At 63.3% G+C, this 115,343-nt stretch carries 92 protein-coding genes and 10 tRNA genes (2 of these 102 cut by a window edge); 36 read left to right on the forward strand and 66 right to left on the reverse strand.

All coding sequences use genetic code 11. From position 1 onward, the window contains the following. The 7 genes from hflD to ACQZ2L_RS10675 all read left to right on the forward strand — a co-directional run. Positions 1 to 575 carry the 3' portion of a high frequency lysogenization protein HflD gene (gene hflD, locus ACQZ2L_RS10645; RefSeq protein WP_430326007.1) on the forward strand. It extends 52 nt beyond the left edge of the window, so 575 of the gene's 627 nt are visible here — the last part of the coding sequence; its start codon lies beyond the left edge, outside the window; its stop codon occupies positions 573 to 575. A 258-nt stretch (positions 576 to 833) separates the two neighbouring features. Next, on the forward strand, positions 834 to 2,204 hold the full coding sequence (gene purB, locus ACQZ2L_RS10650; RefSeq protein WP_430326008.1) for an adenylosuccinate lyase: 1,371 nt from the start codon (positions 834 to 836) through the stop codon (positions 2,202 to 2,204). An 81-nt stretch (positions 2,205 to 2,285) separates the two neighbouring features. Further along, entirely contained in the window at positions 2,286 to 3,452 is a 1,167-nt protein-coding gene (locus ACQZ2L_RS10655) for a cupin domain-containing protein (RefSeq protein WP_103437884.1), read from the forward strand. Then, the gene (locus ACQZ2L_RS10660) at positions 3,445 to 3,879 is read left to right on the forward strand and encodes a GNAT family N-acetyltransferase (RefSeq protein WP_430326009.1); all 435 of its coding nucleotides are present in this window, start codon (positions 3,445 to 3,447) and stop codon (positions 3,877 to 3,879) included. The genes ACQZ2L_RS10655 and ACQZ2L_RS10660 overlap by 8 nt, the downstream gene beginning before the upstream one ends. A 174-nt stretch (positions 3,880 to 4,053) precedes the next feature. Continuing rightward, the gene (locus ACQZ2L_RS10665) at positions 4,054 to 6,021 is read left to right on the forward strand and encodes a DNA topoisomerase III (protein WP_430326010.1); all 1,968 of its coding nucleotides are present in this window, start codon (positions 4,054 to 4,056) and stop codon (positions 6,019 to 6,021) included. 94 nt (positions 6,022 to 6,115) lie between these two features. After that, complete coding sequence (locus ACQZ2L_RS10670) at positions 6,116 to 7,456, forward strand: glutamine synthetase family protein (protein ID WP_430326011.1); 1,341 nt, start codon at positions 6,116 to 6,118, stop codon at positions 7,454 to 7,456. A 106-nt stretch (positions 7,457 to 7,562) separates the two neighbouring features. Beyond that, a complete protein-coding gene (locus tag ACQZ2L_RS10675; protein WP_430326012.1) occupies positions 7,563 to 8,342 on the forward strand; it encodes a TSUP family transporter in 780 nt (259 codons plus the stop codon). Here the strand turns inward: ACQZ2L_RS10675 and nudC are convergent. Both nudC and ACQZ2L_RS10685 read right to left on the reverse strand, forming a co-directional pair. Next, positions 8,310 to 9,140: an NAD(+) diphosphatase gene (gene nudC / locus ACQZ2L_RS10680; RefSeq protein ID WP_430326013.1), complete on the reverse strand. Its 831-nt coding sequence runs from the start codon at positions 9,138 to 9,140 to the stop codon at positions 8,310 to 8,312. The genes ACQZ2L_RS10675 and nudC overlap by 33 nt on opposite strands. A 35-nt stretch (positions 9,141 to 9,175) precedes the next feature. Beyond that, positions 9,176 to 9,988, reverse strand: a complete 813-nt coding sequence (locus tag ACQZ2L_RS10685) for a crotonase/enoyl-CoA hydratase family protein (RefSeq protein ID WP_430326014.1) — start codon at positions 9,986 to 9,988, stop codon at positions 9,176 to 9,178. Positions 9,989 to 10,138: 150 nt separating this feature from the next. On the opposite strand from ACQZ2L_RS10685, the gene nhaB reads away from it, so the two are divergent. Beyond that, complete coding sequence (gene nhaB, locus ACQZ2L_RS10690) at positions 10,139 to 11,641, forward strand: sodium/proton antiporter NhaB (RefSeq protein ID WP_430326015.1); 1,503 nt, start codon at positions 10,139 to 10,141, stop codon at positions 11,639 to 11,641. A 10-nt stretch (positions 11,642 to 11,651) separates the two neighbouring features. Here nhaB and ACQZ2L_RS10695 read toward each other — a convergent pair whose 3' ends face one another. The 6 genes from ACQZ2L_RS10695 to ACQZ2L_RS10720 form a co-directional block, all read right to left on the reverse strand. Next, on the reverse strand, positions 11,652 to 12,293 hold the full coding sequence (locus tag ACQZ2L_RS10695; RefSeq protein ID WP_430326016.1) for a LysE family translocator: 642 nt from the start codon (positions 12,291 to 12,293) through the stop codon (positions 11,652 to 11,654). 134 nt (positions 12,294 to 12,427) lie between these two features. Then, a complete protein-coding gene (cydB, locus tag ACQZ2L_RS10700; protein ID WP_430326017.1) occupies positions 12,428 to 13,429 on the reverse strand; it encodes a cytochrome d ubiquinol oxidase subunit II in 1,002 nt (333 codons plus the stop codon). A 2-nt stretch (positions 13,430 to 13,431) separates the two neighbouring features. After that, positions 13,432 to 14,808: a cytochrome ubiquinol oxidase subunit I gene (locus ACQZ2L_RS10705; protein WP_430326018.1), complete on the reverse strand. Its 1,377-nt coding sequence runs from the start codon at positions 14,806 to 14,808 to the stop codon at positions 13,432 to 13,434. Beyond that, a complete protein-coding gene (locus tag ACQZ2L_RS10710; protein WP_430326019.1) occupies positions 14,801 to 17,161 on the reverse strand; it encodes an FdhF/YdeP family oxidoreductase in 2,361 nt (786 codons plus the stop codon). Before ACQZ2L_RS10710 ends, ACQZ2L_RS10705 begins: the two co-directional genes overlap by 8 nt. Positions 17,162 to 17,656: 495 nt before the next feature. Next, complete coding sequence (locus tag ACQZ2L_RS10715) at positions 17,657 to 18,940, reverse strand: Zn-dependent hydrolase (RefSeq protein ID WP_430326020.1); 1,284 nt, start codon at positions 18,938 to 18,940, stop codon at positions 17,657 to 17,659. Between the two features lie 50 nt (positions 18,941 to 18,990). Then, complete coding sequence (locus ACQZ2L_RS10720) at positions 18,991 to 20,481, reverse strand: NCS1 family nucleobase:cation symporter-1 (protein WP_430326021.1); 1,491 nt, start codon at positions 20,479 to 20,481, stop codon at positions 18,991 to 18,993. Positions 20,482 to 21,079: 598 nt separating this feature from the next. Between ACQZ2L_RS10720 and hydA the strand changes: the two genes are divergently transcribed. The 3 genes from hydA to preA all read left to right on the forward strand — a co-directional run bounded on the left by hydA (position 21,080) and on the right by preA (position 25,293). Next, positions 21,080 to 22,519 (forward strand): dihydropyrimidinase, encoded by a 1,440-nt coding sequence (gene hydA / locus ACQZ2L_RS10725; RefSeq protein WP_430326022.1) that lies wholly within the window; start codon positions 21,080 to 21,082, stop codon positions 22,517 to 22,519. Between the two features lie 131 nt (positions 22,520 to 22,650). Continuing rightward, positions 22,651 to 24,018: an NAD(P)-dependent oxidoreductase gene (locus tag ACQZ2L_RS10730; RefSeq protein WP_430326023.1), complete on the forward strand. Its 1,368-nt coding sequence runs from the start codon at positions 22,651 to 22,653 to the stop codon at positions 24,016 to 24,018. Beyond that, positions 24,019 to 25,293: an NAD-dependent dihydropyrimidine dehydrogenase subunit PreA gene (preA, locus tag ACQZ2L_RS10735; RefSeq protein ID WP_430326024.1), complete on the forward strand. Its 1,275-nt coding sequence runs from the start codon at positions 24,019 to 24,021 to the stop codon at positions 25,291 to 25,293. Positions 25,294 to 25,345: 52 nt separating this feature from the next. On the opposite strand, the gene ACQZ2L_RS10740 is transcribed toward preA, so the two are convergent. The 6 genes from ACQZ2L_RS10740 to gnd all read right to left on the reverse strand — a co-directional run bounded on the left by ACQZ2L_RS10740 (position 25,346) and on the right by gnd (position 32,325). Beyond that, positions 25,346 to 25,966, reverse strand: a complete 621-nt coding sequence (locus tag ACQZ2L_RS10740) for a TetR/AcrR family transcriptional regulator (protein ID WP_430326025.1) — start codon at positions 25,964 to 25,966, stop codon at positions 25,346 to 25,348. A 54-nt stretch (positions 25,967 to 26,020) separates the two neighbouring features. Then, a complete protein-coding gene (locus tag ACQZ2L_RS10745) occupies positions 26,021 to 27,211 on the reverse strand; it encodes an MFS transporter (RefSeq protein WP_430326026.1) in 1,191 nt (396 codons plus the stop codon). Between the two features lie 121 nt (positions 27,212 to 27,332). Then, positions 27,333 to 27,791, reverse strand: coding sequence for a GNAT family N-acetyltransferase (locus tag ACQZ2L_RS10750; protein ID WP_430326027.1), 459 nt, complete (start codon positions 27,789 to 27,791; stop codon positions 27,333 to 27,335). 188 nt (positions 27,792 to 27,979) lie between these two features. Further along, the gene (locus ACQZ2L_RS10755; protein WP_430326028.1) at positions 27,980 to 29,770 is read right to left on the reverse strand and encodes a glycoside hydrolase family 15 protein; all 1,791 of its coding nucleotides are present in this window, start codon (positions 29,768 to 29,770) and stop codon (positions 27,980 to 27,982) included. Between the two features lie 72 nt (positions 29,771 to 29,842). Continuing rightward, positions 29,843 to 31,345 carry a glucose-6-phosphate dehydrogenase gene (zwf, locus tag ACQZ2L_RS10760; protein ID WP_207073050.1) on the reverse strand — a complete coding sequence of 501 codons (1,503 nt, stop codon included), beginning with the start codon at positions 31,343 to 31,345 and terminating at the stop codon, positions 29,843 to 29,845. Further along, positions 31,342 to 32,325, reverse strand: coding sequence for a phosphogluconate dehydrogenase (NAD(+)-dependent, decarboxylating) (gnd, locus tag ACQZ2L_RS10765; RefSeq protein WP_430326029.1), 984 nt, complete (start codon positions 32,323 to 32,325; stop codon positions 31,342 to 31,344). Before gnd ends, zwf begins: the two co-directional genes overlap by 4 nt. Before the next feature lie 198 nt (positions 32,326 to 32,523). Here gnd and ACQZ2L_RS10770 point away from each other — a divergent pair, with 198 nt between their 5' ends. The 5 genes from ACQZ2L_RS10770 (at position 32,524) to ACQZ2L_RS10790 (ending at position 34,822) form a co-directional block, all read left to right on the forward strand. Next, on the forward strand, positions 32,524 to 32,691 hold the full coding sequence (locus ACQZ2L_RS10770) for a DUF6026 family protein (RefSeq protein ID WP_178080778.1): 168 nt from the start codon (positions 32,524 to 32,526) through the stop codon (positions 32,689 to 32,691). A 90-nt stretch (positions 32,692 to 32,781) separates the two neighbouring features. Continuing rightward, on the forward strand, positions 32,782 to 33,237 hold the full coding sequence (locus ACQZ2L_RS10775) for a DUF4440 domain-containing protein (protein ID WP_430326030.1): 456 nt from the start codon (positions 32,782 to 32,784) through the stop codon (positions 33,235 to 33,237). A gap of 144 nt (positions 33,238 to 33,381) precedes the next feature. Beyond that, positions 33,382 to 33,900, forward strand: coding sequence for a sigma-70 family RNA polymerase sigma factor (locus ACQZ2L_RS10780; RefSeq protein WP_430326031.1), 519 nt, complete (start codon positions 33,382 to 33,384; stop codon positions 33,898 to 33,900). A gap of 56 nt (positions 33,901 to 33,956) precedes the next feature. Next, complete coding sequence (locus tag ACQZ2L_RS10785) at positions 33,957 to 34,208, forward strand: FecR/PupR family sigma factor regulator (protein WP_430326178.1); 252 nt, start codon at positions 33,957 to 33,959, stop codon at positions 34,206 to 34,208. Beyond that, positions 34,154 to 34,822, forward strand: coding sequence for a DUF4880 domain-containing protein (locus tag ACQZ2L_RS10790; protein ID WP_430326032.1), 669 nt, complete (start codon positions 34,154 to 34,156; stop codon positions 34,820 to 34,822). Before ACQZ2L_RS10785 ends, ACQZ2L_RS10790 begins: the two co-directional genes overlap by 55 nt. A gap of 920 nt (positions 34,823 to 35,742) precedes the next feature. On the opposite strand, the gene ACQZ2L_RS10795 is transcribed toward ACQZ2L_RS10790, so the two are convergent. Further along, positions 35,743 to 40,608 (reverse strand): NAD-glutamate dehydrogenase, encoded by a 4,866-nt coding sequence (locus tag ACQZ2L_RS10795; RefSeq protein ID WP_430326033.1) that lies wholly within the window; start codon positions 40,606 to 40,608, stop codon positions 35,743 to 35,745. A 326-nt stretch (positions 40,609 to 40,934) separates the two neighbouring features. On the opposite strand from ACQZ2L_RS10795, the gene ACQZ2L_RS10800 reads away from it, so the two are divergent. From ACQZ2L_RS10800 to ACQZ2L_RS10860, 13 genes are all read left to right on the forward strand, one after another. Next, entirely contained in the window at positions 40,935 to 41,288 is a 354-nt protein-coding gene (locus ACQZ2L_RS10800) for a hypothetical protein (protein WP_430326034.1), read from the forward strand. A gap of 82 nt (positions 41,289 to 41,370) precedes the next feature. Further along, positions 41,371 to 42,081, forward strand: a complete 711-nt coding sequence (locus ACQZ2L_RS10805; RefSeq protein ID WP_430326035.1) for a FadR/GntR family transcriptional regulator — start codon at positions 41,371 to 41,373, stop codon at positions 42,079 to 42,081. Positions 42,082 to 42,182: 101 nt separating this feature from the next. Then, the gene (gene lhgO / locus ACQZ2L_RS10810) at positions 42,183 to 43,376 is read left to right on the forward strand and encodes an L-2-hydroxyglutarate oxidase (protein WP_430326036.1); all 1,194 of its coding nucleotides are present in this window, start codon (positions 42,183 to 42,185) and stop codon (positions 43,374 to 43,376) included. Positions 43,377 to 43,414: 38 nt separating this feature from the next. Next, positions 43,415 to 44,743 (forward strand): MFS transporter, encoded by a 1,329-nt coding sequence (locus ACQZ2L_RS10815; RefSeq protein WP_430326037.1) that lies wholly within the window; start codon positions 43,415 to 43,417, stop codon positions 44,741 to 44,743. A 196-nt stretch (positions 44,744 to 44,939) separates the two neighbouring features. Next, positions 44,940 to 45,899, forward strand: a complete 960-nt coding sequence (locus ACQZ2L_RS10820) for an AAA family ATPase (protein ID WP_101321346.1) — start codon at positions 44,940 to 44,942, stop codon at positions 45,897 to 45,899. A gap of 4 nt (positions 45,900 to 45,903) precedes the next feature. Further along, complete coding sequence (locus tag ACQZ2L_RS10825) at positions 45,904 to 46,848, forward strand: DUF58 domain-containing protein (RefSeq protein WP_430326038.1); 945 nt, start codon at positions 45,904 to 45,906, stop codon at positions 46,846 to 46,848. Next, complete coding sequence (locus ACQZ2L_RS10830; RefSeq protein WP_430326039.1) at positions 46,845 to 47,339, forward strand: DUF4381 domain-containing protein; 495 nt, start codon at positions 46,845 to 46,847, stop codon at positions 47,337 to 47,339. The genes ACQZ2L_RS10825 and ACQZ2L_RS10830 overlap by 4 nt, the downstream gene beginning before the upstream one ends. Further along, positions 47,332 to 48,408, forward strand: a complete 1,077-nt coding sequence (locus ACQZ2L_RS10835) for a vWA domain-containing protein (RefSeq protein ID WP_430326040.1) — start codon at positions 47,332 to 47,334, stop codon at positions 48,406 to 48,408. The genes ACQZ2L_RS10830 and ACQZ2L_RS10835 overlap by 8 nt, the downstream gene beginning before the upstream one ends. Beyond that, positions 48,405 to 50,129 (forward strand): tetratricopeptide repeat protein, encoded by a 1,725-nt coding sequence (locus ACQZ2L_RS10840; protein ID WP_430326041.1) that lies wholly within the window; start codon positions 48,405 to 48,407, stop codon positions 50,127 to 50,129. The genes ACQZ2L_RS10835 and ACQZ2L_RS10840 overlap by 4 nt, the downstream gene beginning before the upstream one ends. After that, a complete protein-coding gene (locus ACQZ2L_RS10845) occupies positions 50,126 to 51,757 on the forward strand; it encodes a BatD family protein (RefSeq protein ID WP_430326042.1) in 1,632 nt (543 codons plus the stop codon). Before ACQZ2L_RS10840 ends, ACQZ2L_RS10845 begins: the two co-directional genes overlap by 4 nt. Positions 51,758 to 51,834: 77 nt before the next feature. After that, positions 51,835 to 53,073 (forward strand): exonuclease SbcCD subunit D C-terminal domain-containing protein, encoded by a 1,239-nt coding sequence (locus ACQZ2L_RS10850; protein ID WP_430326043.1) that lies wholly within the window; start codon positions 51,835 to 51,837, stop codon positions 53,071 to 53,073. Further along, positions 53,070 to 56,714, forward strand: coding sequence for an AAA family ATPase (locus ACQZ2L_RS10855; protein WP_430326044.1), 3,645 nt, complete (start codon positions 53,070 to 53,072; stop codon positions 56,712 to 56,714). Before ACQZ2L_RS10850 ends, ACQZ2L_RS10855 begins: the two co-directional genes overlap by 4 nt. Next, positions 56,711 to 57,304, forward strand: a complete 594-nt coding sequence (locus ACQZ2L_RS10860) for a glutathione S-transferase (protein ID WP_430326045.1) — start codon at positions 56,711 to 56,713, stop codon at positions 57,302 to 57,304. The genes ACQZ2L_RS10855 and ACQZ2L_RS10860 overlap by 4 nt, the downstream gene beginning before the upstream one ends. Before the next feature lies 1 nt (position 57,305). Here ACQZ2L_RS10860 and ACQZ2L_RS10865 read toward each other — a convergent pair whose 3' ends face one another. The 10 genes from ACQZ2L_RS10865 to ACQZ2L_RS10910 form a co-directional block, all read right to left on the reverse strand. Beyond that, the gene (locus ACQZ2L_RS10865) at positions 57,306 to 58,442 is read right to left on the reverse strand and encodes a lactonase family protein (protein ID WP_430326179.1); all 1,137 of its coding nucleotides are present in this window, start codon (positions 58,440 to 58,442) and stop codon (positions 57,306 to 57,308) included. Then, positions 58,408 to 58,728 (reverse strand): DUF5629 family protein, encoded by a 321-nt coding sequence (locus tag ACQZ2L_RS10870; protein WP_430326046.1) that lies wholly within the window; start codon positions 58,726 to 58,728, stop codon positions 58,408 to 58,410. Before ACQZ2L_RS10870 ends, ACQZ2L_RS10865 begins: the two co-directional genes overlap by 35 nt. 87 nt (positions 58,729 to 58,815) lie before the next feature. Then, positions 58,816 to 61,191, reverse strand: a complete 2,376-nt coding sequence (locus ACQZ2L_RS10875) for an efflux RND transporter permease subunit (RefSeq protein WP_430326180.1) — start codon at positions 61,189 to 61,191, stop codon at positions 58,816 to 58,818. Between the two features lie 20 nt (positions 61,192 to 61,211). After that, positions 61,212 to 62,222, reverse strand: a complete 1,011-nt coding sequence (locus ACQZ2L_RS10880; protein WP_430326047.1) for a WD40/YVTN/BNR-like repeat-containing protein — start codon at positions 62,220 to 62,222, stop codon at positions 61,212 to 61,214. A gap of 547 nt (positions 62,223 to 62,769) precedes the next feature. After that, positions 62,770 to 65,427 (reverse strand): aminopeptidase N, encoded by a 2,658-nt coding sequence (gene pepN, locus ACQZ2L_RS10885; protein WP_430326048.1) that lies wholly within the window; start codon positions 65,425 to 65,427, stop codon positions 62,770 to 62,772. A 12-nt stretch (positions 65,428 to 65,439) separates the two neighbouring features. Continuing rightward, complete coding sequence (locus ACQZ2L_RS10890) at positions 65,440 to 66,270, reverse strand: DUF2797 domain-containing protein (RefSeq protein ID WP_430326049.1); 831 nt, start codon at positions 66,268 to 66,270, stop codon at positions 65,440 to 65,442. After that, entirely contained in the window at positions 66,267 to 66,527 is a 261-nt protein-coding gene (locus ACQZ2L_RS10895; RefSeq protein WP_101321377.1) for a YeaC family protein, read from the reverse strand. The genes ACQZ2L_RS10890 and ACQZ2L_RS10895 overlap by 4 nt, the downstream gene beginning before the upstream one ends. Positions 66,528 to 66,540: 13 nt before the next feature. Next, positions 66,541 to 67,413, reverse strand: a complete 873-nt coding sequence (locus ACQZ2L_RS10900) for a rhomboid family intramembrane serine protease (protein WP_181087682.1) — start codon at positions 67,411 to 67,413, stop codon at positions 66,541 to 66,543. Further along, on the reverse strand, positions 67,410 to 68,381 hold the full coding sequence (locus ACQZ2L_RS10905; RefSeq protein WP_430326050.1) for a metallophosphoesterase: 972 nt from the start codon (positions 68,379 to 68,381) through the stop codon (positions 67,410 to 67,412). Before ACQZ2L_RS10905 ends, ACQZ2L_RS10900 begins: the two co-directional genes overlap by 4 nt. Continuing rightward, on the reverse strand, positions 68,381 to 69,271 hold the full coding sequence (locus tag ACQZ2L_RS10910; RefSeq protein ID WP_101321383.1) for an NAD(+) kinase: 891 nt from the start codon (positions 69,269 to 69,271) through the stop codon (positions 68,381 to 68,383). Before ACQZ2L_RS10910 ends, ACQZ2L_RS10905 begins: the two co-directional genes overlap by 1 nt. Positions 69,272 to 69,314: 43 nt before the next feature. On the opposite strand from ACQZ2L_RS10910, the gene ACQZ2L_RS10915 reads away from it, so the two are divergent. Together ACQZ2L_RS10915 and ACQZ2L_RS10920 are read left to right on the forward strand one after the other, a co-directional pair. Continuing rightward, positions 69,315 to 70,304 carry a DUF1853 family protein gene (locus ACQZ2L_RS10915; protein ID WP_430326051.1) on the forward strand — a complete coding sequence of 330 codons (990 nt, stop codon included), beginning with the start codon at positions 69,315 to 69,317 and terminating at the stop codon, positions 70,302 to 70,304. A gap of 147 nt (positions 70,305 to 70,451) precedes the next feature. Next, positions 70,452 to 70,997 carry a cytochrome b gene (locus tag ACQZ2L_RS10920; protein ID WP_430326052.1) on the forward strand — a complete coding sequence of 182 codons (546 nt, stop codon included), beginning with the start codon at positions 70,452 to 70,454 and terminating at the stop codon, positions 70,995 to 70,997. Here ACQZ2L_RS10920 and ACQZ2L_RS10925 read toward each other — a convergent pair. Both ACQZ2L_RS10925 and ACQZ2L_RS10930 read right to left on the reverse strand, forming a co-directional pair. After that, positions 70,988 to 71,887: a 1-aminocyclopropane-1-carboxylate deaminase/D-cysteine desulfhydrase gene (locus ACQZ2L_RS10925; protein WP_430326053.1), complete on the reverse strand. Its 900-nt coding sequence runs from the start codon at positions 71,885 to 71,887 to the stop codon at positions 70,988 to 70,990. The two genes, ACQZ2L_RS10920 and ACQZ2L_RS10925, sit on opposite strands and share 10 nt — an antisense overlap. 55 nt (positions 71,888 to 71,942) lie before the next feature. Continuing rightward, positions 71,943 to 73,970 (reverse strand): FAD-dependent oxidoreductase, encoded by a 2,028-nt coding sequence (locus ACQZ2L_RS10930; protein ID WP_430326054.1) that lies wholly within the window; start codon positions 73,968 to 73,970, stop codon positions 71,943 to 71,945. A 192-nt stretch (positions 73,971 to 74,162) separates the two neighbouring features. Here ACQZ2L_RS10930 and ACQZ2L_RS10935 point away from each other — a divergent pair, with 192 nt between their 5' ends. Further along, a complete protein-coding gene (locus ACQZ2L_RS10935) occupies positions 74,163 to 75,281 on the forward strand; it encodes a carbon-nitrogen hydrolase family protein (RefSeq protein WP_430326055.1) in 1,119 nt (372 codons plus the stop codon). A gap of 4 nt (positions 75,282 to 75,285) precedes the next feature. After that, positions 75,286 to 76,326, forward strand: coding sequence for an AraC family transcriptional regulator (locus tag ACQZ2L_RS10940; RefSeq protein ID WP_430326056.1), 1,041 nt, complete (start codon positions 75,286 to 75,288; stop codon positions 76,324 to 76,326). A gap of 252 nt (positions 76,327 to 76,578) precedes the next feature. On the opposite strand, the gene ACQZ2L_RS10945 is transcribed toward ACQZ2L_RS10940, so the two are convergent. The 20 genes from ACQZ2L_RS10945 to leuC all read right to left on the reverse strand — a co-directional run bounded on the left by ACQZ2L_RS10945 (position 76,579) and on the right by leuC (position 95,872). Further along, entirely contained in the window at positions 76,579 to 77,430 is an 852-nt protein-coding gene (locus ACQZ2L_RS10945) for a DUF2242 domain-containing protein (RefSeq protein WP_430326057.1), read from the reverse strand. Between the two features lie 366 nt (positions 77,431 to 77,796). Continuing rightward, positions 77,797 to 77,873 (reverse strand) — tRNA-Asp (locus ACQZ2L_RS10950). A 141-nt stretch (positions 77,874 to 78,014) separates the two neighbouring features. After that, positions 78,015 to 78,091: transfer RNA gene (locus tag ACQZ2L_RS10955), tRNA-Asp, on the reverse strand. 97 nt (positions 78,092 to 78,188) lie between these two features. Next, positions 78,189 to 78,265, reverse strand: a tRNA-Asp gene (locus tag ACQZ2L_RS10960). A gap of 78 nt (positions 78,266 to 78,343) precedes the next feature. After that, positions 78,344 to 78,419 (reverse strand) — tRNA-Val (locus ACQZ2L_RS10965). 137 nt (positions 78,420 to 78,556) lie between these two features. Beyond that, entirely contained in the window at positions 78,557 to 79,330 is a 774-nt protein-coding gene (locus ACQZ2L_RS10970; RefSeq protein ID WP_411562784.1) for an SDR family oxidoreductase, read from the reverse strand. After that, a complete protein-coding gene (locus ACQZ2L_RS10975) occupies positions 79,327 to 80,538 on the reverse strand; it encodes an O-succinylhomoserine sulfhydrylase (protein ID WP_430326058.1) in 1,212 nt (403 codons plus the stop codon). Before ACQZ2L_RS10975 ends, ACQZ2L_RS10970 begins: the two co-directional genes overlap by 4 nt. Positions 80,539 to 80,552: 14 nt before the next feature. Next, entirely contained in the window at positions 80,553 to 82,058 is a 1,506-nt protein-coding gene (purF, locus tag ACQZ2L_RS10980) for an amidophosphoribosyltransferase (RefSeq protein ID WP_101321405.1), read from the reverse strand. Positions 82,059 to 82,100: 42 nt separating this feature from the next. Continuing rightward, a complete protein-coding gene (locus ACQZ2L_RS10985) occupies positions 82,101 to 82,655 on the reverse strand; it encodes a CvpA family protein (RefSeq protein ID WP_101321407.1) in 555 nt (184 codons plus the stop codon). A gap of 120 nt (positions 82,656 to 82,775) precedes the next feature. Further along, positions 82,776 to 83,432: an SPOR domain-containing protein gene (locus ACQZ2L_RS10990; RefSeq protein ID WP_430326059.1), complete on the reverse strand. Its 657-nt coding sequence runs from the start codon at positions 83,430 to 83,432 to the stop codon at positions 82,776 to 82,778. Further along, positions 83,416 to 84,723: a bifunctional tetrahydrofolate synthase/dihydrofolate synthase gene (folC, locus tag ACQZ2L_RS10995; protein WP_430326060.1), complete on the reverse strand. Its 1,308-nt coding sequence runs from the start codon at positions 84,721 to 84,723 to the stop codon at positions 83,416 to 83,418. Before folC ends, ACQZ2L_RS10990 begins: the two co-directional genes overlap by 17 nt. Further along, complete coding sequence (accD, locus tag ACQZ2L_RS11000; RefSeq protein WP_101321413.1) at positions 84,723 to 85,622, reverse strand: acetyl-CoA carboxylase, carboxyltransferase subunit beta; 900 nt, start codon at positions 85,620 to 85,622, stop codon at positions 84,723 to 84,725. The genes folC and accD overlap by 1 nt, the downstream gene beginning before the upstream one ends. Before the next feature lie 238 nt (positions 85,623 to 85,860). Then, on the reverse strand, positions 85,861 to 86,481 hold the full coding sequence (locus ACQZ2L_RS11005) for a phosphoribosylanthranilate isomerase (RefSeq protein ID WP_430326061.1): 621 nt from the start codon (positions 86,479 to 86,481) through the stop codon (positions 85,861 to 85,863). A gap of 59 nt (positions 86,482 to 86,540) precedes the next feature. Then, positions 86,541 to 87,395: a tRNA pseudouridine(38-40) synthase TruA gene (truA, locus tag ACQZ2L_RS11010; RefSeq protein ID WP_430326062.1), complete on the reverse strand. Its 855-nt coding sequence runs from the start codon at positions 87,393 to 87,395 to the stop codon at positions 86,541 to 86,543. Between the two features lie 120 nt (positions 87,396 to 87,515). Next, entirely contained in the window at positions 87,516 to 90,245 is a 2,730-nt protein-coding gene (locus ACQZ2L_RS11015; protein WP_430326063.1) for a FimV/HubP family polar landmark protein, read from the reverse strand. Positions 90,246 to 90,316: 71 nt separating this feature from the next. Further along, positions 90,317 to 91,321, reverse strand: a complete 1,005-nt coding sequence (locus tag ACQZ2L_RS11020; RefSeq protein ID WP_430326064.1) for an aspartate-semialdehyde dehydrogenase — start codon at positions 91,319 to 91,321, stop codon at positions 90,317 to 90,319. A 139-nt stretch (positions 91,322 to 91,460) separates the two neighbouring features. Next, positions 91,461 to 92,573 (reverse strand): aspartate-semialdehyde dehydrogenase, encoded by a 1,113-nt coding sequence (gene asd, locus ACQZ2L_RS11025; RefSeq protein WP_101321423.1) that lies wholly within the window; start codon positions 92,571 to 92,573, stop codon positions 91,461 to 91,463. A 63-nt stretch (positions 92,574 to 92,636) separates the two neighbouring features. After that, positions 92,637 to 93,719 (reverse strand): 3-isopropylmalate dehydrogenase, encoded by a 1,083-nt coding sequence (gene leuB, locus ACQZ2L_RS11030; RefSeq protein ID WP_430326065.1) that lies wholly within the window; start codon positions 93,717 to 93,719, stop codon positions 92,637 to 92,639. A gap of 78 nt (positions 93,720 to 93,797) precedes the next feature. Then, a complete protein-coding gene (leuD, locus tag ACQZ2L_RS11035) occupies positions 93,798 to 94,442 on the reverse strand; it encodes a 3-isopropylmalate dehydratase small subunit (RefSeq protein ID WP_430326066.1) in 645 nt (214 codons plus the stop codon). Further along, a complete protein-coding gene (gene leuC, locus ACQZ2L_RS11040; protein ID WP_430326067.1) occupies positions 94,439 to 95,872 on the reverse strand; it encodes a 3-isopropylmalate dehydratase large subunit in 1,434 nt (477 codons plus the stop codon). Before leuC ends, leuD begins: the two co-directional genes overlap by 4 nt. 130 nt (positions 95,873 to 96,002) lie before the next feature. Here leuC and ACQZ2L_RS11045 point away from each other — a divergent pair, with 130 nt between their 5' ends. Together ACQZ2L_RS11045 and ACQZ2L_RS11050 are read left to right on the forward strand one after the other, a co-directional pair. Continuing rightward, a complete protein-coding gene (locus tag ACQZ2L_RS11045; protein ID WP_430326068.1) occupies positions 96,003 to 96,881 on the forward strand; it encodes a LysR family transcriptional regulator in 879 nt (292 codons plus the stop codon). Positions 96,882 to 96,943: 62 nt separating this feature from the next. Further along, the gene (locus tag ACQZ2L_RS11050; protein WP_430326069.1) at positions 96,944 to 100,240 is read left to right on the forward strand and encodes a PAS domain S-box protein; all 3,297 of its coding nucleotides are present in this window, start codon (positions 96,944 to 96,946) and stop codon (positions 100,238 to 100,240) included. Between the two features lie 236 nt (positions 100,241 to 100,476). On the opposite strand, the gene ACQZ2L_RS11055 is transcribed toward ACQZ2L_RS11050, so the two are convergent. The 13 genes from ACQZ2L_RS11055 to uvrB all read right to left on the reverse strand — a co-directional run bounded on the left by ACQZ2L_RS11055 (position 100,477) and on the right by uvrB (position 108,739). Continuing rightward, positions 100,477 to 100,920, reverse strand: a complete 444-nt coding sequence (locus tag ACQZ2L_RS11055) for an Hsp20 family protein (RefSeq protein ID WP_101321435.1) — start codon at positions 100,918 to 100,920, stop codon at positions 100,477 to 100,479. 126 nt (positions 100,921 to 101,046) lie between these two features. Beyond that, positions 101,047 to 102,021 (reverse strand): tRNA dihydrouridine synthase, encoded by a 975-nt coding sequence (locus ACQZ2L_RS11060; RefSeq protein WP_430326070.1) that lies wholly within the window; start codon positions 102,019 to 102,021, stop codon positions 101,047 to 101,049. Between the two features lie 49 nt (positions 102,022 to 102,070). Further along, positions 102,071 to 102,505, reverse strand: coding sequence for an acyl-CoA thioesterase (locus ACQZ2L_RS11065; protein WP_430326071.1), 435 nt, complete (start codon positions 102,503 to 102,505; stop codon positions 102,071 to 102,073). A 43-nt stretch (positions 102,506 to 102,548) separates the two neighbouring features. After that, positions 102,549 to 103,382, reverse strand: a complete 834-nt coding sequence (locus ACQZ2L_RS11070) for an alpha/beta hydrolase (RefSeq protein ID WP_430326072.1) — start codon at positions 103,380 to 103,382, stop codon at positions 102,549 to 102,551. A gap of 22 nt (positions 103,383 to 103,404) precedes the next feature. Continuing rightward, on the reverse strand, positions 103,405 to 103,944 hold the full coding sequence (locus ACQZ2L_RS11075; RefSeq protein ID WP_430326073.1) for a TetR/AcrR family transcriptional regulator: 540 nt from the start codon (positions 103,942 to 103,944) through the stop codon (positions 103,405 to 103,407). A 171-nt stretch (positions 103,945 to 104,115) separates the two neighbouring features. Beyond that, positions 104,116 to 104,191: transfer RNA gene (locus ACQZ2L_RS11080), tRNA-Glu, on the reverse strand. A 45-nt stretch (positions 104,192 to 104,236) separates the two neighbouring features. After that, positions 104,237 to 104,312 (reverse strand) — tRNA-Ala (locus tag ACQZ2L_RS11085). Positions 104,313 to 104,376: 64 nt separating this feature from the next. Next, positions 104,377 to 104,452, reverse strand: a tRNA-Glu gene (locus tag ACQZ2L_RS11090). A gap of 42 nt (positions 104,453 to 104,494) precedes the next feature. Beyond that, positions 104,495 to 104,570, reverse strand: a tRNA-Ala gene (locus tag ACQZ2L_RS11095). A gap of 53 nt (positions 104,571 to 104,623) precedes the next feature. Next, positions 104,624 to 104,699 (reverse strand) — tRNA-Glu (locus tag ACQZ2L_RS11100). Positions 104,700 to 104,775: 76 nt separating this feature from the next. Beyond that, positions 104,776 to 104,851 (reverse strand) — tRNA-Ala (locus ACQZ2L_RS11105). Between the two features lie 245 nt (positions 104,852 to 105,096). Further along, positions 105,097 to 106,578: a glutamate--tRNA ligase gene (gene gltX / locus ACQZ2L_RS11110; protein ID WP_430326074.1), complete on the reverse strand. Its 1,482-nt coding sequence runs from the start codon at positions 106,576 to 106,578 to the stop codon at positions 105,097 to 105,099. 145 nt (positions 106,579 to 106,723) lie between these two features. Continuing rightward, on the reverse strand, positions 106,724 to 108,739 hold the full coding sequence (gene uvrB, locus ACQZ2L_RS11115; RefSeq protein ID WP_430326075.1) for an excinuclease ABC subunit UvrB: 2,016 nt from the start codon (positions 108,737 to 108,739) through the stop codon (positions 106,724 to 106,726). Positions 108,740 to 109,018: 279 nt separating this feature from the next. Here uvrB and ACQZ2L_RS11120 point away from each other — a divergent pair, with 279 nt between their 5' ends. Beyond that, positions 109,019 to 110,215, forward strand: coding sequence for an amino acid aminotransferase (locus ACQZ2L_RS11120; RefSeq protein ID WP_430326076.1), 1,197 nt, complete (start codon positions 109,019 to 109,021; stop codon positions 110,213 to 110,215). 36 nt (positions 110,216 to 110,251) lie between these two features. Here the strand turns inward: ACQZ2L_RS11120 and ACQZ2L_RS11125 are convergent, their stop codons facing one another. The 6 genes from ACQZ2L_RS11125 to ACQZ2L_RS11150 form a co-directional block, all read right to left on the reverse strand. Then, entirely contained in the window at positions 110,252 to 110,812 is a 561-nt protein-coding gene (locus ACQZ2L_RS11125) for a DUF1285 domain-containing protein (protein ID WP_430326077.1), read from the reverse strand. Positions 110,813 to 110,824: 12 nt separating this feature from the next. Beyond that, a complete protein-coding gene (locus tag ACQZ2L_RS11130; RefSeq protein WP_101321464.1) occupies positions 110,825 to 111,430 on the reverse strand; it encodes a DUF4823 domain-containing protein in 606 nt (201 codons plus the stop codon). A 66-nt stretch (positions 111,431 to 111,496) separates the two neighbouring features. Further along, a complete protein-coding gene (locus ACQZ2L_RS11135; protein ID WP_430326078.1) occupies positions 111,497 to 112,465 on the reverse strand; it encodes a GTP 3',8-cyclase MoaA in 969 nt (322 codons plus the stop codon). A 108-nt stretch (positions 112,466 to 112,573) separates the two neighbouring features. After that, a complete protein-coding gene (locus tag ACQZ2L_RS11140) occupies positions 112,574 to 113,209 on the reverse strand; it encodes a TetR/AcrR family transcriptional regulator (RefSeq protein ID WP_430326079.1) in 636 nt (211 codons plus the stop codon). A 413-nt stretch (positions 113,210 to 113,622) separates the two neighbouring features. Further along, the gene (locus tag ACQZ2L_RS11145) at positions 113,623 to 114,405 is read right to left on the reverse strand and encodes a TatD family hydrolase (RefSeq protein ID WP_430326080.1); all 783 of its coding nucleotides are present in this window, start codon (positions 114,403 to 114,405) and stop codon (positions 113,623 to 113,625) included. A 31-nt stretch (positions 114,406 to 114,436) separates the two neighbouring features. Continuing rightward, positions 114,437 to 115,343: the 3' portion of a DNA polymerase III subunit delta' gene (locus ACQZ2L_RS11150; protein ID WP_430326081.1), read on the reverse strand. 80 nt of this gene lie beyond the right edge of the window; 907 of the gene's 987 nt are visible here — the last part of the coding sequence; its start codon lies off the right edge, out of view — the gene reads right to left on this strand; it ends in the stop codon at positions 114,437 to 114,439.

A 115,343-nucleotide genomic window follows, 5' to 3' on the forward strand; every position in this document is an offset into this window, starting at 1 on the left:
CGGTGCTGGTCGACAAGCTGGCACGCACCGGCCAGTCCAATGACGCCGAACTCGGCTGCATGCTTGGCAGCCTGCTGGTGATGGACCCCAAGGACACCCTTGAGGTGTTCGGTGGCGATGACCTGAACCTGCGCGACGGTTACCGCGCCCTGGTCGGCGCACTCGAGCGCGAGCCCAGCAGCCTGCAGCGCGAGCCGCTGCGCTATGCCCTGTCGATGCTCGGCCTCGAGCGCCAGCTGGCCAAGCGGGGCGACCTGCTGGAAACCATCGGCAACCGTCTGCCGCAGATCCAGGGCCAGGCCGATCACTTCGGTCTGACCCACGAGAACGTCATCGCTTCCAGTGGCGCCTTGTATCAGGACACCCTGAGCACCTTGCGCCAGCGCATTCAGGTGCATGGCGACATGCGCTTCCTGCAGCAAGCCAGCAACGCCTCGAAGATCCGTGCCCTGCTGCTGGCCGGGATCCGCGCCGCACGCTTGTGGCGTCAACTGGGCGGGCACCGCTGGCAGCTAGTATTCAGCCGACGCAAATTGCTCAACGAGCTGTACGGCATGATGCGTACCACCCCCTGAACACCGCGCATCCCCGCCTTGCGCGGTCCATGTAGGAGCGGCCTTGTGTCGCGAAAGGCGCGCGTAGCGTGCCCGGCAATTCTAGGGTGCCGCGCAAATCTTGGGGCCGCTACGCAGCCCTTTCGCGACACAAGGCCGCTCCTACACGGACCGCGCCAAGCATTGAAACGGCTCGACCTTTGGTCAGCCACCCGACCTCGGCGCATTTTTCATGTATGATATGCGCCCTCCAAAAGCCTGACTGTCCGAGAACACCCCATGCAGCTTTCCTCGCTCACTGCGGTTTCCCCTGTAGACGGCCGCTACGCCGGCAAAACCCAGGCCTTGCGCCCTATTTTCAGCGAATACGGCCTGATCCGTTTCCGCGCCCTGGTCGAAGTGCGCTGGCTGCAACGCCTGGCCGCTCACCCGCAAATCGGTGAAGTGCCGGCATTCTCGGCCGAGGCCAACGCCGTTCTCGATACCCTTGCCAGCGATTTCCAGCTGGCCCACGCCGAGCGCGTCAAGGAAATCGAACGCACCACCAACCACGACGTCAAGGCCATCGAGTACCTGCTCAAGGAGCAGGCTGCACAACTGCCTGAGCTGGCCAACGTCAGCGAGTTCATCCACTTCGCCTGCACCAGCGAGGACATCAACAACCTGTCCCACGCACTGATGCTGCGCGCCGGCCGTGATGACGTGCTGCTGCCGCTGATGCGCCAGATCGCCGAAGCGATCCGCGCGCTCGCGCACCAGCATGCCGACGTGCCGATGCTGTCGCGCACCCACGGCCAGCCAGCCTCGCCGACCACCCTCGGCAAAGAGATGGCCAACGTCGTCTACCGCCTCGAGCGCCAAATCGCGCAAGTCGCTGCCGTGCCGCTGATGGGCAAGGTCAACGGCGCCGTCGGTAACTACAATGCGCACCTGTCGGCCTACCCGCAGATCGACTGGGAAGAAAACGCCCGCGCCTTCATCGAAGACGAGCTGGGCCTGCAGTTCAACCCGTACACCACCCAGATCGAACCGCACGACTACATTGCCGAGCTGTTCGACGCGATCGCCCGCTTCAACACCATCCTGATCGACTTCGACCGCGACGTCTGGGGCTACATCTCGCTGGGCTACTTCAAGCAGCGCACCGTTGCCGGTGAAATCGGCTCGTCGACCATGCCACACAAGGTCAACCCGATCGACTTCGAAAACTCCGAAGGCAACCTCGGCATCGCCAACGCCCTGTTCCAGCACCTGGCCAGCAAATTGCCTGTTTCGCGCTGGCAGCGTGACCTGACCGACTCCACCGTGCTGCGCAACCTGGGTGTGGGCTTCGCTCACAGCGTGATCGCCTACGAAGCCAGCCTGAAGGGCATCAGCAAGCTGGAAGTCAACACTCAGCGCATCGCTGCCGACCTGGACGCCTGCTGGGAAGTGCTCGCCGAACCGATCCAGACCGTCATGCGCCGCTTCAACATCGAAAACCCCTACGAGAAGCTCAAAGAGCTGACCCGTGGCAAAGGCATCACCCCTGAGGCGCTGCTGACCTTCATCGATGGCCTGGACATGCCAGCCGATGCCAAGGCCGAGCTCAAGCAGCTGACTCCTGCGACCTACATAGGTAACGCAGTCGCGCAGGCCAAACGCATCTAAGATCACGCCTGCGTCTGACGCCCGGCCTAGCCGGGCGTTTTTATTCCCGGACGAAAATTACGTTTTTTCAATAGGTTGAACATGAATTCTGATACTCCACTTCAGCTGCTTGGCGGTTTGACTGCTCGCGAATTCCTGCGCGACTACTGGCAGAAGAAGCCATTGCTGGTGCGCCAGGCGTTCACCGACTTCGAAAGCCCGATCGACCCTGACGAGCTGGCTGGCCTGGCCCTGGAAGAGGAAGTCGAATCGCGCCTGGTCCTTGAACACGGCGAACGCCCGTGGGAGCTGCGTCGCGGCCCGTTCACCGAGGACGACTTCGCCACCCTGCCAGAGCGCGACTGGACCCTGCTGGTGCAAGCGGTCGATCAGTTCGTGCCGGAAGTGGCCGAACTGCTGGAAAGCTTCCGCTTCCTGCCAAGCTGGCGCATCGACGATGTGATGATCAGCTATGCCGCACCTGGCGGCAGCGTTGGCCCGCATTTCGACAACTACGACGTGTTCCTGCTGCAGGGCCACGGCACCCGCAACTGGAAAGTCGGCCAGATGTGCGACAGCGACAGCAAGCTGCTCGAGCACGCCGACCTGCGCATCCTGGCTGACTTCGAGCAGACCGACGAGTGGCGCCTGGAGCCGGGTGACATGCTCTACCTGCCGCCACGCCTGGCCCACTTCGGCGTTGCCGAAGACAACTGCCTGACCTACTCGGTCGGCTTCCGTGCGCCAAGCGCCGCTGAAGTGCTGACCCACTTCACCGACTTCCTCAGCCAGTTCCTGCCGGACGAAGAGCGTTACAGCGACGCCGACGCCCAGCCAGTCAGCGACCCGCACCAGATCCAGCACGACGCCCTCGATCGCCTCAAGGCGCTGCTGGCCGAGCACATGGGTGACGAGCGCCTGCTGCTGACCTGGTTCGGCCAGTTCATGACCGAGCCACGCTACCCTGAGCAGGTCGCCGGCGAGCCGCTCAAGGAAGAAGAGCTGATCGACAGTCTGGAGCAAGGCGCTATTCTTATCCGTAACCCAAGCGCGCGTCTGGCCTGGTCGGAAGTCGATGACAACCTGCTGCTGTTCGCCAGCGGCCAGAGCCGTCTGCTCTCGGGGCACCTGCGCGATTTGCTGAAAATGATCTGCGCCGCCGATGCGCTGCACATCGAAAACCTGGGCCAGTGGCTCAAGGATGAAGAAGGTCTGACCCTGGTCTGCCAGCTGGTCGAACAAGGAAGTCTGGGTTTTGCCAATGAATAGAATCAGCGTTCGGCTTGCCGATTGGATCAAGGACAACAGTGACATCCGCCGCATCCGCGATGCGGTGTTCGTTGCCGAGCAGCACATCCCGCCTGAGCTGGAATTTGACGCCGAAGACCCCCAGGCCGTGCATTTCCTGGCTCTTGAGGGTGACTACCCGATCGGCACCGCGCGCCTGCTGGCCGACGGCACCATCGGCCGCATCTCGGTGCTCAAGGACTGGCGCGGGCTGAAGGTGGGCGACGCGCTGATGCATGCGGTGATCGCCGAAGCCCAGGCCCGCGACCTCAAGCAACAGACCTTGAGCGCCCAGGTGCATGCCACGCCGTTCTACGAGCGGCTGGGCTTCAAGGTGGTCAGCGAGGAGTTCCTCGAGGCCGGCATCCCCCATGTGGAGATGGTGCGCGAGTCCTGCGACCTCGTCTGAGCAACATCAGGGCCGGTTAACCGGCCCTGTTTCGCAGCGGGCTGCAATGGCCCGCTGTGTGCTCTGCAACATTGCCTCACCAGCAAGCTGTATATACATACAGATAAAACTTGCCTGACGGCGCGTCTTTGTCCATCCTGACGCTCATCGTCTGCCCATGAAGCGTTCTCGGCCATGCGCCTGTTTCTCTGCGAAAAACCCTCCCAGGCCAAAGATATCGCCAAAGTGCTCGGCGCCACCCGCCGCGGCGACGGCTGCTTTCAAGGCACTGACGTCTGTGTGACCTGGTGCATCGGCCACCTGCTTGAAACCGCCCCGCCCGACAGCTACGACGCCCGCTACAAGCGCTGGAGCCTGGACGACCTGCCGATCATCCCGGGCCAGTGGAAGATGCTGGTAAAGCCGAAAACCGCCAGCCAGTTCAAGGCAGTCAAACGTCTGCTGGGCGAAGCGCGCGAACTGGTCATCGCCACCGACGCCGACCGCGAAGGCGAGATGATCGCCCGTGAGCTGGTCGAGCACTGCCGGTACCGCGGCCCGATCCAGCGTCTGTGGCTGTCGGCGCTGGACGATGCCTCGATTCGCAAGGCGCTGGCCAAGCTGCTGCCCGGCAGCGAGACCTTCAGCCTGTACCATTCAGCCCTGGGTCGTTCGCGTGCCGACTGGCTGATCGGCATGAACATGAGCCGGCTGTTCACCCTGCTCGGGCGTCAATCCGGTTATCAAGGCGTGTTGCCAGTCGGCCGCGTACAAACCCCGACCCTGCGCCTGGTGGTAGACCGCGACCGCAGCATCGCCGACTTTGTACCGGTGCCGTTCTGGGCCATCGACGTGCAGCTGGAGCATGCCGGCAGCCTGTTCAACGCCCAGTGGCGAGCACCTGAAGATGCCTGCGATGACCAGGCCCGTTGCCTCAACCAGAGCCTGGCCCAGCAAGCCGCCGCCGATATGGCTACGGCTGGCAGTGCGCAGGTCAGCAAGCTGGTCACCGAGCGCATGCGCGAAGCCGCACCGCTGCCGTTCGACCTGGGCACCCTGCAGGAAATCTGCTCGAAGAAGTTCGGCTACGGCGCTCAGGAAACCCTCGACATCGCCCAGGCGCTGTACGAAACCCACAAACTGATCACCTACCCGCGCAGCGACTGCGGCTTTCTGCCAATGAGCCAGCATGCCGAGGCGTCGGCCATTCTCGCTGCATTGCAGCGCGCCGATGCCAGCCTGGCGCCGCTGCAAGCGCACCTGCAGGCACAACGCCGCTCGCGCGCCTGGAACGACGCCAAGGTCAGCGCCCACCACGGCATCATCCCCACCGCTGCCGCCAGCGACCCGGCGCGCCTGCCGCCGAAATACAAGGCCGTTTACACCCTGATCCGCGCGCGTTACCTGGCGCAGTTTCTGCCCAACCATGAATACGACCGCACCCAGGCTGATTTCGACTGCGCCGGCCACGCTCTGCGCGCCGTCGGCAAGCAGATCGTCGAAGCCGGCTGGCGCCGCGCGCTGCCAGAGGCGCTGACCCCGGCCAAAGGCCGTGAAGCGCCGCCGGCGCAGGTGCTGCCAGCTTTGCAGCAAGGCCAGGCCTGCGCAGTGCGCAATGTCCAGCTCAAGGACCTGTGGACCCAGCCGCCCAAGCCCTTCACCGAAGGCGACCTGATCAAGGCGATGAAAAACGTCGCCAAGCTGGTGGACGACCCCAAGCTCAAGCAAAAGCTCAAGGAAACCACCGGCATCGGCACCGAGGCCACCCGCGCCAGCATCATCCAGGGCCTGCTCGACCGCGGTTATCTGGTCAAGAACGGCAAGGCCCTGGCCGCCACCCCGGCCGCGTTCAGCCTGATTGACGCCGTGCCTCGGGCAATTGCCGACCCGGGCACCACGGCGATCTGGGAGCAGGCCCTGGACATGGTTCAAAGCGGCGAAATGACCCTCGAGGAATTCGTTGCCCGCCAATCGGCCTGGATGGGCAAGCTGGTCGAGCGCTGCAGCGGCATGCGCATGACCATCAACGGCCCGCTGGTGCCCGCCGGTGGCAATAAGGCGCCCTGGAGCAAGAAGCGCCGCGCGGGCACCAAGGCCAAAGCGGCCGACGGCAAAGCCAAGACGGCCAAGCCGCGGGTAGCCAGACGCAAGGCCGCGACCTGACCCGCTGGAGTTGCTGCGCAGCCCCGTGGCTGGCGAAAATCGCGCCAGCTGCTAGATTTTTCAGGCTGAATCACAGCGCCGTCTAGAGCTCGCAATGACCCCCACTACCCTGCTGGATGAAGTCCGCGCGTTTCGCAGCCAACACCCCGAAGTGCGCTACGTCGACCTGATCAGCCTGGACATCCCCGGGCATTTCTACGGTAAACGCTACCCCATCGACATGCTCGAAAAGCTCGCCGCCGGCAGCCCGTTGAAGCTGCCGCAGAACTGCGTGCTGCTCGGCGCCCAGGGTGGCTTGTTCCCGATTGGCGATTACTGCTTCAACGATGGCGACCCGGATGCACTGCGCCGGCTGATCCCCGGTACGCTCAAGCCGGTCAGCTGGGAAAACCAGCCACTCGGGCAGATGCTGATCAGCTCCGACGGCACCGACGCGCCCATCGAGTTCGAGCCGCGCGAGGTGCTCGCCCGGGTGCTGCAACGCCTGCAGGCCCGAGGCATTCGCCCGGTGGTGGCGTTCGAGCTGGAGTTCTACCTGTTCGACCGCGCGCTGCAGGACGGCCTGCCGCAGTTTCCCCGCGACCCGCTCAGTGGCGATCGCGATGACCAGCCCAACCTGCATATCGAACGCCTGTCGCGCTTCTCCGAAGTGCTGCACGACATGGTCGAAACCGCCAATGCCCAAGGCGTCGATGCCAACGTCATCACTGCTGAACTCGGCCCGGGCCAGTTCGAGATCAACTTCGGCCACTGTGACGACGGCCTGCGCGCCGCCGACTGGGCCGCCCTGTTCTGCCGCAGCAGCCGCGGTGTGGCGCGCAAGCACGGCCTGCGCGCCAGCTTCATGAGCAAGCCCTACCTGCAGGCGCCCGGCAGTGGCATGCACGTGCATGTGAGCCTGTACGACAGCAGCGGCAACAATGTGCTCGCCGCCGACCAGCAGCGGCCGTTGCGCCACGCGGTGGCCGGGTGCCTGGAACTGCTGCCGCAGTGCATGCCGATCTTTGCCGGCAACCACAATGCGTTTCGCCGCTATGGCGCCATGGTCAACGCCGCCAGCCGCGCCAGCTGGGGCTTTGAAGACCGCGACGCGTGCATTCGCATTCCCGAGTCCGACTCACGCAACCTGCGCATCGAGCACCGCCTGGCCGGCGCCGACGCCAATCCGTACCTGGTGCTGGCGGCAATACTCTGCGGCATGGAGCAAGGCCTGGCGGCCCGGCAAGAACCGATTGCCCCGCTCAATGATGATCGCGCCAGCGGCATCGACTTTCCCAAGGACATGCTTAGCGCGGTGGCCGCGATGCAAGCGCATCCTGCGGTCAGTGCCGGGCTCGGTGAGGAGTTTGTGAAGGTGTACTGCGAAAACAAGCGCCAGGACCACCTGGCCTTCATGGATGAGGTCAGCGCGCGCGAATATCACTGGTTCCTGTAGCGGGCGGCAAAACCGCCTCGATACTGGCCACACTCGGCGGTGGCGTTTACCATGGCAGCCTTTGGCGCGGCCTTTTGCCGCGCACTGCCGCTAAGCCTGAATCCTCATGCCTTTCGAACTCTCCGTTGAACCGCTGACGCTGCTGATCCTGACTCTGGTTGCCTTTGTTGCCGGCTTTATCGACGCCATTGCAGGCGGCGGTGGTCTGTTGACTACCCCTGCGCTGTTGACCGCGGGCATGCCGCCGCATCTGGTGCTGGGCACCAACAAACTCAGCTCGACCTTCGGCTCGGCAACCGCCGGCTTCACCTACTACCGACGCAAGCTGTTCCACCCGGCGCAGTGGCGCCCAGCCCTGTTCGGCACGCTGGTAGGTGCCCTGCTCGGCGCGGTGATCGCCCATTACCTGCCGGCGGAATGGCTGAACAAGATGCTCCCGGTGGTGGTGTTTGCCTGCGGCATCTACCTGTTGTTCGGCGGCACGCCCAAGGCACCGCTGGACGCCGATGCGCCGATCAAGAAGACGTGGCAGTTGCCTCAGGGCTTTACCCTAGGCCTCTACGACGGCGTCGCCGGGCCGGGCACCGGCGCGTTCTGGACGGTGAGCACGCTGCTGCTGTATCCGATCGATCTGGTCCGCGCCAGTGGTGTGGCGCGGAGCATGAACTTCGTCAGCAACGCGGCGGCGCTGACGGTGTTCATCGCCTCCGGCCAGGTCGACTATATCGTGGGCCTGGCCATGGGTCTGGCGGTGATGGTCGGGGCGTTCTTTGGTGCACGCACGGCAATCAGCGGCGGCAGCAAGTTCATCCGCCCGGTATTCATCACCGTGGTCCTCGCGCTGACTGTGCGCCTAGCCTGGCAGCACTGGTTCGGCCAGGCCTAAGCGGCGGGCTACATACAGATCGATCAAGTGCCGGGCAATCGAACGCCCGGCCGGCAGTGGCGGCAGTGCATGCACGTTGAACCACTGCGCGTCCTCGATCTCGTCCGGCTGCATGACGATCTCGCCGCCAGCGTACTCGGCGTGAAAACCGAGCATCATCGAGTGCGGGAACGGCCAGCACTGGCTGCCGACGTACTGGATGTTCTTCACCTCTACCGCCACCTCTTCACGCACTTCACGCACCAGGCAGTCCTCGGCCGACTCGCCCGGCTCGGCAAAACCGGCCAGGGTGCTGTACACCCCAGTGACAAAGCGCGGTGAGCGCGCCAGCAGAATCTCATCGCCGCGGGTGACCAGCACGATCATGCTGGGCGAGATGCGCGGGTAGCTGCGCAGGTCGCAGCTGGCGCAGTGCATGGCCCGCTCCCAGTGGATCTGGGTCATGGCCTGGCCGCAGCTGCCGCAAAAGCGATGCTCACGCGCCCAGGTGCCGATCTGCGCCGCGTAGCCCAGCAGCTTGTAGATATCGAAGTCGCCTTCGAGCATGAACTGGCGCAGGCCGCGCCAGCCGCAACCGCTAACCTCGGCGGCGCTGCGCAGCTCCAGGAGGAACACCGGCTCACCGTCGAAGTGACCGATGCCGTGCTCGCAGAGGATGTCCAGGTCCTGGCGCTTGAGCCATTCGCGCGAGAACAACACGCCGTTATCGTCCAGCAGAAACCCGTCCGGGCCGCGGGCCACGGCCAGCCCTCCGGCGACATTGGGATCGAGTACTGCGCTAGTCCAGCGTGCTGACATGGTGGGCTTTCCTTCAAGCGCGTCCACCGCCTCGGTCAGTCGGCGAACGTCGGTTTCTGTTTGCTCATGTGAGCCGCAACGGCGACCCGCAAGTCTTCGGACTGCAGCATGGCGGCGTTCCAGGTCGCAATGTACTCAAGGCCATCGGCGATACTGTGCTCGCGCATGTAATTGAGCATCTGCTTGCTGCCGGCCACGGCAATGGGGGATTTTCCCGCAATTTCACGGGCAATGGCAAAGACTCCGTCGAGCAGCGCCGCGTGATCGGGGTAAACCCGGTTGACCAGGCCGATCTGGCGCGCCTCGTCCGCCTCGACATGGCGCCCGGTGTAGGCCATTTCGCGCATCACACCATCACCAATGATCCGCGGCAGGCGCTGCAGGGTGCCGACGTCGGCGGCCATGCCCATGTCGATTTCCTTGATCGAGAACTGCGCGTCGCTGCTGCAGTAGCGCATGTCGCAGGCCGAGATCAGGTCGATGGCGCCGCCCAGGCAGTAACCCTGGATCGCTGCCAGCACGGGTTTGCGGCAGTTGTCGACGGCGGTGAACGACGCCTGCATGTTGAGGATGGTCTTGCGCAGCAGGCGCGCATTGCGGCCGACGTCCTTGCCCAGCTGGTTGGCCAGCGAGGTCAGCATCATCAAGTCGATACCTGACGAGAAGTGTTTGCCGGCGCCGCTGATGACCACTGCGCGGACCGCATCGGTGTCATCGATCCACTGGAATATCTCGATGATTTCCTGCCAGAACGCCGCGTTCATCGCGTTGATCTTGTCCGGGCGGTTGATCTGTACGTGAGCGATGTTGTCGCTCAGTTCGACTGTAAACGCGGTGTAGTCGGTCATCGGCGGCACTCCGGTGGCACAGGGGGTCTGCGCCGGACTATAGCGCACCCTCATGGCGGTACTTGTGCCAAAAGCGGGACTGCTGCCCTTGCGCAGTGAGCGTGCTTTGCGGCACCGTGCGCGACTGCAGAATCATAAGGATACAAATTCATGGAACGCTCCCTGCCGGGCACCCTCGCCCATTCGTTTCTTGGCCAGGCGCCGCGCTGGTACAAGGCGGTCATCTGCCTGTTCCTGCTGCTCAACCCGCTGGTGCTGGCCACTCTGGGCCCGGTAGCGACGGGCTGGCTGCTGGTGATCCAGTTCATCTTCACCTTAGGCATGGCACTCAAGTGCTACCCGCTGATGCCAGGCGGACTGCTGCTGATCGAGGCGTTGCTGCTCAAGCTGACCACCGCCCAGGCGCTGTACGACGAACTGCTGCACAACTTCCCGGTGATTCTGCTGCTGATGTTCATGGTCGCCGGCATTCACTTCATGAAGGAGCTGCTGCTGTTCCTGTTCTCGAAGATCCTGCTCGGGGTACACAGCAAAACCGTGCTGGCGCTGCTGTTCTGCGTACTGTCGGCGTTCCTCTCGGCGTTTCTCGATGCACTGACGGTGACGGCCGTGATCATCAGTGCGGCGGTGGGTTTTTATGCGGTCTATCACCGGGTCGCTTCAGGGGCCAATCCGCGTGAAGACTCAGAGCTTGGCAGCGACCAGCAGGTCGCCCAACTGCACCGCGAAGACCTCGACCAGTTCCGCACCTTTCTGCGTAGCCTGCTCATGCACGGCGCCGTCGGCACCGCGTTGGGCGGCGTCTGCACGCTGGTCGGCGAGCCGCAGAACCTGCTGATCGGGCATGAGCTGGGCTGGCACTTCGCTGACTTCTTCTTCAAGGTCGCGCCGGTGTCGCTGCCGGTACTCGGTGCCGGTCTGCTGACCTGTGTCGCGCTGGAAAAGCTGCGCCTGTTCGGCTACGGCAGCCTGATGCCGACGCGCGTGCGCCAGGTGCTGGCCGCCCACGCGGCCGAGGACGATGCCGCACGTACGCCGGCCCAGCGCCTGGCACTGTGGGTGCAAGGGCTGGCGGCGCTGCTGTTGATTGTCTGCCTGGGCCTGCACATTGCCGAAGTCGGCTTGATCGGCCTGATGGTGATCGTGCTGATCACAGCCTTCACCGGCATCACCGATGAGCACCGCCTGGGCCGTGCCTTCCAGGACGCCATGCCATTCACCGCGCTGCTGGTGGTGTTTTTTGCGGTGGTGGCGGTGATCCACCAGCAGCAGCTGTTCAGCCCGTTGATCGCAGCAGTGTTGGCCCTGCCGCCCGAGCAACAGCCGGGCATGCTCTATCTGGCCAACGGCTTGCTCTCGGCAATCAGCGATAACGTGTTCGTTGCCACCATCTACATCACCGAAGTGAAGCAGGCGTTCATCGACGGGCGCATGAGCCGCGAGCACTTCGAGACCCTGGCGGTAGCGATCAATACCGGTACCAACCTGCCCAGCGTGGCCACACCCAACGGCCAGGCAGCGTTTCTGTTCCTGCTGACCTCTGCAATCGCGCCGCTGGTGCGCCTGTCGTACGGGCGCATGGTGTGGATGGCGCTGCCCTATACCGTGGTCATGGGCGGCCTGGGCTGGTATGCGGTGACCTACTGGCTGTAACCGGCAGTGCTCAGGCGCTCTGCCGGCGCATGGCCAGGATCGCAGCGCCAAAGCCGATGAAGGTAGTGCCCACCACCCGGCTGACCCAGCGGGCGAACTGCGGCCGGGTCAGCACGCCTTTGGCCCGTGCTGCGAGGCTGGCGTAGACCGCCAGCGACAGCAGCGACAGCGCCATGAAGATCGCGGTCAGGATCAAGAACTGCGGCAGCAATGCCGCGCCCTGATCGATGAACTGCGGAAACAAGGCGGTGAAAAACATGGTCGCCTTGGGGTTGGTGGCTGCGGTCAGAAACGCCGACTTGTACAGCTTCAGCCGCGTCGGCCTGAGCACCTTTACCGGTGCCGCGCCCGCCTCTGCCAGCATCGGATTCTTCTTCAGCAGCTGCTTGCCGCCGAGATAGAACAGGTAGGCGGCACCGAGAATCTTCACCGCGTTGAACAGCACTTCCGAGCTGGCCAGCAGCGCGCCCAAGCCGAGCATCGCCGCAGCCGACAGGCAAAACAGCCCGCTGACATTGCCCAACGATGACCAGATCGCCGAACGTGCGCCGTACTGAATACTGTTGTTGATCGCCATCAACGAAGCCGGCCCGGGGCTGGCAATGGCGATCGCGGCGACCAGGGTGTAGGCAAGTAGCGAGTGGCTGTCCATGGCGTGTAACCCGATGAGAAAGTGAGATGCTGCAGCGTTTTGCTGTGCATTAGAGGTTCCGATGCTAAAGCACTCGCTCACCCGGCATAAGTTACAGATGCCCCTGAATCACGCCATACAGAGCCATCGCAGATTCATCCGGACCTAGCGTCTTGCACGCGAATCTTGCCGGCGAACACCCTGAAGCCGAGCGTATTGTAAGCCAGGGTGATCGGCGCAATGATGGCGAAGCCAACCAGCATGAACGTCTGGCTGATGGGTGAAGAAGCCGCCTCGGACAGGCTCAGGTCTGGCGGGATGATCAGCGGAAACAGCGCCAGCAGCATCAACCCAAATGCAACCGCCACCACGCCCAGTGCCATCACCAGCGGCAGCCAATGCCACCGGCTGCGCCAGGCCAGGTGATAGCCGAGCAGCAGCAGCGTCATGCTCACCAGCGCCGGCCCTGCGATCCACGGTTCGGACAAGCGCTGCCAGTAGCGCTGATCCATGTCCAGGGTGCAGACCAGCACTGCTGCCAGCAGGCTCAATGCCAACAGCGACAGATAGCGAGCCTGGCGCCGGCTGCGCTGGTGCAGATCGCCCTCGCTGCGCCAGTACAGCCAGCAAGCGCCCAGCCACAGATAACCGGCGACCAACGCCAGGCCACACAACAAAGGGAAGCTGCCCAGCCACTCCCAACCATCACCGCTGTACTGCCCGGCCTTGTGCGGCACGCCCTGCAGCAAGGTGCCCAGCGCAACTCCCTGGCACAGCGTGGCCAGCAGCGAGCCGCCCAGCAACAGCGCATCGGCCATGCCCTTGCGCGGTAGATGCTCGCGAAACTCGATTCCCACCGCACGCACCAGCAGCGCCATGAACATCAGCAAGAACGGCACATACAGCGCCGGCAGCAAAATCGCGTAGGCCAGCGGAAACAGCGCCAGCAAACCGCCCCCGCCGAGTACCAGCCAGGTTTCGTTGGCATCCCAGATCGGCAGAATCGACAACACCATGACCTGGCGCTGCTCAGGTCGCCGATTGATGCCCATCAGCATGCCCACACCCAGATCGGTGCCGTCGAGCATCACATAGGTCAGCAGCGCGAAGGCCAGTGCTCCAGCACTGAGCAAGGTCAAAGCATCCACGCCGAACATGCTCAGGTCTCCTCGCTCAAGGCCGGCGCCGGGCTGCGCTCGTCTGGCTCGGGTGGTTTGCCCAGCAGGCGCAGCAACAGCCATAGGCCCAGGCCAAATACCAGCGTGTACACCAACAGAATCGCCAGCGTGGCCCAGATCACTTTCGGCGCGGCCACCGGCGACAGGCTGTCAGCCGTGCGCAGCAGGCCATAGACCGTAAACGGCTGGCGGCCGACCTCGGTGACGATCCAGCCGCTGAGCATGGCGACAAAGCCCGCCGGCGCCAGCGCAACGCTCGTGCGTTGCAGCCAGCGGGCGTGCCACAACCGTTCGCGCCAGCGCAGCAGCAGGCTGGCGAAGCCCAACGCGGCCATCAACACGCCAAGGCCGACCATCACGCGGAAGGCGTAGAACACGATGGCCACTGGCGGTAAGTCGGCCCGCGGGAACTCGTTCAATGCACTGATGGTGCCGCTCAGGTCATGGGTCAGGTACAGCGAACCGAGGCGTGGAATCGCCACTTCGAAATGATTGCGCTGCTCGGCCATGTCAGGCACGGCGAACAGCCTTAGCGGCTCACCGGCACCTGCTGGCGGGCGGGTCCAGCTGCCTTCGATGGCAGCGACCTTGACCGGCTGCACCTGCAGCGTGTGCTGCCCGTGCAGGTCGCCAGCAATGATCTGCACCGGTGCCAGCAGCGCGATTGCCCACAGCGCCATCGAGTACTGCAGCCGAGCACGCGGATTGCCCGGCTGGCGCAGCAGATGCCAGCCCGCAGCGCCGGCGAGCATGGTCGCCGTGCCCAGCATTGCCGCCAGCAGCATGTGCGTCAGCCGATAAGGGAACGACGGGTTGAAGACGATCGCCCACCAGTCCTCGGCGAGAAAGCGGCCGTCGCTGGCCAGCGAAAAACCCGCGGGGGTGTGCATCCACGAGTTGGCCGAGATGATCCAGAAGGCACTGACGAGCGACCCCAGCGCCACCGCGCAGGTCGCCAGAAAATGCAGGCGCGGGCCGACCTTGTTCAGGCCGAACAGCATTACCCCGAGAAAGCCCGCCTCAAGAAAGAACGCCACCAGCACTTCATAGAACATCAGCGGGCCGATCACCTCGCCCGCCTTCACCGACAACACTGACCAGTTGAGGCCGAACTGATATTCCATCACCAGCCCCGACGCCGTGCCGACCGCGACGGTCAGGGCGAAGATCTTCAGCCAATAGCGGTACAGGTCGAGACAGTGCTGATTGCGCCGCCACAGCCACAGTGCCTCGAGCACCAGCAACCACTGCGCCAGGCCAATGCTGAAGGCGGCCAGCACGATGTGAAAGCTGATGGTGATCGCGAACTGCGCACGCGCCGCCAGCAACGCGGCGCCGGCGTCAGCGGCTTCAAACAATCTGCTCCCCCTGCGGCAGTGCGCGCTGCAGGTCCTGCGCCGAGGGCTGACCTGGATGCAGCGTCACCGGCACCGACTTGGCCGCCGGCACCTTGCTCCGTTCAGCGTGATGCCACAGCGGGATCAGCGCGTTGCACTCCGGGTAATAAGCCGCCGCGCAACCTGCCGGGATGTCGTAGGCGATGATCTGCATCGGCCCCACTTCGCGGCGCACTTCAGGCTCGACGGCGGTGCGCAGGTTGACCCAGTCGCCCGGGGCAAAACCCAGCCGAGTGACGTCGCTGCGGTTCATGAACACCACGCTGCGAGTGCCATGCACCCCGCGAAAGCGGTCGTCGTAGCCGTAGATGGTGGTGTTGAACTGGTCGTTGCTGCGCAGCGTCATCAACTGCAGTACATCACGCCGCTCAGGGCTGACGGACACGTCATCATCCTCATCCAGGCGCCCGGCCGTGACGAACTGCGCCTTGCCCGACTCGGTCTGCCACTTGCGCTCGCAGGCCGGCAGCGGCCGATGGAAACCGCCGCGCTGCCACATGCGCGTTTCCATGTCGTGAAAAATCTGCGGATACACCGCCGCGATCGCCTCGCGTATCAGCGCGTAGTCACGGCGCCAAGCCTGCCAGGGGATATTCGCCTGCCCCGCGGTCAGGGTCGCTTCGGCCAACCCGGCAATGATCGCTACTTCGGCGCGCAGGTGCTCGCTGGCCGGCTCAGCAGTGCCGCGCCAGCCATGCAGGCAGCCGGTGCTGTCTTCGGTGCTGTAGCTTTGCGCCACGCCGTCCTGGCGGTCGATCTCGATACGCCCCAGGCACGGCAGCAACCAGCCATCGCGCCCCGGCAGCAAGTGGGTGCGATTGAGCTTGGTGGCGACCTGCACATTCAGCTCAAGGTCGGCCCAGGCCGGCTCCATTCGCGAAGTGTCCGGGATGGCCCGCAGGAAGTTGCCCCCCAGGCCGATGAAGGCTTTCACGGAGCCGGCAAGAATGCCTTCGCAGGTGTCCACGGTAGCCAGGCCCATCTTCTCGGGCACCTTGAAGGCGAACAGCGCTTCGATCTTTTCTACCGGCACCTTGGCCGGGTCTTCAGTGATGCCGACCGTGCGCTGGCCCTGCACGTTGGAGTGGCCACGTACCGGGCACACCCCCGCGCCGGGCTTGCCGATGTTGCCGCGCAGCAGCAACAGGTTGACCAGCATCTGCACGTTGGCCACGCCATGGCGATGCTGGGTCATGCCCATGCCGAACACCAGCATCACCCGCTCACTGCGGGCATACACCGTGGCGGCGGCTTCCATCGCTGCGCGGGCCAGCCCCGAGCGCTGCTCGAGGGTAGCCCAGCTGTAGCTGTCGACCTGTTCGACGAAGCTGGCAAAACCCTCGGTATGTTCAGCGATGAAGGCATGATCGAGCACCGCCGGCCGGCCCTCGACATGCGCCACGCGGTCCATCTCCAGCAGCGTCTTGCTGATGCCAAGCACCGCCGCCAGATCACCGCCGATGGCCACCTGGTGATACTGGCTGCTGATCACGGTGGAGTCCGGGCCGAGCATCTCGCGCGGCGACTGCGGGTTGACGAAGCGCTCCAGGCCGCGCTCGCGCAGCGGGTTGAAGGTGATGATCGGCACCCCGCGCCTGCGTGCATGCTGCAGCGGGTGAAGCATGCGCGGGCTGTTGCTGCCGACGTTCTGGCCAAAGAAAAAGATGCAGTCGGTCTGCTCGAAGTCTTCCAGGGTAACGGTGCCGACCGGCACGCCAATGCTCTCCTGCAAGCCGACCGAGGTGCTCTCGTGGCACATGTTGGAGCTGTCTGGCAGGTTGTTGCTGCCGTAGGCGCGGGCAAACAGCTGGTACATGAACGAGGCTTCCAGCGACGCCCGCCCCGAGGCGTAGAACACCACTTGCTCGGGCAACAATCTGCGCAGGGTCTGGCCGATTTCACGGTGGGCTTGCTCCCAACTCACCGGCAGATAACGATCAGTGGCACGGTCGTAGCGCAGCGGCTCGGTCAGGCGCCCATGCTGCTCAAGGTCGTGGTCACTCCAGCTGCGCAGCTCGCTGAGGGTATGCCGAGCGAAGAACTCAGGCTCGGTGCGCAGCGCGGTCAGCTCCCAGGCGGTAGCTTTGGCGCCGTTTTCACAGAACTCCAGCGCGTGCGGATTGCCCGGCTTGGCCCAGGCGCAACTGACGCAGGCAAAGCCATCGGGCTTGTTCTGCTTGAACAGCGCTTTGGGTGACTTGGCCAGGGCCTGCTCACGCCAGAGGATGGTCATCACGGAGCGCGCCGACCCCCAACCTCCCGCCGCCGAGAGATAGGGCTTGAAGCGGGCGTGCGGATGAATGAGCGACGACATGGCGTGCCTCGGTTGGCTGGAGATATGTCTAGATATTACGAGGTGAACCTGAGCGCTAAAGTTCAGGACGGTTGCGCTATCTGGCAGCCCACGCTGCCGGTGTAGGAGCGGCCTTGTGTCGCGAAAGGCCAGCATAGCTGGCCCGGTGGCATCAGCGGCGAAGCTGAAAATTTGGGGCCGCTACGCGACCCTTTCGCGACACAAGGCCGCTCCTACACGGACGTGAGATATTTCGCGTCAAGCAGCCAGGCGCCCGCTGGCGATCGCCCCGAGGCCGCCAGCATGGCGCGCAACAACACCGCGCAACCTGCACCCAGATCTTCCGGCGTAGCGTTCTCGATTTAGCCCACCCTGCCGGTGTAGGAGCGGCCTTGTGTCGCGAAAGGCCAGCGAAGCTGGCCCGGCGGTATCAGCGGCGAAGCTGAGAATGTGGGGCCGCTATGCGACCCTTTCGCGACACAAGGCCGCTCCTACACGGACGTGAGATATTTCGCGTCAAGCAGCTAGGCGCCCGCTGGCAATCGCCTCCGAGGCCGCCAGCATGGCGCGCAACAACACCGCGCAACCTGCACCCAGATCTTCCGGCGTGGCGTTCTCGATTTCGTTATGGCTAATGCCGTTTTCGCACGGCACGAAGATCATCCCGGCCGGCCCGAGCTCGGCAAGAAAGATCGCGTCATGCCCTGCCCCGCTGACGATATCCATGTGCGACAGCCCCAGCGCACCAGCAGCACTGCGGACGGCCTCAACACAGGTCTTGTCGAAATACAGTGCAGGGAAGTCTGCAGTCGGCGTCAGCTCGAAACTCAGACCATGTTTGGCACAGGTCGCTTCGATCACCGTTTTGACTTCGGTGATCATCGCTTGCAGCTGATCGGCTTCAAGGTGACGGAAATCCAGGGTCATGCGCACTTCGCCGGGGATCACGTTGCGTGAACCGGGATACGCCTGCAGGCAGCCGACCGTCCCGCAGGCATGCGGTTGATGGCTGTGCGCGGTGCGGTTGACCGCTTCGACCACCGCCGCCGCGCCGACCAGAGCATCCTTGCGCAGGTGCATCGGCGTCGGCCCGGCATGCGCCTCAACCCCGCGCAGGGTCAGGTCGAACCACTTCTGGCCAAGCGCGCCGAGCACCACGCCAATGGTCTTGGCCTGATCCTCAAGGATAGGCCCCTGCTCGATATGCGCCTCGAAATACGCGCCCACCGGATGGCCGAGTACCGCGCGCGGGCCGGCGTAACCGATGGCGTTCAACGCCTCGCCAACGCTCACGCCTTGCGCATCGGTCTTGGCCAGCGTCTCTTCCAGGGTGAACTTGCCGGCGAAAACCCCGGACCCCATCATGCACGGCGCAAAGCGTGAGCCTTCTTCGTTGGTCCACACCACCACTTCCAGCGGTGCTTCGGTTTCCACGCCCAGGTCATTCAGGGTGCGGATCACCTCAAGCCCAGCCATGACGCCGAAGCAGCCGTCGAACTTGCCGCCAGTGGGTTGGGTGTCGATATGGCTGCCGGTCATTACCGGCGCCAGCGCGGGATTACGCCCGGGCCGACGGGCAAAGATATTGCCGACTGCGTCGATGCTGACGGTGCAGCCAGCGGCCTCGCACCACTGCACGAACAGGTCGCGGGCCTGGCGGTCGAGGTCGGTCAGGGCCAGCCGACAGACACCGCCCTTGGCCGTGGCGCCGAGGCGCGCCAGTTCCATCAATGATTGCCACAAGCGCTGGCTGTCGACGTGGCTGTGGCTGGATTGCAGGACATCCTTGGCAGGGGTCATGGGCATATCTCCTCAGGCAAATGCGTGGCTGCGTAGTTGTGCGTCTGGCTTCATGGCAACGGCTTGGCCAGGCGCACCGGGCTGCGTGCGGCCAGCGGGCCGAGCACGTAGTACAGCGCCGCACCCAGCAGGGAACCGGTGAACCAGCCGTAGTCGTAGAACCAGCTGAAGCTGCTGTTGCCGATCGACATCAGCGTCAGCGCCACTGGCAGGGCAAAGGCGACGAAACCGGCCCAGTTCCAGGCCGGATAGACGTCGTCGCGGTACAGCCCGGCCAGGTCCAGTTGCTGGCGGCGGATCAGGAAGTAGTCCACCACCATGATCCCGGCGATTGGCCCGAGCAGGCTCGAATAGCCCAACAGCCAGTTGGAATACACGCTCTCAAGGCTCAGGTCGGAAACGATCCAGCCCAGTTTCTTCAGCAGCTCATGGCCCATCAGCAGCAGGCCGATAACGCCGGTGAGCAGCACGGCGCGGGTGCGCCCGATCAGGCGCGGGGCGATGTTCTGGAAGTCGTTGGTTGGCGAGACGATGTTGGCCGCGGTGTTGGTCGACAAGGTAGCAATCACGATCAAGGCCATGGCCAGCGCGACCCAGCCTGGGCTCTGGATGCGGCCGATCAGGCTGACCGGATCAGAGATCGTTTCCCCCACCAGCGACGCCGAGGCCGCGGTCAGCACCACGCCCAGTGAAGCGAACAGGAACATGGTCAGCGGCAGGCCAAAGATCTGCCCGAGAATCTGGTCCTTCTGGCTCTTGGCGTAGCGGCTGAAGTCGGGGATGTTCAGCGACAAGGTCGCCCAGAAGCCGACCATCGCCGTTAATCCCGCGCAGAAATAACTGACCACGCTGGCGCCTTCCGGGCGTTTTGGCGGCTGCGCCAGGAGTTCGGTCATCGACATGTGCGGCAAGGCCCAGAACAGCAGGCCAAAACCGACCGCCACCAGCAGCGGCGCCGAGAGCGTCTCCAGCCACTTGATCGACTCTGCCCCGCGCAGCACCACCCACAGGTTGAGCACCCAGAAGATCATGAAGCCGATCACCTCGCCGGTGCCGGCCAGGGCTTTCCAGCCATCGAAGATCGAGCTGAGAAACAGGTGAATGGCCAGGCCGCCGAACATGGTCTGGATACCAAACCAGCCACAGGCAACCACCGCCCGGATCAGGCACGGCACGTTCGAGCCGATGATGCCGAAGGACGAACGCAGCAGCACCGGGAACGGGATGCCGTACTTGGTGCCGGGAAAGGCGTTGAGGGTCAGTGGGATCAGCACGATCAGGTTGGCCAGCAGGATTGCCAGCAGCGCCTCGCCCACACTCAGGCCGAAATACGCTGTGAGCACACCGCCGAGAGTGTAGGTCGGCACGCAGATGGACATGCCCACCCACAGCGCGGTGATGTGCCACTTGTTCCAGGTGCGTTGGTGCACCTTGGTCGGTGCCATGTCGTGGTTGTAGCGCGGGCTGTCGAGCACGTCGGCGCCCTCGGACAACTCGCACAAGCCGTCCTTTTCGATCACTTGCGATCTGCTCTGTTGCATGGGGCCTTCTCCAGGTTTTTCTAATTGTTTGCTCATCGGGCTAATGCGATGGCCGGAGTACCACCAGCAGTACTGCACCTGCGGCCCGGCCTGGCTGCGGGCGCACTCAATAAACGTGCCGAGTCGGCCAAGGCCTGTCTCGCTTGCCGCCGCCGGCCGCAGGTAACGTGCTGTTGTGCAAAGCATTCAAGTCAATGTTCGGTGTTGCCCTCAGTGGTGGCGGCGGGTGAACGTCAAAGCCATTCACGGCTGCGGGTTTCAAACTGGTGCAGGCAATTTATTTTCAGTCTGGCGTGCCTGTGTATCGCTGGATTTAAACATCTGATTTCGCATGAGAAATCTTGACCAAATTGGCATCTTGTCAAGTGCGTCAAAATGGTGAGCGGCCTCACCATTTTGGTGAATTTTGATTTTTATCTTTATAAATCAATATCTTAATAACGATATATGCTTATAAAAATATTTCTTGAACAATAGTAGATCAACAACTAGATTTCATTCTTGTCAGCTCTGACAGGATTGAAAATATCCTCCAGCTACTGGCAGCACGATAATTTCAAGAACCGGCCAAGACCGGTCAGCCTGCGAGGAAGACGGCATGTCCCTGATGATCCGTGGTGCCACCGTGGTCACCCACGAAGAGAGCTACCCCGCCGATGTCCTGTGTGTCGATGGCCGTATCCAGGCCATTGGGCAAGACCTCGATGTGCCCGCCGGCTGCGAGATCCTCGATGGCAGTGGCCAATACCTGATGCCTGGTGGCATCGACCCGCACACCCACATGCAGTTGCCGTTCATGGGCACCGTGGCCAGCGATGACTTTTTCACCGGCACCGCTGCCGGCCTGGCCGGCGGCACCACCTCGATCATCGACTTCGTCATCCCCAACCCGCAGCAGTCGCTACTCGAGGCTTTTCATACCTGGCGCGGCTGGGCCGAGAAGTCGGCCAGTGACTATGGCTTTCACGTCGCCATCACCTGGTGGAGCGAACAGGTTGCCGAAGAGATGGGCGAGTTGGTGGCCAAGCATGGGGTCAACAGCTTCAAGCACTTCATGGCCTACAAGAACGCGATCATGGCGGCCGACGACACCCTGGTCGCCAGCTTCGAGCGCTGCCTGCAACTGGGCGCGGTGCCGACCGTGCATGCCGAAAACGGCGAGCTGGTCTATCACCTTCAGCAAAAGCTGCTGGCCCAGGGCATGACCGGCCCCGAGGCACATCCGCTGTCCCGCCCGCCACAGGTGGAAGGTGAAGCCGCCAGCCGTGCCATCCGCATCGCCGAGACGCTGGGTACGCCGGTGTATCTGGTGCACGTCTCGACCCGCGAAGCACTCGACGAAATCACCTACGCCCGGGCCAAGGGCCAGCCGGTCTACGGTGAAGTGCTGCCCGGCCACCTGCTGATCGACGACAGCGTCTATCGCCACCCGGACTGGTCCACCGCCGCCGGCTATGTGATGAGCCCGCCGTTCCGCCCGCGCGAGCACCAGGAGGCGCTGTGGCGCGGCTTGCAGTCCGGCAACCTGCACACCACTGCGACCGATCACTGCTGCTTCTGCGCCGACCAGAAAGGCGCCGGGCGCAATGACTTCAGCCGCATCCCCAACGGCACCGCCGGCATCGAAGACCGCATGGCCGTGCTGTGGGACGCCGGCGTCAACAGCGGCCGGTTGTCGATGCACGAGTTTGTCGCGCTGACCTCGACCAACACCGCGAAGATCTTCAACCTGTTCCCGCGCAAGGGCGCCATCCGCGTTGGTGCCGACGCCGACCTGGTGCTGTGGGACCCGCAAGGCACACGGACGATTTCGGCCAAGACCCACCATCAACGGGTCGATTTCAATATCTTCGAAGGCCGCACCGTGCGCGGTATCCCCAGCCACACCATCAGCCAGGGCCGACTGGTCTGGGCCGACGGTGACCTGCGCGCCGAAGCGGGCGCTGGACGCTACCTGGAACGGCCTGCCTACCCCTCAGTGTTCGAAGTGCTCAGCCGTCGCGCCGAGCACCAGCGCCCGACGCCCGTCGAGCGCTGATTCAGCCTGCAAAGCGCACCGGCCCGGGAGAGGCCGGGCGCAGCCGTATTGCTGTTGTCTGCCATCAACCCAGACCGGCCAGGCGAGTAACCGCCGCCTGTACCGACAAAAAAAAGAGAGAGGCTCCAACCGTGATCGATGCCCTGAAGCACTTGCCGCACCCGCGTGCCGGCGCCGAACAACTGGCCGATAACTTCGGCGATCTCGCCCCACCCCTCACCGCCCGCCAGGCCGCCGTGGAAAGCGCCCGCTGCCTGTATTGCTTCGATGCCCCGTGCATCAACGCATGCCCAAGCGATATCGACATCCCCTCGTTCATCCATCGCATCAGCGACGACAACCTGCAGGGTGCGGCCGAGAAGATCCTCTCGGCCAATATCCTTGGCGGCAGCTGCGCGCGGGTCTGCCCGACCGAGATCCTTTGCCAGCAAGCCTGTGTGCGCAACAACGCCCAGGAATGCGCACCGGTCCTGATCGGCTTGCTGCAACGCTATGCAGTGGACAACGCCAATTTCAGCGAACACCCGTTCAAGCGCTCACCCGCCAGCGGCAAGCGTATTGCCGTGGTCGGCGCAGGCCCGGCCGGGCTGTCGTGCGCGCACCGGCTGGCCATGCATGGGCATGACGTGGTGATTTTCGAAGCGCAAGAAAAGGCCGGTGGCCTCAATGAATACGGCATCGCCCGCTACAAGCTGGTGGACGACTACGCCCAGCGCGAGGTCGACTTCCTGCTCGGCATCGGTGGCATCGAGATTCGTCATGGCCAACGCCTGGGCGCCAACCTCAGCCTGACCGACCTGCATCAGCAATACGATTCGGTGTTCCTCGGTGTAGGCCTGAATGCCGTGCGCCAGTTGGGGCTGGCGGATGAAGAGGCACCTGGCCTGCTCGCGGCCACCGAATACATCCGCGAACTACGTCAGGCGCAAGACCTGAGCGTGCTGCCACTGGCTGAGCGCTGCCTGGTGATCGGCGCCGGCAACACGGCCATCGACATGGCCGTGCAGATGAGCCGCCTCGGTGCCCGTGACGTCAACCTGGTGTATCGCCGCGGCCATGCCGACATGGGCGCCACCGAGCATGAACAGGATATCGCCAAGGCCAACCAGGTCCGCCTGCACACCTGGGCGCGCCCCGATGCGGTGTTGCTGGATGACGTGAGCCGCGTGCGTGGCATGCGCTTCATGCGTACCGAGATGGTCGACGGTCGCCTGCGCGACACCGGCGAAAGCTTCGAGCTGGCTGCCGATGCCATCTTCAAGGCCATCGGCCAATGCTTCGACGACGCCAGCCTGAGCGACCCACTGGCGGCGCAACTGGCCCGCGACGGCGAGCGCATTCGTGTCGATCAGTGCCTGCGCACCAGCCTGCCCGGCGTGTACGCCGGCGGTGACTGCACGGCGCTCGGCCAGGACCTCACCGTACAGGCAGTGCAACACGGCAAACTGGCCGCTGAAGCCATTCATGCCCAACTCATGCTCAATGTGGAGGCCGCATAAATGGCCGATCTGTCGATCGTATTCGCTGGCATCAAGGCGCCCAACCCGTTCTGGCTGGCCTCCGCACCACCTACCGACAAGGCCTACAACGTGGTCCGCGCGTTCGAGGCGGGCTGGGGCGGTGTGGTCTGGAAAACCCTTGGCGAAGACCCGGCCGCAGTCAATGTGTCGTCGCGCTACTCGGCGCACTTCGGCGCCAACCGGCTGGTACAGGGCATCAACAACATTGAGCTGATCACCGACCGTTCGCTAGAGATCAACCTGCGCGAGATCACCCAGGTGAAGAAGGACTGGCCGGATCGCGCGCTGATCGTTTCACTGATGGTGCCCTGTGAAGAGGAATCGTGGAAGTTCATCCTGCCGTTGGTCGAAGCCACTGGCGCCGACGGCATCGAGCTGAACTTCGGCTGCCCCCACGGCATGCCCGAGCGCGGCATGGGCGCGGCCGTCGGCCAGGTGCCCGAGTATGTCGAGCTGGTCACCCGCTGGTGCAAGACCTACTGTTCGCTGCCGGTGATCGTCAAGCTGACGCCGAACATCACCGACATCCGCCAGTCGGCCCGCGCTGCCCATCGCGGAGGCGCCGATGCGGTGTCGCTGATCAACACCATCAACTCGATCACCAGCGTCGATCTGGACCGCATGGTGGCCCACCCTATCGTCGGCGATCAGAGCACCCACGGCGGCTACTGCGGCTCGGCGGTCAAGCCGATCGCGCTGAATATGGTGGCGGAAATTGCCCGCGATCCGCAGACCCGCGGCTTGCCGATCTGCGGCATCGGTGGCATCGGCAACTGGCGTGATGCTGCCGAATTCATCGCTCTGGGCAGTGGCGCGGTGCAGGTGGGCACGGCGGCGATGCTGCATGGTTTTCGGATTGTCGAGGACATGAAAGACGGCTTGTCGCGCTGGATGGATCAGCATGGCCATCAAAGCCTGGAGGCGTTCCGCGGTCAGGCCGTGGGACACACGACCGACTGGAAGTACCTGGACATCAACTATCAGGTGATCGCCAAGATCGACCAGGATGCCTGCATCGGCTGTGGCCGTTGCCATATTGCCTGCGAAGACACCTCGCACCAGGCCATCGACAGTACGGTCAAGGCAGATGGCACGCACATCTACAGCGTGATCGATCAGGAGTGTGTGGGTTGCAACCTGTGCCAGATCACCTGCCCGGTCGAGAACTGCATCGAGATGGTCCCGCAGGACACCGGCAAGCCGTATCTGAACTGGACCCAGGACCCGCGCAACCCCTACCGCGAAGCCAGCTGAGGGCTGAACAGCGGCTATACAGTGCGCCGGGCCCGAGCCCGGCGCAGCTGTTTCAGGGCTCCAGACCGATCCCGCGCAGGATCACCCCGGTCACGGTCTGGATGGCGCGCTCAAAGGCCATGTCCGACAGCGGCTCACCGCCGTTGAGCAACGTCACCTGATAACCGAAGTCGGCGTAGTGCTGGGTTGCGGCCCAGATCATGTACAGCAGCGCCGACGGCTCGACCGGCAGAATTCGCTGTTCTTCGACCCAGCGACGGATCTTGGTCTCCTTCAACTGCGCCCACGGCACCAGGCTTTCGTCCAGGCTTGTGCCCAGCAGCGGCGCGCCGTGGAGCATCTCTTCAGCCCAGATCTTGGAGCCCAGCGAGCGCGAGCGCGAGTGGCTCATCTTGGCCCGGATATAACTGGTCAGTACCACCCGCGGGTCGTCGAAACGCTCGAAGCACAGGGCGTCCTGCTTCCACACTTCGAGCAGGTCCTGCAGCACGGCGCGGTACAGGTCGTCTTTGGTGTTGAAGTAGTAATGCAGGTTGGACCGCGGCAGCTCGGCCTGCTCGGCGATATCGCCCATCGACGTCGCGCCGAAGCCCTTCTCGGCGAAGACCTTTTCGGCAGCGTGGAGAATCTTTTCGACGTTACGGCGGCGGATCTCGATCTTGTGGTTGGCCATGGCCTGTCCAAAACGACTGAAACCCGTCAAGGCTAACAGTTTTGCCGGCGTTACTCACTCGGCAAGCGGCGCCCTGCGCTGCAAGCGTTGCAACAGGTAACGGCCAGCTGCCAGGGCCCAGACCAACAGCGCGATCACGCTGACGCTGAACAGCATGCCCGCGACGCCGCTCTGGCTGATCAGCTTGCCGGCGAAGAACGGGAAGCCGAAAACGCCGATGAAATACGCCAGGCTGAACAGCAGCAACGCCTGCGCGGTCAGGTGCGGCGGCGCTTCATTGGCGGCCAGGCCATTGATCACCGAGTAGTTCAGGCCATAGCCGATGCCCAGCACGCCGGCAACCAGCACATAGCTGAGGCTGTCATGCACCCAGCTGGCAAAGCCCAGCACGGCGATCAGCATCAGTGTGGTCAAGGCCAGCGAGGTCGGCAGCGGACTGCGTTTGACCACCCAACCGGCGATCAACAACCGGCAGGTAATGGCGGCGCCCATGAAGCCGATGAAAAACAGCGAGTAGTCTAGGCCAAGGCTTGCCGCGTAGCTGGTCTGAAAACTGCCCATACCGCCGAAGATAGCCCCACCCAGGCCGACCATCACGATCGACAACGCCGAGCGCGAGCGCAGCACCTCGGCCGCCGAGCGCAGGCTGATCTGTACCGGCTCGCTGGGGCGCTGCTGGGCGATGGCAGTGGCTGCGCCCAAGCGCCAGAAATAGCCACCGCCCAGCGCTGCGGTCAACGCGGCAGTGATGAAAGCCGCCTGCACCGGCAGCCCCGCCAACGCGGCCAGCTTGCCCACCAACGGGCCGCTGCCGATGCCGGCCAGCATGCTCCCGGACAACAGCGCAAAGCAGTGCGTGCGCCGCGCTGGCGCGACCATTGCCGCGACCATGATTGGCCCGACGGTGTAGAACACACCCCAGCCGATGCCAAGCAGCGCGCCGCAGGTCATCAGCATCAAACCCAGCCCCGGCGTCAGGGCAAAGCCCAAAGAAGCGAGCACAAGGCACAATGCGCCCAGCGCGATACAGCGGGCCGAGCCTAAACGCTGCAGCACATGGCCGGAAACCAGCACCGCGATCAGCGTACTGACCATGGCCACCGCAAATACCTGACCGGCATCGTGCTCGTTACCGCCGAACGAGCGCACCAGCAGCGACAGTAGAAAGGTCGCGCCATAGGCAATCGCCAGCAGGAAGCTGGCAAAGCAGAAAGTACCGAAACGAGGGGTAGCAGGTGAGTTCATCGGCACGATCCTTGGGCGACTGGGAGCTGATTTCTAACACGGTCCGAAGCTGGGTTAGGCATGCCAATGCCGGAGTTGAGTTAACCAGGATTGTATCTTTCAGCCTGGCTGTCCCAGCTCGCTACAGATCGCGGGCCATCAGCCACTGCTCCTTGTCCCAGGCCTCGAAACGCTCCAGCACGTGCCAGCCGCGCTTGGCGTAGTAAGCGCTCTGGTCGTGGGTGTGCAGATATAGGCGAAGGATACCCAGTGAGCTGGCGTGGGCGCAGATCGCTTCGATCAACTGCGCCGCCAGCCCCCTGCCGCGGGCTTCGGGTTCGACCAGTACACATGCCAGCCAAGGGCCGAGGTCTGCGCGCTCGGGCAGGTCAGCGGCTGCCAGGCAGGCGCCGCCGAGCAAGCGCCCCTGCTCAATCGCGACCAGGCATTTCCAGTCACCGTTACGCTGGCCCTCGGCGAATTCCGCTTGCCAGTCTGCCAGCGGCTGCGTTGCGTATTCGTAGCTGAATTGCTGGTGAAGCCGTTGCGCCATGTCGGCGCAGTGGTGCATGTGATGTTCGAGCCAGTGCAGCGAATGCATGAGCAAATCCTTTACAGGCAGATCCCTGAAGACCGCATTGGCCCGTGTAGGAGCGGCCTTGTGTCGCGAAAGGCCAGCGAAGCTGGCCCGGCGATGTTGTGGTGAGGTATAAATCGTGGGGCCGCTGCGCGACCCTTTCGCGACACAAGGCCGCTCCTACACGGGCCAATGCGGTTTATGGGCAGCATTCAAGCACAACGCGCCCGCGCTGGGCACTGCGCTTTGTGCAGGTTCAACGCGGTGTTGATGATGCCGATATGGCTGAACGCCTGGGGGAAGTTGCCGAGCATGCGCTGCCCGGTTGGGTCGTATTGCTCGGCCAGCAAACCGAGGTCGTTGCACAGCCCGAGCAGGCGCTGATACAGCGCCTCGGCCTGCTCAGGGCGGCCCTGCAACACGTACACGTCAGCCAACCAGAACGAACACACCAGAAACGTCCCCTCCCCCGACGACAGCCCGTCGCCGCAACTGTCAGTGTCATAGCGCAGCAACAGGCCATGCTTCAGCAACCGGCTTTCGATCTGCTCCAGGGTCCGGACAAAACGTGGATCGTCGGCTGGCAAGAATCCGGTCAAGGCAATCTGCAGCAGGCTGGCGTCCATTTCGCTGGAGCCGTAGGCCTGAACGAAATGCTCACCGCTTGGGTCGAGCCCCTTGGCACAGACTTCGCGGTGAATCTCGTCCGCCACCCGGCGGTAATGCTGGCCGCGCTCAAGCTCCTCTTCGGTGGTCTCCGCCAGGCTCGCGGCACGGTCAAAAGCGACCCAGGCCATGACCTTGGAATGCACGAAGTGCTGGGTGCCGCCGCGCACTTCCCAGATACCCTCATCCGGCTCGCGCCAGATGCTTTCCACATACGGCAGAATCAACCGCGCAATCGCCGCACTGCGGGGGTGACGCGGCAGGCCGCCCTTGATCGCCTGGGTCATGGCATCGGCTACTTCGCCATAAATATCCAGCTGATGCTGGCCTGCCGCAGCGTTGCCGACCCGCACTGGCTGGGAGTGCTCGTAACCAGCCAGCCACGGCAGCTCATACTCCTGCAGATCACGTTCGCCGGCCAGGCCGTACATGATCTGCATCTGCTCAGGGTTGCCCGCCACCGAACGCAGCAGCCATTCGCGCCAGGCCTGCGCTTCGTCGAAGTAGCCCAGGTTCATGAAGGCCAGCAAGGTCATGGTCGCATCGCGTAGCCAGCAGTAGCGGTAGTCCCAGTTGCGCTCACCGCCGACCCGCTCCGGCAGCGAGGTGGTCACCGCCGCGACGATGCCGCCCGTGGGCGCATAGGTCATCGCTTTGAGAGTGATCAATGAACGCCGCACCTGCGCGCTGTAGCGGCCAACGTCAGGGCAGCGGCCCGCAAAGCTCTGCCATTCGTTGAGGGTATGGGTAAACGCTTCGTCCACATCGCAGTCAGGCTGCACCGGCAGATGCGAAGGCTGATGGCGCAGGCTGAACACCTGGCGCTCGCCGGCAGCGACGCGAAAGCGCACGCCGGTATGGTGATCCCAGGCATGGGTGGCGATGCTGCTCGCGAGGATCAGACGATCAGGCCCAGCCACGGCGCTGAGGGTCAGCGGGTCGATCTTTTCCACCCACGGCACGCTGCGCCCGTAATCAAAACGCAGCACCAGGTCCATCTCGAAGCTGGTCTCGCCAGCAAGCCCTTCGACAATGCGAATCACCGAGTTGGTGTCACCCAGCGGCATCAGATCGAGCACCCGCGCCCGACCGCTGGCGGTGCTGTACACCGTTTCCAGAATCAGGCTGTCTTCGAGGTATTGGCGGGTGCTGCTCTGGACTGGATCGGAGGGCGCCAGGCGCCAGCGGCCGTTTTCTTCGTTGCCGAGCAAGGCGGCAAACACCGCCGGGGCATCGAAGCGCGGCAGGCATAGCCAGTCGATCGAGCCGTCGCGGCTGACCAGGGCGGCGCTACGGCAGTTGCCAAGCAGAGCGTAGTCTTCGATCGGGGCTGGCATTGAAACTCCTTGGCATGGGTTGAACAGGTTTGGCGGGGTAAATCACCGAAAAGTTCTACCGACCCAGCAACATCAGCCCAGGCTGTGCCACTCGCGCTTGTCACGGCTGAGCAGCTCGTTGCCCGCTTCCGGACCATCCTCGCCGGCGGGGTATTCATGCACCTTGCTCTCGCTGGCCCAGGCATCGAGAAACGGCTGCACGGCACGCCAGCCGTTTTCGATGTTGTCAGCGCGCTGGAACAGCGTCTGGTCACCGGTCAGGCAGTCGTAGATCAGCGTCTCGTAGCCGGTCGCCGGCGGCATCTTGAAGAAGTCCTTGTAGGCAAAGCCGAGCTCGACATTCTCCATGATCATCTCCGGGCCCGGGCGCTTGGCCTGCAGGTCGAACCACATGCCTTCATTCGGCTGGATCTGGATTTTCAGGTAATTGGGCTTGGGCCGCTCCAGTTCCGATTCACGAAACTGCGCGTACGGCGCCGGCTTGAAGCAGATGGCGATCTCGGTGTCGCGCACGCTCATGCGCTTGCCGGTACGCAGGTAAAACGGCACCCCAGCCCAGCGCCAGTTGTCGATCATCACCTTCAAGGCAACGTAGGTTTCGGTCTGGCTGTCGGGGGCTACGTTGGCTTCTTCGCGGTATCCCGGCACGCGCTTGCGGCCTTGCTTGCCGACGCTGTACTGGCCGCGTACCGAGTTCTTCAGGGCCATCTTGGTCGACCAGGGGCGGATGGCGCCGATCACCTTGGCCTTCTCGCCGCGCACCGCATCGGCGCCGAATGCCGCTGGTGGCTCCATGGCGACCATGGCCAACAGCTGGAACAGGTGATTGGGGACCATGTCGCGCAACGCGCCGGTGTTGTCGTAGAACGCACCACGAGTTTCGACGCCGACGGTCTCGGCAGCGGTGATCTGCACATGGTCGATGTAGTGATTGTTCCAGAACGATTCGAACAGGCCATTGGAGAACCGGCTGACCAGGATGTTCTGCACCGTCTCCTTGCCCAGATAATGGTCGATGCGATAGATCTGGCGTTCATGCATGACCTTGAGCAGGCAGGCATTGAGCGCCTCGGCACTGGCCAGGTCGGTGCCAAACGGTTTTTCGATCACCACCCGGCGAAAGCCTCCAGCCGACTCATCGAGCAAGCCCGCCTCGCCCAGCCGCTGCGCTACCTCAGGGAAGAATCGCGGCGACGTGGCCAGATAGAAGATGGCGTTGCCATGGCGGGTGCCCTCGACGCGCTTGGCCAAGGCCTGATAGGTGGCCGGATCAAGGAAATCACCGGTCTGGTAATCCAGCCGCTTGGCCAGCCGCGCCCAGACCTTTTCATCGAGGTTCTTGGTCGCGCCCTCGCCCTGCTCGCGGTTGGCCATGAAACTGTGCAGGCGCTCGGCAAACTCCTCGGCACTGGCAGCGTTGTGGTCAACGCCGACGATACGCAGATTGCGATCGAGCAGGCCGTCGCGGCTGAGGTTGTACAGCGCCGGCATCAGCAGGCGCTTGACCAGATCACCACTGGCGCCGAACAGAAACAACGTGCACGGCGGTGCTGCGGGTATCTTCGCTTGGCTCATGGGCGCTTGTTCTCGACATGCCCACCGAAGCCCAGGCGCATGGCCGACAGGACCTTGTCGCCGAAGGTGCCCTGCTGCTGGCGTGAACGGAAGCGGGCAAACAGCGCGCTGGACAAGACCGGTACCGGCACGGCCTGCTCGACGGCGGCGTCGATGGTCCAGCGGCCTTCACCGCTGTCCGACACCGAACCACTGAACTGGGCCAAGGCCGGGTCTGCGACCAGCGCGTCGGCAGTCAGGTCGAGCAGCCACGAGGTGACCACGCTGCCACGGCGCCAGACTTCGGCGATTTCTGCCACGTTCAAATTAAAGCGCTGGGCCTCCGGCAGTTCTTCACCGCCCTTGCTGCGCAGCAGGTCGAAGCCTTCGGCATAGGCCTGCATCAAGCCGTATTCAATGCCGTTGTGGATCATCTTCACGTAGTGGCCGGAGCCTGCCGGGCCAGCATGGATATAACCATGCTCGGCACGGGCGTGCTCACCTTCGCGGCCCAGGGTGCGGGGGATCTCGCCAACGCCTGGGGCCAGGGCGCTGAACAGCGGCTCAAGACGCTCGAATACGTCCTTCTCACCACCGATCATCATGCAGTAACCACGCTCCAGGCCCCACACGCCGCCGGAGGTGCCGACATCCAGATAATGCAGGCCACGCAGGGACAGCTCGGCTGCGCGGCGCATGTCGTCTTTGTAGAAGGTATTACCGCCGTCGATGATCGCATCGCCCGGCTCGAGCAGGTCGGCCAGCTGGCGGATGGTCTGCTCGGTCGGCTCACCGGCCGGCAGCATCACCCACACGGCGCGCGGGGCTTTGAGTTTTTGAATCATTGCACCCAAGTCGTGGGCACCTTGGGCGCCTTCATTTTCCAGGGCGGTGACCGCGTCGCGGTTGCGGTCATGGACCACGGTACGATGCCCGGCACGCATCAGCCGTCTTGCAATATTGCCGCCCATGCGGCCCAGCCCGACGATTCCCAGTTGCATGTGGCGTCGCTCCCCTCAGAAATAGATAACAAGGCGTTTCAGGTTTTCAGATTAGTCCAGCTCATCGGCAAAGGGTTCAGCGACGAACGGCCTGACCACCATAAACAAAAAAGTTCCCAAGCTTGCAGAAAGAATTCAGAATGCGCGCCGTATGAGCGGCTACGCTTAGAATGTCACTAGCCAATTGCGAGGTGTGCAATGGGTACCTTGATGCAAAACACTCCCGTCCAGACCCTTTTTGTTTCCGTTCGCCGTGATGAACTGCGTCGTCTGAAGGAAGAGCGTGACCTGCTGTTGCAACAGGTCGCGCAGTTGAGCCTGCAGCTTGAGCAGGGCAAAAACAGCGAAAAGTCCCTCATTAGCTGAGGCCCTTTACCTACATTTATCCCGCGCAGTTGTTTCTACCTTGGAAGCCTCGCAGGCCCATCCGGCGGCCTGCTTCCAAGGAGTTTCAGCATGAATCGCACCTCCCTCTACTTATCTGTAGTGTTCCTGTGCTTGCCTGCGTACGCGACGGCGGCGATCACACAGTGCCAGCCAGTCGCCGACGATGACGTGCTGTCGCTGTTCAGCCAATGGAATGCCAGCTTGCAGACCGGTGATCCTGCGGCCGTGGCCAAACTCTATGCAGCAGACGCGCTGTTGCTGCCCACGGTGTCCAGTCTGCCGCGGTTGAACACTGCCGAGCGTATTGATTACTTCAAGCATTTTTTGGCTGACCGCCCATCCGGCACACTCAATAGTCACCACGTCAGCATCGGTTGCAACCAGGCATCACTGGCCGGGCTGTACACATTCGATTTTGCGGCGACCGGCAAGCAAGTGGCCGCTCGATATACCTTTACCTACAACTGGACCGGCAGTGAGTGGCTGATCAGCCATCATCATTCCTCGCTGCTGCCTGCTGACTGAAGCTTGTGGAAGGCTTTGCAGGGCACGGCAGGCGGGCGCCAAAAGAGCTGCGCGGCAGACAATAAATAAGTTGAATTGGGAACCATTCGCTTTTATCTTGCGCCCGGTCCTCAATCAACTGTGCCTGTCTGCCAGGGGCGTCGCATGTCGCTGCATGAAACAGATTCGATCATCCCTCTTGATGTGCTCTACGGTACCCAGCGCAGCTGGCTGCAGGCATGGCTGCGGCGTTCGCTGGGCTGCTCGCAGCAGGCTGCCGACCTGGCGCAGGACACCTTCGTGCGCTTGCTCGTGCGTAACCAGCCGATCAGCGACCGCGCGCCGCGGGCGTTGCTGGCGCGCATCGCCCGCGGCCTGGTGATCGACCACTGGCGCCGCGATGCACTGGAACGCGCCTACCTTGAGACCCTGGCCCTGCAGCCAGCGGCCAGCTTCCCTTCGCCTGCAGTTCGCCATGAGGCGCTGCAATGCCTGGAGCGCATCGCGCAGATGCTCGACGGCCTCAAACCTGCTGTGCGTGAGGCGTTTCTGCTGTATCAGTTGAGCGGAATGACCCACACGCAAGTGGCCGAGCAGTTGGGTACTTCCTGCCGCACGGCCGAGCGGCACGTCGCCAGCGCCCTGCTCCACTGCTATCGGGTGTGCTTCGAGGACGCCCTGTGAACGCGAGCGCGGAGCGACTGCCGGAGGCGATCGTGTGCAAGGCCATCGAGTGGCAGATGCGCCTGCGCGATCAGCCGCACCACCCCGAGTTGCAGGCGCAGCTAATGGCGTGGCGGCAGCGCGATGGCCGGCATGAGTTGGCCTGGCTGCGTTGGGCCAGTTGGCGGGTCAGTTTGACCCCGGGCGGTTACCGGACGCAGCGCAGACCTCGGCAGTGTTACGCAGGGCCGAGGTTGATGTGGGTCGACGGCGGATGCTGTCGTTGCTTGGGGTGGGTTTGGCGGTTGGCAGTGGCGCCTTGCTGTTGAGCCATACCGCGCCTGGCTGGCGGAGTGACTTTGCCACGGCTACCGGGGAGCGTCGACGGGTGCCGATGGCCGCTGGTGGTGAGGTGCTGTTGAACACCGACAGTGCAGTGGATATCGAGGCTGGTCGGGTGCTGCTGCGATCGGGTGAGGTATTGCTGGATGGGCCTAGCTGGGTTGCCGGTTGCCGCTTCGCCAGTTGTGAAGGGCGCGGAGCGCGAGCGGTGGTGCGGGAGCGGGCTGGGTTCACTGAGGTGCATGTGGCGCGGGGGCAAGTGCTGGTGTGCTCGGCTGGCGGGGTGCAGCAGTTGGCTGCGGGGGATGGGGTGGCGGTGGATGGCGCAGGGGTCAGGCCGTTGGTTGGCGTGGGCATCGATCCATTTGGTTGGAGTCGGGGGGTGTTGGTTGCCAGTGATGTGGGGCTTGGGGAGTTTTTGGCCGAGGCTGGGCGGTATCGGGTTGGGTGGCTTGGGTGTGATGCTGAGGTTGCCGGGTTGCGTTTGAGTGGGGTGTTTCGTTTGGGTGACCCTGAGGGGTTGCTGGGTAATATCGAGCGGTTGTTGCCGGTCAGGGTGGTGGAGCGGACGCGGTGGTGGGTTCGGGTTGTGGCGGTTTGATCTGTGGTTTGCTGCTGGTTTTGTGAGCTTATCCATTTGATTTATTGCGAGTTATGGCCCCTTTCGCCCTTACGGCGAGTCCCTTTTGGTCGTGGCCAAAAGGAACCAAAAGCCGTCGCTCCCACATACGGCCCCTACGCTGCGCTGCGGGGTTCCCTCACTCCGGCATTGCTCCCGGGAGGACCGCGCTGAACGGGCCATCCTGGCCCGCAGCGCTTGCCGGCCATCCATGGCCGGCACCTCCCTTCGCAATGCCTGCGTTCGGCCTCCTGAGGTCGCTGGTAGATCAAGATCAAGAGCACGCCTCGCTGCGCTGGCGCAGAGCGGGATTGCTGTGGCTGTCTGATTTTTGTTTGGTTTAAGATCGCCGGGGCTGCTGCGCAGCCCTTTCGCGACACAAGGCCGCTCCTACAGGGACCGCGTAAGTCGCTGGTACGCGGTGTCTGTAGGAGCGGCCTTGTGTCGCGAAAGGCCAGCGGAGCTGGCCCGGCAATCTAACGGCAGACACGATCGCGAACCCCCACTGACCCGCTCTGCGCCAGCGCAGCGAGGCGTGCTCTTGATCTTGATCTTGATCTACCGGCGACTCAGGAGGCCGAGCGCAGGTCTTGCGAAGGGAGGTGCCGGCCATGGATGGCCGGCAAGCGCTGCGGGCCAGGAGGCCCGTACAGCGCGGTCCTCCCGGGAGCAAGACCGGAGCGAGGGAACCCCGCAGCGCAGCGAAGGGGCCGGATGTGGAGCCAAGCATTTTTTTGGTTACTTTTTTGGGGCGTCTGCCAAAAAAGTGACTCGCCGTAAGGGCGAAAGGGGCCCACAAACCCACCACAAAAAACGGATAAGCCCCAAACCCCAAAAGCAAAAAACCCCAGCACCACCAAAGGCACCAGGGTCTCTCACTCACAAGCCAACCAAATCAGCTATCAGGAAGGCACAACCACAGCCTGCCCACTCATAGCCAGATCAACCAACTCCCGGTTAGCCACCGCATACATCGCATAGTCATGCCCCGAAGCACTGCGCAGGTCATCCAGCATCGCGCGCCAGCGCTCCACCATCACCCGCCGCTGCTCGGCCCACAACGCCACCCGCGCATCCATGTCCTGCGGCGCATCGGCCATCTGCAGCACAGAAATGGTGATCGCCCGCTGCTGCAGGTCGATGTCATCACGGAACGCCTCACGCGCCAGCGCCTGCCAGTTGTTCTCCACCGGCAAGTTGCTGATCTCCTGCAGGTACCAGGTCAGATCCAACGCACTGCCCACCGCGAAGAACGCCTTGGCCACCTGCGCCGGGTCATGCCCGGTCACATCCGAAGCCTCGATGATCGGCAACAGCGTGTACAAGTGGGTGGTGCCGGCAACCATCCGCGCCAGCAGCTCAGGCACGCCAGCCTCGACGAAGCCCTGATAACGCACCTGCCAGCGATCACGGGTCGGCCCTTCCAGCAGCTCGTCCAGTTTCAGCCCAAGCTGGGCGATCTTCGGCCCGAAGTGCGCCACATCACGACCGGCATCCTGCTCGTTGCGACGGCTACGCAGGAACCAGCGCGTAGCGCGGCGGCCTAGACGCATCAGCTCATCCATCAAGGTCAGCTGAATCTCGGCCGGAACTTGATAGTCCAGTGCCTCGATCTGGCGGAACCAGTGCGGCAGATGGAAGATGTCACGCACGATCACATAGGCCCCGGCGACGTTGGCCGGGCTCATGCCAGTCGACTCCTTGAGGCGCTGAACAAAGGTGATGCCCATGTTGTTGACCAGGTCGTTGGCGATCTGGGTGCTGACGATCTCGCGCTTCAGACGGTGACGGCGCATGGCCTCGCCGAACTGATTAAGCAGTGACGGCGGGAAGGCCGTCTCCATGTCGCGGGTCAGGTAGTCGTCATCCGGCACCTGCGATTTCAGCAGTTGCTCTTTGAGGTCGATCTTGCTGTACGAAATCAACACCGACAGCTCGGCCCGGGTCAGGCCCTGGCCTGCAGCCAGACGCTCGGCCAGTTGCTCTTCGGACGGCAGGAATTCGATCGCCCGATCAAGCTTGCCGCGCGCTTCCAGGTCGGCCATCAGGCGCTTGTACTCGGCAATCCGCTCGCGTACGCGACGGGCCGCCAGCGACAGCGCCTGGGTCTGCTTGTAGTTGTTGCCCAATACCAGCGCGCCAACTTCTTCGGTCATGCTGCCGAGCAGCTGGTTGCGCTGCTTCTCGGTCATGTCGCCACCCTGCACCACTTCGTTGAGCAGGATCTTGATATTGACTTCGTGGTCGGAGCAGTCGACGCCACCGGCGTTGTCGATGAAGTCGGTGTTGGTCGCGCCGCCGTTGAGGCCGTACTCGACCCGGCCAAGCTGGGTCATGCCCAGGTTGCCGCCCTCGCCCACTACCTTGCAGCGCAGCTCATTGCCGTTGACGCGCAAGGCGTCGTTGGCCTTGTCGCCGACGTCGGCATGGCTTTCGCTGCTGGCCTTGACGTAGGTACCGATACCGCCGTTCCAGAGCAGATCAACCGGCGCCTGCAACAGCGCGTGCAGCAGCTCGGTCGGCGTCAGACGGTCGGCTTCGATGGCGAAGCGTTCCTTCATCTGCGGGCTGATGCTGATGCTCTTGGCGCTACGCGGGAAAATCCCGCCACCTTCGGACATGATGCTGGTGTCGTAATCGGTCCATGCCGAACGTGGCAGGTCGAACAAGCGCTGGCGCTCGGCGAAGCTGCTGGCCGGGTCCGGATTAGGGTCGATGAAGATGTGCAGGTGGTTGAAGGCAGCCACCAGCTGCAGCTTGTCGGACATCAGCAAGCCGTTGCCGAAGACGTCACCAGCCATGTCGCCGACGCCGACCACCGTGATCGGATCTTCCTGGACGTTGATGCCACGCTCACGGAAGTGGCGCTGCACGCCCACCCAGGCGCCGCGGGCAGTGATGCCCATTTTCTTGTGGTCGTAACCGGCCGAACCGCCCGAGGCAAATGCGTCACCGAGCCAGAAGCCATAATCGATGGCAATGCCGTTGGCGATGTCGGAGAAGGTCGCGGTGCCTTTGTCGGCTGCCACCACCAGGTACGGATCGTCATCGTCATGCCGCACCACGTTGGCCGGTGGCACGACGCCGCCGTCCTTGAGGTTGTCGGTGATGTCGAGCAGGCCCGAAATGAAGATGCGGTAGCAGGCGATGCCTTCAGCGGCGATGTCGTCACGGCTGCCACCCAGCGGCAGGCGCCGTGGCAGGAAGCCGCCCTTGGCGCCGACCGGCACGATTACCGAGTTCTTCACCTGCTGGGCCTTGACCAGGCCGAGCACTTCGGTGCGGTAATCTTCTTCACGGTCCGACCAGCGCAGGCCGCCTCGGGCGACGTTGCCGAAGCGCAGGTGAACGCCTTCGACACGCGGCGAGTAGACGAAGATCTCGAACTTGGGCACCGGCTTGGGCAGTTCGGGGATCAGCTTGGGGTTGAACTTGAAGCTGAAGTACGACTTGGCCTGGCCGCTGCTGTCCGGCTGGTAGAAGTTGGTACGCAGGGTGGCCTTGATCAGATCCAGGTAGCGACGCAGGATGCGGTCTTCGTTGAGCACCTGAACGTCATCCAGGGCGCTGTTGATGGCCTGCTCCAGACGCAGCTGCTTGTCTTCCAGATCATCCTGGGTGAGCTTGCGCGCCAGGTAGAAGCGGGTCTTGAACAACCGGGTCAGCTCGCGCGCGATGTCGGTGTGGTTGTTCAGGGTGCTGGCGATGTAGCCCAGATCGAAGCCTAGACGAATCTGCTTCATGTAACGGGCGTAGGCGCGCAGCAGCGCCACATCACGCCATGGCAGGCCGGCGGTCAGTACCAGGCGGTTGAAGGCGTCGTTTTCGGCGTCGCCCTTGACGATATGGATGAAGGCATCCTGCAGGGTGTCGTTGAGCTGCTGGATATCCAGGCTCAGGCCTTCGCTGTAGGTGAAAGCAAAGTCGTGGATCCAGTACTCGCGGCCATTAGCGTGGCGCAGGCGGTACGGGAACTCACCCAGCACACGAAGGCCAAGGTTTTCCAGGATCGGCAGCACGTCCGACAGCGCCAGCGGGGTATCGGCGTGGTATAGCTTGCAATGCAGCTGACGTTCGCCGTACTGGCTCAGCGGCTGATAGAAGCTCATCGCCAGCGGCTTGGCTTCGTTCAGGGCCAGCACATGTTGCAGGTCGACCACCGCCGAATGGGCGCCAAAGCGCTCGCGGTAACCCGCCGGGAAGCCCTTGGGGAAGTCGGCGAGGATATTGGTGCCCTGGGCTTCGCCGAAGTTTTCCACGACCAGTGCGGAGTAATCGTCCTGCCACGAACGGCAGGCCTGAATCACTTCGTTTTCCAGCTGTTGTGGATCGATGTCGATGCGGTTCTTCGGGTCGACCCGCAGAATCAACTGCACACGCGCCAGCACCGACTCGGAGAAGAACGTCCAGAATTCGCAGTCGCTGGCTTTCAGGCGCTCCATCAGCACTTGCTGGATTTTCTGGCGTACTTCGGTCGAGTAGATCTCGCGCGGCACATAGGCCAGGCAGTAGCAGAAGCGGCCGTAAGGGTCTTTGCGCAGGAACACGCGGATCTTGTTGCGCTCCTGGATCTGCACGATCGACATGACCGTATTGGACAGCTCGTCGATCGGGGTCTGGAACAGGTCGTCGCGCGGCAGCACTTCAAGCACCTGCGCCAGTTCCTTGCCCAGGTGGGCCTTGGCGTCGAAACCGGAGCGGCGCTCGACTTCGGCTACCTTGCCGCGGATATACGGGATGGCATGCACGCTCTCGCCATACACCGACGAGGTGTACAGGCCCATGAAGCGGCATTCCTTGATGACCTTGCCGTCGGCATCCAGCTGGCGGATCGACACATAGTCCGGGTAGGCCGGGCGGTGCACACGGCTCGGCAGTGCAGCCTTGGCGAAGGACAGCAGCAGCGGCTCGTTGAGGTAGGCCACAGCGTAGTCTTCGATGCGCAGCTCTTCGGCGGTCAGGCCGATGCGCAGGCGACGGGGCAGACCGAGGAAGGACTGCTCGTCGTAGTTCATGCGACCGCCGTCGGCGCCGCCCTCTACGGTAAATTCTTCGTAGCCAAGGAAGGTGAAGTGGTTGTCCAGCAACCACTCGAGGAACGCCTTGACCTCGGCCTTCTCGTGCTGGGCTTGCGGGTACGGAGTCTGCTCGACCAGCGCCGCCACTTCGCGCAGCTTGGCTTTCATCGGTTCGAAGTCGGCAACCGCAACGCGCACTTCAGCCAGGACCTGTTCGATTTCCCGGGCCAGCGAGCTCAGTTCGGCTGCGTTGGCACAACGGTCGATTTCCAGGTACATCAGCGATTCATGTTGAACGCCGTCACCGTGGGTGCCTTTGGGCAGCAGCTCGAGCAGCTCGCCTTTGGCGCCGCGGCGCACGCTGAGCACGGTGGTCTGCAGGGTGTGGATGCTGTAGCCGCGGCGGTTCAGCTCGGTGCGTACCGAGTCGACCAAAAACGGCAGGTCATGGTGCAGGACTTCGACCACGCTGTGGGTCGACTGCCAGCCATTGCGCTCGTAGTCGGGGTTGTACACCCGCACCAGCGGGGTTTCAGGGTCGAAGCGCTCGATGATGCGCCAGGCAGACAGGGTGCAGCCAGCCAGGTCGGAAAGCCGCCGCTGGGTAAGTTCGTCCAGAGAGATGATGCCGAAGAACTGTTCGGCGAACAGTGCCACTTGTGGCAGTGACTGTTCGCTGATGTGCTGCGCCAGGGCCGCTTGCAGTTGGTGCTGGAAGTCGGCTTTGCTGGCTGCGGTGAAAAACGCCATCTGTGGTACTCCGCTTGGGCTTTGTTTTGTAGTGAAGCGTCGTGCATGTGCGTGTTGCCTGGGATCAACAATAGCAACCCGCGGCAAAACAGGCCGATGAAACCAGGCGCTGAGCGTGTTCGCCACGCTCATCTGTTGGGTACCTGCAAAAGCGACTGCCAGTGGCTGTGCCTTTACGGGGACCCATCGACTGCGCAGCTTAACGACTGAGCGGTCACCGCGGCTTGCAGCGCTGCGACATATTCGGTCAATGCCCGGTAACATTCGTTTATGGAACGGCCCAAGACTGGCAGAATTCCATTTCATTTCGTCAATTCGAGCCGACCATGCAACTGACCACCCCCATGCTCTTCGCCACCCCCTGCGATGATGAAGAAGACAACATGGCGACCCTGTGCTGCCACAGCGACCAGGGCCAGATGTTCCTGCTGACCCGCTATCCGGACGAAGACACCGTCGACCTGACCCTGGACGATGAGCCGTCGACCCTGGACGGCATCAAAATCACCTTCAGCGCCAAGCGCCTGCTGCTGGAAGTTGCTGCCGGTGACACCGACGCCCTCAAGGGCGACGAGACCCTGGAGATCGTACTGACCAGTGACGGCAATGATCTGGCCGAGATCGACGAGACCTTGCGGATCATTCTGAACGGCACCGGCACCTACGTGAGCGAGCTGTAACCTGGCTGAGTTGGAGAAATAATTGACAGACACAGCGGGCAACGGGCATTGTCTGACAACCTGATCAATAGGCAACTCGTCCATGCTAGAGCTACAGCGCCCAGATACCCTGGTAGAACGGGTCGTCGGCGCCATCCGTGCGGAAATCGACAGCGGCCGCCTGGCTGCCGAAGCGCGCCTGCCCACCGAACAGCAACTGGCCGAGCAACTAAACGTCAGCCGCTCGGTGGTGCGCGAGGCAGTGGCTCAGCTCAAGGCTGATGGGGTGCTCATCGCCCGGCGTGGCCTGGGCTCGTACATCTCACAGACGCCCCATGGCACGGTGTTTCGCTTCCCCGGCAGCAACGGGCGCAAGCCTGACCTGGTGCAGATGTTCGAAATGCGCCTGTGGATCGAAACCCAAGCGGCCGCCATCGCTGCCCGTCGCCGTGACGCCAGCGACCTGAGCAACATCGCTGCGGCGCTGGAGCAGATGCTCGACCCGCGCAATGACCTCGCTGCCGCTGCGGCCGCCGACGTGGCCTTTCACCGAGCCATCGCCGAGGCCAGCAAGAACGACTACTTCGTCGCCTTTCATGACTTTCTCGGCAGCCAACTGGCCGCCGCGCGGCAGCGTGCCTGGGAGAACTCGGCGTCGCCTGCGGTGGGCGGCCCGGCAGACGCCAACCGGGAACATCAGGCGTTGTATCAGGCCATCGCCGATGGCGACCGTCACGCCGCTGCGAGCTGTGCCGAAGCGCATCTGCGGGCCTCGGCCAAACGCCTGAAAATCGAGCTTCCCGAACTGAACTGAGCAAACCGACCCCTGCCCTATCAGGGCGGGGTTTTTAACGCACCACTTAGTCTGACAACCTGATAAGCAGATCCACTGACAAGAATGCCAAGGTACCCTGCATGACTTACGACTACTTGATCATCGGCGGCGGCATCGTCGGCCTGGCCACCGCGATGGCACTGCTCGATCAGCGCCCCGGCGCTTCGTTGCTGATCGTGGAAAAAGAGGCCAGCCTCGGTCGCCACCAGACTGGCCACAACAGCGGCGTGATCCATGCCGGGATTTACTACGCGCCTGGCAGCCTCAAGGCCGAGCTGTGCAAACGCGGCGCGCAAGCGACCAAAGACTTCTGCAGCGAACACGGCATCCATTTCCAGGTCTGCGGCAAACTGCTGGTTGCCTCCAATGAACTGGAGATGCAGCGCATGCAGGCGCTGTATCAGCGCTCGCAGGAAAACGGCTTGAAGGTCGAGCAGCTCGACGCCGCTGAGCTCAACCGCCGCGAACCCAACATCGCCGGGCTCGGCGCGCTGTTCGTCGATGCCACCGGGATCGTCGATTACCGAGAGGTCTGCCAGGCAATGGCCAAGGTAATCGAACGCGCTGGCGGCGAGCTGCGCCTGTCGACCAGTGTCCATTCGATCAAGGAATACTCCGAGCACGTCGAAGTATGCAGCGACGAGCACCGCTGGCAGGCACGCCAGCTGGTGGCCTGTGCGGGTTTGCAGTCCGACCGCCTGGCACGCCTGGCCGGCGTGCGCATCGATCACCAGATCATCCCGTTCCGCGGCGAGTACTACCGCTTGCCTGCGAGCAAGAACCAGATCGTCAACCACCTGATCTACCCGATTCCGGATCCGCAACTGCCGTTTCTGGGGGTCCACCTCACCCGCATGATCGACGGCAGTGTCACTGTCGGGCCAAACGCGGTACTCGGCTTTGCCCGCGAGGATTACCGCAAGTTCGCCCGCAACTGGGCCGATATCGGCGAATTCGCGCGCTTCCCGGGCTTCTGGAAAACACTCTGGAACAACCTCGGCTCGGGCACTGCCGAGATGAAGAACTCGCTGTTCAAACGCGGCTATCTGCAGCAGTGCCGCAAGTACTGCCCGTCGCTCGAGGTCGACGACCTGCTGCCTTACGAAGCCGGCATCCGTGCCCAGGCGGTGATGCGTGACGGCAGCCTGGTACATGACTTTCTGTTCGCCGAGACACCGCGCATGGTGCATGTCTGCAATGCGCCCTCGCCCGCTGCCACCTCCGCCATCCCCATCGGCCAGATGATCGCCGAAAAGATCCTCAACGCCCGCTGAGCTGCACCCCTAACTACAAAGACAATAAGGACCATCAGATGTCGGTACATCAAGCAGCAGTGACCGCAAGTGAAACCCCCGAACAGACACGCAAACGCCTGCGCAAAGTGGCCGCAGCGACCATTTTCGGCTCGATGCTGGAGTGGTACGACTTTTACCTGTACGCGACCATGGCCGCGATCGTCTTCTCAAAGATCTTCTTCGACGCCAGCAACCCTGCAGTAGCATCGCTGCTGGCGTTCTCGACATTCGCCATCGGCTTCATCGCCCGGCCCTTCGGCGGCGTTCTGTTCGGCTATCTGGGCGACCGGTTCGGACGCAAACACGTACTGGTGATCACCTTTTGCATGATGGGCGTCTGCACCGCGCTGATCGGCTTGATCCCAAGCTATGCAACGATCGGCGTGTGGGCGCCGATCCTGCTGGTGGTGATCCGGATCATCCAAGGCCTGGGTGCGGGCGCAGAGCTGTCGGGGGCGGCGGTTACCTCCTATGAACATGCCAGCGAAGGCAAGCGCGGCAGCCAAGGCGCCTGGCCAGCACTGGGCCTGAATCTGGGCCTGCTGCTGTCGTCGCTGACCGTCTACCTGCTGACCATGAACGGCAATGACTTCCTGCTCGCCGGGGGCTGGCGCATCCCGTTCATCGCCAGCATCGTGCTGGTGGCCGTGGGCCTGTGGGTGCGCAAGAGCATTCCGGAAACCCCAGACTTCAAGGAACTCGATCGCTCCGACGCCAAGCCGCAGGTATCACCGCTGAAACTGCTGTTCAAAAATGACCTCAAAGGCCTCGCCGTGGTGTTCTTCGTGGCCATCGGCTACAACGCCCTGAGCTACATCTTCAAGACCTTCTCGCTAGCCTACCTGACCCAGTTCAAGGGTGTAGAGGCGCACGTCACGTCGCTGTCGGTGACCATCGCCAGCCTGGTTGCGATCTTTGCCGTGCCGTTCTTCGGTTGGCTGTGCGACCGTTGGAGCAGCAAGACCGTGCTGATGCTGGGCGGCGTGCTGTCTGCCCTGTTCGCCTACCCATTCCTGCAGTTGCTGAGCACCGGCGAGCCGAGCATGATCTACCTGGCGATCGGAATCGGCACCGGGATTCTGGCACCGATGATGTTTGCCCCGCAGGGCTCGTTCCTCAGCCGCCAGTTCCCGACCCAGACGCGCTCATCCGGGTTTGGTACGGGCCGCGAAGTCGGTACCGCCGTGGCCGGCGGCCTGGCGCCGTTGGGCGGGCTGGCCCTGGTAGCCAGCTCGGCGACGCATTCCACCGACGGCGTCGCACTGATGCTGACCATTGCCGGGATACTGGTCGTGGTGTTTGCATTCTTTGACCAAGGCCGCAAGCACTCCAGCTCGAAAAACTGACGGCCGCCCGGCGCCACCGCCCTGTTGGCGACCTTACCGCAAACAGGGCAGTGGCCCGTGACGCCCAACAGCCTGTGCCAGCGATAAATTTCGCCTCTGCCATTGGTCGTCACCACCCCGGATGGATTAAAGTAGCAGGCCCTGCCCGGGCTGCCTGCTGGCAACGTCCCCGGCCCCTCTCCAGGAACCGTCGCCGATGGAACACCGTGAAGCGCTGAACGCGCTACGCACCTTTCTTTCCTCCCAGATCCTGGGCCAGGAAAAACTGGTCGAACGCCTGCTGATCGTCCTCCTTGCCGACGGCCACATGCTGGTCGAAGGCGCCCCGGGGCTGGCCAAGACCAAGGCGATCAAGGAGCTGGCCGAGGGCGTCGAGGCGCAGTTCCACCGCATCCAGTTCACTCCCGACCTGCTCCCGGCCGACATCACCGGCACCGAGATCTACCGCCCGGAAACCGGCAGCTTTGTCTTCCAGCAAGGGCCGATCTTCCACAACCTGGTGCTGGCCGACGAAATCAACCGTGCCCCGGCCAAGGTCCAGTCGGCGCTGCTCGAGGCCATGGCCGAGCGCCAGGTCAGTGTCGGCCGCAGCACCTACGACCTGTCGCCGCTGTTTCTGGTGATGGCCACGCAGAACCCGATCGAGCAGGAAGGCACCTACCCGCTGCCCGAAGCGCAGCTCGACCGCTTCCTGATGCACGTCAAGATGGGCTTCCCTGACGCGGCAGTCGAGCGGCGCATTCTGCAGCAGGCCCGTGGCGAGGCACTGAATGGCGAGACCAAGCCCGAGCGGCGGGTCAGCCAGCAGGCGATTTTTGCTGCGCGCAAGGAAATCCTCGGCCTGTACATGGCCGATGCAGTAGAGGAATACCTGGTGCAACTGGTGATGGCCACGCGCACCCCGGCCAAGTTCGACAGCGATCTGGCCGACTGGATCGCCTACGGCGCCAGCCCACGCGGCTCGATCGCCCTTGACCGCTGTGCACGCGCGCACGCCTGGCTGGCAGGGCGCGACTTCGTCAGCCCCGAGGATATCCAGGCGGTGCTGTTCGATGTGCTGCGCCACCGGGTGATCCTGTCATTCGAGGCGGAAGCGGCCGGGGTCGATCAGGACCGCGTGGTCCAGCGTATCCTCGACGTCGTCGCAGTCGCCTGAAGCCATGCCTGCCGCCCAGTTGGCCGAACCCGGTATCCGCACCAGTCTCAGCGAGCTGATCGACATGCGCCACCGTGTGCGCGAGATTCAGCTGTTCTCGCGGCCCGGCCAGCGCAGCCCACTGGTTGGCCTGCACCTGTCGAAGCTGCGCGGACGTGGAGTCGACTTCGACCAGGTGCGGGTTTATCAGGCCGGCGACGACGTACGCAACATCGACTGGCGGGTGACTGCGCGCACCCAGGAGCCGCACACCAAGCTGTTCCATGAAGAGCGCGAGCGGCCAATCTTCATCATGGTCGAGCAGAGCCAGCGCTTGTTCTTCAGCTCAGGGCTGACCTTCAAGTCGGTGCTGGCCGCTCAGGCGGCTGCGCTGTTCGGCTGGGCGGCACTGGGCCACAACGACCGCATCGGCGGGCTGGTGTTCGGCGACAACGAGCACTACGAGGTCAAACCGCGGCGCAGCAAGCAAAGCCTGTTGCAGTTGCTCAACCGCCTGGCCAAGGTCAATCAGTCGCTGCACCCCGAGGCGGTGCCTCAGGCCGACAGCCTGTCGCTGGCCCTGCGCCGGGCGCGCGAGGTGCTGCGCCCGGGTAGCCTGGCCATCGTCATCTGCGATGAGCGCGCCCTCAGCGAAGGCATCGAGCAGCACCTGTCGATGCTCTCACGCCACTGCGATGTGCTGCTGATGCCGGTCTCCGATCCACTCGATCATGCCCTGCCTGCCGCCGGCCTGCTGCGCTTCGGCCAGCGCGGCGCGCAACTGGAGCTGGATACCCTCGATGGCAATCTGCGCCAGGCCTACCGCCAGCAAGCCGAAGCGCGGATCGAGCGCTGGGAGCTGCTGGCGCAGAAACTGCGTGTGGTGCTGATGCCGCTGAGCACCCAGAGCGAGATGGTCGAGCAACTGCGCGAATACCTCAACGCGCAGCGCCCGGGGCACCGCAAGTGAACCCGCTGGACGAACTGCAACCGTTGCTGGCGCCGCCGGCGATCAGCCTGTGGCCGCCCGCGCCAGGCTGGTGGCTGCTGCTGGCCCTGCTGCCGGTACTCGCCTGGGGCCTGTGGCGAAAGCGCCACTGGCGCCCGGGCAAACGCCGCGTAGTGCGCGCCGAACTGCCGCTCGACCCGGTCCGCGAAGCAGCGCTGGCCGAACTCGCCCGCCTGCCCCGCCCCTACGACGGCGCGCCAGCCGGTGCCTGGCTGCAGCAGATCAACGCGCTGCTCAAACGCCTGTGCCGCAACCATTATCCGGGCGCCAACAGCCATACCCTGAGTGGCCGGCAGTGGCTGGCGTTTCTCGACAACCGCTGCCCGGCGGCAGGTTTGACCCGCTGGATGGTGCTGGTCGAAGGCACCTACAAGCCCGAGTGCAAGCTCGACGACAAAGCCATCGTCGGCCTTAGCCAGGCGGTCGAAACCTGGATTCGCAAGCATGTTTGAGCTGGCCTGGCCGTGGATCTTCGTGCTGCTGCCGCTGCCGTGGCTGGCGCGGCTGGTGCTGCCGGCTGCGGACAGCGGCGAGCCGGTGCTCAAGGTCGGCTTCATGAACGAACTCGAAGGCCTGGCCGGGCGCCGTGCTCGCCTCAATCTGCCCACCTGGCGCCAGCAGGCGCCGTTCGTGCTGATCTGGCTGCTGCTGTTGTTGGCAGCGGCGCGCCCGCAGTGGCTGGGCGAACCGGTACCGGTGGAAGCCAGCGGTCGCGACCTGCTGGTGGCAGTCGACGTGTCCGGTTCGATGGACTTTCCCGACATGCAGTGGCAGAACGACGAAATCAGCCGGCTGGACCTGGTCAAGGCGCTGATGGGCGATTTTCTTCAGGAGCGCCAGGGCGACCGGGTCGGCCTGATCCTGTTCGGCAGCGAAGCCTACCTGCAAGCGCCACTGACCTTCGACCGACGTACCGTGCGCACCTTCCTCGACGAAGCGCAGATTGGCATCGCCGGCAAAAATACCGCCATCGGCGACGCCATTGGCCTGGCCGTCAAGCGCCTGCGCCAACGCCCGGCGCAGAGCCGGGTGCTGGTGCTGATCACCGACGGTGCCAACAACGGCGGGCAGATTCATCCGCTGACCGCGGCCCGCCTGGCGGCCCAGGAGAACGTGCGCATCTATACCATCGGCATTGGTGCCAACCCTGAAGCCAGCGGAACGCCCGGTTTGCTCGGCCTCAACCCAAGCCTTGACCTCGACGAAGCGTCGCTACGGGAAATTGCCGACATCACCCACGGCAAATACTTCCGCGCCCATGATGGCGCCGAACTGGATGCCATCGGCGACAGCCTCGATCAGCTTGAACCGGTCGCCCAGCAACCGACCCAGACCCGCACCGCCAAAGAACTCTACGCCTGGCCGCTGGCCCTGGTGCTGCTGCTCAGCGTGCTGTTGGTGATTACCACGCTGTGGCCAGACAACCTGCTGCAGCGCGTCCTGCGCCGACCACGTTTTCTGCAACCGCACCCTGAGTGGCGCCAGCGCCTGAAGCGTTTGCGTCTGCGGAGGCGGCGATGATCGATCTGTGGCCCCAATGGCTGCGCCCGCTGTGGTTGCTGGCCGTGCCGCTGCTCGCCTGGCTGCTGTTCAAGCTGTGGCATCGGCGCAAGCGCGCCGGCCGCTGGCAGATGATTCTGCCGACGCAGTTTCATGCGGTGTTGCTCGGTGGCGGCAGTGGCAGCAACAGCAAGCTGCCATGGATCGCCCTCAGCGGCGCCTGGCTATTGATCGTATTGGCCCTGCTCGGCAGCAGCTGGCAGCGCGTCGAGGAAACCCGCCAGCGCCCGGCCGACCCGCTGGTGATCATGCTCGAGCTGACCCCGCAGATGCTCGCCGAAGACAGCCCGCCGAATCGCCTCGAACAGGCCCGGCGCAAGATCCTCGACCTGCTCGAGCACCGCCGCGACAGCCAGACCGCGCTGGTGGTCTACGCCGGCAGTGCGCACACGCTGGTGCCGCTGTCGGATGACCTTGGCACCACGCGCAACCTGCTGGAAGCGATCGACCCGTCGATCATGCCGCAACCCGGCCAACGCGCCGACCTCGCCGTGCAAAAGGGGCTGGCCCTGCTCGCCCAGAGCGGCCTCGGCCAAGGCCGCCTGCTATTGATCGGCTCGTCCCTGAGCAACAGCGAGCGCGATGGCATTCTGCGTGCCCTGGGCCGGCAAGGGCCAAACCTGTTGATGCTCGGCATCGGCAGCAGCGAAGGCGCGCCGGTCCGCCAGGCCAACGGCGAGTTCCTCAAGGATGAGCAAGGCGCAATCCTCTTGCCACGGCTGGACAGCGCCAGCCTCAAGGCCTTCATCAACAGCACCGGTGGCCGCTACCGCCACGCCCGCATCGACGACCTCGACCTGCGCGGACTGGGCCTGTACGACAACCCACGCGCCCTGCGCAGCGACGGCCAGACCGTGCAACTGGACAGCTGGGCCGATCAGGGCTACTGGTTGCTGCTGCCGCTGCTGCTGTTGGCCGCCTGCGCCGGGCGGCGTGGCTGGCTGTTCTGCCTGCCGCTGCTGTTCTGCCTGCCGCAACCCAGCCAGGCCTTTGAATTCAACGACCTGTGGCTGCGTCCCGACCAGCAAGGCCAGCGCCTGCTCGAACAGCAGCGCCCCGCCGCTGCCGCGCGCCACTTCGAAGACCCGCAATGGCGCGGCATGGCCCTGTACCAGGCCGGCGACTATGAAGGCGCGGCCAAGGCCTTTGCCCAAGGCAGTTCCGCCGCCGCGCACTACAATCGAGGCAACGCACTGGCTCGCGCCGATCAGCTGGAAGCCGCCCTGGACGCCTACGAGCAGGCCCTGGAACGGCGTCCGGATCTGCAAGCGGCGCTGGATAACCAAGCGCTGGTCCAGCAATTGTTGCTGCAGCGCCAGGCCAAGGCGAAAGCCGAAGAACAGCAAGCCAAGGAAGATGCACAAAGCGCCCCCGGCAAGGACACCGACGGCAACAGCAGCTCGGCCAACGATCAGGCACCCGGCGATGCCGATCAGCCGCAAGCCAAGGCCGGCCAGGAACAAGGCGACAACGCCAGCAACACCCCGCCCCCCGCCGGCAATCAGGCGGGTGACGACGATAACCTTACCCAACCACCGCAACGCCCAGTTTCCACCAGCCTTGATGGCGAACAACGCCAGGCCCTGGAACAGTGGCTGCGGGAGATCCCGGACAACCCTGCGCAGCTGCTGCGGCGCAAATTCTGGTATGAACAGCAATTGCATCAGGAAACCCCACGATGAGTCGCTGCGGCGTCTTGCTTGTCAGTCTGCTCTGGATACTTCAGGTCCAGGCCCAACCGCCGCTGCAGGCCAGCGTCGATCGCACCCGCCTGGAAGCTGGCGAAACCTTGGAGCTGATCCTCGAAAGCGAGGACGTCACCCAGTTCGGCAAGCCCGACCTGCGTGCCCTGGAGGGCGACTTCGATGTGCGTGGCACGCGCCAGCTCAACAGCCTGCACACCCTGGATGGCGAGACCCGCGCCAGTACCCGCTGGATCATCACCCTGCTGCCAAGGCGCAGCGGCAGCCTGAGCATTCCCGCACTGCAACTGGGCCAGTCGTTCAGCCAGCCGATCGAGGTGCAAGTGCTGCAGGCCGGCGACAACCGCCCGGAAAGCGCCTCGCAGGTGTTCGTCGAGGCTACCCTGGACAGCAACGATGTCTACGTTCAGGCCCAGGCCGTGCTGAACCTGCGCATTTATCATTCGGTGTCGCTGTATGACGACAGCAGCCTCAGCCCATTGCAACTGGACAACGCCAAGGTCGAGCCGCTGGGTGAGTCGCGCACCTATGAGAAAGAGATCAACGGCGTACGCCATGGCGTGATCGAAACCCGCTACGCGCTGTATCCGCAGCAAAGCGGCACGCTCGATATTCCACCGATGACGTTTACCGCCACCGCTGCTGCGGCTGATACCGGCGAGCAGCCGTCCGCGGCCCCGCGCGCAGGCCGCCAGGTCCAGGTCAGCTCGTTGCCGCTGCGCCTGAACGTGCGGCCGATACCGGCCAATTACCCTGCCGGCGCCGCCTGGCTGCCGGCGCGCAGCCTGACCCTGGAAGAGCACTGGAACCCGGACCCGAGCAAACAGACCGTGCAGATCGGCGACTCGCTGACGCGCAGCATCACCCTGCGCGCCGACGGCCTCTCCAGCACCCAGCTGGCGCCGCTGCCGGCCACCGAAATCATTGGCCTGCGCCGCTACCCGGACCAGCCACTGCTGCGCAACGAGGTCACCGAGCGCGGCATGACCGCCAACCGCGAAGAGCGCGAAGCGCTGGTGCCGACCCACAGCGGCGAGTTGACCCTGCCGGCGCTGGAAGTCACCTGGTGGAACACCCGCGAAGACCACCTGGAAAACACCAGCCTGCCGGCGCGCAGCCTCAGCGTGCAGGACAACCCGGCCCTGAGCGCCGAGACGCCGGTGGGTGACAGCAGTTCATCCAGCCGCCTGCTCTGGCCGTGGCAACTGGCAACCCTGCTGCTGGCCCTGAGCAATGTGCTCGGCTTCACCCTGTGGTGGCGAGCCCGCTCGCAGCCGGCGGTGTTGCGCGCGGCGCAGACCGGCCCGAGCCCGCGGACCTTGCTCGATGACCTTAAACGCGCGTGCCAGGCCAACGACCCGCAGGCAACCCGCCAGGCCCTGGATGCCTGGGCGCGCCAGCATCCGGAGACACTGGCCGAGATGGCGGCGCGCTTCGTGCCGCTGTCGGATGCGCTGGATGGCTTGAACGGCGCGCTGTACAGCGAGAGCGGTCAGCACTGGCAGGGCGACGATCTGTGGCGCGCGATCAATGCCATTCCGCCGGCCGAACAGTTGCTCGACCCGGTCGGCGATGGCGGCAGCTTGCCGCCGCTCTATCCGAAGTAGCCCGGCGCGGCTGACCCGTTGAGTTACCATACGCCGCGACCACTGCTTCCCTCGAATTCACTTCAAACAGGTTATTCATGCGTCTGTTCCACACCTCCGACTGGCACCTTGGCCAAAGCCTGCATGGCCAGGAACGCGACTTCGAGCACGCCTGCTTTCTCACCTGGCTGCTGGGCCAGCTGCAATTGCGCCAACCCGATGCGCTGCTGATCGCCGGCGATATCTTCGACACGGTCAACCCGCCGGTCAAAGCCCAGGAGCGGCTCTACCAGTTCATCGTCCAGGCCCACGAGCAACAGCCCAAGCTGGACATCGTGATGATCGCCGGCAACCACGACTCCGGCTCGCGCATCGAGCTGCCCGGCCTGCTCATGCGCCGCCTGCGCACCCATGCCCTGGGCCGGGTGCACTGGCTCGACGAAGGCCAGCTGGATGCCGAGCGCTTGCTGATCCCGCTGACCAACAGCCGCGGCAAGGTCGCCGCCTGGTGCCTGGCGCTGCCGTTCCTGCGCCCAGCCGAAGTCACCGGCCCGCAGCTGGGCGACGACTATGTGCAGGGCATCACCCAGGTGCACCAGCAACTGATCAACGCCGCCGTGACCAAACGCAAGAAAGACCAGGCGCTGGTCGCCATCAGCCATGCGCACATGGCCGGCGGCTCGATCTCGGAAGACTCCGAACGCAGCCTGATCATCGGCAACGCTGAAGCGCTGCCGGCCAAGCTGTTCGATCCAGCCATCAGCTACGTTGCCCTGGGCCATCTGCACAAGCCGCAGAAGGTCAACCGCGAGGAGCGCATCCGCTACAGCGGCTCGCCGATTCCGTTGTCGTTTGCCGAGATCGGCTACCCGCACCAGGTGCTGGAGATCGAGCTTGAAGGCAGCCAACTGGTCAGCGTCGAGCCGCGCCTGGTCCCACGGGCGGTGGCGTTGCAGCGGATCGGCCCGGCGCCGCTGGCCGAGCTGCTCGAGCAACTGGCCGAGCTGCCGGTGATCGACCTGCTGGAAGACCCCAACCGCCAACCGTGGCTGGAGGTGCGCGTGCGCCTCGACGAACCGCAGCCCGACCTGCGCCAGCAGATCGAGAGCGCCTTGCAAGGCAAGGCTGTGCGGCTGGTACGGATCAGCGCCGAATACGCCGGCCGCAACGCGCTGGACGAGGACCAGTTGCAGTTCGTCGAACTCAGCCAGATGACTCCGCAAGACCTGTTCAGCCGCGTCTGGGAACAGGCCTACGGCAACCCGGTCGATGAGCAGACCCTGAGCGACTTTGCCCTGCTCCTGCAGGATGTACAGCTGGAGGAGGAGCAGCCATGAAGATTCTGGCCATTCGCCTGAAAAACCTCGCCTCGCTGGCAGGCCCGATCGACATCGACTTCACTGCCGAACCCTTGGCCAGTGCCGGCCTGTTCGCGATTACCGGCCCCACCGGCGCCGGCAAGAGCACCCTGCTCGATGCCCTGTGCCTGGCGCTGTTCGGCAGCGTGCCGCGGCTCAATGACATCGGCCGCGAGGCCAAGGTGCCGGACGCCGATGGCGACATCCCCACCTACGACCCGCGCAACCTGCTGCGGCGCGGCACCGGCAGCGGCTATGCCGAAGTCGACTTCGTCGGTATCGACAGCAAGCGTTACCGCGCCCGCTGGGAGGCCAACCGCGCCCGCGACAAGGCCAACGGCAAGCTGCAACTGAGCCGCCAGAGCCTGTACGACCTGGATGGCGAGCAACTGCTGGGCAGTGGCAAGAACGAATACAAGCAACTGGTCGAGGCACGCCTGGGCCTGAACTTCGAGCAGTTCACCCGCGCTGTAATGCTCGCCCAGAGCGAATTCAGCGCGTTCCTCAAAGCCGATGACCGCGAGCGCAGCGAGCTGCTGGAAAAGCTCACCAACACCGCTATCTACACCCGCCTCGGCCAGCGTGCGTTTGCCAAGGCCAAGCAGGCTGGCGAGCTGCATCAGGGCTTGCAGGAGCGCGCCAGCCACTTGCTGCCGATGGCCGAAACCGAGCGTACCGAGCTCGATCAGCGCCTGGAACAGGCGCAACAGCTGCTCAAGGCCGAGCAGGCTCGCGAACGCGAACTGGACCAGCAACGCGCCTGGCTGCGCGACCAGTTGCAGCTGCAACAGCAACTCAGTGCGGCCCGCGAGGCCTTGCACAGCGCCGAGCAGGACTGGCAGCAACTGGCCGGACAGCGCCTGGACCTGCAACACCTCGAGCGCCTGGCGCCGCAGCGCCATCAGTTCCAGCGGCAACTGGCGCTGGCCGGCGAGCTTACCCCGCTGGCCGCCGCGGTCGCGGCGCAACTGACCCAGCAGCATAGTCTGCACAGCCACAGCGAGCAGTTGCAGCAGGGCCTGCAAGCTGCCCGCGAGGCGCTGGCCCAAGCCCAGGCCAAGCACACCGACAGCGCAGCGAACCTGCGCCTGGCGTTTGCCGCTCAGGACAACCTGGCCCGCCTCGACACCGAGCTGGCGCAGTTGGGCAGCGTCGTTGCCCAAGCCGATCAGGCCGTCAGCGAAGGCCAGTCGCAGCTGCAGCAGCTTGAGCAGCAACAACAGCACAGCCAGCAGCAGCTCGCCGCCATCGACGCCGCGCTGGCCGATAGCGCCGCCCTGGCAGCCATCAGTGGCGCCTGGCAGGCCTACCGCGGTCAGTTGCAGCAACTGCTGCAGATCGGCAACCGCCTCAGCCAAGGCCGCGACGAACTGCCCAGCCTGCAAGCCCAGGCCAGCCAGGCCAATGCCCTGCTGCAGGAGCAACACGCTGCGATCGAACTGCTGTTCCACGAAGCCGGCGCCGAACCGCACGCCCTGGCCGAACAGCTGGACCTGCTCGGCACCTTGCTCCAGGAGCAGCGCAAGCAGCAGCGCGCGGTCGAGCAATTGTCCCGCCTGCACGCTCGCGAGCAGGAGCTGCAACACACCCTGCACAGCGTGCGCGAACGTCAGCAGCAAGGCTTGCAGCAGCGTCAGCAACTGATCAGCGAAGGCCAGGCGGCCAAGGCCGAACTGGACACCGCCGAGCAGGCCCTGACCCTGACCCGGCAACTGCTTGAACGCCAACGCCTGGCGCGCAACACCAGTGTCGAGGAGCTGCGCGGGCAACTGCGTGATGGCGAGCCGTGCCCGGTGTGCGGCAGCGCCGAGCACCCGTTCCATCAGCCTGAAGCCCTGCTGCAAAGCCTGGGCCGGCATGACCAGGTCGAAGAGGCTGCGGCGCTGGCCCAGGTCGAGGCACTCAACGCCCGCGTGGTCGAGTTGCGCACCCAGGTCGGCATGCTCAACAGCCAGGGCAAGGAGTACCAGCAGCAACAGTTACAGCTGAGCGAACAACTGCAACCGCTGCAGCAGGAGCTGCAAGCGCACGCCTTGTGGCCATCGCTCAGCACCCAGACCGACAGCACTCGCAGTGCCTGGCTGGACGGCCAGCTGCGCCGCCTTGAAGAAGAAATCAACCGCGACGAGCAGCGCCAGAGCGCCCTGCTCACCCTGCAAAAAGACGCCGCCCGGCTGACCCAGCAAGTGCAGGCCGCCAGCGACGCGCAGCAGCAAGCACAGCAGCGCCTGGATCAGCAGCACCAGGCGATGGCCGCCGATCAGCAACGCCTGGAACAGACCCTGGCCGATTTTGCCGAGATCCTTCCCGGCGATATCCTCAAGGCCCTGCGCGACGAGCCAGCCCACGCGTTTCTCGCCCTCGATCAGCAAGTCGCCCAGCGCCTGCAACAGCTGGAGCAGCAAAAGGACGAGCAAAACGAGCAGCAACAACGCCTGCAACAGCAGCAGCGTCTGGCCGACCAGCAGCAGAGCCGCCTGCAACGCCAGAGCGAGCTGCACCAGCAACTCACAAGCCTTGCCGAGCAGCAGCAACAAGCGCGCAGCGTGCTCGCCGAACTGCTTGGCGAACACGCCAATGCCGGTGCCTGGCAGCAGCATCTGGAGCAGCAGGTCGAGCACGCCCGCAGCGTTGAGGCCAGCACCGCGCAGGCACTGCAGGACGCCCATAGCCAAAGCGTGCAATTGGCTGCTGAACTCAAGGCCAATCAACAACGCCAGCAAGCCTTGGAGCAGGAACAGCAGACGCTGCAGGGCCAGATCAGCCAGTGGCGAGCGGCCCACCCAGAACTCGACGATGCGGGCCTGGAGCGCTTGCTCGGTGTCGATGACGCCACGCTGGACGCGTTACGCCAGCAACTGCACAGCGTCGACAAGGCCATCGAGCAAGGCCGAGTACTGCTGCAGGAGCGCGAGCAGCGCTTGCACCAGCACAACCAACAGGCCAGGACCGAGCTGTCCAGCGAGCAACTCGAACAGCACCTCGCCGACTTGCAGCAGCAACTGGCCGGGCACGAACAACAGTGCGCCGAGCTGCGCGCGCAGCAGGCCGACGACCAACGCCGGCAGCAAGCACACAGCGCCCTTGCCGCTGAGATCGAGCAGGCCCGGCAACAGTGGCAACGCTGGGCGCGCCTGAACGACTTGATCGGCTCGGCCTCGGGCGATGTGTTCCGCAAGATCGCCCAGGGCTACAACCTCGACCTGCTGCTGCACCATGCCAACAGCCAACTGCGCCAGTTCGCCAAGCGCTATCGCCTCAAGCGCGGCGGCAGCGCCCTGGGCCTGTTGGTGCTGGATACCGAAATGGGCGACGAACTGCGCTCGGTGCATTCGTTGTCCGGCGGTGAGACCTTCCTGGTATCGCTAGCCTTGGCCCTGGGCCTGGCCTCGATGGCCTCGAGCACCCTGCGCATCGAATCGCTGTTCATCGACGAGGGCTTCGGCAGCCTTGACCCCGAGTCACTGCAACTGGCCATGGATGCACTGGACGGCCTGCAGGCGCAAGGGCGCAAGGTGGCGGTGATCTCCCACGTGCAGGAGATGCACGAGCGCATCCCGGTGCAGATCCAGGTGCGGCGCCAGGGCAATGGCCTGAGCGAGGTGGAGGTCTGCGGATGATCCTCTACTCGTTCCGTCGCTGCCCCTGGGCCATGCGCGCACGGCTGGCGCTGGCGTATGCCGGCTGTACCGTCGAGGTGTATGAAGTGTCGATGAAGCACAAGCCGGCCGAACTGCTGGCGTTGTCGCCCAAAGGCACGGTGCCGGTGCTGGACACCGGCGCCGAGGTACTGGAAGAGAGCCTGGATATCATGCGCTGGGCCTTGCGCCAGCATGATCCGCAGGACTGGCTGCTGCGCGATGATCCAGCGGCAGCTGTGCGGACGGACGCCCTGATTGCTCGCAATGACAGCACCTTCAAGGCTCAGGTCAACCTGTACAAATATGCCGAGCGTTACCCCGAGCACACTCGCGAGGAGTATCGCCAGCAGGCCGAATCATGGCTTGAGGAGTTGGAAGCGCTGTTGCAAGGCAGGCCGTATTTACTGGCGCAACACCCAAGCCTGGCCGACGCTGCGTTGCTGCCGTTGCTGCGCCAGTTCGCCGGGGTCGAGCCTGCGTGGTTCGCCCAGGCGCCCTACCCCCAGCTGCGTAGCTGGTTGCAGGGCTGGCTTGCGTCAGACCTGTTCAAGGCGGTGATGGCGCGCTGACTCAGTCGAGAAACTTCAGGTCAGACGGTGCCGGCTGGTCGAACTTCTGCAGCGTTTCACCAAGCTGGCCGGTGCGTGGGTCGCGGTGCATGACCACGATCTGATTGCTTTTCTGATTGGCCACCAGCAAATATTTGCCGCTTGGATCAATGGCGAACTCACGTGGGTGGTCACCCTCCACCGAACGCCGCTGCAACAGGCTCAACTGGCCATCTTGTTTGCCGACCGAAAACACCACGATCTGATTCGCCGTGCCGCGATTGCTGACGTACAGGAAACGTCCATCGGCTGACAGGTGCAAACCGCCGCCGGCCTTAGCGGCCACGTCCTGACTGTCGGTCAGCGGCAGACGCTGGCGCTCGATCAGGGCATCGTCACGCACATCGAACATCACCACTTCAGCGCTCATCTCGAGGGTCAGATAGGCGTGCTTGCCCAGCGCGTCAAACAACAGGTGGCGCGGGCCGCTGCCCGGCGGCAGGCTCACCGAGGCCGGTGTTGCCGGGCTCAGCGGCTGCGTCGCGCTGGCGCCGTCGTAGGCGTAGACAAACACCCGGTCGGCACCCAGGTCACTGACGTACAGGCGCAGGCCTTCGGCCGAAGGCACGACCGAATGCACATGGGCGCCGGCCTGGCGCTCCGGGTTGACCTTGCTGGGCGTGTGCGCCAACTCCTGCACCTTGTCGCCGAGCTTGCCGTCCTTGGCCACTGGTAGCACCACCAGGCTGCCACCGGGGTCGGGCGCGACCGCGTAGTTGGCGACGAACAGGTAGCGCTGATCCTGGCTGAGGCTGGCGTGGGTCGGCTCATCGCCGGCGCTGGACACCTGGTTCAGCGGCGTGATCACGCCCTTGCCGCTCACTGCAAAGCTGCTGACATGGCCATTCGGGGTTTCATTGACGGCGAACAGCAAGCGCTGATCAGCCGACAGCACCAGCCAGGACGGGCTGACCGCCTTCACCACCTGCAGCGGGGTCGGCTCGATCCGGCCCTTGGCCGCGTCGAACTGATAGCGATAGATACCCTCGCTGGCGGTGCCTTCGGTATAGCTGCCAACCACCAGGGTGGCGGCCTGCGCAGTGCCAAGCACAGCGCTCAGGGCACTAGCGCTCAACAGGGTTTTCCAGCTGCGATTGATCATCTTCTTGGTCGTCATCGTCATGCTCGTCATCGTCTTCGTCCGAGCCGTAAACGGCACTCATGCAGACTAGCTCATGCTCGCCCTGATCATCGTTGAGGCGCCACTCTTCGCCTGCGCCGACTGCGGCCGCGACCTGTTCGGCAGTGAATTTCCAGCGTTTGAGGTTGCGCCCGTCCATGCATTCGACCACCAGGCCGTTGGCGTCGAAGGTGAAACCGAAAGCGTGCAGGCCGTCGATCAGGAGCATGTCGCTGGTGGCGAGGGCAGTGGCGAGGGTGGTCATGGGGCTACCTTGATGCGCAAAGCGCCCAGTATAACCAAACCCGGGCCAGGCCCGCTGCTCAGCGCAGCGGCCTGACCCGCGCAAGCGTCAGTGGGCGAAGATCGAGCCGCCCTGCTTGCCTGCCAGTTTCTCCGGTTTGATCAGGAAGCGCGCCAGTGCCGGTAGCAGCCACAGCGCGCCGAACATGTTCCAGAGCAGCATGAAGGTCAGCATCAGGCCCATGTCGGCCTGGAACTTGATCGCCGAGAAGATCCAGGTGCACACGCCGATGGCCAGGCACAAACCGGTGAACAGGACCGCCTTGCCGGTCGAGCGCAGGGTCTGGTAATAGGCCTCCTGCAACGGCAGGCCAGCACGCAGGAAGCTCTCCAGGCGGCTGTAGATATAGATGCCGTAGTCGACCCCGATACCCACACCAAGCGCTACCACCGGCAAGGTCGCGACCTTGACGCCGATGCCCATGAACGCCATCAGCGCGTTGCCCAGCACCGAGGTCAGCACCAGCGGCAGGACGATGCAGAGCATCGCGGCAAACGAGCGGAAGGTGATCAGGCACATGATCGCCACGCACAGGTAGACCAGAATCAGAATGGTCAGCTCGGCCGACTTGATCACCTCGTTGGTGGCCGCCTCGATGCCGGCATTACCCGCCGCCAGAAGGAACTGCAAGCCGTCGCGGTTGTGGGTATCGGCAAAGGCCTTGGCCGCGGCGGTGACGCGCTCGAGGGTTTCTGCCTTGTGGTCGTTGAGGAACACCAGCACCGGCGCCAGCGAACAGTCAGCGTTGTACAGGCCATCGGCGCGGGCCACCGAGCTGTTGAGCACATCCGGGTTGCGCGAGAGGGTTTCCCACTTCAGGTTGCCCTCGTTCATGCCGCGGATCATCTGCTTGGAGACACTCACCAGGGAGATGGCCGACTGCACGCCGGGGGTGTTCTGCATGGTCCACATCAGCTCGTCGATGGGGGCCAGGGTCGAGTGGATCGAACAGCTCTCCGAGGGCGTCTTGACCATGATCACCAGCACATCGGAACTGGTCGAGTAGTTGCTGATGATGAAGTGGTTGTCCTGGTTGTAGCGCGAGTCCGGACGCAGCTCCGGGGCACCCGGGTCGAGGTCGCCGATCTTCAGGTTCTGGCTGTACCAGAGACCGCCGCCAAAGGCGATCAGCGCCAGCGCAACCGACACCGGTGCCACTTTAGGGCTGGCAAAGTTGGCCAGCAGGCGCCAGAACGGATGCTCGCGGGTAGCGTCACGCTTGGAACGCTCGACAGCCTTTTTGCTGATGCCGACATAGGAGATCGCCACCGGCAGCAGGATCAGGTTGGTGAAGACGATCACCGCGACGCCGATCGAGGCGCCGATGGCCAGCTCGCGGATCACCCCGATGTCGATGATCAACAGAGTGATGAAGCCCACCGCGTCGGCCAGAATCGCGATCATCCCCGGCAGAAACAGTTGGCGGAAGGTCCGCCGCGCCGCGGTCAGGGCATTGTCGGCGCCACTGGACTGCAGGGCGATGCCGTTGATCTTCTGCACCCCGTGGGAAATACCGATGGCAAAGATCAGGAACGGCACCAGCATCGAGTACGGGTCGAGGCCAAAGCCCACCGCGTGCATCAGGCCCAACTGCCAGACCACCGCCACCAGGGTGGTGATCAACACGGCGATGGTGCTGCGGATACACCAGGTGAACCAGTACAGCAGGACCCAGGTGATCGCCAGCGCCACGCCGAAGAACAGCACCACCATCACCAGGCCGTCGATCAGGTCACCGACCTTTTTCGCAAAGCCGACGATGTGGATCTTCACATTGGGGTTCTGCGCCTGGAACTTGTCGCGGATCTTCTCTTCCAGCTGGTGCGAGAACTGCTGGTAGTCGAGCTTGATCTGCTTGCCCGGGTCTTGCGGATCGGGGTAGCTCTCCAGCAGCGGCACGTCGACGATGCTCGACTTGAAGTTGTTCGCCACCAGGCGCCCGACCTGGCCGGACTTGAGCACGTTGTCGCGCAACTGATCGAGGCTTTGTGCGCTGCCATCGTAGGTGTTGGGGATCACCTCGCCACCGGCGAAGCCTTCTTCGGTGACCTCGGTCCAGCGCACGCTGGGGCTCCACAGCGACTTCAAGCCGGCGCGGTCGACGCCCGGGATGTAGAAAACCTCGTCGTGGATCTGACGCAGGGTCTCCATGTAGTCCTTGTCGAAGATGTCGCCATTGACCGCCTCGACCGAGATGCGCACGGTGTTGCCGAGGTTGGCCAGGTCATTGCGGTGCTCGAGCATCTGTTCGATGAACGGGTGCTGCAGCGGGATCATCTTCTCGAAACTGGTCGAGGGGCGGATTTGCGTGGCCTGCCAGAACAGCAGGATGCTCACCAGCAGGCAGAGGCCGATCACCACCGGGCGGTTGTTGAAGATGATCCGCTCGAGCAAGGTGGGTTTGTCCTGATGGTGCTGGGGCATGTCAAAGCGCTCCGGGCCGGTCATGGTTGCTGCTCCTCGGCGCCCTGGCCGTTGGCCAGGTGGATGCCGCCCTGCCCGACCAGCAGCAAGCCGCCGTCGGCCAGGCTGGTGACGCCGGCCAGGGCGATGCGATCGGCGCGGTTGAATACACTGAAGGTCAAGCCGTCGTCACGACTGCGCAGCACGCTGCCGCCGTTGCCGACCAGAACGATGCTGCCATCCTCGAGCAGCGCCGCGCTGGCCAGGCCGAACTTCAGCGGGCCGCGGCTGGCGTTCAGGGCGATCTGTTGCCAGCTGTCGCCGAAGTCACTGGAGCGGTAGAGATTGCCCCGCAGGCCGTAGGCCAACAAGGTGTGCGCCTGGGCAGTGCCGAGCACGCCGAACAACGAGCCCTCATAGGGGCCCTCGACGCGCGCCCAAGTGGCGCCGTTGTCGTTGGAGCGGAACATGCTGCCCTGCTCACCGACGATGAACAGGCCTGAGTCCTTGATCGCGGCGATGCCATTGAGGTGCAGTTGATCGGGGTTGTCGAGGCGCTCGGCGACGTCCTGCCAATGCTGGCCGCCATCGGTGGTCTCGAGCAGCGCCCCGTAGGCACCGACGGCGAAACCGTGCTGGGCGTCGATGAAGCTGACGTCGAGCAACGGCGCTTCGCGGGCGAGGTCTTCGAACTGCTTGCTCCAGGTGGCACCGCCATCGCTGCTGGCGAGGATCTGCGCGTCGTGACCGACTGCCCAGCCGCGCTTGTCATCGATGAAGAACACCGCCGTGAGCAGTTGCCGGGTCGGCACGCGGGCCTGGCTCCAGGTCTTGCCCTGGTCGTCGGAGAACAGAATATGGCCGCGATCACCGACCACCACCAGGCGCTTGCCAGCATGGGCGGCGTCAATCAGCAGGTTGTCGACCGCCTTGGCCGATTCGGTCGAGTATTCCTCGGCGGCGGCGGCGGCAACGCTGCCGCTCCAGATACCCAGCAGCAACAGTGCGCCCGCGGCCAGTGGCCTGGCGTGCGCCATCACCCGTTCCCTCATGCCTGTCCCCTATTCGTATTGTTCTTGATGGGTCATCCAGTGCAGGCACTGCAAGAAGCCTGATTCAGAGGCCTGCAACAGCTTTGAGCCATCCTAGCGGGGAGTTCTGCGGCAACACAATTGGCGGGACGTTATGTTTTGTTAACGGCGACAGCACCCTGCAGATTCGATTCGTGTAGGAGCGGCCTTGTGTCGCGAAAGGGTCGCGTAGCGGCCCCAGATTGTAGCTCCGCCGCCAGCATTGCTGGGCCAGCTTTGCTGGCCTTTCGCGACACAAGGCCGCTCCTACAGAGACCGTGGTGCTGGCCGAATTTATGCCAGGCTTTTGCTGACCACCTCATAGACGTCACTGGACAAGGTGCCCGACGCCAGAATCCGCTCCAGCTCGGCCTCGTGTAGGAGCGGCCTTGTGTCGCGAAAGGCCCGCATAGCGGGCCCAGCAATGTCAGCGGCGGAGCTGAAATCCTGGGGTCGCTCCGCGACCCTTTCCGACAGGTCCGGCGCCCCGGCAAGGCCGCTCCTACAGAGACCATGGTGCTGGCCGAATTTATGCCAGGCTTTTGCTGACCACCTCATAGACGTCACTGGACAAGGTGCCCGACGCCAGAATCCGCTCCAGCTCGGCCTTCATCAACGCCTGACGCGCATCATCGTACTTGCGCCAGCGGGTCAGCGGCGCCAGCTGGCGCGAGGCGATCTGCGGGTTGAGCGCATTCAGTTCGATCACCAGATCCGCCAGGAAGCGATAGCCGGAACCGTCGGCCGCGTGGAAGTTGACCAGGTTCTGCCCGGCAAATGCGCCGATCAGTGCGCGCACCTTGTTCGGGTTCTTCAGGGTGAAGGCCGGGTGCTGCATCAGCGCCTTGACCCGTGCCAGGCCGCCCGGCAACGCGCTGGCTGCCTGCACGCTGAACCACTGGTCCATGACCAGCGGGTTGTCCTTGAAGTGCTCGGCGAAGGCTTGCAGCACTTCGGCGCGCTCGGCCTCGAACGGCGAGTTGACCAACACCGCCAGCGCGGTCAGGCGCTCGGTCATGTTGTCGCTATCCTTGAACTGCTCAAGGGTCGCCGCCAGCACCTGCGGCTTGCCGCTGAGCATCAGGTACGACAGGGCTATGTTCTGCAGGCTGCGCCGGGCGAAGTGCTCGGCGGCCGCCACATATGGCGTGCGCCGCGACACTTCACGGTTGGCCTGGTAGCGCGCCCACAAGGCGTCGAACAGCTGCTCGGCGATCTGTTTGCGGGCAAATTCGCGGGCCGCGTGGATCGCGTCGACGTCGGCCACCTGGCTGATCTCGGTCAGATAGGCCTCGCCTGGCAGCGAGAGCATTTCCGCGACCATGGCCGGGTCCAGCGCTTCATTGCCGATGACCGTGGCCAGGGCAGTGATCAAGCGCGGATCGAGGCTCAACGGCTGGCCGGCCTGATGCTGACCGATCAGCTCCTGCAGCACTTGCACCGACAATTGCTGGCCGGCTTCCCAGCGATTGAAGCCGTCGCTGTCGTGCTGCATGAGGAACATCAGCTGGTCGCGGTTGTACGGGAAGCTCAACTTGACCGGCGCACTGAAGCCGCGCAGCAGCGACGGCAATGGCTTGGCGGCGATGTCGAGGAAGGTGAAGGTCTGCTCGGGCTCGGTCAGCGACAGCACGCGGTTGCTGCCCTGAGCGCTGGCTTCGCCGTCCAGGCGCAGCGGCAGGTCGTTGCCGTCGGCGTCGAGCAGGCCCAGCGCGACGGGAATCACGAACGGCAGCTTCTCGCGTTTGTCCGGCGTCTGCGGGCAGCTCTGGCGGAAGGTCAGGCTGTAGCGCTGTGCGGCGCTGTCATAGGTTTCGCTGACCTCGAGGCGCGGCGTGCCGGCCTGGCTGTACCAGCGTTTGAACTGAGTCAGGTCGACACCGTTGGCGTCTTCCATGGCCTTGATGAAGTCATCGCAGGTAACGGCCTGGCCGTCGTGACGCTCGAAGTACAGGTCGCTGCCCTTGCGGAAGCCCTCGGCGCCGAGCAGGGTGCGGACCATGCCGACCACTTCAGCGCCCTTCTCGTAGATGGTCAGGGTGTAGAAGTTGGAGATTTCGATGAAGCTGTCCGGGCGCACCGGGTGGGCCATCGGGCCTGCATCTTCGGCAAACTGATGGGTGCGCAGGTACGCCACGTCTTCAATGCGCTTGACCGTACGCGAGTTCATGTCGGCGCTGAACTCGGCGTCGCGGAACACCGTGAAGCCTTCCTTGAGCGACAGCTGGAACCAGTCGCGGCAGGTGATGCGGTTGCCGGTCCAGTTGTGGAAGTACTCGTGCGCGACCACCCCTTCAACACGCTGGTGGGCGGCGTCGGTAGCCGTTTCGGCACGCGCCAGCACACAGCTGGAGTTGAAGATGTTGAGGCCCTTGTTTTCCATGGCGCCCATGTTGAAGTCGTTGACCGCAACGATCATGAAGATGTCCAGGTCGTACTCACGGCCATAGACTTCCTCGTCCCAGCGCATCGACTTCTTCAGGCTGACCATCGCGTGCTGGCACTTGTCGATGTTTTCTGGCTCGACATAGATGCGCAGCGCCACATCGCGGCCTGACTGGCGGGTGAAGGTGTCTTCGACGCACCAGAGGTCGCCCGCCACCAGGGCGAACAGGTACGCCGGCTTCTTGAATGGGTCTTCCCAGGTTGCCCAGTGGCGGCCATCGTCAGCCGGGCCGCTGCCGATCGGGTTGCCGTTGGACAACAGGATCGGATAGCGATGCTGCTCGGCGATCACCGTGGTGGTGAACGTGCTCATCACATCCGGGCGGTCGAGGTAGTAGGTGATCTTGCGAAAGCCTTCGGCTTCGCACTGGGTGCAATACATCGACCCCGACTTGTACAGGCCCTCCAGAGCCGTGTTGCTCTCGGGGTGAATCTTCACCGTGGTGTCGAGGGTAAACGTCTGCGCGTTCGGATGCAGGGTCAGGCTGTCGTCATCGAGCTGGTAATCGCCAGCGCTCAGGGCCTGGTCATCCAGTTGCACGCTGACCAGTTGCAGTTGCTGACCGTTCAGCACCAGCGGCGGCAAGCCTTCGCCACGCGCCGGGTTGCGGCGCATCAGCAGTTGCGCATGGACCAGGCTGTGGTCCTCGAACAACTCGAAGGTCAGGTGCGTCTCGTCGATCAGGTACTCGGGCGCCTGGTAATCCTTGAGGTAGATCACTTGCGGTTGTTCGGTGCGCATGTGGCTGTCCTTTTACTGATGCACGGCCAACTGGTAGGCCGTGTACTTGCGAATATTGATCACGCCGGTATCGAAGATCAGGTACTGGCCCTTGATCCCGAGCAGCGTGCCCTCGATGACCGGGGTCTTGTCCAGGTTGAGGCTGACGATCTTTTTCGGATAGGCCTCGACCGGGTAGCGGATCTCGACCACTTCGGCATCGGGCAGTGGCTGGATCGCCTGCAGGCCAAAACGCTGGTGCAGGGTGCGGATACCGTCGGCGCAGGCGTCGAATATCTGCTCGCGAATCGCCGCCAGGTCGAGCACCTCGGCATCGCCCTTGAGCAGGTTGCGCCAGTTGGTGCGGTCTGGCACCTGGCTGCGCAGCACGTCTTCGACCAGGCCCGACTGCTGCCGTGTGGAAACGCGCATGATCGGCAGGGCCTGAATGGCGCCCTGATCGAGCCAGCGGGTTGGCAGCTGAGTAGCGCGGGTGATACCGACTTTGACCCCCGACGAGTTGGCCAGGTAGACCACGTGATCGGTCATGCAGAACTGCTCGCCCCAGGACGGCTCGCGGCAGGTGCCGGCGTCGTAGTGGCAACGTTCCGGGGCCATGATGCACAGGTCGCACTGGGCCAGCTTGGTCATGCACGGGTAGCAGTAGCCCTGGCTGTAGCTGGTCTTGGTGCGCTTGCCGCAGTGGCTGCAGTGGATAGCGCCGAGGTATTCAAGACGCACGGTCTTGCCGATCATCGGGTTGACCGGCACCAGCGCATCACCCAGGCGAAAGCTGTATTGCGCCACCGGTGCCTGCAGTTGCACCGACATCTTGCTCAACGAGCCACGAGCGAGTTCGATCAATGTACCGAGTCCGACTTGAACAGAATATTGGCGATGGGCGCCGACTTCGAGGCGCACTCTTGTGGGCCCATGTAGCCGGTACGCTGGTCTTCCGGCAGGTTCTGCAGCTCCCAGGCGATGACCGCCTGCAGCGACAGCTCTTTCTGCTCGACGGTGAGCTTGCGCCCGTCGGACCATTTGCCCAGCTCGACCGCGAGCTTGAGGCTCTGGTAGATCTCGGGGGTGATGTTTTCAATCATTTGGGCGAACGTGGACATTGTCTCTCCTCAATCAAGCCGACAGTTTACGCCGCGCCAGCGCGCCACCCAAGAGCCCGGTCAGGCATCCGATGAGCAGGCCGCCGACATGCGCGGCATTGGCGATCTGGCCGAAGCCGAGCTGGCCGACCACGCCGGTCAGGCACACCACCAGCCAGATCAGCATCATCACCAGTACGCCCTTGGGCAGGCGGTAATGCGGGTTGGGTGCCAGCCACTGGTACAGCCAGACGTAGCCGAGCAAACCGTACAACACGCCAGACAACCCGCCGAACAGGCTCGGGCCGCCGACCAGGTGCTGGGCCAGGTTGGAGATCAGGCTGAACAGCAGCGTCAGCAACAGCAGCAACCATGGCCCCTGGCGCAGCTCGATGCGCTTGCCCAGCTCCCAGTACCACATGCCATTCATGGCCAGATGGAGGAAGCCGAAGTGCAGCAGCATCGGTGACACCAGCCGCCACCACTGGCCATCGCTGAGGCCCTGGGCCAGCGAGTTGAAGTACAGGTACTCGCCCTGCACACGGAAATCGAGAAAGGTGAACCAGCTCAGGGTCGACAGGTTGTCGCCCAGCCCGGTGATTGCCGCCACCACCACACACAGCAGCAGTACGCCAGCCGTGACTTTGCACGCGCGGGCCTGCTGGGCCAGGGACGGTTGCCTGGGCAGGCTGGCCTGAGCCGCGGCCGGCAGTTCGATCTGGTCATTACCTTCGGGGTAGCGCTCATACAGCTGGCGGACATCCTCGAGCAAGGCCTGCGGCGCCCACAGCACCTGTTCCTCGCCCTCCTCGCTGACCCGGTGCGGCACCTGCAGGCGGCGCAGCAGGCTGACAAAACCACTGAGGTCGACGGTCAACGGCAGGCGCAGCACTTCGATCACATTCATTGAGTGTCCTGTGGGCGCTCGACATCGACCCAGACGAACTTGTGCGGGTCGATGCGGGTTTCATCATCCAGGCGATAGGCAGCCAGTTTGCCGTAGAGCACGGCGCTGTAATCCAGGCAGGCCAGATTGGGCCGGATCGGCGCCGGACGCCCACTGCGCCAGTAATGGCCGACGAACAGCATCGGTTGCGCCTCGTCATAGCGCAGCAAAGCGTTTTTCTGGGTATGGCTGAGCGGCGCGCTGGCCACCTCGTCCGGCAAGGCATCGGGCTGGAACACGATGTCGCCGTAGGTCTGCGGGTCTTCTTCCCAAAACTTGGTGCGGAAGAACGCACGCGTCAGGCCATCACCACCGGTCAGGGTGAGGCCATCCGGCAGGCGCATATCGGTGCCGCGCAGGAGGCGATTGCACACGGTCGAGGCAAAGCTGCCGGACACACCCGAGGCCTGAATGAAGTGCTCGTCGATGCAGCCGCTTGGGTACTGCGGGCGCAACTGCTCGATCAGGCTCGGGTCCCAGCAGGCGTGCACCAGGCGGAAGCGCCCGGCATCGACAAACAATGGCAGCTCGTAGAACCAGGCCAAAAAATCGTGCCAGTCGCCCGGGTGCTGGGCGAACTGGGTCAGGGTTTCGTCGATCAGGCGCGCGTTGCGCGGCGTGTGCTCACGGACAAATGCCTTGCCACTGCCCGGCAGCGCCGGGGTGACCCAGGCCAGGGCGTTGTACTCATGGTTACCCATGATGCAGAACGCCTGACCGGCCACGACCATGTCGTGGACGATATGCAGCGCCTCACGAATACGCGGGCCACGGTCGACGATGTCACCGAGGAATAACGCCTGGCGCCGAGGATGCCGCCAGACCCCGCCCACGCGCTTGTAGCCGAGGGTATCGAGCAGGCGTTCGAGGGTATGTGCACACCCGTGCACGTCGCCGATGATATCGAAACTGCGCGCCGGATCGAGCATCAGTCGCCCCCACCCCCCAGGCGGCTGCCCCAGCCGAGCTTGGTGCGGCAGACTTCGTAGTAATTGTGATCGAGCGGGTGAATCAGGCGCAGTTTCTGCGGCTTCTTGCTCACCGTGATGGTATCGCCGGGGGCGCAGGTGAAGTGGTTCTGGCCGTCACAGGACACCTGCGGGTAGATCTGCAGGTCCTGCGAGACGACGATCTTCAGCTCGCTGTTGCCATCGACCACGATCGGCCGGCCCGACAGGGTGTGCGGGTACATCGGCACGATGACGATGGCGTCGAGCTTGGGATGCATGATCGGCCCGCCGGCCGACAGCGCATAGGCGGTCGAACCGGTGGGGGTGGCGACGATCAGGCCGTCGGCCTTCTGGCTGCAGACGAACTGGCCATCGATGTAGATTTCGAACTCGATCATCCGCGTCGACTTGCCCGGGTGCAGGACCACGTCGTTGAGCGCGTCGCCCTGGCCAATGGCTTCGCCGTGGCGGCGCACTTCAGCCTGCAGCAAGAAGCGGTTTTCAACCAGGTAGTGGCCGTCGAGCACTTCGGCGACCTTGACCTCGAGCTCATCTGGGCGGATGTCGGTGAGAAAACCCAGGTTGCCGCGGTTGATGCCAAGCACCGGTACATTGTGCCGGGCCAGCGCGCGGGCGGCGCCGAGCAGGCTGCCATCGCCGCCGACCACGATGACCAGGTCACAGACCTCGCCGAGCAGCTTGCGGGTCGAGGTCTGCAAGCCATGCCCTGGCAGCACTTCGGCAATCGTGTCCTCAAGGATCACATGCATGTGCCGGTCGAGGAGGAACGTTTTCAGTCGGCGAATGGTGTCGAGCACCTGTGAACTGCCCAGGCGGCCGATGATACCGATATTGCGAAATTGCTCCATGGTGCTCCTGCAAGGCCGTGCGGCGGGTAACGATAGACAGATTATGGTCGAAACGACCGTCCAGCGGCAAACCGGCTATGCTCGCAGGATGACGCCATTCACCGAGCTGCGCGACCTGCCCCGCCGTTTGCGCCGCCCTGCGGTGCGCGATCTGGCCTGGGCGCTGTTGTCGCCGCCGCTGATGCGCGATCTGCCCGCACCACAGCGCCATCCATTGACCGCCAGTGGCTGGGCTGCCGACCCGCAGCAGCTAGAGGATTGGTTGCTGACGCTGGACGGCGATGATCGACCGCTGCGCGATTGGCTGGCGAAGATGACCAGCCGGCGCCTGGGGCTGTATTACGAGGCCCTCTGGCAGTTCGCCCTGAGCCACGCCAGCGGGGTCGAACTACTCGGCGCCAATCTGCCGATCCGCGCAGGCGGCCGTACTCTGGGCGAGCTGGATATCCTCCTGCGCGACCGCGACGGCGTGCATCATCTGGAACTGGCGATCAAGCTCTACCTCGGCCCGGCCAACGGTGCAGGGCCAGACTCGATGCGCTGGCTGGGGCCAGGATGCCATGATCGGCTTGACCTGAAACTGGCCCACCTTGTCGGTCATCAGTTGCCCATTTCTGCTCGCCCGGAGAGCCAGGCGCTGCTTGCCGAACTTGGGGTGGATCAGCTCCAGGCGCACCTGTGGCTGGGCGGCTACCTGTTCTATCCGGGCATGCTGGCAGGCCATCCTCCAGCTGGCGCAGAACCTGCGCACTTACGCGGTGACTGGCTGCATCGGCGCGACTGGCTCGGCTACCGCAGCAGCGCAGCAGAGGGCCGCTGGCAGATACTGGCGCGACAGCACTGGCTGGCGCCCGCGCGTATTGAAGACAGCGAATGCTGGACGCCAGCGCAGTTCGCGCAGTGGCTGATGCAGCTGGACCCGTTCGCACCCGCGCAACTGCTGGTCAGGTTGACCCAGGCCGAAGACGGCGCCTGGGAGGAGCAGCAGCGCTTGTTTCTGGTGGCGGACAGCTGGCCGCACTTGCCGAGCTGAACGGTAGGCCGCCAAGGTTTTCGACAGATTCACGCAAATATCCGCGCAGCCTTCGACCTGTAGCAAAGAAATCTGTCAGCCATCGATTAGAGTTAGCGATACGCGCCAGCAAGAGCGCCTTTTAGACCGGATAAGTGAGGAGTGACCATGGTTTCATCCAACCCGCCGGCGCATTACGCGCGGATTTCGATTGCCCTGCACTGGCTGATGCTGGTGTTGCTGGCAAGCGTCTATGCCCTGATCGAGCTGCGCGGCCTGTTCCCCAAGGACAGCGCCGAACGCAACCTGATGAAAGACCTGCATTTCATGTTCGGTCTGACCGTGTTCGTGCTGGTCTGGCTGCGCCTGGCCATGCGCCTGGTCAACCCGACGCCGCCAATCGTGCCCAAGCCGCCGGCCTGGCAGACTGGCCTGGCGCACCTGGTGCACCTGCTGCTGTACCTGCTGATGATCGGCATGCCGCTGGCGGGCTGGTTGATCCTCAGCGCTGCCGACAAACCGATCCCGTTCTACGGCCTGGAGCTGCCAGCGCTGACCGGGCCTGATTCGGACTTTGCCAAGTTCATCAAAGGCTGGCATGAGCGGGTCGGTGGCTGGGGTTACTGGCTGATTGGCCTGCATGCACTGGCCGGGCTTTACCATCACTACATCAAGCGCGATAACACCCTGGTGCGCATGCTGCCCTACAAGTAACCGCGTCGGCCCTGCAGCCCGCCTGTGTGGACGAACAGCAGGCGGCTGCCGGGACTGAAGCGCCCCGCCTCGACCTGATCGCGCAGCGCCAGCAGGGCCTTGCCGGTATATACCGCCTCCAGCGGCAGGCCACTGTACTGTTCGCTGTCGGCGATAAACGCCAGTAGCTCATCATCCATGCGCGCAAAGCCGCCACGGCAAGCGTCATGCAACTGGTAGCCCTGCTCGCCTGCCAACGCTGCAACCGTCGTCGCCACCCCGTGGTCGGCCGGCACCGCAAGGGCGCCGTGCACCGTTCGCGCGCCGGCTTCGGCGAGCACCAGGCCAGCCAAGGTGGTGCCAGTGCCAACGGCCAGCCACCAGCCATCATAGTCATCCCAGCCCAGATGTGGCAGTTGCTCGCGCGCCTGCTCGACGATCAATCGGCAACCCTGCGCGCCTGCCATGCCGCCACCGCCCTCGGCGATGCACTGCCAGCCGGGGTAGCGCGCTTGCCACTCAGCCCAGAACTGCGGCTCATGTCGCGCCCGGTAGCCACCATAGCCGAGCCAGTGCAGGTGCATGCCCAGGGCTTGCAGGTCGCGTACGGTCGGGGTGTCCTGCGCATGGCCACGCAGCAGGCCGGCGGTGGCAAAGCCAAACCGTTTGCCGGCAGCGGCCAGCGCGTGCAGATGGTTGGAGTGGTTGCCGCCCAGGCTGATCAAGCCCGGGGCCTTGTAACGCCGGGCTTCGAGCAAGTGCTCGCGCAGCTTGAACCACTTGTTGCCGCTGATCAGCGGGTCGATCAGGTCCAGGCGCAACACCGCCAGCTGGACGTCAGCGCGCTGAGTCCAAGGCAAGCAAAGCGGTTGTAGAGGTGCCTGAGGCAGGCAGGAGAATTCGGCAGACATCGGCCGAGTCTACCAGCTTGGGGTCGGGGCCGCGCTGCAGCCCCGACCCTCACCGTTACAGCTCGGCGGCCAGGCGCGAGCCCTGGTTGATGGCGCGCTTGGCATCCAGCTCGGCGGCCACATCGGCGCCGCCGATCAGGTGCACCGACTGCCCCGCTGCAACCAGCCCGTCCTGCAATTCGCGCAGCGGATCCTGGCCCGCACAGATCACCACGTTGTCCACCGCCAGCAACTGCGGCTCGCCATCAGCAACGCGCACATGCAAACCGGCGTCGTCGATCTGCAGGTACTCGACGCTGTTGAGCATCTGCACCTGCTTGTTCTTCAGGCCCGTGCGGTGAATCCAGCCGGTGGTCTTGCCCAGGCCGTCGCCGACCTTGGTCTTCTTGCGCTGCAACAGGTACACCTGGCGCGCCGGCGCGTGCGGTTCGGGCTTGACCCCGGCCACACCGCCACGGGCTTCGAGCGCAGTGTCGATGCCCCACTCTTTCCAGAACGCCTCGCGGTCGAGGCTGGTCGCCACGCCCTGGTGCACGAGGTACTCGGACACATCGAAACCGATGCCGCCTGCGCCGATCACCGCAACGCGCTGGCCGACCGGGTTGCGCTGCAACAGCACATCCAGGTAATTCATCACCTTGGCGTGGTCGATGCCAGGGATAGCGGGGTTGCGTGGGACAATCCCGGTGGCGAGGATGATCTCGTCATAACCGCCGGCAATCAGCTGCTCGGCGCTGACCCGGGTATTCAGGCGCACGTCGACGCCGGTGAGCTGCAGCTTGTTACGGAAATAGCGCAGGGTCTCGGCGAACTCTTCTTTGCCCGGCACACGCTTGGCCACATTGAACTGGCCGCCGATCTCGCCTGCGGCGTCAAACAGGGTGACCTGATGGCCGCGCTCGCCAGCCACGGTGGCTGCCGCCAGGCCCGCCGGGCCAGCACCCACCACGGCAATGCGCTTGGCCTGAATCACCGGCAGGTAGTTCAGTTCGGTTTCATGGCAGGCGCGCGGGTTGACCAGGCAACTGGTCAGCTTGCCGCCAAAAGTGTGATCAAGGCAGGCCTGGTTGCAGCCGATGCAGGTATTGATCTGCTCGGCCTGATCGGCTGCGGCCTTGTTGACGAACTCTGGATCGGCCAGGAATGGTCGCGCCATCGAGACCATGTCGGCGTCGCCAGCAGCCAGCACGGCCTCGGCGACTTCCGGCGTGTTGATACGGTTGGTGGTGATCAACGGGATATTGACGTGCCCACGCAGCTTGGCCGTGACCTTGCTGAACGCCGCCCGCGGCACCTTGGTGGCGATGGTCGGAATGCGCGCCTCGTGCCAGCCGATACCGGTATTGATCAGGGTGGCCCCAGCCTGCTCGATGGCCTTGGCCAGCTGCAGAATCTCTTGCCAGTCGCTGCCGCCTTCGATCAGGTCGAGCATCGACAGGCGGAAAATGATGATGAAGTTCGGCCCCACCGCCGCGCGCACGCGGGTGACGATCTCGACCGCCAGGCGCATGCGGTTGGCATAGCTGCCACCCCAGCGGTCGGTGCGGTGGTTGGTGTGGGCGGCGAGGAACTGGTTGATGAAGTAGCCTTCCGAACCCATGATCTCCACGCCGTCATAGCCGGCGCGCTGAGCCAGCTCGGCGCAATTGACGAAGTCGGCGATCTGCTTCTCGATGCCGGCCTCGTCCAGCTCCTTGGGCTTGAACGGGTTGATCGGCGCCTGGATCGCGCTAGGCGCCACCTGGCGCGGGCTGTAGGCATAACGACCGGCGTGGAGAATCTGCAGGCAGATCTTGCCACCCGCCGCGTGCACCGCCTGGGTGACGATACGGTGCTGCTCGGCTTCCTCGGGCGTGCTCAACTTGGCAGCGCCGGAGTACACCCCGCCCTCATCATTTGGCGCAATGCCGCCGGTGACCATCAGGCCGACACCACCGCGTGCACGCTCGGCGAAATACACTGCCATGCGCTCGAAGCCGCCTGGGCGCTCCTCCAGGCCGGTGTGCATGGAGCCCATCAGGGTGCGGTTGCGCAAGGTGGTGAAGCCAAGGTCAAGCGGGGCCAGCAGGTTCGGGTAAGCCATGGAGCAACTCCACATGGGCAAAAATCACGGGATGCGGGCGCCTCGCCGGTTGGCGGGGCCCGTCGGTTATCTGCCATCGACATTAAACAGCCGTTTGAACCGGCTCAATGATCCAAACTGACAACTTATTGATCCTGCTGCACAGCAGGTCTACCCTAAGGCTCCTTACATTCGATGGTGCCGCAGCGGTTCATGCGCAAACTTCTCGCAAGCGCCCTGGCGCTGGTAATGATCGCCGCGTTGTGTGGCTATGGTTTCTGGACGCAGCAGCGCCCTGAAGGCCACTACTTGTCTGACCTGCGTATCGAGCTGGCGCTCAATCAGGGCAGCCCCGGCGAGCGCGGCAACTTGCTCGGCATCGAGCCGCTGCTCTACCCCAGCGACTATCAAAACCTGCAACGGCTGCGCCTCAAGCTTGCCGCCTACCTGGAGCAGGCCCGCGAACAGGGGCTGGTGAATCCGCGTACGGTGGTGGTGCTGCCTGAGCATATCGGCACCTGGCTGTGGGCGCGCGGTGAAAAAAACGAGCTGTATCAAGTGACCCAACGGCGCGAGGCCGAGCAATGGCTTGAGCTGAGCAACCCGCTGCGCTACGGCCTGGCGATGCTCTGGGCGACCGGCGACGACCGCCGCGCCGATGCGCATCTGCGCATGAAGGCGGCGCAGATGGCCACCGACTATCAGGCCTTGTTCAGCGGCCTGGCGAAGGAATTTGGCGTGACCCTGGTGGCCGGTTCGATTGTCTTGCCCGCGCCCTATGTGGAGAACGGCGTGCTGCACGCCGGCAGCGGCCCACTGTTCAACAGCAGCCTGGTATTCGCCGGCGATGGCAGTGTGCTCGGCCAGCCGCAACGCCAGCAGTTTGCCGACAGCGAAGTGCGTCGTTACATACAGGACGGGCGCGAACAGCCCCTCCAAGTCGTCTCGACGCCTGCTGGACGCCTCGGCGTGCTGATTGGCAGTGACAGCTGGTATCCGGAAAATTATCAGCGCCTGGCAGATCAGTCCGTCCAACTGATCGCCAACCCGGTATTTCTCAGTGGCAAGCACAGCTGGGACGCACCCTGGCGCGGTAATCGCCATCAGGATGCCGCCGCCGAGCTGCCGCTGCAGCGTGGTCAGGTCAGCGAACAACAGGCCTGGCAGCAACTGACCCTGGCCGCAAATCCCGACCTGGCCAGCATCAGCGTGTTCATGCGTGGCCAATTCTGGGAACTTGGCGCTGACGGTCAAGGCTTTGCCAACCACGCTGGCGGCCAACTGGCCGGCACTGCGCAGCACGGCGCGCGCCTGCTCAACGTGTGGTTGTAACGCCATGCCCAGGCCGCGTGTGCGCCTCGGAGAATTGACTGTAGGGTTCGTCCAGCCCCTGGCCGAGGCCCTGCAACAGCTGGGGCATGACCCTACGCCATTGCTCGAGCGTTACGGCCTGACCAGCAGCCGCCTCGCCCAGCCTGGCGCGCGCTTGTCGATACCGCGCTATATGCACCTGGGCCATGCAGCAATCCAGCTCAGCGGCGAGCCGGCCTTGGGCCTGCGCATGGGCAGTCTGAGCCGGCTGGCGCACACCGGTCTGGCCGGAGTCACTGCTGCCCAGGCTCCGACGCTCGGCGAAGCCGCCCGCACCTTGCTGCGCTTCGAGCCGCTGTATGCGGCCAATTACCGCGGCAATTCGGTGTTTGTAGAAGACACTCAAGGCGCCTGGCTACGCTTTTATTCGATCAGCCCCTACAACGACTACAACCGTTTTGTGGTCGACTCGCTGCTGTCAGGCTGGCTCGCGCAGTTAGGCCAGCTTGCGGGTCAGCCAGTGCAGGCAGAACGAATCGAGATCGAATTTGCAGCGCCAAGCTACGCGGCGGAATATCAGCCACTCTGCGCCACGCCTGTGCATTTCGCGGCTGACGGTAATCAGCTGCGCCTGGGCCGGGCCACACTTGAGCAGGCCAACCCGCAGCACTGTCCCAGCACCTGGCAGCATCTGCTGCAGCTTTGTGAGGTGGAGCTCACCCAGCACACCCGTGTACGCAGCCTTGGCGAACGCATCACCCATCTGTTGGGGCCGCTGCTCAACGGCGGGCGCGAGCCTGACCTGGAGGAAGTCGCCCGCCATCTGCAATTGCCGACCTGGACCCTGCGCCGCAAGCTTGCCGAAGAAGGCACGCGCTTTCGCAGCCTGCTCAACGACACCCGCCAGGATCTGGCCGAGACCTACATCCGCGATACGGAGCTGGCCTTCGGCGAGATTGCCTATCTGTTGGGGTTTGCTTCAGCAGAAGCCTTTCAACGGGCGTTCAAGCGCTGGACCGGCCTTACCCCAGGGGAATTCCGGCGTAATCAACGGCGCACCGGCTAGAGCTCGGTGGCGTCGTCTGGCTCGGGGGCGTCCAGTTCATAGGCCTGATATTCGAGCAGCTCTTCCTGATAGTCGTCCATCGCCCTGCTTCCTCTTCACTCATGATATTGGCTCATGTCGCCACGCTAAATCGGGCGCATGACGCATTGATGACAAGCTTATGAGTGATAAACGTAGCAGGGGTTCGAATGATTACCCTGGGCAAGCTGTAACAATAAACTGCAAGGCCGATTGAGGCCTTGCAGAGGCCGTTTACATAGAGGCTGGAGCAGCCTCGCTGGCCGGAGCCTCCTGCTGCACCTGGATCGGCGAAGCCTCGTTGGGTGGCGCGATCGGCTGCGAGCTGCGGCTGTCGTCTACCACAGGCGCGGCAGGTGCCTCGCTGACGGGAGCAGCGGCCGCTGGGGCGACTACAGGTGCTTCGGGAGCCGCTGGGGCCGCTGCCGGCGCGACCGCTGCAGCCGGAGCCAATGCGGCCGGCGCTGGCGCTTGCTCCGGCAGGCCCAGATCTGGCGCTGGCTGCTCAGCCTTGGGCGCTTCGACTTTGGCTTCAGCCTTTTTCGCCTTCTTCGGCTTGGGCTTGGGCAGGAAGCTCTCGACCAGCGCGAAGTAGCGCTCATAGAACTGCGGCGCTGTGACGGTTTCGCTGGCCACCTTGACCATCGAATCATCGCTCGAACCGATTGGCATAGACACCGAGCCAAGAATGCCTACGCCAAGGCTGGCCGAGGTATTGGACTTTTTCAGCGCGTAGCGATCCTGCAGGGCGTTGGCGAACATGGTCGAACGCTGGTCATCGCTGCTGTCTGGCGCACAGGTGACACTGAAGCTGATCTGCAGATGGTTGTCGCTGTTCTGCTGAAAACTCTTGTTGCCGGCGATCTGGTTGTCGCCCGTGCTGGTGATGATATAACCCTGGCTGAGCAACGCGCGCCGGGCCGCTTCGCAGGAACCGGCGTCGCTGACCGGGAAGCTGCGCGAGTAGGTGCCCGAGTCATCGAAGTTCTCGTGCTCGTAGATTGCAGGTTTTTTCGAGGAGCAACCGGATACGCCCGCCAGCACAAGGGCCAGCCCGAGCGCACCGAAGACGGATGATCTGGACATCATGAATACCGGATTGGTCGAATGGCGCCTATTGTGCAACACATGCCCGCTGACTTAAACCGTTGATCTGTGAAGAGGCTGTCAGGTTTGGGTGGTAATGACTCAGAAGGTGAAGCTTTACGCGGTCTCTGTAGGAGCGGCCTTGTGTCGCGAAAGGGCTGCGCAGCGGCCCCAGATTCTGAGCTTCGCCTCCGACATTGCCGGGCCAGCTATGCTGGCCTTTCGCGACACAAGGCCGCTCCTACGGGGGACCGCGTTATCTAGCGGATCATGTTGTATGCGTTTCTACCGCAGAAACAAAAAAAGCGACCCTAAGGTCGCTTTCTCTGTGTGCTTCAAGGCGTTCAAGGGGCCTCGAAGCGAAGATGGCGCAGCGGACGGGACTCGAACCCGCGACCCCCGGCGTGACAGGCCGGTATTCTAACCGACTGAACTACCGCTGCGTATCATTCAGGCTTGCGCCTGTTTGAAACTGGGATCTGACCTACAGCAACCTGTGCTGACGGTTCAGGCACAAAAAAAGCGATAACGTGATCGCTTCTTTTGTGTTGCTTCGAGGCGTTCAAGGGGCCTCGAGGCGAAGATGGCGCAGCGGACGGGACTCGAACCCGCGACCCCCGGCGTGACAGGCCGGTATTCTAACCGACTGAACTACCGCTGCGTATCGTTCAGGCTTGCGCCCGATTGAAACTGGGATCTGGCACAAAGGCTTGGCCTTTGAACCTCAGACCGGTGACAAGCACCCATCTGGAGAAAAGTGGCGCAGCGGACGGGACTCGAACCCGCGACCCCCGGCGTGACAGGCCGGTATTCTAACCGACTGAACTACCGCTGCGCATAGTGGACTTGCGTCCTGTTCCTCTCTACCGGCGCGCCTCTTGCGAAGCTGACCAGTCAGGAACATCTCAGAAAGTGGTGGGTGATGACGGGATCGAACCGCCGACCCTCTGCTTGTAAGGCAGATGCTCTCCCGGCTGAGCTAATCACCCATATTCGCTTCAAGTGTTGTCTAGTTTTACCTAGTCTTGCTTGTTACGTTTACTTCGCTGAGGCCGCGAAATTTACGCAGGTACCGATGCTAAGTCAATACCCCCATTGAATTTTTTTTCAAAAAGGGCAAAACGGATCAGGTATAGATCATCTTGCGGCTCATGCCGCCATCCACTACAAATTCCTGACCGGTAACGAACCCGGCCTGACGCGACAGCAACCAAGCCACCAGCGCCGCGACGTCTTCCACTGTCCCTACCCTGCCGGTCGGATGCTGAGCATGGTCGGCATCGGTCAACGGCTCTGCCCTGCGCTGGGCCGGGTCACGTGCGTCGATCCAGCCCGGGCTCACCGCGTTGACGCGGATCTCCGGGCCCAGGCTCATGGCCAGGGCGTGGGTCAGCGCCAGCAGCCCGCCCTTGCTCGCCGCATAAGCCTCGGTATCAGGCTCGGATTGACGTGCACGGGTCGAGGTCAGGTTGACGATGGCGCCGCCATGAGCACGCAGGTACGGCGCACAGTGCTTGGCCAGCAGCATCGGGCCATTCAGATTGACCGCCAGCACCCGGTTCCACTGGCTCAAGCTCAAGCTCTCGAGGGTATGGTTGTGCGGGTTGGCGATGGCGGCGTTGCACACCAACGCATCGAGGCGACCAAACTGGCCAAGCACCTCGGACACCCCGGCGCTGACCTGGGCTTCATCGGCAACGTCCATGGTGATGAACCAGGCATTGTCGCCAAGGGCCTTCGCCACCTTGGCACCGCGCGGGCGGTCAAGGTCGCTGAGGACCACTTGCCAGCCCTCGCAGATCAGCCAGGCGGCAATGCCCAGGCCGATGCCGCGAGCGGCACCAGTCACCAGGGCGACCCGACCGTTATGATCGGGCTCGCCGCCCTTCCAGTCGATCACAGCGCTGCCAGCCCACGCGCCAGGTCGGCTTGCAGGTCAGCAACATCTTCCAGGCCAACCGCAATACGGATCAGGCTGTCACGGATACCCGCCGCTTCACGCTCCTGCGGCGACAGACGGCCGTGGGAGGTGGTCGCCGGGTGGGTGATGGTGGTCTTGCTGTCACCCAGGTTGGCCGTGATCGAGAGCAAACGGGTGGCATCGATGAAGCGCCACGCGCCGTCTTTGCCGCCTTTGACCTCAAAGCTCACCACTGCACCAAAGTCACTCATCTGCCGCTTGGCCAGTTCGTGCTGCGGGTGGCTGGCGAGGCCAGCATAGTGAACTTTCTCTACCCCATCCTGCTGTTCTAGCCATTGCGCCAGCGCCTTGGCGCTCTCGCAGTGGGCGCGCATGCGCAGCTTGAGCGTCTCCAGGCCCTTGAGGAAGACCCAGGCGTTGAACGGGCTGAGGGTCGGCCCTGCGGTACGCAGGAAGCCCACCACTTCTTTCATCTGCTCGCTGCGCCCGGCCACTGCACCGCCCATGCAACGGCCTTGGCCATCGATGAACTTGGTTGCCGAATGCACGACGATGTCGGCACCCAGCTTCAGCGGTTGCTGCAGCGCTGGGGTGCTGAAGCAGTTGTCGACCACCAGCAGCGCGCCGCGGGCATGGGCGATCTCGGCCAATGCGGCGATATCGACCAGCTCGGCCAGCGGGTTGGACGGCGACTCGACGAACAGCAGCCTGGTGTTGGCCTTGATGCCCTGCTCCCAACCGCTGAGCTCGGCCAGTGGCACGTAGTCCACCTCGACGCCAAAGCGCTTGAAGTACTTCTCGAACAGGCTGATGGTCGAGCCGAACACGCTTTGCGAGACCAGCACATGATCACCGGCGCTGCACAGCGCCATCACCGTCGACAGGATCGCCGACATGCCGGTAGAGGTGCCAACTGCCTGCTCGGCGCCTTCCAGGGCCGCCAGACGCTCTTCAAAAGCGCGCACGGTCGGGTTGGTGTAGCGCGAATAGACGTTGCCCGGTGTTTCACCGGCAAACCGCGCAGCTGCATCGGCAGCCGTGCGGAACACGTAGCTGGAGGTGAAGAACAGCGCGTCGCTGTGCTCAGCCTCCGGCGTGCGGTATTGACCGGCGCGCACCGCCAGGGTGTCGAAAGCGACACCCTCGAGGTCGCTGTCCAGTCGCCCGGCATCCCATTGATCCGTCATGCCGTCACTCCCACTCAGTTGTTGTAGAGGTCGATGATCGCGCTGACAGCCTGAGTCTTGACCTTCGCCGCATCGTTGCGATTTTGCTCGATACGGTCCAGATAGGCGTCGTCGATGTCGCCGGTGACGTATTCACCGTCGAACACTGCGCAGTCGAAATGCTCGATCTTGATCTTGCCGCCACCGACCGAATCGATCAGGTCTGGCAAGTCCTGATAGATCAGCCAGTCGGCGCCGATCAACTCGGCCACCTGATCGGTGGTACGGTTGTGGGCGATCAGTTCGTGGACACTCGGCATGTCGATGCCGTAGACGTTGGGGTAACGCACTGCCGGGGCAGCGGAACAGAAGTAGACGTTTTTCGCGCCGGCCTCGCGGGCCATCTGGATGATCTGCTTGCAGGTGGTGCCGCGCACGATCGAGTCGTCGACCAGCATCACGTTCTTGCCGCGGAATTCCAGCTCGATGGCGTTGAGCTTCTGGCGCACCGACTTCTTGCGCGCGGCCTGGCCGGGCATGATGAAGGTACGGCCGATGTAACGGTTCTTGACGAAGCCTTCGCGGAACTTCACGCCCAGGCGGTTGGCCAGTTCCAGCGCCGCGGTACGGCTGGTGTCCGGAATCGGGATAACCACGTCGATGTCATGCTCAGGACGCTCGCGCATGATCTTGTCGGCGAGTTTTTCGCCCATGCGCAGCCGCGCCTTGTACACCGAGACGCCATCCATGATCGAGTCAGGACGGGCCAGGTAGACGTGCTCGAAGATGCACGGCTTGAGCATCGGGTTGTGCGCGCACTGCTTGGTGTGCAGCTGGCCTTCTTCGGTGATGTACACCGCTTCGCCCGGTGCCAGGTCACGGATCAGGGTAAAGCCGAGCACGTCGAGAGCGACGCTCTCGGAGGCGATCATGTACTCCACGCCTTCGTCGGTGTGACGCTGGCCGAACACCACCGGGCGAATGCCGTTGGGGTCACGGAAGCCGACGATGCCGTAGCCGGTGATCATCGCCACTACCGCGTAACCGCCAACACAACGGCTGTGCACGTGGGAGACCGCGGCGAAGACGTCTTCTTCGGTAGGCTGCAACTTGCCGCGCACGGCCAGCTCGTGGGCGAACACGTTAAGCAGCACTTCCGAGTCGGAGTTGGTGTTGACGTGTCGCAGATCGGACTCGTAGATCTCCTTGGCCAGCTGCTCGACGTTGGTCAAGTTGCCGTTGTGGGCCAAGGTGATGCCGTACGGCGAGTTGACGTAGAACGGCTGGGCCTCGGCCGAGGTCGAGCTGCCCGCAGTCGGGTAACGCACGTGGCCAATGCCCATGTGGCCGACAAGGCGCTGCATGTGCCGCTGCTGGAACACGTCGCGCACCAGGCCATTGTCCTTGCGCAGGAATAACCGGCCGTCATGGCTGGTGACGATACCAGCAGCATCCTGGCCGCGGTGTTGGAGGACCGTAAGCGCATCATACAGCGCCTGATTGACGTTCGACTTACCGACAATACCGGTGATGCCACACATGCGACGCAACCCCTACTTTGATGAAACTTGAGTGAATAGCGCTCAAGGCCGCGATGGCCCCAGCAACTGTTCCTTGAACGGAAGATCAGCAGGTGCGCTGATCCCACTGGACATCCACTGGCTGGTGAAACCCAGGATAAGGTTTTTCGACCAGTCAGCGACCAATAGAAATTGAGGTATCAGGCGCGACTCTTGCCACCATGGGTCCTGTTGTACAGGGCCAAGGCTGAGCAGACCGACTGCCACGACAACCAAAAGGGCTCCACGGGCGGCGCCAAAGGCCATGCCCAGAAAGCGATCGGTGCCGGACAGCCCGGTCACGCGGATCAGCTCGCCTATCAGGAAATTGAGCATCGCCCCGACAATCAGCGTGGCGACAAAAAGAATGGTACAGCCGGCGATGACTCGTGCCGAAGGCGTCTGGATGTAGCTTTCCAGGTACTGCGCCAACGAGCCGCCGAACATCCAGGCAACCGCACCCGCGGTAATCCAGATGACCAGTGACAGGGCTTCCTTGACGAAGCCGCGTGTCAAACTGATCAATGTGGAGACGGCGATAACAGCGATGATCGCCCAATCAACCCAGGTAAATGCCACGGAGCCGCCTGCATACGTTTGAGGCGGCGCATTTTACCAGAGCAACGGGCTGGGAGTAAGCGGAATGTCAGGGTGTTGCTTCACCAGCGCTGGCGACGCTGGCAAAGCGACATTCCGGACTCAGTTGCGCTCGGGCTGGAACCGGGTGACAAAGCCCTTGAGCTTCTGCTGGCGGTTGATCACATCACGCAGGCGCTCGGCCTCGGCGCGCTCGATCAACGGCCCGACGTAGACCCGGTTCATGCCATCGGCAGAACGGATGTAGGCGTTGTAACCCTGGCTGCGCAGGGTCTTCTGCAAGTTGTCGGCACCGGCCCGGTTGGACAGACTGGCCAACTGGATCGACCAACTGACCGGCAGACCGTTGGTGTCGATCTTGGAAGCGGCGGCAGGCTTGCTGGCGGCGGCGCTGGCGGTGGCTGGCGCTGGCGCAGTGACCGGCGCACGGTTCTCGACCTTGGGCGCAGGCGCTGGTGCAGTTACCGGCGCTGGCGACGGTGCCGCACTGATCGGCTGGCTCGGCGTGGACGGTGGCGCGGTCGACTCATCGACCACCACCGGTGGCTGCTCGACGATCGGCTGCTGCTCGGGCACCTGGATCGTCTCGACCTGCACCTGCGGCAAGCTCGGCATGGCCGGTGCCTCGGGCGCATCGACCCGGACCTGGCGCATCTCGTCTTCGCGGGTGAACAGCATCGGCAAGAAGATCACCGCCAGTGCAACCAGCACCAGCGCACCGACCATGCGCTGTTTCATTCCCTTATCCAGCACTGCCATTTACTCCGCCCTCAGGAGCCTGCTGCTCAAGCCATTGCAAGGCCTGGGCAACACAGAAAAACGAACCGAACAGCACGATCTGATCATCGCCGGTCGCGTGTGCGCACTGGCCCTGCAAAGCGGCCTCGACGCTGGGGTAAGACTTCACCGACTGGCCAAGGTTCGTCAAGGCCTGCGCGAGCTCGCCAGCGGGGCGACTGCGCGGGGTGTCCAGCGGTGCCACGGCCCAGCTGTCGAACAGCCCTTGCAGCGGCGCGAGTACGCCGTCGAGGTCCTTGTCGGCGAGCAGGCCAAACACCGCCAGGCGTTTGCCCAGTGGCGGCCTGGCAGCCAGCCGCCGTGCCAGGTACTCGGCCGCATGCGGGTTGTGGCCGACATCCAGCAGGACCTCGACCGGGGTACCCTGCCAGGTCAGCGAACGGCGGTCGAGGCGACCGGTCATGCGCGTGTCCAGCAGGGCCTGACGGACCTGCACCGCGTCCCACTCCAGCCCCATCAGCAGATAGGCCTGCAACGCGAGCGCGGCGTTTTCCATGGGCAGATCGAGCAACGGCAGGTCATGCAGTTCGACCGCCGCGCCATCCAGGGCCCGACCGCGCCAGTGCCAGCTATCAGCACCCAGGCTCAGGTCAAAATCGCGGCTGCGCAGGAACAACGGGCAGCCCAGCTCGCGGGCTTTGTCCAGCAACGGCTGCGGCGGCTCGAGATCGCCACACAGGGCCGGTTTGCCCGGACGGAAGATGCCCGCCTTTTCGAACGCCACCGACTCACGCGTGTCGCCCAGGTATTCGACGTGATCGACGCCGATACTGGTGACCAGCGCCAGATCGGCATCGACCAGATTGACGGTATCCAGCCGCCCACCGAGGCCGACTTCAAGCACCACGGCGTCCAGCGCCGACTGCTCGAACAGCCACAATGCCGCCAGGGTGCCCATCTCGAAATAGGTCAGAGAGGTGTCACCGCGTGCAGCCTCGACGGCGACAAACGCCTCGCACAGGCGCTCATCGCTGGCATCGACGCCATCGATGCGCACCCGCTCGTTGTAGCGCAGCAGGTGCGGCGAGCTGTACACACCAACGCGCAGGCCCTGGGCCTTGAGCAACGCTGCGATAAAGGCACAGGTCGAGCCCTTGCCGTTGGTGCCGGTAACCGTGACTACCCGCGGCGCCAGCTTGCCCAGCCCGAGCCGCTGCGCCACCTGTTGCGAACGCTCCAGGCCCATATCGATGGCTGAAGGGTGCAACTGCTCGAGATAGGCGAGCCATTCGCCGAGGGTGCGCTGGCTCATCAGGCGACGGCCGCCACTTCCTGCACCAGGGCCTGGGCAGGCGTTGGCTGACCGGTCATCTGCGCCAGCAGACGGGCCAGACGTGGACGCAGCTCAGGACGGGAGATGATCAGGTCGATGGCACCGTGCTCCAGCAGGAACTCGCTGCGCTGGAAGCCTTCTGGCAGCTTCTCGCGCACGGTCTGCTCGATTACGCGCGGGCCGGCAAAGCCGATCAGCGCCTTGGGCTCGCCGACGATCACATCGCCGAGCATCGCCAGCGAAGCAGAAACGCCGCCGTAGACCGGGTCGGTCAGCACCGAAATGAACGGGATGCCTTCTTCGCGCAGACGCGCCAGCACTGCCGAGGTCTTGGCCATCTGCATCAGCGAGATCAACGCTTCCTGCATGCGCGCACCGCCGGAAGCGGAGAAGCAGATCATCGGGCAGCGATGTTCCAGGGCATAGTTGGCAGCACGCACGAAGCGCTCACCGACCACTGCACCCATCGAGCCACCCATGAACGAGAACTCGAAGGCGCTGACCACGACCGGCATGCCCATCAGGGTGCCGCTCATGGAGATCAGGGCGTCTTTCTCGCCGGTCTGCTTCTGCGCGCCGACCAAACGGTCCTTGTACTTCTTGCCATCGCGGAACTTGAGGCGGTCGACCGGCTCCAGATCGGCACCCAGCTCGGCACGGCCTTCGGCGTCGAGGAAGATGTCGATGCGTGCACGGGCACCGATACGCATGTGGTGGTTGCACTTGGGGCAGACGTCGAGGGTCTTTTCCAGCTCCGGGCGGTACAGCACGTTCTCGCAGGCCGGGCACTTGTGCCAAAGGCCTTCAGGCACCGAGCTTTTCTTCACCTCGGAACGCATGATCGAAGGGATCAGTTTGTCGACTAACCAGTTGCTCATGCTTCGTCTCTCCAGTATTTGACGGACGGGGACCGGTCGCGCCGGCCAAGCCCTGCCCTTGAGCTCAATTTTTTCAAATGATTCGCTACCAGCTCGGTTCCGTGGCCCGCGGTAGTGCGGTGCCGGCCGGACGACCGGGCCGTGTTCAATCTGTTCGGCTGCGCCACAGCGCGCGCCGGGCAGCACCAGGCTGCGAAAGCTATGGACGATGGCGCGCGGCCAGCCGTCACATCTGCACTCATGCCTGGCGCACTGCGCGCATGAACGCTTCGATCCGCGCCGCGTCCTTGATGCCTTTGGCCTGCTCGACGCCGCCGCTGACATCCACCGCATACGGCTGCACCTGGGCAATCGCCTGGGCGACGTTGTCTGCGCTCAGACCACCGGCAAGGATGATCGGCTTGCTTAACTGCGCCGGTACCAACGACCAGTCAAAGGCTTCACCGGTGCCACCGGGCACGCCGGCGACGAATGTATCCAGCAGGATTCCGCTGGCGCCTGCATAGAGCTGGCAAGCCGCCTCCAGATCATCCCCGGGACGCACCCTGAGGGCCTTGATATACGGTCGGTTGAAGCCCGCACAGTCGCTCGGGGTTTCGTCGCCGTGGAACTGTAGCAGGTCCAGCGGCACGGCCTCGAGGATCTCGTTGAGTTCGCAGCGTGAGGCATTGACGAACAAGCCGACCGTGGTCACGAACGGCGGCAGCGCGGCGATGATCACCCGCGCCTGGTGCACGTCGACCGCGCGCGGGCTCTTGGCGTAGAACACCAGGCCAATGGCGTCGGCGCCCGCATCGGCAGCAGCCAGGGCATCCTCGATGCGGGTGATCCCGCAGATTTTGCTGCGCACGTTGCTCATGGAAGGCGAACCCTCGGAAATCGGTAAGGGGCGGATGGTAGCAAACGCTGGGTGCCGCGTCAGTCCGCCAAGGTATCGAAGCCGCTGAGAAAGTGTGGGCCGATGTAACGCTGGGGCAGCACGAACGGTTCGGGATACTCGACCTGGACCAGGTACAGCCCGTACGGATGCGCGGTAACCCCGGCCTCCCGCCGATCGCGGCTTTCCAGCACTTCGCGCGCCCAGGCCACTGGCCGCTCACCGCTGCCGATGCTCATCAACACCCCCGCGATGTTGCGCACCATGTGGTGCAGGAAGGCGCTGGCGCGGATATCGAGCACGATCATCTGGCCGTGGCGGGTCACACGCAGGTGGTACATCTCCTTGACCGGCGACTTGGCCTGGCACTGGCTGGCACGAAAGGCGCTGAAGTCGTGGGTACCGAGCAGGCATTGAGCAGCTTGGGCCATGCGTTCGACGTCGAGCGGGCGGTGGTTCCAGGTGACTTCTTCGGCCAGGTGCGCCGGGCGGATCGGGTCGTTATAGATGACGTAGCGATAGCGCCGAGCGTTGGCCTTGAAGCGGGCATGGAAGTTAGCCGGCATGACCATCGCCCAAGTCACGCTGATGTCATGGGGCAGATTGAAATTGGTACCCATGGTCCAGGCGCGCTCATCACGCAGCGCATTGGTATCGAAATGCACGACCTGACCACTGGCATGCACACCGGCATCGGTGCGCCCGGCGCAGGACACGGTAATCGGTGCATTGGCCACCTTCGACAGGGCCTGCTCAAGCGCCTGCTGAACACTCGGCACGCCACTGGTCTGGCGCTGCCAGCCACGGTAGCGGGCGCCCTTGTATTCCACGCCCAGGGCAATCCGGGAGAAGCCTTCGGCCGCCGATTCGGCCCGGTCGATGTCGATGATGTCCAAGTAACTGAAACCTGTGGATGGAACAAAAGGCGGCAGTATAACGACAACGGCAGCCGATAGGGCTGCCGTTGCCGGGCAGGCGCCGTGTCGGCCCTGCCCCGTTTTTGCTGAACTGGCTGACTACACCAGACGCGAGAGCATGTCCTCAGCTTCGCTGCGCTGGGTGTCGTCGCCGTCCTTGACCACTTCATCAAGGATGTCCCGCGCGCCTTGATGGTCACCCATGTCGATGTAGGCCCGCGCCAGGTCAAGCTTGGTCGCGACCTCATCAGCACCGGAGAAGAAGTCGAAGTCCAGATCGTCCAGCGGCTCCAGCTCCTGCTCGGCATCGGCGGCCGTGAACTGCGGCTCGAGCGGCGGGGTTTCCAGGCTCTGCGACAGCTTGTCGAGTTCGGCGTTGACGTCGTCCAGCTCGGAGGCGAAGTTCTGCGCTGCCGGCGAGTCGTCGTCCAGCGATAGCGACAGGTCGAAGTCGTCTGGCAGCTCCAGCTCGGAGATCGGATCGAACTCGGGGATCTCGTCGAATGCGGCCAACTCCGCCGCGACATCTACCGGCGGCTCTGCTGCTGGCGGCTCGACTGCTGCGTCGCCGACGTCAAGGTCGAAGTCAGCCAGGTCATCGACAGCCTGCGGTTCGGCCTGGGCTTGTGCCTGGGCCAGCAGCGCTTCGAAATCATCGTCCGCGTCGGTAGCGGCAGCGACAGGCTCAACCGGCTCGCTCAGCTCGGTTTGCGGATTATCGTCAAGCGTTACCGTGAGGTCGTCCTGGGGCAGCGCCTGAAGTGGCTCATCCAGCAACAGGTCGTCGTCCAGGCTGAGGTCGAAGGCAGTGTCCAGATCGTCCTCGGCAACCGGCTCGATATCGGCCAATGCGGCCGGCTCGGGCTCAGGCTCTGCTGCAGGTGCTGGCTCGGGCTCGGTGACTACCGGCTCGGGCTCGAAAGACAGGTCGTCAAGCACCGGCTCGGGCTCGGCAGCAGCCGGGATGTCCTGCTCGTCCTGCAGCAGCTCCTGCACATATTGCTCGTCCAGCTCAGCCGCCAGCGCCGCAGCACCGAGGCCGGCAGCTGCCACTGCAACCATGGCTGGGAAGCGCTCGCGTAACGAGTCGACTTCGGCTTGATTGGCCGGGCTGGCTGGCAACTGGCGTTCCTGCTCGACGAAGGCGTTTTGATCGCCCTGGCGTGCGTAGACTTCCATCAGCTTGAGGCGCAGATCGCTGCGCTCCGGCTCGGCAGCAACCGCTGGTTCGAGCAGGTCGGCGGCGTGATTCAGGCGACCACGAGCCAGGCTCAGGTCGACTTCTGCGAGCAGTGGATCAGTCGCCTCAGCCTGAGCTTCAGGCTCGGCTTCCACTACCACCGGAGCAACCGGCACCACCGGCTTCTCGGCCGCTGTCGCCGCTGCTGCCGATGCTGCGACCACTGCTGGTGCAAGGGTGACGCTCGGCGCCGACATGTCCAGACCGTCGAAGCTGCCAGGTGGCAGATCCAGATCAGGGTTGCGCTCACCCTCCTCCGACAAGGCACGGGCCATGCGCAGGTGTTTTTCGGCCTCCTGGTCTGCCTTGCGCTTACGCGCCAGCAAGAGCAGGAGCAACAGCAGCACGAGCAGCGCGGAACCGGCGATCAGCGCCAGCAACAGCGGGTTGCCGAGCAACTGGTCCAGAGCGCTCTGCTCTGGTTTGACCTCGTCTGCAGGAGCGACTTGCGGCGCAGTATCCACAGCAGCTGGTGCAGGCGTGACCACCGGCTCGGCTGGAGTCAGTTGAGCATCTACAGCAGGCTGAGCAGGCGTCTCTGCACCAGGCAGCGCAGCCGCAGCGGCCGGGTCTGGCTCGGCTGCGCCTTGCGCTTCAAGGCGGGCCAGCTGGTCGTTCTTCATCTGGATCAGACGCTGCAGCTTGTCCAGCTGGCTCTGCAAGTCGGTCATGCGGCTTTTCAGTTCGTCGTTGTCACGACGGCTGGTGTCCAGGCTTTCCTGGGCCACGGCCAGCTTGTCACTGACCGCCTTGGCATCGTTCTTCGCGGTCTTGCCGCCAGGGGTCACCAGGCGCAGGTTGTCGCCTTGAGTGATCTGCGCAGGCGTGGCTTCAGCAGCACCGCGGCGAGTGGCATCCAGCTGGCGGGCGCGCGGCCCGAGCCTGCGCCCTTCGCGCCAGGCGGCATATTGCTCGGCCACATCGCGATTGGCCTCACCCTGCGGGATGCTCTGGATCTGTTGTTGATCGGGCAGGCGCAGCACCTGACCGACCTTGAGCTGGTTGATGTTGTTGCCGATGAACGCGTCCGGGTTGAGTGCCTGGATCGCCAGCATGGTCTGCTGCACCGAGCCACCCTGGCTGTTGCGCGCGGCAATCTGCCAGAGGGTGTCGCGGCGCTTGGTGGTGTAGTTGCCGGCACCACTCACGGCCGGGTTGATATTGGCTGCAGCAGGCTGCGCGCCCTGGGCCTGGGCCTGGTCGAGAAGGACGCTGTAGTCACGCAACAGACGCCCCTGCGGCCACATTACCTGCACCAGGAACTTGACCACCGGCTCCGGCAACGGCCGGCTGGAAGTAACCCGCAACACGCTCTTGCCGTTGGGGCTGAGCACCGTGGTGAAGGTCAGGTCCTCGACGTAGGACGGATAGGCCACCCCGGCCTTGGCGAACTCTTCGCGCGAAGCGAGGCTAGGCGCCACCTCGGCAGCGGTGAGGTCGCGAACGTCGAGCAGTTCGATCTCAGCGTCCAGCGGTTGGTTTTGCGCCGACTTCAGTGTCAGCTCACCCAACCCCAGAGCATTGGCCATGCCAGACGACAGCGCCGAAGCTGCCGCCATGGCCAGAACCAGTTTGCGAATTCGAAGCATGACCTCTTCCCTTGTATGAATCGTCCCGAAACCTGCATGCGGTGCAGGACAAAAGTGCTCAGCAGTATCTTTTACAGCCTGTGTTTAAGCAACAATTGGCCAACCTGCACGGCGTTGAGTGCCGCACCCTTGCGCAGGTTGTCGGTGGTCAGCCAAAGGTTGAGCTGCTCTGGCTCATCAATTCCGTGCCGTACACGACCAACATAGACCACGTCTTGGCCGACTGCGTCACCCACCGGTGTCGGATAATCATCCGCTTCGACCAATTCGATGCTCGCCGCCGCCTCCAGTGCCTGGTTCACCGCACCCAGATCCACCGGGCGCCGGCTTTGCACGGCCACACTCAAGCTATCGCCGAAAAACACCGGGACTTGAACGCAGCTCACAGAAATCTTCAACCCGGGCATGTCCAGCAGCGCGCGCAGCTCCTTGACCAGGCGCCGCTCTACCGCGCTGTGGCCGTGCTCATCAACCGCGCCGACCTGGGCCAACACGTTGAACGCGATCTGCCGATCGAAGAAGCGCGGCTCCAATGGACGCGCATTGAGCAGCTCAGCGGTTTGCCGGGCCAACTCGCCCACCGCTTCCTTGCCCTGGGCCGACACCGCCAGGCTGGCCATGACCTGCACCCGCTCGATATCGAGCAGGCCCTTGAGCGGCGCCAATGCCACCGCCAGAGCCACTGCACTGGCACTTGGGCTGGTGATCAGCGCGGGCAGGCTCAGGCCGGCCACCTGCTCGGGATTGACTTCTGGCACCAGGGCAACGGCGTGCTCAAGCTCGCCGGACAGGTCGATCACGCTGCAACCGGCAGCATGGGCCTTGCTGGCGAAGCTGCGGCTGACCGCCGGGCCTGCAGCGAAGAAGGCCAGCTTGACTTGGCTGAAGTCGAAGCTGTCGACCTCACGCACGCGCACCTTTTTGCCGGCGAACATCACACTGCTGCCAGCCGATTCCATGCTGGCCAGCAGATGCAGGGTGCCCACCGGGAATTCCAGCTCTTCGAGAATCTGCACGAGGGTTTCACCGACGCTGCCGGTGGCGCCGATCACGGCGATATCTAGGGGTTGGCTCATGGGAAGTCCTCTGCTGAAACGGCGGGAGCGGCACTTTACTTGGATTCTCAGCCTGGGGGTACCTTGGCCTGGCCATCTACCGCCCATAAAAAAACCCGCGCTGGGCAACAGCGCGGGTTTTTCTTCAGTGCAAACGCGATCAGCGCTCCAGCAGAATCCGCAGCATACGGCGCAGCGGCTCGGCAGCACCCCACAGCAGCTGGTCACCGACGGTGAACGCGCCTAGGTACTGGCTACCCATGTTCAGCTTGCGCAGACGACCAACCGGCACGTTGAGGGTACCGGTGACGTTGGTCGGGCTCAGCTCCTGCATGCTGATTTCACGCTGGTTCGGCACCAGCTTCACCCATGGGTTGTGCTGGCTGATCATGCCTTCGATATCGGCCAGCGGCACATCCTTGTTGAGCTTGATGGTCAGCGCCTGGCTGTGGCAACGCATGGCGCCGATGCGCACGCAGATGCCGTCGACCGGGATCGGGCTCTTGAAGCGACCGAGGATCTTGTTGGTCTCGGCCTGGGCTTTCCATTCCTCACGGCTCTGGCCGTTGGGCAGCTCTTTGTCGATCCACGGGATCAGGCTGCCGGCCAGCGGCACACCGAAGTTTTCGGTAGGGAAGGCTTCGCTGCGCATGGCCTCGGCAACCTTGCGGTCGATGTCGAGGATGGCGCTGGCCGGGTTGGCCAGGTCTTCGCTGACGGCAGCGTTGATGCCGCCCATCTGCTTGATCAGCTCGCGCATGTTCTGCGCGCCAGCACCGGAGGCGGCCTGGTAGGTCATGGCGCTCATCCACTCGACCAGACCGGCTTCGAACAGGCCACCCAGGCCCATCAGCATCAGGCTGACGGTGCAGTTGCCGCCGATGTAGTTCTTGGTCCCGGCATCGAGCTGCTGGTCGATCACCTTGCGGTTGACCGGGTCGAGGACGATCACCGCGTCATCCTGCATACGCAGCGACGATGCCGCGTCGATCCAGTAACCCTGCCAGCCGGCTTCGCGCAGCTTGGGGAAAACCTCGTTGGTGTAGTCGCCGCCCTGGCAAGTCAGAATGACGTCGAGGGTCTTGAGCTCTTCAATGCTGTAAGCGTCCTTGAGCGGAGCAATATCCTTGCCCACATTCGGACCCTGGCCACCGACATTGGAGGTGGTGAAGAACACCGGCTCGATCAGGTCGAAGTCCTGCTCTTCCAGCATGCGCTGCATGAGCACGGAACCGACCATTCCACGCCAACCGATCAGACCTACACGTTTCATCGCAACTACACCTTTGCTAAAAAGTGGGCCGCCACCGAGGATATTGGCAGCGGGCCAGAGAGATTACAGATTCCGCAGCGCCGCGACTACTGCATCGCCCATTTCCTTGGTGCCAACCTTGTTGCAGCCGGTCGACCAGATATCACCCGTACGCAGGCCTTGATCGAGCACCTGGCTGACCGCCTGCTCGATGGCCTCGGCGGCAGCGTGCTGATTGAAGCTGTAACGCAGCATCATCGACACCGACAGGATGGTCGCCAACGGGTTGGCTACGCCCTGGCCGGCGATGTCTGGCGCCGAGCCGTGGCATGGTTCGTACATGCCCTTGTTGTTGGCATCCAGCGAGGCCGAAGGCAGCATGCCGATGGAACCGGTGAGCATGGACGCTTCATCCGAAAGAATGTCGCCGAACATGTTGTCGGTGACCATCACATCGAACTGCTTGGGTGCACGCACCAGCTGCATGGCGGCGTTGTCGACGTACATGTGGCTGAGTTCGACGTCCGGATAATCCTTGGCTACGTCTTCGACCACTTCACGCCACAGCTGGCTGGACGCAAGTACGTTGGCCTTGTCGACCGAGCACAGCTTCTTGCCACGCACGCGGGCCATGTCGAAGCCAACCCGGGCGATCCGGCGCACTTCGCTTTCGCTGTATGGCAGGGTGTCGTAGGCCTGACGTTCGCCGCCTTCCAGCTCGCGCTGGCCACGCGGGGCGCCGAAGTAGATGCCGCCGGTGAGTTCACGGACGATGAGAATGTCCAGACCGGAGACGATTTCCGGCTTCAGCGAAGAAGCATCGGCCAGTTGCGGGTAGAGAATCGCCGGACGCAGGTTGGCGAACAGACCCAGCTGCGCACGAATCTTCAGCAGGCCGCGCTCTGGACGAATGTCCCGCTCGATCTTGTCCCACTTCGGCCCGCCGACGGCGCCCAACAGTACCGCATCGGCGTTGCGCGCGCGCTCCAGAGTGGCATCGGCCAATGGCACGCCATGGGCGTCGATGGCAGCGCCACCGATCAGATCGTGCTCCAGGGCGAAACCGAGCTGGAACTTGTCGTTGGCCAGCTCCAGCACCTTGACCGCTTCGGCCATGATTTCCGGGCCGATACCGTCACCTGGGAGAATCAGAATCTGCTTGCTCATGCTTTTCTCTATCCGTTCAAACGGCGCGGCCGCCATGGCCGCACCGAACAAAAATTAATGCTCAACCTGCGCGCTGCCTCAGGCTTCGCGGAACAGCCATGGCTGGCTGGCGCGGTGCTTGGCTTCGAACGCCTGGATCGACTCGCTATCCTGCAAGGTCAAGCCAATGTCGTCGAGGCCATTGAGCAGGCAGTGCTTGCGGAAGGCGTCGATCTCGAAGTGCAGCACCTTGCCGTCAGGACGGGTAACGGCCTGCGCCTGCAGGTCGACGGTCAGCTGATAGCCTGGAATCGCTTCGACCTGCTTGAACAGCTCGTCGACTTCTTCGTCGCTGAGGATGATCGGCAGCAAGCCGTTCTTGAAGCTGTTGTTGAAGAAGATGTCAGCAAAGCTTGGCGCGATGACGCTGCGAAAGCCGTATTCGTCGAGGGCCCACGGGGCGTGCTCACGGCTTGAGCCGCAGCCGAAGTTTTCCCGGGCGAGCAACACACTGGCACCTTGGTAACGTTCGTGGTTGAGCACGAAGTCCTTGTTCAACGGGCGCTTGCTGTTGTCCTGGTAAGGCTGACCCACATCCAGGTAGCGCCATTCATCGAACAGGTTCGGGCCGAAGCCGGTGCGCTTGATCGATTTGAGAAACTGCTTGGGGATGATCTGGTCGGTGTCGACGTTAGCGCGATCCAATGGCGCGACCAGGCCGGTGTGCTGGGTAAAGGCTTTCATGCTGCGCTCCCTTGAATCAACTCGCGGACATCGATGAAGTGGCCGGTCACCGCGGCAGCGGCGGCCATTGCCGGGCTGACCAGGTGGGTACGACCACCGGCGCCCTGCCGACCTTCGAAGTTACGGTTGGAGGTCGACGCGCAATGCTCGCCGCTTTCCAGCCGATCCGGGTTCATCGCCAGGCACATCGAGCAGCCCGGTTCACGCCATTCGAAGCCGGCTTCGATGAAGATCTTGTCCAGCCCTTCCTTCTCGGCCTGAGCCTTGACCAGGCCCGAACCCGGTACCACCATCGCCTGTTTGACGGTAGCGGCGACCTTGCGGCCCTTGGCGATTTCGGCGGCTGCGCGCAGGTCTTCGATGCGCGAGTTGGTGCACGAGCCGATGAACACCCGATCAAGACGAATATCGGTGATCGCCTGGTTGGCGCTCAGGCCCATGTACTTGAGCGCGCGCTCGATCGAACCACGCTTGACCAGATCCGGCTCGGCGGCTGGATCCGGTACACGCTGGTCAACCGCCAGAACCATCTCTGGCGAAGTGCCCCAGCTGACCTGTGGCTTGATCTGTGCGGCGTCCAGCTCGACCACGGTATCGAATACCGCATCGGCGTCGGACACCAGCCCTTGCCAGGCGGCAACTGCTTGCGGCCACTGGCTGACAGTCGGCGCGTAGGGGCGACCTTCGACGTAATCGATGGTGGTCTGGTCGACAGCGACCAGGCCAACCCGGGCACCGGCTTCGATGGACATGTTGCAGATGGTCATGCGGCCTTCCATCGACAAGTCGCGGATGGCGCTGCCAGCAAATTCCATGGCATGGCCGTTACCGCCGGCGGTGCCGATCTTGCCGATCACGGCAAGGACGATGTCCTTGGCGGTCACGCCTTCGCCCAACCGGCCCTCGACACGGACCAGCATGTTCTTCATTTTTTTCGCGACCAGGCACTGGGTGGCGAGCACGTGCTCGACCTCGGACGTGCCGATGCCGTGGGCCAGTGCGCCGAAAGCGCCGTGGGTCGAGGTGTGCGAGTCGCCACAGACCACGGTCATACCCGGCAAGGTGGCACCCTGCTCTGGGCTGATGACGTGCACGATGCCTTGGCGAATGTCGTTCATCTTGAATTCGACGATGCCGTATTCGTCACAGTTTTCATCGAGGGTCTGCACTTGCAGACGCGAGACCTGGTCAGCGATGGCCTCGATGCCGCCCTTGCGCTCAGGGGTAGTCGGCACGTTGTGATCGGGCGTAGCGATGTTGGCGTCGATCCGCCAAGGCTGCCGTTTGGCCAGACGCAGGCCTTCGAATGCCTGGGGCGACGTCACTTCGTGAATGATGTGGCGATCGATGTAGATCAACGACGAACCATCGTCGCGTCGCTTGACCTCATGCGCATCCCAGAGCTTGTCGTAAAGCGTTTTGCCGGCCATCAGACTGTTCCTCATCAGCGTCTTTCTATGCCAATAACCCCTTGGCTTGTACGGACGATGCTATGGGTTTAGATTGAATAACTCAAATTGATAATTTTTATGCTTTGGATAACCAAAAGGAATACCGGCAGTGGACCTGGCCAACCTCAGTGCGTTTATCGCCATCGCCGAGACCGGCAGTTTTTCTGGCGCAGGTGAGCGCCTGCATTTGACCCAGCCCGCCATCAGCAAACGCATCGCTGGCCTTGAACAGCAACTGGACGTGCGCCTGTTCGATCGGCTGGGGCGCGAAGTGACCCTGACCGAGGCCGGCCGCGCCCTGCTGCCGCGTGCCTATCAGATACTCAATGTACTCGACGATACACGACGCGCCCTGAGCAATCTCACCGGTGAAGTCACGGGTAGGCTGACCCTGGCGACCAGCCACCATATCGGTCTGCACCGCCTGCCACCGTTATTGCGGGCTTTCACCCGCCAGTACCCGCTGGTTGCGCTGGATATTCAGTTCCTCGATTCGGAAGCGGCCTACGACGAAATACTCCACGGCCGGGCCGAAATCGCAGTAATCACCCTGGCCCCCGAACCGCAAAATCTGGTGCGCGCGGTACCGGTCTGGGACGATCCGCTGGATCTGGTAGCTGCCCCCGAACACCCGCTGGCCAGTAGCGCGACAGTAAGCCTGGCTGACGTCGCCCGGCATCCGGCAGTGTTTCCCGGGGGCAATACCTTTACCCACCACATCGTCCAGCGCCTGTTCGAAAGCCAGGGCCTGACACCCAACATCGCCATGAGCACCAACTACCTGGAAACCATCAAGATGATGGTCTCGATCGGCCTGGCCTGGAGCGTGCTGCCGCGCACCATGCTCGATGATCAGGTGGCGCCCATCGTTTTGCCCGGCGTAAAGCTGAGGCGGCAGCTAGGCTACATTCTGCACACCGAGCGCACCCTTTCGAATGCCGCCAAGGCATTCATGGCCCTGCTCGACAGTCACGCCGGCAGCGCCTGACGGTTCGTCGGGGGCGGCACACCACTCTCAGGGACAGGTCACTCGCCAAAGGTCTGGTATCGATGCCCAAATCAGCTAACCGTTTTCCGCGCTTGCCGCGTATTCCTGCTGTCGATCCGCAGGACTCGGAGTTGGCCTGGCAGAACGCCCCACAGTTGCTGGCGGCGCTCAATGGCGCGCAATTGGGCGCTTGGCTGTGGGATATCGACAGTGGCCGAATCAGTTGGTCGCGAGGCACCCAGGCGCTGTTCGGCTTCGATCCACAGCAGCCCTTGCCCAGCGATATCGACTACCTTGACCTGCTCCCGGAGGAAGACCGCGCGCGTACCCGCCTGGCGTTTCAGGCGGTGGTCAATGGCGAGCCGATCGAGCAGGCCATGCGTCATCGGATTCGCTGGCCCGACGGCAGCCTGCATTGGCTGGAGGTCAGCGGCAGCCTGACCCACGACCGTAATGGCCGCCGGCAGATGATCGGCGTGATCCGCGAAATCACCCGCCAGCGCGACCGCGAAACAGCCTTGATCAACTCGGAAAAGCGCTTCGCCAGCCTGTTTCACATGAGCCCCAATGCCATCCTGTTGAGTCGGCGCAAAGACGGCATGCTGTTCGAGGTCAACCAGCATTTTGAAGACATGTTCGGCTGGCCGGGGGCGCAGATCGTCGGCAAGACCAGTATCGAACTGGGCCTCTGGGTGCATCCGGAACAGCGCCAGCAAGTACTGGAGGCGACCCGCTACAGCACCGGCCCGATCACCATGGAAGTGCAGTTTCGCGGCAGCGGCGGCAAGGTCCACGACGGCATCCTGTGCACCCAGAGCATCGAGCTGGAGGGCGTGACGTTTCTGCTCACCACTTTTGTCGACACCAGCGAGCGCAAACGCGCCGAGCTTGCCCTCAAGGACAGCCAGGAACGCCTTGACCTGGCGCTGGACTCTGCCCAGCTGGGCACCTGGGACTGGCACATCCCCAGCGGCATGCTCTACGGCTCGGCGCGCGCCGCGCAGCTGCATGGGCTGGAGCCGGTGCCGTTTCATGAATCCTTCGAGGCGTTTTTCGAGGGCGTGCCAGAACATGAGCGTGAGGCCATGCGCCAGTCTTATCGCAGCTTGCGCGAAGGCCCGGCGGGCAGTTACCAGATTACCTACCGGGTGCAGCTGGAAAATGGCGCAGCGCGCTATATAGAAAGCCGCGCCCGCCTCTACCGTGACGAGCAGGGCAATCCGCTGCGCATGGCTGGTACCCTGCTCGACATCACCGATCAGGTCGAGCGCGAGCAGCGCCTGAGCGCCTCTGAAGAAAAATTCGCCAGCCTGTTCCAGGTCAGCCCCGACCCAATCTGCGTCACCCGTCAGGACAACGGCCAGTTCATCGAGATCAATCCGGCCTTCAGCCAGACCTTCGGCTGGAGTGCACAGCAAGTGCTCGGCCGCACCGCCGAAGAGATCGGCCTTTGGGCAGAGACTGCCGAACGTGCCCAGCGCATCGAACACGTGATCCGCGAACGGGCGCTGAGCAACGTCGCAGTCGTGGTCAACCACCGCAGTGGCGCGCCCATGACCTGTGTGATTTCCAGCCGCCTGATCATGGTCGACAACCAGCCGTGCAGTGTGACCTCACTGCGCGACATCACCCAGCAGCAACGCGCCGAAGCGGCAATCAAGGCCAGTGAAGAGAAATTCGCCAAGGCGTTTCACTCCAGCCCCGACGCCATCACCATCACCGTGCGCGCCAGCGGCCTGTACCTTGAAGTCAACGACGGCTTCTGCCGCCTGACGGGCTACAGCATTGACGAAGTGATCGGGCGTACCGTGCACGAGCTCGGCATCTGGGCCGACGACACGCAACGGGCGACCTTGCTCAGCGAGATCAAACTGCGCGGGCGGGTGCACCACCGCGAGATGCTCGGGCGCAACAAACGCGGCGAGCTGCTGACGGTGGAAGTGTCAGTCGAGCCGATTACCCTGAATGCCACCGAATGCCTGCTGCTGACCGCGCGCGACGTCAGCCAGCTGAAAAACGCCCAGGCGCAGATTCGCCATCTGGCCTACCACGACCCGCTCACCAACCTGCCCAACCGCGCCCTGCTGATGGACCGCCTGAGCCAGCAGATCGCCCTGCTCAAGCGGCACAACCTGCGCGGCGCGCTGCTGTTTCTCGACCTCGATCACTTCAAGCACATCAACGACTCACTCGGTCACCCGGTCGGCGACATCGTGCTCAAGGTCATCACCGCCCGGCTCGAGGCCAGCGTGCGCCTGGAAGACACCGTGGCGCGCCTGGGCGGCGACGAGTTCGTGGTCTTGCTAAGCGGCCTGGAAGGCAGCCGCGAGGCGGTTGAAGGCAAGGTCCGCGAACTGGCCGATACCCTGCGCGAATTACTTGCCGAGCCGATGTCTCTGGACGGCCAGCGCCTGCAAGTCACCCCCAGCATTGGCGTTGCCTTGATCCCCGATCATGGGGCAACGCCTGCCGACTTGCTCAAGCGCGCCGACATTGCCCTGTACCGGGCGAAGGACTCCGGGCGCAACACCACCCAGCTGTATCACACCACCATGCAAAAGGCCGCCAGTGAACGCCTGCGCATGGAGAATGACCTGCGCCAGGCGTTGGCCCGCGGCGAACTGGCGCTGCACTTTCAGCCGCAGGTGGATGCCCGCGACAATCGCATTGTCGGCGCCGAGGTACTGCTGCGCTGGCATCACCCGCAACTGGGGCAGCAACCGCCCTCGCAGTTCATCCAGGTGCTGGAAGAAAGCGGGCTGATTCTGGAGGTGGGCAGCTGGATTCTCGACGAGGCATGTGATGCCTGCGCCGGCATGCTCAGCGACGGCCTGATCAAGGCGGACGAGTTCAGCCTGTGCGTGAACATCAGCCCGCGGCAGTTCCGCCAGAACGACTTTGTCGGCAGAGTGCTGCGCAGCCTGGACGACTATCGCCTGCCCCGGCACATGCTCAAGCTGGAGATTACCGAGGGCATCGTGATCCAGAATCTGGAGGACACCATCGCCAAGATGCGTGAACTCAAGGGTTACGGCGTGAGTTTTGCCATGGATGACTTTGGTACCGGTTACTCGTCGCTGACCTATCTCAAGCGGCTGCCGGTGGACACATTGAAGATCGACCAGTCATTCGTGCGCGATGCGCCGATAGATCCAAACGATGCCGAGATCGTCCGCGCAATCGTCGCCATGGCTCGCAGCCTTGAGCTGACGATCATTGCCGAGGGCGTCGAGCTGAGCGAGCAGTTGGCGTTTCTAGAGCGGCTGGGGTGCCATTTGTATCAGGGGTATTTGCATAGCCGACCGCTGCCGCTGAGCGAGTTCAGGCAAATGTTGCTCGAGGCACCGGCGGATTATTGAGATCGCGAGGTGCTGCACGGCCCCCTGTAGGAGCGGCCTTGTGTCGCGAAAGGCCAGCGTAGCTGGCCCGGCAATGTCGGCGGCGGATTTGCAATCGGGGGCCGCTCCGCGCCCCTTTCGCGACACAAGGCCGCTCCTACACGGGGCTGCGTGATGCCTGAGATTGGGTCATCACGCAGTCGTGCAGGAGCGGCCGGGTCGGTCGGATGGAGCCGCTAGGCGGCCCCAGTCGATGGTTAGTTCAACGCTGGCTTGTCAGCACTGATCGGAATCCGCTTGGCTTTGGCTTCTTCCGGCACGACGCGCAGCAGTTCGACGCTGAGCAGTCCGTTGGCCAGGCCTGCGGATTTCACTTCGATGTGGTCGGCCAGGCGGAACGACAACTTGAAGGCACGCTGAGCGATGCCCTGGTGCAGGTAGGTCACTGCATCGTTGCTGGCGTCGCGTTTGCCGCCAGTAACTGTCAGTACACCCTTCTCAACCTGCAGTTCAAGGTCTGATTCCTGGAAGCCTGCTGCTGCAACCACGATGCGATAGTGATCATCGCCATGTTTTTCCACGTTGTAGGGCGGGTAGCTGCTACCGGCCTCGTTACGCGCCGCGGATTCGAACAGGTCGTTGAAACGGTCGAAACCAACGGAATGGCGGAACAGTGGTGCAAGGGAGAAAGCGGTAGTCATGGTCATAAACTCCTGAAAATCAGCAAGTGAGTCAATCCGCGACCCGAATTCGGCATCGCGTACTAAATAGATATGGCTCGAGCAACCGCTTTCAAGAGTTCAACGAAAAAAATTTTTAAAATTTTCTCAGGCCACTGCTTCACAGGGCAGTTGGCTGATGCCGGCACCCAGCAGCTGGGTGATCCGCTGACAATCATCGACCCGGCGCAGTTCGGCAAACAACAGCACCGCTTCCGGATAGCTGCGAGTCAACATTGCCACCCACTGCTTCATCCGCCCCGGCGCATAGCGCGGCGACAGCTTGGCCTGGGCCTGCCGCCAAAACTCGCGCAGCAACGGCAGCAGCGCCTGCCAGGCAAGTGGCTGATACTCGCGCCCAGCCCGTGCAGCAGCAATCTGCAGGCCCAGATCAGGCCGCGAGACCAGGCCACGGCCGAGCATGATGTCTTCAGCGCCGCTGACTTCACGGCAGCGGCGCCAGTCGTCCACGGTCCATATCTCGCCATTGGCGAACACCGGCACCTTGACCACGTCCTGCACCCGCGCCACCCACTCCCAGTGCGCCGGCGGCTTGTAGCCCTCGACCTTGGTCCGCGCATGCACCACCAGGTGCGCCGAACCGCCTTCAGCCAACGCCGTCGCGCAGTCGAGGGCGCCATCCGGGGTATCGAAACCCAGACGCATCTTGGCCGTGACCGGGATGTGCGCAGGCACCGCCCGGCGTACTTCACGCACGATCGCGTGGAGCAACTCCGGCTCTTTGAGCAACACCGCCCCGCCGCGGGACTTGTTCACCGTCTTGGCCGGGCAGCCGAAATTCAGGTCGATCACCGGCGCGCCAAGCTCGCAGGCCAATGCAGCATTTTCAGCCAGGCACACCGGATCGGAGCCAAGCAACTGCACACGCATGGGCACACCTGCCGCAGTCCGCGCGCCGTGGCGCAGTTCAGGTGCGAGCTTGTCGAACTGGGAAGCTGGCAGCAGGCGGTCGCAGACGCGAATGAACTCGGTCACGCACCAGTCGACGCCGCCGACCCGGGTGAGAACGTCGCGCAGGATGTTGTCGACCAGCCCCTCCATGGGGGCCAGGGCAATTTGCATGGATGGCTCTCGCGAAAAAGGCGGCAGTCTAGCAAACAATCAGACCGGCTTAGACGCCGATCAGCGCCTGACCATAACCTTCGATGAATTCACCCGGCATACGCTTGGGCCTGCCGGTCGACAGCTCGATACAGACAAAGGTGGTTTGCGCGCGCAGCAGGGTAACGCCGTCGCTCGGGCGCTTGAGCTGAAAGCGGCGAGTCATGCGCAGGCGCTGGTCCCAGTCGACGATCCAGGTGGCCAGTTGCAGCTCGTCATCTTCGTAGCCGGCAGCCAGGTAATCGATTTCGTGGCGAACAACGGCCATGGCCCGGTCGAGACGGCGGTATTCGGCCAGGTCCAGACCCAGACGCTGCGAGTGGCGCCAGGCGCAGCGCTCCAGCCAGGTGACGTAGACCGCGTTGTTGGCGTGGCCGAGGCCGTCGATGTCGTCGCCGCCAACGCGTAGGTCGATGATGAATGGCGATGCCAGATCCCAGCTCATGCGCGCTCCGAAGGTCATTGAACGCGTTGAGTGTACCGGATGCTCACGCGCTTTGGCGTGCCGGTGTGGCAGCGCGCGCCAGCAGCTCAAGCACGCCTTCGACCAGCAGCGGGTTGGCCAGCACCCGCTGGTGGCCGCCCTCTTCGAGCATCAGCAAGCGGCTGTCGAACCAGGCCTTGTGGATCAATTGCGCTTCGCTGGCAGCGACCAGAGGATCATCACTGGCGTGCACTATCAGGCCCGGCAGCTCGAGTTGATAGCCGTTGACGTCGAGCCGGGCGACTTGCAGGCCGACATCCTGCTCGACCAGGCGAATAAACGCCGCCCGCGCCCGCGCCGGCATGCCCAGCCGCTGGGCAAAACCGCGCAATACCCCGAGCAGTTGCGCCGGCGCGGCAATGCTGACCGCAGCCTCCGTGCGCAAGCCCCATTGCAGCGCCAGCAAGACACTGGCGCCACCCATGGAATGGCCAATCACGGCGCGCAGCGGCGGCAGTTCGGCAGCGGCTTCGAGCAGCGCCCGGGCAAACAGCGCCACATGCGCCTGGCGGCCCGGAGAACGTCCGTGGGCCGGCCCTTCCAGCGAGACAACGGTATGCCCGGCTGCCACCAGCGCATCAATCAACGCGGCAAACTGGGTTGGCCGCCCTTCCCAACCGTGCATCATCAGCACTGTCGGGCCCTGGCCCCAGCGCAGCGCCGACAGGCCGAAGCGCAAGGTGATGCGTTCAGCTGTCGCCAGCAAGGGCAACTCCCATTGCCGCGGCGGCAGGTTGCGCGGGGTCATGAATGCGCGGCGCATCTTGCCCGCTATATGCTCGGGGGCCAGCCGGCCCAGGGTACCGTTGACGCCGCGAATCCAGCTCAGGGTAGTCATCGTCGATGCTCCAGTAAGGTTGCTAGATGACCGCCGACTTGGCGGCGCGCAGGATTCGGTCGGACAGCTCACTGGTGCCCAGAGCCCGGGCCAGCGCCAGGCCGCCGATCATCAGCGCCAGGTCGGCCAAGGCCTTGTCGGCGTCTTCAGGGCGGTCGACCATTTGCGCGGTCATCAACTCCAGATGCTCGGCCAGCGCCTCGCGAAACGCCCCAGGCAGGCGCTGCATCTCGCTGAGCGAAGTGGGCAACGGGCACGCCTGCTCGAGCGCGTCGCGGTGCTTGCGCGACAGGTAGAAGGCAGCAGCGAGGGCGCGTCGGCCTGCGCCATCCAATGCTGGATCGATCTGGGTGAACAAGGCACGACGCTCGTTCAGCAGCTGGTTGAAGGCTTCGAGCATGAGCTCGTCCTTGCTGTCGAAGTGCGCGTAGAACCCGCCCACGGTCAACCCGGCAGCGCCCATCACCTGACTGACACTGGGCTCGGCCGGTCCGTGCTGAACCAACGCACTGCGGGCTGAATCGAGAATGCGTTGGCGGGTCTTGCTCTTCTTGTCATTCATAAGCCACCCGATAAATATTATGAGTGAAATATGATGCACGTAATATTTATTGGCAAGCGAAAGATTCGAGCTCAGGCCGCTTCAGTGAAAAAGTCAGGAAGGCAGAAAAAACAAAAGGCCCATTCAATAATCGAATGAGCCTTATAAGCCCCGCAAAACGCGAGAAAAAAATGGCGTCCCCTAGGGGACTCGAACCCCTGTTACCGCCGTGAAAGGGCGGTGTCCTAGGCCACTAGACGAAGGGGACTTGTAACCTTCGTGCAGGCTCGTGTTCACGAACCCTGGCAAATATTGGTGGAGCTAAGCGGGATCGAACCGCTGACCTCCTGCATGCCATGCAGGCGCTCTCCCAGCTGAGCTATAGCCCCTAAAACAAAAGGCCCATCCAATATGCGAATGAGCCTTTAAAGCCCCGCAAAACGCGGGTAAAACTGGCGTCCCCTAGGGGACTCGAACCCCTGTTACCGCCGTGAAAGGGCGGTGTCCTAGGCCACTAGACGAAGGGGACATAACCTTCGTGCCGGTTTGTTCGCACAAACCGCGGCAAAATTGGTGGAGCTAAGCGGGATCGAACCGCTGACCTCCTGCATGCCATGCAGGCGCTCTCCCAGCTGAGCTATAGCCCCGGATTTCTAGCCTCGCGGCCCAGCGACATGGTTAGACATCGCTTGTGTAAAACTGGCGTCCCCTAGGGGACTCGAACCCCTGTTACCGCCGTGAAAGGGCGGTGTCCTAGGCCACTAGACGAAGGGGACGAACCTTCTACCGTGAAACCTGGCGCTGGAGCCGGGTTTCATTCTCCGCCAGCAGTACTGGCCAAGAATCGGAATTTGGTGGAGCTAAGCGGGATCGAACCGCTGACCTCCTGCATGCCATGCAGGCGCTCTCCCAGCTGAGCTATAGCCCCACAATGTCGCTTTGAACTGAATTGCCGGCTGGGTTGCTGACAGTTCGTTACGTTCATCGCTGTGGACGGGGCGCATATTAAGATCGGATGGCTATGCTGTCAAACGAATTTTTGAAATTAACCAAAAGATTTTTCACAGATAACAATCACTTACCGCCCTGCCCCAGCAACTGACGATTTTGCCTGCGCCAGCCCGCCCGCCCAGCGACAGCCGGGACAGGCAAGCACGCTTGGGTAGCTGGCTGTCAGGCAATGTTGGCCAGCAGTTTTTCCCATTCCTTGTTTTCTTTCTTCGACACACCACCGAGCAGGTCCAGCGCCTGACGCAGGCGGTAGCGAGTCAGGTCAGGGCCAAGGATTTCCATCGCATCCAGCACCGACACCGAACTGGCCTGGCCGGAGATAGCAGCAAACATCAGCGGCATGGCGTCACGCAGCTTCAACTCAAGCGACTCGACCACGGCCTGGATGCAACCGGTGATGCGGTCTTTTTCCCACTGGCGCAGGCTCTCCAGCTTCCACAGGATCAGCTGGATGACCTGGCGCACCTGATCGGGCGAGAGTTTCTTGTGCTCGAACAGCTTGGCATCAAGCTTCAGTGCACCCTCGAAGAAGAAGCCACCCAAAGGCGCGATCTGGCTGAAGGTTTCTACGCGGCCCTGCACATGCGGCGCGATCTTCATCATGTAGTCGCTGTTGAACGCCCACCGCTGTACCCGTGCGGCGAACTCCTCGACCGGCAACTCACGCAGCCACTGGCCGTTGAGCCATGACAGCTTCTCGATATCGAAGATCGGCCCACCCAGGGAAACCCGCGACAGGTCGAAGTGTTCGACCATCTCAGCCAGGGAGAACTTCTCGCGCTCGTCCGGCATCGACCAGCCCATGCGGCCGAGGTAGTTGAGCATGGCTTCGGGCATGAAGCCCATGCGCTCGTAGAAGGTGACCGAGGTCGGGTTCTTGCGCTTGGACAGCTTGCTCTTGTCCGGGTTACGCAGCAGCGGCATGTAGCACAGCTGCGGCTGCTCCCAGCCGAAGTACTCATACAGTTTGATCAGCTTGGGCGCCGACGGCAGCCACTCTTCGCCACGCAGGACGTGAGTGATGCCCATCAGGTGGTCATCGACCACGTTGGCCAGGAAGTAGGTCGGCAGGCCGTCGTTCTTCATCAGGACCTGCATGTCCATGCGGTCCCACGGGATTTCGACATCACCACGGAGCATATCCGGGACCACGCAGACACCTTCGCTTGGCACCTTCATGCGGATCACATGGGGCTCACCAGCGGCCAGGCGACGCTGCACTTCTTCGGCGCTGAGCAGCAGTGCGCGGCCGTCGTAACGCGGCGTCTCGCCCCGGGCCATCTGTTCGGCGCGCATCTGATCGAGTTCTTCTGCGGTGCAGAAGCAATAGAACGCATGCCCGGCGTCAACCAGCTGCTTGGCGTACTTGGCGTAAATCTCGCCACGCTCGCTCTGCCGGTAAGGGCCGTGCGGGCCGCCCACGTCCGGGCCTTCGTTCCACTCGATGCCCAGCCAGCGCAGGGCGTCGAAGATCTGCTGTTCCGACTCACGGGTCGAACGCAGCTGATCGGTGTCCTCGATGCGCAGGATGAATTCGCCGCCGTGCTGCTTGGCGAAGCAGTAGTTGAACAGGGCGATGTAGGCGGTGCCGACATGGGGGTCGCCAGTGGGCGATGGCGCGATACGCGTGCGAACGGTGGTCATGGAGGGTCTCGAACGAAGTTGAAACAAAGGCGCGATGTTAGCAGGGAGCGGGCATCAGGCTCCAGCGATGGCGCAATCGTGCCACCGTCAATCCATGATTGCGCCGGTGATCGGCAGCTGGTGCCGATCACAGCTCCCCAGGCGCTTAGCTGGTGATCAGGCGATCACGCAGCTTGGTGATCTCGTCGCGCATCTGCGCGGCGGCCTCGAACTCCAGATCGCGGGCCAGCTGGAACATTTTCTCTTCCATCTGTTTGATGCGCTTGGTGATCTCGCCTGGGGTGCGCAGTTCGGCTTCGTAGCGGGCGCTCTCCTCCGCCGCCTTGGCCATGCCTTTGCGCTTCTTGCTGCGCCCGCCGGGGATGTTGGCGCCTTCCATGATGTCGGTGATGTCCTTGACCACCCCTTTGGGCACGATGCCGTTGGCTTCGTTGAAGGCGATCTGCTTGGCCCGGCGGCGTTCGGTTTCGTCGATGGCGCGCTGCATCGAGCCGGTCATGCGGTCGGCATACAGGATGGCCTTGCCGTTGAGGTTACGCGCTGCGCGGCCGATGGTCTGGATGAGCGAGCGATCCGAACGCAGGAAGCCCTCTTTGTCGGCATCGAGAATCGCCACCAGAGATACTTCCGGCATGTCCAGGCCTTCACGCAGCAGGTTGATCCCCACCAGCACATCGAAGGTACCCAGACGCAGGTCGCGAATGATCTCGACCCGCTCGACAGTGTCGATGTCCGAGTGCAGATAGCGCACGCGCACGTCGTGGTCGGCCAGGTAGTCACTGAGGTCCTCGGCCATGCGTTTGGTCAGGGTGGTGGCCAGCACGCGCTCACCAACGGCCACGCGCTTGCCGATCTCCGACAACAGATCGTCGACCTGGGTCAGCGCCGGGCGGATCTCCACCAGCGGATCGACCAACCCGGTCGGCCGCACCACCTGCTCGACGACACGGCCGGCATGCTCCGCCTCGTAAGGGCCCGGCGTGGCCGAAACGAAGATAGTCTGTGGGCTGACCGACTCCCATTCATCGAAGCGCATGGGCCGGTTGTCCAGCGCCGATGGCAAGCGGAAACCGTATTCGACCAGCGTTTCCTTACGTGAACGGTCGCCTTTATACATGGCGCCGACCTGCGGAACGCTGACGTGCGACTCATCGATCACCAGCAGGGCGTCGGCAGGCAGGTAGTCGTACAGGGTCGGCGGCGGCGCACCGGAAGGCCGCCCAGACAGGTAGCGCGAGTAGTTTTCGATACCGTTGCAATAGCCCAGCTCGAGGATCATCTCAAGGTCGAAGCGGGTGCGCTGCTCGAGGCGCTGCGCCTCGACCAGCTTGTTGTTCTTGTGCAGGTACTCGAGGCGGTCCTTGAGTTCTTCCTTGATGCCCTCAATTGCCCCAAGCAGGGTCTCGCGCGGGGTTACATAGTGGCTCTTCGGATAGAAGGTAAAACGTGGCAGCTTGCGCAGCACCTCGCCGGTCAACGGGTCGAAGGCGGCAATGTTCTCCACTTCGTCATCGAACAATTCGATGCGGATCGCCTCGAGATCAGACTCGGCCGGGTACACGTCGATGACATCACCGCGCACGCGGAAGGTGGCACGGGCGAAGTCCATCTCGTTGCGGGTGTACTGCAGATCGGCCAACCGCCGCAGCAGCGCGCGCTGGTCGAACTTGTCGCCGCGATCGATGTGCAGGACCATCTTCAGGTAGGTTTCAGGGCTGCCCAGACCGTAGATGCACGACACCGTAGTGACGATGATGGCATCGCGTCGCTCAAGCAGCGCCTTGGTCGCCGACAGGCGCATCTGCTCGATATGGTCGTTGATCGATGCATCCTTCTCGATGAAGGTGTCCGAAGACGGCACATAGGCTTCCGGCTGGTAGTAGTCGTAGTAGGAAACGAAATACTCGACCGCGTTGTTCGGAAAAAACGCCTTGAACTCGCCATACAACTGGGCCGCCAAAGTCTTGTTCGGCGCCAGCACCAGGGTTGGCCGCTGCACTTGCTGGATCACGTTCGCAATACTGAAGGTCTTGCCCGAGCCGGTTACCCCGAGCAGCGTCTGGTGCGAAAGCCCGGCATCGATACCCTCGACCAACTGGCGAATCGCCTCAGGCTGGTCGCCGGCCGGCTGAAAACGGGTGACAAGCTGAAACTCGGACATGGCAGACCTCGAGCAACTGTAAATATAGCCAGTAGTCTACACCGAAACGGGCCTTTCCATTGCCCGCTTCGCGGCTGGCGATGTGAACGTGTGTTTCTGTGGACCGGGCAATTAGACCAATGGTCCAAAAATATTCGGAAAAAACGCCGGAAAACCTGCGCCCGATGGTCGCAGCGGTCGGCGGGTATCTCTATACTGACTCCCCGTTTGTGCACCGCTTCAGTGCATTCGGCTGGAGCGTGCAAGCCCTATCACACTCCATTCAGAGCCAAGGTAACAATGAGCCTGTTTTCCGCTGTCGAGCTGGCACCCCGCGACCCTATCCTGGGCCTCAACGAAGCTTTCAACACCGACCCGCGCACCGACAAGGTGAACCTGGGCGTCGGTGTTTACTGCAATGAGGAAGGCCGTATTCCGCTGCTGCGCGCAGTGATCGAAGCCGAGACCCAGCGTGCCGCACAGCATGCCTCGCGCGGCTATCTGCCGATCGATGGTATTGCCACCTACGACCAGGCTGTACAGAAGCTGCTGTTCGGCGCCGAATCGCCGCTGTTGGCCGCTGGCCGCGTGGTCACCGTGCAGGCCGTAGGCGGCACTGGCGCACTGAAGATCGGCGCAGATTTCCTCAAGCGCCTGTCGCCTGACGCGGTCGTTGCCATCAGCGATCCGAGCTGGGAAAACCACCGCGCGCTGTTCGAGACAGCCGGTTTCCCGGTTCAGAACTATCGCTACTACGATGCTGCCAGCCACGACGTCAATCGTGCCGGCATGCTCGAAGACCTCAACCAGCTGCCGTCGGGCTCGATCATCGTCCTGCATGCCTGCTGCCATAACCCGACCGGTGTCGACCTGACCCTGGACGACTGGAAAAACGTCCTGGAAGTGGTCAAGGCCAAGGGTCATGTGCCGTTCCTCGACATGGCCTATCAGGGCTTTGGCGCCGGCATTGCCGAGGACGCCTTTGCCGTGCGCCTGTTCGCCGAGTCGGGCCTGGACTTCTTTGTCTCCAGCTCGTTCTCCAAGTCGTTCTCGCTGTATGGCGAGCGCGTCGGCGCGCTGTCGATCGTCACCGCGTCCAAGGACGAAAGCACCCGCGTGCTGTCGCAGGTCAAGCGGGTTATCCGCACCACCTACTCCAACCCGCCGACCCACGGCGCGAGCATTGTCGCTGCGGTGCTGAACAGCCCTGAGCTGCGTCAGATGTGGGAAGACGAGCTGGGCGAGATGCGTAACCGCATTCACGGCATGCGCAAGCAGATGGTCGAGTTGCTGGCGACCTATGGTGCCCAGCGCGACTTCAGCTTTGTCGGTCGCCAGTGCGGGATGTTCTCCTACTCGGGCCTGACTGCCGAGCAGGTCAACCGCCTGAAGGATGAGTTCGGCATCTATGCGCTGGATACTGGCCGTATCTGTGTTGCTGCGCTGAACCAGAGCAACATTCACGTAGTGACCAAAGCTATCGTCGCGGTGCTTTGATGCCGCTGGGGGCTGTTCTGCAGCCCCCAACTCATTTCAGCCAGCACGCCCAATGGGGTAAAACTGGCCATGACTCCACACCCCGAGCCATTCCTCGCCGTCCACCAAGCGCGGCACTGCCAGCTCCACCAACTGATAGAACACGTTGCGATGCAACAGCGCCTCAAGGTTGCTGCGCATCAGGATGTACGGCGCAGGCTCCTGCTTGAGCGGATCAACCTCAACCCGCAACGGATGGTTACTGCCGGCTTCAACCACATCTTCGACATTGTTGGTAAAGCGCAGAACCTGTGCTTCCCCCGAGCCGATCACTTCTAACAACACCGCCACAAACGGCGCGTCATCGACCTGGATGCCGACTTTCTCGACCGGCGTCACCAAAAAGTAATCATCACCGTCACGGCGTAGGATATTGGAAAACAGCCGCACCATCGGTTTACGGCCAATTGGCGTGCCCTGGTAAAACCAGGTGCCATCACGGGCGATGCGCATGTCGATGTCGCCGCAGAAATCCGGGTTCCACAGGTGAACCGGCGCCGGTCCCTTGCCTTTCGGGATTTGCGCCAACAGATCATTGGCCTCGGCAGACTCGGTCATCACCCTCTCCTATCAGCGGCTCATACCCAACAGGCTACGAGCGTACTCGCGCATGGGCGCTGCGAGCAAATCCTGCGGGCTGTTGTCGTGGAACGTCAACAAACCGCCACGGCTTTTGATACGCGCGGTGTCGATCAGGTAACGGGTGCTGGTTTCGATCAACATCATCTGTACCACGCCGGTGTCCCAGCCAAGCCGGTCGACTGCCTGTTCGTCATACCACTCATCACCATTGCCGATGCGGTCGTCGGTGCGGGCGAAGCGGGTGTACAGCACGTAATGGGCGCCGACCGAGCGGGCTTCGGCGATGGCGTCCTCCAGGCCCAGCGGGCCTTGCGCACGACGCACCAGCGGGAAGTACTCGACAAAAGCCTTGAACGCCTCTTCGGCGACGATGTTCTGCTGCGGCAGCGGGCCTTTGCCCGGCGGCACGAATGCACCCTGGCCAATGTAGATGAACGAATCCGGTTGCAGGCGCACCGACAGGCTGCGCTGGGTATCGCTATGATCGAGCAGACCGGCATCGCTCATGTGATAGCGAACACCTTCGCCCATATCGCTGACATTCATGCAGCCACCAAGCGCCATCAGCGCCAGTAGCAAGACCAGGCTACGCATCTTTCCTCCAGAGGCCGGTGACGAAAAACCGGCGAATAGCCGCCAGATGCAGCTTTTGCGCCAGAGTCAGCCGCCGATCACTTTCATTACCGTTACCCCACCGGCGAACGCCAGCTCCTGTTTGTCAGCCAAGGCCTTCACAAGTAACCGCTGCAGCGCTGGCAAGGCCTGATGCCGGGGGCGATCAAGCAGATCACCGATATAGTGGCGATTGCTGCTCGACAGGCAGCCATGCAGCCAGCCGGTCGAGGACAAGCGCAGCCGCGAACAGGCGCGACAGAACGGCACGCTCTCGTTGGCGATAACGCCAAAATGGCCTTTACCGGGGATCTGGTAGCGCAATGCGGTGGCATCCACGGCGGCGCTGGCCTGTTCAAAGGCATGGTGCTGGCCAATCAGCGCCAGCAGTTCAGGCAGGCTGACCAACTGCTGGCGGAAGGCATTGCTGTCGCGCGCCAGGTGGCCCATGCGCATCAGCTCGATGAAACGCAGCTCGTAGCCGCGCTCCAGGCAGTAGTCGAGCAGCGGCGCAACCTGATCCAGGTTCTGCCCGCGCATCGGCACCATATTGACCTTGATGCGCATACCGGCAGCGCTGGCCTCTTGCATGCCAAGCAACACAGTGGCCAGGTCACCGCCGCGAGCAATGCCGCGAAATGCAGCAGCGTCGAGGGTATCCAGCGACACGTTCAAGCGGCGGAGACCCGCGGCCTGTAGCAGCGGCAGGCGCCGCGAAAGCAACTGGCCATTGGTGGTCAGGCTGATGTCCTGCAGGTCTAGGCCGGCGATGGCGCTGAGAAAGCCTTCGAGCCTGGGACTGATCAGTGGCTCGCCGCCAGTGATGCGCAGGCGTTCGATGCCGGCCGCCTCGATCAGGTAGGCGACCCCTCGTGCCAAGGCATCGCCAGAGAGTTCATCCTGCGCCGCCACCAAACGCTTGCCGTCGGGTACGCAGTAGGTACAAGCGTAGTTACAGGCCGCCGTCAGGCTGACCCGCAGGTTGCGAAAACGCCTGCCTTGGCGATCGACGATCATGGATGACTCCGACATGGAAGAATAAGCCGTGCAAAACCTGACTCATAAATCAGTTTTTTGCAAGCTCGCATGTCGGACAGCCCCGCAAATGATCACAGGGCGTTGCTGTCAGGCGTTTGGTTCGGGGTCGCGCTTACGCTTGTTGCCCATGCGCACGCCGATGTCCATCAAGAACTGGAAGAAACCTTCCTGATCTTCCAGCACATTGCTCCAGAACGGCGAGTGGTACAACGCCACGGCGCCATGCACCAGCGCCCAGGCGGCGCAGTAGTGGAAGTACGGCGGCACGTCTTCAAGTTTGCCTTCGCTGATACGACCCTTGATCAGTTGAGTCAGGTGATCGAAATTGGAGGCACGAATGCTGTGCAGCTCCTCGACCATCTCTGGCACCTGATTGCCCTTGACCACCTTCTCTTCAAGGCGATCGAACAGCCGATAGCGCTGCGGGTCACGCATGCGGAATTCGAAGTAGGCGCGCGACAGTGCTTCTTTGTCACGGTCGACATCGGCCGAGTGCAGCAAGGTGTTCAAATCGCGCTCATAGTCGAGCATCAGGCGCAGGTAGATCTCTGCCTTGGACTTGAAGTGCTTGTAGATCGTACCTTTGCCGATGCCAACGGCGTCGGCGATCATCTCGACGGTGACGCTGTCTTCACCCTGTTCAAGGAACAGTCTGAGGGCGGTATCAAGGATCTCTTGTTCGCGACGGCGAAACTCACGGACCTTACGCGGTTCTTTCTGCATGGGAGGCTGCATGGGGGAGGACTGGCTGACAATCGAAGCGGATTATTATGCCTATCTTGCAAGAAATTGCACGGATCATCGGCGCATGTCTGTGTTTCACGATAAGTTCGCAAACAGTCGGGTTTATTGGGGCAAGCTGCATACTGGCCAATCGAAGTGGCTCGAATGCAGGGAATGCACTGTGCATCCCGCGACGTATTCCAAATCTGTTTAAAAAACGACCAGTTGTCGCTGGCACTGTGCCAAAGCTGACCAATACTTGAAGTGTTGACGCGTCACATCCCCCCAAGTGGCGTGCCGATAAAGGTGCTCAGGGACCGCGCGCCTTTGTTTACTCCTAATGGTCTTAACCCGGTTTCCTCCCCCAGAATCCGGGTTTTTTTTGCCCGCCAATCCAGGCCGCAGCCGTCAGATCAGCGCACCCGCGCAAGCGGGAACAAGCGTTTGAAGTTGGCCGTGGTCTGCTCGGCCAATTGTGCATAACTGACGCCACGCAGCGACGCGACGTATTCGGCGACTTCGCGCACGTACTGAGGCAAGTTGGGCTTGCCTCGGTAAGGGATCGGCGCCAGGTACGGTGAATCTGTCTCGACCAGCAGACGATCGCTGGGTACCTGGCGGGCCACGTCGCGCAGCGCCTCGGCATTGCGGAAGGTGACAATGCCGGACAACGAGATGTAATAGCCCAGATCCAGCGCCGCCTTGGCCATCGGCCAGTCTTCAGTGAAACAGTGCAACACCCCGGCCTGCTCCAGGCTGGCTTCGCGCAACAGCGCCAAGGTGTCGGCCCTGGCTGCACGGGTATGCACGATCACCGGCTTGCCGGTCTGCCGCGAGGCCTCCAGGTGCAGGCGGAAAGACGCCTGCTGCAGGCTCGCCGCCTCCGGCTCGTAGTGATAGTCCAGGCCGGTCTCACCAATCGCCACGACGTGCGGATGCGCCAGTTCGTTGAGCAACCAGTCCAGCGCCGGGGTTTCTCCTGGCGCCAGGTCGAGTGGATGGATGCCCACCGAGCAATCGACATCCGCATACTGTTCACTCAACGCCTTTACCGCGCCGGCATTGTCGACACTCACGCCGATGCAGAGAAAGTGCCCTACCCCGCGCTCGCGCGCTGCCTGCAGGGCAGCATCGAGCGAGCCACCATGGGCACTCAGGTCTAGACGGTCGAGGTGGCAATGGGAATCTACGAGCATGGCAGCAGGACACACATTTAAAGAAAGGGAGTCAGCGTGAGCCTGGCAGCTGGACCCAATGGGCCAGCAAGGCTTCCAGTAACAACACGCGATTGAGGTTGGCCTTGCCCAGCACCTTCTGGCGCTGCTCGAGGATCCATGCCTGGGTTTCAAGCACCTTGCCCTGGCGGCTTTTCTGCGCCAGATACTGCAGTACCTTGCGCATGTCCGCCAGGCCCAGGCCTTGTTCGTCCTGAGTCATCTGATAGCGCAGGATCAAGTGCGACCATTCAAAGAACCAGTCAAACAGCAATAGCAGCGGCACGCTGTTCCACGACTCGGCCAGTTGCGTCGGTGACTGTTGCTGCTTGAGCAGTTTTTTCACGCCCTCGGTGACCTGCGCACGCTGCTCGAGGACACCTTGCGCGTGCAGCTTGGCCGCCATCAGTGGCGATCCTGCCGCCAGGGTCAGCAGCTCCTCGCGTTCTCCCGGCTCACTGTCTGGCAACGCATTGGCGAGCCAGGCCTGGCTTTGGGCAAGGTTTGGTTGCGGACATACAACTTGCTGGCAGCGGCTCTTGATGGTCGGCAACAGCCGGCTCGGCTGATGGCTGACCAGCAGCAGCACCGTATTACCGGACGGTTCTTCCAGACTCTTGAGCAAGGCGTTGGAGGCATTGATGTTCATGGCCTCGACCGGTTCGATCAGGATCACCTTGCGCCCGCCCAACTGAGCGGTCTGAACAACAAACGACACCAGATCGCGAACCTGGTCGATCTTGATCGGCTTGTCGACGTCCTCAGGCTCCAACACGTAGTTGTCCGGATGGCTGCCAGCGCGCAGCAACAGGCATGACTTGCACTGCCCGCAGGCATCAGCGCCTTGCGGCTGCTGGCACAACAAACGCGCCATCAGGCGCTCGGCCAGGGCCCGCTTGCCAATCCCCTGCGGACCGTGC

This window comes from Pseudomonas shirazensis (genome assembly GCF_050496565.1).
GTDB lineage: Bacteria > Pseudomonadota > Gammaproteobacteria > Pseudomonadales > Pseudomonadaceae > Aquipseudomonas > Aquipseudomonas shirazensis_A.

Coding starts and splice junctions, on each gene's coding strand:
- ACQZ2L_RS10770 (WP_178080778.1), top strand. CDS start 32,524: ATGGGTACCTTGATGCAAAACACTCCCGTCCAGACCCTTTTTGTTTCC.
- ACQZ2L_RS11130 (WP_101321464.1), bottom strand. CDS start 111,430: ATGCGTAGCCTGGTCTTGCTACTGGCGCTGATGGCGCTTGGTGGCTGC.
- ACQZ2L_RS10940 (WP_430326056.1), top strand. CDS start 75,286: ATGCCCAGGCCGCGTGTGCGCCTCGGAGAATTGACTGTAGGGTTCGTC.
- hydA (WP_430326022.1), top strand. CDS start 21,080: ATGTCCCTGATGATCCGTGGTGCCACCGTGGTCACCCACGAAGAGAGC.
- ACQZ2L_RS10655 (WP_103437884.1), top strand. CDS start 2,286: ATGAATTCTGATACTCCACTTCAGCTGCTTGGCGGTTTGACTGCTCGC.
- ACQZ2L_RS10670 (WP_430326011.1), top strand. CDS start 6,116: ATGACCCCCACTACCCTGCTGGATGAAGTCCGCGCGTTTCGCAGCCAA.
- nhaB (WP_430326015.1), top strand. CDS start 10,139: ATGGAACGCTCCCTGCCGGGCACCCTCGCCCATTCGTTTCTTGGCCAG.
- leuC (WP_430326067.1), bottom strand. CDS start 95,872: ATGGCCGGCAAAACGCTTTACGACAAGCTCTGGGATGCGCATGAGGTC.
- ACQZ2L_RS10860 (WP_430326045.1), top strand. CDS start 56,711: ATGATCCTCTACTCGTTCCGTCGCTGCCCCTGGGCCATGCGCGCACGG.
- leuD (WP_430326066.1), bottom strand. CDS start 94,442: ATGAAAGCCTTTACCCAGCACACCGGCCTGGTCGCGCCATTGGATCGC.
- ACQZ2L_RS10900 (WP_181087682.1), bottom strand. CDS start 67,413: ATGAATGTGATCGAAGTGCTGCGCCTGCCGTTGACCGTCGACCTCAGT.
- ACQZ2L_RS10755 (WP_430326028.1), bottom strand. CDS start 29,770: ATGCCAGCCCCGATCGAAGACTACGCTCTGCTTGGCAACTGCCGTAGC.
- ACQZ2L_RS11020 (WP_430326064.1), bottom strand. CDS start 91,321: ATGAGCCAACCCCTAGATATCGCCGTGATCGGCGCCACCGGCAGCGTC.
- ACQZ2L_RS10870 (WP_430326046.1), bottom strand. CDS start 58,728: ATGACCACCCTCGCCACTGCCCTCGCCACCAGCGACATGCTCCTGATC.
- ACQZ2L_RS10935 (WP_430326055.1), top strand. CDS start 74,163: ATGCGCAAACTTCTCGCAAGCGCCCTGGCGCTGGTAATGATCGCCGCG.
- ACQZ2L_RS10910 (WP_101321383.1), bottom strand. CDS start 69,271: ATGGAGCAATTTCGCAATATCGGTATCATCGGCCGCCTGGGCAGTTCA.
- ACQZ2L_RS10780 (WP_430326031.1), top strand. CDS start 33,382: ATGTCGCTGCATGAAACAGATTCGATCATCCCTCTTGATGTGCTCTAC.
- ACQZ2L_RS10855 (WP_430326044.1), top strand. CDS start 53,070: ATGAAGATTCTGGCCATTCGCCTGAAAAACCTCGCCTCGCTGGCAGGC.
- ACQZ2L_RS10835 (WP_430326040.1), top strand. CDS start 47,332: ATGTTTGAGCTGGCCTGGCCGTGGATCTTCGTGCTGCTGCCGCTGCCG.
- cydB (WP_430326017.1), bottom strand. CDS start 13,429: ATGTTCGGCGTGGATGCTTTGACCTTGCTCAGTGCTGGAGCACTGGCC.
- ACQZ2L_RS10840 (WP_430326041.1), top strand. CDS start 48,405: ATGATCGATCTGTGGCCCCAATGGCTGCGCCCGCTGTGGTTGCTGGCC.
- leuB (WP_430326065.1), bottom strand. CDS start 93,719: ATGAGCAAGCAGATTCTGATTCTCCCAGGTGACGGTATCGGCCCGGAA.
- uvrB (WP_430326075.1), bottom strand. CDS start 108,739: ATGTCCGAGTTTCAGCTTGTCACCCGTTTTCAGCCGGCCGGCGACCAG.
- ACQZ2L_RS10720 (WP_430326021.1), bottom strand. CDS start 20,481: ATGCAACAGAGCAGATCGCAAGTGATCGAAAAGGACGGCTTGTGCGAG.
- ACQZ2L_RS10790 (WP_430326032.1), top strand. CDS start 34,154: ATGCTGTCGTTGCTTGGGGTGGGTTTGGCGGTTGGCAGTGGCGCCTTG.
- ACQZ2L_RS11120 (WP_430326076.1), top strand. CDS start 109,019: ATGAGCCTGTTTTCCGCTGTCGAGCTGGCACCCCGCGACCCTATCCTG.
- lhgO (WP_430326036.1), top strand. CDS start 42,183: ATGACTTACGACTACTTGATCATCGGCGGCGGCATCGTCGGCCTGGCC.
- ACQZ2L_RS10785 (WP_430326178.1), top strand. CDS start 33,957: ATGCGCCTGCGCGATCAGCCGCACCACCCCGAGTTGCAGGCGCAGCTA.
- ACQZ2L_RS10820 (WP_101321346.1), top strand. CDS start 44,940: ATGGAACACCGTGAAGCGCTGAACGCGCTACGCACCTTTCTTTCCTCC.
- folC (WP_430326060.1), bottom strand. CDS start 84,723: ATGAGCCAGCGCACCCTCGGCGAATGGCTCGCCTATCTCGAGCAGTTG.
- ACQZ2L_RS10665 (WP_430326010.1), top strand. CDS start 4,054: ATGCGCCTGTTTCTCTGCGAAAAACCCTCCCAGGCCAAAGATATCGCC.
- ACQZ2L_RS10990 (WP_430326059.1), bottom strand. CDS start 83,432: ATGGCAGTGCTGGATAAGGGAATGAAACAGCGCATGGTCGGTGCGCTG.
- asd (WP_101321423.1), bottom strand. CDS start 92,573: ATGAAACGTGTAGGTCTGATCGGTTGGCGTGGAATGGTCGGTTCCGTG.
- ACQZ2L_RS10825 (WP_430326038.1), top strand. CDS start 45,904: ATGCCTGCCGCCCAGTTGGCCGAACCCGGTATCCGCACCAGTCTCAGC.
- ACQZ2L_RS10925 (WP_430326053.1), bottom strand. CDS start 71,887: ATGTCTGCCGAATTCTCCTGCCTGCCTCAGGCACCTCTACAACCGCTT.
- ACQZ2L_RS10740 (WP_430326025.1), bottom strand. CDS start 25,966: ATGGCCAACCACAAGATCGAGATCCGCCGCCGTAACGTCGAAAAGATT.
- ACQZ2L_RS11015 (WP_430326063.1), bottom strand. CDS start 90,245: ATGCTTCGAATTCGCAAACTGGTTCTGGCCATGGCGGCAGCTTCGGCG.
- ACQZ2L_RS11060 (WP_430326070.1), bottom strand. CDS start 102,021: ATGCAAATTGCCCTGGCCCCCATGGAGGGGCTGGTCGACAACATCCTG.
- ACQZ2L_RS11050 (WP_430326069.1), top strand. CDS start 96,944: ATGCCCAAATCAGCTAACCGTTTTCCGCGCTTGCCGCGTATTCCTGCT.
- ACQZ2L_RS11075 (WP_430326073.1), bottom strand. CDS start 103,944: ATGAATGACAAGAAGAGCAAGACCCGCCAACGCATTCTCGATTCAGCC.
- ACQZ2L_RS11125 (WP_430326077.1), bottom strand. CDS start 110,812: ATGACCGAGTCTGCCGAGGCCAATGATCTGTTGGCGCAAATCCCGAAA.
- ACQZ2L_RS11055 (WP_101321435.1), bottom strand. CDS start 100,920: ATGACTACCGCTTTCTCCCTTGCACCACTGTTCCGCCATTCCGTTGGT.
- ACQZ2L_RS11070 (WP_430326072.1), bottom strand. CDS start 103,382: ATGACTACCCTGAGCTGGATTCGCGGCGTCAACGGTACCCTGGGCCGG.
- ACQZ2L_RS10945 (WP_430326057.1), bottom strand. CDS start 77,430: ATGTCCAGATCATCCGTCTTCGGTGCGCTCGGGCTGGCCCTTGTGCTG.
- ACQZ2L_RS10930 (WP_430326054.1), bottom strand. CDS start 73,970: ATGGCTTACCCGAACCTGCTGGCCCCGCTTGACCTTGGCTTCACCACC.
- ACQZ2L_RS10895 (WP_101321377.1), bottom strand. CDS start 66,527: ATGTCCACGTTCGCCCAAATGATTGAAAACATCACCCCCGAGATCTAC.
- ACQZ2L_RS10795 (WP_430326033.1), bottom strand. CDS start 40,608: ATGGCGTTTTTCACCGCAGCCAGCAAAGCCGACTTCCAGCACCAACTG.
- ACQZ2L_RS11135 (WP_430326078.1), bottom strand. CDS start 112,465: ATGATCGTCGATCGCCAAGGCAGGCGTTTTCGCAACCTGCGGGTCAGC.
- ACQZ2L_RS10915 (WP_430326051.1), top strand. CDS start 69,315: ATGGTCGAAACGACCGTCCAGCGGCAAACCGGCTATGCTCGCAGGATG.
- ACQZ2L_RS11145 (WP_430326080.1), bottom strand. CDS start 114,405: ATGCTCGTAGATTCCCATTGCCACCTCGACCGTCTAGACCTGAGTGCC.
- ACQZ2L_RS10905 (WP_430326050.1), bottom strand. CDS start 68,381: ATGCTCGATCCGGCGCGCAGTTTCGATATCATCGGCGACGTGCACGGG.
- ACQZ2L_RS10745 (WP_430326026.1), bottom strand. CDS start 27,211: ATGAACTCACCTGCTACCCCTCGTTTCGGTACTTTCTGCTTTGCCAGC.
- ACQZ2L_RS11065 (WP_430326071.1), bottom strand. CDS start 102,505: ATGAGCTGGGATCTGGCATCGCCATTCATCATCGACCTACGCGTTGGC.
- ACQZ2L_RS10750 (WP_430326027.1), bottom strand. CDS start 27,791: ATGCATTCGCTGCACTGGCTCGAACATCACATGCACCACTGCGCCGAC.
- ACQZ2L_RS10715 (WP_430326020.1), bottom strand. CDS start 18,940: ATGACCCCTGCCAAGGATGTCCTGCAATCCAGCCACAGCCACGTCGAC.
- purB (WP_430326008.1), top strand. CDS start 834: ATGCAGCTTTCCTCGCTCACTGCGGTTTCCCCTGTAGACGGCCGCTAC.
- gltX (WP_430326074.1), bottom strand. CDS start 106,578: ATGACCACCGTTCGCACGCGTATCGCGCCATCGCCCACTGGCGACCCC.
- ACQZ2L_RS11005 (WP_430326061.1), bottom strand. CDS start 86,481: ATGAGCAACGTGCGCAGCAAAATCTGCGGGATCACCCGCATCGAGGAT.
- ACQZ2L_RS10880 (WP_430326047.1), bottom strand. CDS start 62,222: ATGAGGGAACGGGTGATGGCGCACGCCAGGCCACTGGCCGCGGGCGCA.
- ACQZ2L_RS10805 (WP_430326035.1), top strand. CDS start 41,371: ATGCTAGAGCTACAGCGCCCAGATACCCTGGTAGAACGGGTCGTCGGC.
- ACQZ2L_RS10685 (WP_430326014.1), bottom strand. CDS start 9,988: ATGACCGACTACACCGCGTTTACAGTCGAACTGAGCGACAACATCGCT.
- ACQZ2L_RS10920 (WP_430326052.1), top strand. CDS start 70,452: ATGGTTTCATCCAACCCGCCGGCGCATTACGCGCGGATTTCGATTGCC.
- ACQZ2L_RS10775 (WP_430326030.1), top strand. CDS start 32,782: ATGAATCGCACCTCCCTCTACTTATCTGTAGTGTTCCTGTGCTTGCCT.
- ACQZ2L_RS10845 (WP_430326042.1), top strand. CDS start 50,126: ATGAGTCGCTGCGGCGTCTTGCTTGTCAGTCTGCTCTGGATACTTCAG.
- ACQZ2L_RS10850 (WP_430326043.1), top strand. CDS start 51,835: ATGCGTCTGTTCCACACCTCCGACTGGCACCTTGGCCAAAGCCTGCAT.
- ACQZ2L_RS10800 (WP_430326034.1), top strand. CDS start 40,935: ATGCAACTGACCACCCCCATGCTCTTCGCCACCCCCTGCGATGATGAA.
- ACQZ2L_RS10675 (WP_430326012.1), top strand. CDS start 7,563: ATGCCTTTCGAACTCTCCGTTGAACCGCTGACGCTGCTGATCCTGACT.
- ACQZ2L_RS10975 (WP_430326058.1), bottom strand. CDS start 80,538: ATGACGGATCAATGGGATGCCGGGCGACTGGACAGCGACCTCGAGGGT.
- ACQZ2L_RS10875 (WP_430326180.1), bottom strand. CDS start 61,191: ATGCCCCAGCACCATCAGGACAAACCCACCTTGCTCGAGCGGATCATC.
- pepN (WP_430326048.1), bottom strand. CDS start 65,427: ATGCGCACCGAACAACCGCAAGTGATCTACCTCAAGGATTACCAGGCG.
- zwf (WP_207073050.1), bottom strand. CDS start 31,345: ATGAGCCAAGCGAAGATACCCGCAGCACCGCCGTGCACGTTGTTTCTG.
- gnd (WP_430326029.1), bottom strand. CDS start 32,325: ATGCAACTGGGAATCGTCGGGCTGGGCCGCATGGGCGGCAATATTGCA.
- nudC (WP_430326013.1), bottom strand. CDS start 9,140: ATGTCAGCACGCTGGACTAGCGCAGTACTCGATCCCAATGTCGCCGGA.
- ACQZ2L_RS10815 (WP_430326037.1), top strand. CDS start 43,415: ATGTCGGTACATCAAGCAGCAGTGACCGCAAGTGAAACCCCCGAACAG.
- ACQZ2L_RS10695 (WP_430326016.1), bottom strand. CDS start 12,293: ATGGACAGCCACTCGCTACTTGCCTACACCCTGGTCGCCGCGATCGCC.
- accD (WP_101321413.1), bottom strand. CDS start 85,622: ATGAGCAACTGGTTAGTCGACAAACTGATCCCTTCGATCATGCGTTCC.
- ACQZ2L_RS10660 (WP_430326009.1), top strand. CDS start 3,445: ATGAATAGAATCAGCGTTCGGCTTGCCGATTGGATCAAGGACAACAGT.
- purF (WP_101321405.1), bottom strand. CDS start 82,058: ATGTGTGGCATCACCGGTATTGTCGGTAAGTCGAACGTCAATCAGGCG.
- ACQZ2L_RS10710 (WP_430326019.1), bottom strand. CDS start 17,161: ATGTCGTCGCTCATTCATCCGCACGCCCGCTTCAAGCCCTATCTCTCG.
- preA (WP_430326024.1), top strand. CDS start 24,019: ATGGCCGATCTGTCGATCGTATTCGCTGGCATCAAGGCGCCCAACCCG.
- ACQZ2L_RS11140 (WP_430326079.1), bottom strand. CDS start 113,209: ATGCAGAAAGAACCGCGTAAGGTCCGTGAGTTTCGCCGTCGCGAACAA.